This is a genomic window from Alginatibacterium sediminis (genome assembly GCF_003610775.1).
GTDB lineage: Bacteria > Pseudomonadota > Gammaproteobacteria > Enterobacterales > Celerinatantimonadaceae > Alginatibacterium > Alginatibacterium sediminis.
In genome coordinates this window covers 162,740-249,997 of sequence record NZ_RAQO01000012.1, presented here as the reverse complement: position 1 = coordinate 249,997, position 87,258 = coordinate 162,740, and the positions used below count along the sequence as shown (strand labels likewise).

86 protein-coding genes and 1 rRNA gene (1 of these 87 running past the window's edge) are annotated in these 87,258 nt (G+C 44.7%); 45 read left to right on the top strand and 42 right to left on the bottom strand.

What is annotated here, in order from left to right; all coding sequences use genetic code 11:
* Positions 1-81: 81 nt before the first annotated feature.
* Positions 82-197, top strand: a 5S ribosomal RNA gene (gene rrf, locus DBZ36_RS19930).
* A gap of 675 nt (positions 198-872) precedes the next feature.
* Here rrf and DBZ36_RS19925 read toward each other — a convergent pair.
* Entirely contained in the window at positions 873-1,154 is a 282-nt protein-coding gene (locus DBZ36_RS19925) for a hypothetical protein (protein ID WP_120356742.1), read from the bottom strand.
* Between the two features lie 483 nt (positions 1,155-1,637).
* On the opposite strand from DBZ36_RS19925, the gene DBZ36_RS19920 reads away from it, so the two are divergent.
* Positions 1,638-1,997 carry a YacL family protein gene (locus tag DBZ36_RS19920; RefSeq protein ID WP_120356741.1) on the top strand — a complete coding sequence of 120 codons (360 nt, stop codon included), beginning with the start codon at positions 1,638-1,640 and terminating at the stop codon, positions 1,995-1,997.
* Between the two features lie 4 nt (positions 1,998-2,001).
* Here DBZ36_RS19920 and DBZ36_RS19915 read toward each other — a convergent pair whose 3' ends face one another.
* Positions 2,002-2,664 carry an alpha/beta hydrolase gene (locus DBZ36_RS19915; RefSeq protein ID WP_120356740.1) on the bottom strand — a complete coding sequence of 221 codons (663 nt, stop codon included), beginning with the start codon at positions 2,662-2,664 and terminating at the stop codon, positions 2,002-2,004.
* A gap of 78 nt (positions 2,665-2,742) precedes the next feature.
* On the opposite strand from DBZ36_RS19915, the gene DBZ36_RS19910 reads away from it, so the two are divergent.
* Positions 2,743-3,060: an MGMT family protein gene (locus tag DBZ36_RS19910; protein ID WP_120356739.1), complete on the top strand. Its 318-nt coding sequence runs from the start codon at positions 2,743-2,745 to the stop codon at positions 3,058-3,060.
* 25 nt (positions 3,061-3,085) lie between these two features.
* Positions 3,086-3,514 (top strand): secondary thiamine-phosphate synthase enzyme YjbQ, encoded by a 429-nt coding sequence (locus DBZ36_RS19905; protein ID WP_120356738.1) that lies wholly within the window; start codon positions 3,086-3,088, stop codon positions 3,512-3,514.
* 30 nt (positions 3,515-3,544) lie between these two features.
* On the opposite strand, the gene DBZ36_RS19900 is transcribed toward DBZ36_RS19905, so the two are convergent.
* Together DBZ36_RS19900 and DBZ36_RS19895 are read right to left on the bottom strand one after the other, a co-directional pair.
* Positions 3,545-4,261 (bottom strand): sulfite exporter TauE/SafE family protein, encoded by a 717-nt coding sequence (locus DBZ36_RS19900; RefSeq protein ID WP_120356737.1) that lies wholly within the window; start codon positions 4,259-4,261, stop codon positions 3,545-3,547.
* Positions 4,261-5,106, bottom strand: coding sequence for a hypothetical protein (locus DBZ36_RS19895; protein WP_120356736.1), 846 nt, complete (start codon positions 5,104-5,106; stop codon positions 4,261-4,263). Before DBZ36_RS19895 ends, DBZ36_RS19900 begins: the two co-directional genes overlap by 1 nt.
* 140 nt (positions 5,107-5,246) lie before the next feature.
* On the opposite strand from DBZ36_RS19895, the gene DBZ36_RS19890 reads away from it, so the two are divergent.
* Genes DBZ36_RS19890 through DBZ36_RS19880 form a run of 3 tightly spaced genes read left to right on the top strand, consistent with a single transcriptional unit; the run spans position 5,247 to position 7,191 of the window.
* Positions 5,247-5,717, top strand: a complete 471-nt coding sequence (locus DBZ36_RS19890; RefSeq protein WP_120356735.1) for an FKBP-type peptidyl-prolyl cis-trans isomerase — start codon at positions 5,247-5,249, stop codon at positions 5,715-5,717.
* Between the two features lie 15 nt (positions 5,718-5,732).
* Positions 5,733-6,593 (top strand): DMT family transporter, encoded by an 861-nt coding sequence (locus tag DBZ36_RS19885; RefSeq protein ID WP_120356734.1) that lies wholly within the window; start codon positions 5,733-5,735, stop codon positions 6,591-6,593.
* Positions 6,586-7,191, top strand: a complete 606-nt coding sequence (locus DBZ36_RS19880; protein WP_120356733.1) for an HAD family hydrolase — start codon at positions 6,586-6,588, stop codon at positions 7,189-7,191. The genes DBZ36_RS19885 and DBZ36_RS19880 overlap by 8 nt, the downstream gene beginning before the upstream one ends.
* A gap of 15 nt (positions 7,192-7,206) precedes the next feature.
* Here DBZ36_RS19880 and DBZ36_RS19875 read toward each other — a convergent pair whose 3' ends face one another.
* The 3 genes from DBZ36_RS19875 to DBZ36_RS19865 form a co-directional block, all read right to left on the bottom strand.
* Positions 7,207-8,235, bottom strand: a complete 1,029-nt coding sequence (locus DBZ36_RS19875; protein ID WP_120356732.1) for a GGDEF domain-containing protein — start codon at positions 8,233-8,235, stop codon at positions 7,207-7,209.
* Positions 8,236-8,300: 65 nt separating this feature from the next.
* Positions 8,301-9,413, bottom strand: coding sequence for an aspartate-semialdehyde dehydrogenase (asd, locus tag DBZ36_RS19870; protein ID WP_120356731.1), 1,113 nt, complete (start codon positions 9,411-9,413; stop codon positions 8,301-8,303).
* A gap of 97 nt (positions 9,414-9,510) precedes the next feature.
* The gene (locus DBZ36_RS19865; RefSeq protein WP_120356730.1) at positions 9,511-9,858 is read right to left on the bottom strand and encodes a hypothetical protein; all 348 of its coding nucleotides are present in this window, start codon (positions 9,856-9,858) and stop codon (positions 9,511-9,513) included.
* 254 nt (positions 9,859-10,112) lie between these two features.
* On the opposite strand from DBZ36_RS19865, the gene DBZ36_RS19860 reads away from it, so the two are divergent.
* Genes DBZ36_RS19860 through DBZ36_RS19850 form a run of 3 tightly spaced genes read left to right on the top strand, consistent with a single transcriptional unit; the run spans position 10,113 to position 13,501 of the window.
* Positions 10,113-11,603 (top strand): sensor histidine kinase, encoded by a 1,491-nt coding sequence (locus DBZ36_RS19860; protein ID WP_120356729.1) that lies wholly within the window; start codon positions 10,113-10,115, stop codon positions 11,601-11,603.
* Positions 11,590-12,138 carry a tropomyosin gene (locus tag DBZ36_RS19855; RefSeq protein WP_120356728.1) on the top strand — a complete coding sequence of 183 codons (549 nt, stop codon included), beginning with the start codon at positions 11,590-11,592 and terminating at the stop codon, positions 12,136-12,138. The genes DBZ36_RS19860 and DBZ36_RS19855 overlap by 14 nt, the downstream gene beginning before the upstream one ends.
* The gene (locus DBZ36_RS19850; RefSeq protein WP_120356727.1) at positions 12,125-13,501 is read left to right on the top strand and encodes a sigma-54-dependent transcriptional regulator; all 1,377 of its coding nucleotides are present in this window, start codon (positions 12,125-12,127) and stop codon (positions 13,499-13,501) included. Before DBZ36_RS19855 ends, DBZ36_RS19850 begins: the two co-directional genes overlap by 14 nt.
* 105 nt (positions 13,502-13,606) lie before the next feature.
* On the opposite strand, the gene DBZ36_RS19845 is transcribed toward DBZ36_RS19850, so the two are convergent.
* The 6 genes from DBZ36_RS19845 to DBZ36_RS19820 form a co-directional block, all read right to left on the bottom strand.
* On the bottom strand, positions 13,607-15,493 hold the full coding sequence (locus DBZ36_RS19845; RefSeq protein ID WP_120356726.1) for a propionyl-CoA synthetase: 1,887 nt from the start codon (positions 15,491-15,493) through the stop codon (positions 13,607-13,609).
* A 76-nt stretch (positions 15,494-15,569) separates the two neighbouring features.
* Positions 15,570-16,745: a 2-methylaconitate cis-trans isomerase PrpF gene (gene prpF, locus DBZ36_RS19840; RefSeq protein WP_120356725.1), complete on the bottom strand. Its 1,176-nt coding sequence runs from the start codon at positions 16,743-16,745 to the stop codon at positions 15,570-15,572.
* Positions 16,746-16,754: 9 nt separating this feature from the next.
* Positions 16,755-19,349 carry a Fe/S-dependent 2-methylisocitrate dehydratase AcnD gene (acnD, locus tag DBZ36_RS19835; RefSeq protein WP_120356724.1) on the bottom strand — a complete coding sequence of 865 codons (2,595 nt, stop codon included), beginning with the start codon at positions 19,347-19,349 and terminating at the stop codon, positions 16,755-16,757.
* Positions 19,350-19,413: 64 nt separating this feature from the next.
* Positions 19,414-20,538 (bottom strand): bifunctional 2-methylcitrate synthase/citrate synthase, encoded by a 1,125-nt coding sequence (gene prpC, locus DBZ36_RS19830; RefSeq protein WP_120356723.1) that lies wholly within the window; start codon positions 20,536-20,538, stop codon positions 19,414-19,416.
* A 70-nt stretch (positions 20,539-20,608) separates the two neighbouring features.
* Entirely contained in the window at positions 20,609-21,484 is an 876-nt protein-coding gene (gene prpB / locus DBZ36_RS19825; RefSeq protein WP_120356722.1) for a methylisocitrate lyase, read from the bottom strand.
* Positions 21,484-22,179, bottom strand: coding sequence for a GntR family transcriptional regulator (locus tag DBZ36_RS19820; protein WP_120356721.1), 696 nt, complete (start codon positions 22,177-22,179; stop codon positions 21,484-21,486). The genes prpB and DBZ36_RS19820 overlap by 1 nt, the downstream gene beginning before the upstream one ends.
* 236 nt (positions 22,180-22,415) lie before the next feature.
* Between DBZ36_RS19820 and ubiE the strand changes: the two genes are divergently transcribed.
* The 17 genes from ubiE (at position 22,416) to DBZ36_RS19735 (ending at position 37,872) form a co-directional block, all read left to right on the top strand.
* Positions 22,416-23,168 (top strand): bifunctional demethylmenaquinone methyltransferase/2-methoxy-6-polyprenyl-1,4-benzoquinol methylase UbiE, encoded by a 753-nt coding sequence (gene ubiE, locus DBZ36_RS19815; RefSeq protein ID WP_120356720.1) that lies wholly within the window; start codon positions 22,416-22,418, stop codon positions 23,166-23,168.
* Complete coding sequence (locus DBZ36_RS19810; protein WP_120356719.1) at positions 23,168-23,782, top strand: ubiquinone biosynthesis accessory factor UbiJ; 615 nt, start codon at positions 23,168-23,170, stop codon at positions 23,780-23,782. Before ubiE ends, DBZ36_RS19810 begins: the two co-directional genes overlap by 1 nt.
* Positions 23,779-25,428 carry a ubiquinone biosynthesis regulatory protein kinase UbiB gene (gene ubiB / locus DBZ36_RS19805; RefSeq protein ID WP_120356718.1) on the top strand — a complete coding sequence of 550 codons (1,650 nt, stop codon included), beginning with the start codon at positions 23,779-23,781 and terminating at the stop codon, positions 25,426-25,428. Before DBZ36_RS19810 ends, ubiB begins: the two co-directional genes overlap by 4 nt.
* 27 nt (positions 25,429-25,455) lie before the next feature.
* Positions 25,456-25,683 carry a twin-arginine translocase TatA/TatE family subunit gene (gene tatA, locus DBZ36_RS19800; protein ID WP_120356717.1) on the top strand — a complete coding sequence of 76 codons (228 nt, stop codon included), beginning with the start codon at positions 25,456-25,458 and terminating at the stop codon, positions 25,681-25,683.
* 8 nt (positions 25,684-25,691) lie between these two features.
* Complete coding sequence (tatB, locus tag DBZ36_RS19795; protein WP_120356716.1) at positions 25,692-26,060, top strand: Sec-independent protein translocase protein TatB; 369 nt, start codon at positions 25,692-25,694, stop codon at positions 26,058-26,060.
* A complete protein-coding gene (gene tatC, locus DBZ36_RS19790) occupies positions 26,047-26,793 on the top strand; it encodes a twin-arginine translocase subunit TatC (RefSeq protein WP_120356715.1) in 747 nt (248 codons plus the stop codon). The genes tatB and tatC overlap by 14 nt, the downstream gene beginning before the upstream one ends.
* Positions 26,786-27,571 (top strand): TatD family hydrolase, encoded by a 786-nt coding sequence (locus DBZ36_RS19785; protein ID WP_120356714.1) that lies wholly within the window; start codon positions 26,786-26,788, stop codon positions 27,569-27,571. The genes tatC and DBZ36_RS19785 overlap by 8 nt, the downstream gene beginning before the upstream one ends.
* Positions 27,572-27,607: 36 nt before the next feature.
* Positions 27,608-28,621, top strand: coding sequence for a porphobilinogen synthase (hemB, locus tag DBZ36_RS19780; protein ID WP_120356713.1), 1,014 nt, complete (start codon positions 27,608-27,610; stop codon positions 28,619-28,621).
* 9 nt (positions 28,622-28,630) lie between these two features.
* A complete protein-coding gene (locus DBZ36_RS19775; protein WP_120356712.1) occupies positions 28,631-29,455 on the top strand; it encodes a hypothetical protein in 825 nt (274 codons plus the stop codon).
* A gap of 8 nt (positions 29,456-29,463) precedes the next feature.
* Positions 29,464-30,363: a virulence factor BrkB family protein gene (locus DBZ36_RS19770; RefSeq protein WP_120356711.1), complete on the top strand. Its 900-nt coding sequence runs from the start codon at positions 29,464-29,466 to the stop codon at positions 30,361-30,363.
* Positions 30,323-30,760, top strand: coding sequence for a D-aminoacyl-tRNA deacylase (gene dtd, locus DBZ36_RS19765; protein WP_120356710.1), 438 nt, complete (start codon positions 30,323-30,325; stop codon positions 30,758-30,760). Before DBZ36_RS19770 ends, dtd begins: the two co-directional genes overlap by 41 nt.
* Positions 30,761-30,784: 24 nt before the next feature.
* Positions 30,785-31,450: a cupin domain-containing protein gene (locus tag DBZ36_RS19760; protein WP_120356709.1), complete on the top strand. Its 666-nt coding sequence runs from the start codon at positions 30,785-30,787 to the stop codon at positions 31,448-31,450.
* A 323-nt stretch (positions 31,451-31,773) separates the two neighbouring features.
* Entirely contained in the window at positions 31,774-33,339 is a 1,566-nt protein-coding gene (locus DBZ36_RS19755) for a cytochrome ubiquinol oxidase subunit I (protein WP_120356708.1), read from the top strand.
* Positions 33,336-34,472: a cytochrome d ubiquinol oxidase subunit II gene (cydB, locus tag DBZ36_RS19750; RefSeq protein ID WP_120356707.1), complete on the top strand. Its 1,137-nt coding sequence runs from the start codon at positions 33,336-33,338 to the stop codon at positions 34,470-34,472. Before DBZ36_RS19755 ends, cydB begins: the two co-directional genes overlap by 4 nt.
* Before the next feature lie 12 nt (positions 34,473-34,484).
* The gene (gene cydX / locus DBZ36_RS19745; RefSeq protein ID WP_120356706.1) at positions 34,485-34,598 is read left to right on the top strand and encodes a cytochrome bd-I oxidase subunit CydX; all 114 of its coding nucleotides are present in this window, start codon (positions 34,485-34,487) and stop codon (positions 34,596-34,598) included.
* 3 nt (positions 34,599-34,601) lie between these two features.
* The gene (locus tag DBZ36_RS19740) at positions 34,602-36,284 is read left to right on the top strand and encodes an ATP-binding cassette domain-containing protein (protein ID WP_120356705.1); all 1,683 of its coding nucleotides are present in this window, start codon (positions 34,602-34,604) and stop codon (positions 36,282-36,284) included.
* Positions 36,274-37,872 carry an ATP-binding cassette domain-containing protein gene (locus DBZ36_RS19735; protein WP_120356704.1) on the top strand — a complete coding sequence of 533 codons (1,599 nt, stop codon included), beginning with the start codon at positions 36,274-36,276 and terminating at the stop codon, positions 37,870-37,872. Before DBZ36_RS19740 ends, DBZ36_RS19735 begins: the two co-directional genes overlap by 11 nt.
* A 16-nt stretch (positions 37,873-37,888) precedes the next feature.
* Here the strand turns inward: DBZ36_RS19735 and DBZ36_RS19730 are convergent, their stop codons facing one another.
* The 6 genes from DBZ36_RS19730 to DBZ36_RS19705 form a co-directional block, all read right to left on the bottom strand.
* Positions 37,889-38,689: a class I SAM-dependent methyltransferase gene (locus DBZ36_RS19730; protein ID WP_120356703.1), complete on the bottom strand. Its 801-nt coding sequence runs from the start codon at positions 38,687-38,689 to the stop codon at positions 37,889-37,891.
* A gap of 129 nt (positions 38,690-38,818) precedes the next feature.
* The gene (locus DBZ36_RS19725; RefSeq protein WP_120356702.1) at positions 38,819-39,982 is read right to left on the bottom strand and encodes a hypothetical protein; all 1,164 of its coding nucleotides are present in this window, start codon (positions 39,980-39,982) and stop codon (positions 38,819-38,821) included.
* Positions 39,979-40,662, bottom strand: coding sequence for an ABC transporter ATP-binding protein (locus DBZ36_RS19720; RefSeq protein ID WP_120356701.1), 684 nt, complete (start codon positions 40,660-40,662; stop codon positions 39,979-39,981). The genes DBZ36_RS19725 and DBZ36_RS19720 overlap by 4 nt, the downstream gene beginning before the upstream one ends.
* Positions 40,662-41,906, bottom strand: coding sequence for an ABC transporter permease (locus DBZ36_RS19715; protein WP_120356700.1), 1,245 nt, complete (start codon positions 41,904-41,906; stop codon positions 40,662-40,664). Before DBZ36_RS19715 ends, DBZ36_RS19720 begins: the two co-directional genes overlap by 1 nt.
* Entirely contained in the window at positions 41,903-43,147 is a 1,245-nt protein-coding gene (locus DBZ36_RS19710; protein WP_120356699.1) for an ABC transporter permease, read from the bottom strand. The genes DBZ36_RS19715 and DBZ36_RS19710 overlap by 4 nt, the downstream gene beginning before the upstream one ends.
* A 12-nt stretch (positions 43,148-43,159) precedes the next feature.
* A complete protein-coding gene (locus tag DBZ36_RS19705) occupies positions 43,160-43,900 on the bottom strand; it encodes an outer membrane lipoprotein-sorting protein (RefSeq protein ID WP_120356698.1) in 741 nt (246 codons plus the stop codon).
* A 163-nt stretch (positions 43,901-44,063) separates the two neighbouring features.
* Between DBZ36_RS19705 and DBZ36_RS19700 the strand changes: the two genes are divergently transcribed.
* Together DBZ36_RS19700 and DBZ36_RS19695 are read left to right on the top strand one after the other, a co-directional pair.
* A complete protein-coding gene (locus tag DBZ36_RS19700; RefSeq protein ID WP_158589159.1) occupies positions 44,064-44,972 on the top strand; it encodes a bifunctional GNAT family N-acetyltransferase/hotdog fold thioesterase in 909 nt (302 codons plus the stop codon).
* Positions 44,973-45,000: 28 nt separating this feature from the next.
* Positions 45,001-45,900 carry a LysR substrate-binding domain-containing protein gene (locus DBZ36_RS19695; RefSeq protein ID WP_120356696.1) on the top strand — a complete coding sequence of 300 codons (900 nt, stop codon included), beginning with the start codon at positions 45,001-45,003 and terminating at the stop codon, positions 45,898-45,900.
* Between the two features lie 12 nt (positions 45,901-45,912).
* Here the strand turns inward: DBZ36_RS19695 and DBZ36_RS19690 are convergent, their stop codons facing one another.
* The 9 genes from DBZ36_RS19690 to DBZ36_RS19650 form a co-directional block, all read right to left on the bottom strand.
* A complete protein-coding gene (locus tag DBZ36_RS19690; protein ID WP_120356695.1) occupies positions 45,913-48,108 on the bottom strand; it encodes an AsmA family protein in 2,196 nt (731 codons plus the stop codon).
* A 175-nt stretch (positions 48,109-48,283) separates the two neighbouring features.
* Positions 48,284-49,792 carry a glycerol-3-phosphate dehydrogenase gene (gene glpD, locus DBZ36_RS19685; RefSeq protein WP_120356694.1) on the bottom strand — a complete coding sequence of 503 codons (1,509 nt, stop codon included), beginning with the start codon at positions 49,790-49,792 and terminating at the stop codon, positions 48,284-48,286.
* Between the two features lie 193 nt (positions 49,793-49,985).
* Positions 49,986-50,753: a DeoR/GlpR family transcriptional regulator gene (locus DBZ36_RS19680; RefSeq protein ID WP_120356693.1), complete on the bottom strand. Its 768-nt coding sequence runs from the start codon at positions 50,751-50,753 to the stop codon at positions 49,986-49,988.
* Between the two features lie 58 nt (positions 50,754-50,811).
* Positions 50,812-51,891, bottom strand: coding sequence for a DUF481 domain-containing protein (locus DBZ36_RS19675; protein ID WP_120356692.1), 1,080 nt, complete (start codon positions 51,889-51,891; stop codon positions 50,812-50,814).
* A 12-nt stretch (positions 51,892-51,903) separates the two neighbouring features.
* Entirely contained in the window at positions 51,904-52,374 is a 471-nt protein-coding gene (locus DBZ36_RS19670; protein WP_120356691.1) for a DUF3299 domain-containing protein, read from the bottom strand.
* A gap of 3 nt (positions 52,375-52,377) precedes the next feature.
* Positions 52,378-53,601, bottom strand: a complete 1,224-nt coding sequence (locus DBZ36_RS19665; protein ID WP_120356690.1) for an ABC transporter permease — start codon at positions 53,599-53,601, stop codon at positions 52,378-52,380.
* On the bottom strand, positions 53,588-54,301 hold the full coding sequence (locus tag DBZ36_RS19660) for an ABC transporter ATP-binding protein (protein WP_120356689.1): 714 nt from the start codon (positions 54,299-54,301) through the stop codon (positions 53,588-53,590). Before DBZ36_RS19660 ends, DBZ36_RS19665 begins: the two co-directional genes overlap by 14 nt.
* A 1-nt stretch (position 54,302) precedes the next feature.
* The gene (locus DBZ36_RS19655; protein WP_120356688.1) at positions 54,303-54,839 is read right to left on the bottom strand and encodes a ZrgA family zinc uptake protein; all 537 of its coding nucleotides are present in this window, start codon (positions 54,837-54,839) and stop codon (positions 54,303-54,305) included.
* A 41-nt stretch (positions 54,840-54,880) separates the two neighbouring features.
* Positions 54,881-55,231, bottom strand: coding sequence for a hypothetical protein (locus DBZ36_RS19650; protein WP_120356687.1), 351 nt, complete (start codon positions 55,229-55,231; stop codon positions 54,881-54,883).
* A 74-nt stretch (positions 55,232-55,305) separates the two neighbouring features.
* On the opposite strand from DBZ36_RS19650, the gene tpx reads away from it, so the two are divergent.
* The 5 genes from tpx (at position 55,306) to DBZ36_RS19625 (ending at position 61,434) form a co-directional block, all read left to right on the top strand.
* Complete coding sequence (gene tpx, locus DBZ36_RS19645) at positions 55,306-55,800, top strand: thiol peroxidase (RefSeq protein ID WP_120356686.1); 495 nt, start codon at positions 55,306-55,308, stop codon at positions 55,798-55,800.
* Between the two features lie 239 nt (positions 55,801-56,039).
* Positions 56,040-57,542 (top strand): glycerol kinase GlpK, encoded by a 1,503-nt coding sequence (glpK, locus tag DBZ36_RS19640; protein WP_120356685.1) that lies wholly within the window; start codon positions 56,040-56,042, stop codon positions 57,540-57,542.
* A gap of 95 nt (positions 57,543-57,637) precedes the next feature.
* Positions 57,638-58,822, top strand: a complete 1,185-nt coding sequence (locus DBZ36_RS19635; protein ID WP_158589158.1) for a sugar ABC transporter substrate-binding protein — start codon at positions 57,638-57,640, stop codon at positions 58,820-58,822.
* 2 nt (positions 58,823-58,824) lie between these two features.
* Positions 58,825-60,990 (top strand): GGDEF domain-containing protein, encoded by a 2,166-nt coding sequence (locus DBZ36_RS19630; protein ID WP_120356683.1) that lies wholly within the window; start codon positions 58,825-58,827, stop codon positions 60,988-60,990.
* A gap of 72 nt (positions 60,991-61,062) precedes the next feature.
* Complete coding sequence (locus tag DBZ36_RS19625) at positions 61,063-61,434, top strand: DUF2750 domain-containing protein (RefSeq protein ID WP_120356682.1); 372 nt, start codon at positions 61,063-61,065, stop codon at positions 61,432-61,434.
* Here DBZ36_RS19625 and recG read toward each other — a convergent pair.
* From recG to DBZ36_RS19600, 5 genes are all read right to left on the bottom strand, one after another.
* The gene (recG, locus tag DBZ36_RS19620) at positions 61,431-63,512 is read right to left on the bottom strand and encodes an ATP-dependent DNA helicase RecG (protein ID WP_120356681.1); all 2,082 of its coding nucleotides are present in this window, start codon (positions 63,510-63,512) and stop codon (positions 61,431-61,433) included. The genes DBZ36_RS19625 and recG overlap by 4 nt on opposite strands.
* A gap of 80 nt (positions 63,513-63,592) precedes the next feature.
* Positions 63,593-64,429, bottom strand: coding sequence for a UTP--glucose-1-phosphate uridylyltransferase GalU (galU, locus tag DBZ36_RS19615; RefSeq protein WP_120356754.1), 837 nt, complete (start codon positions 64,427-64,429; stop codon positions 63,593-63,595).
* A 137-nt stretch (positions 64,430-64,566) separates the two neighbouring features.
* Positions 64,567-65,940 (bottom strand): Re/Si-specific NAD(P)(+) transhydrogenase subunit beta, encoded by a 1,374-nt coding sequence (gene pntB / locus DBZ36_RS19610; RefSeq protein WP_120356680.1) that lies wholly within the window; start codon positions 65,938-65,940, stop codon positions 64,567-64,569.
* Between the two features lie 12 nt (positions 65,941-65,952).
* On the bottom strand, positions 65,953-67,488 hold the full coding sequence (locus DBZ36_RS19605; RefSeq protein ID WP_120356679.1) for a Re/Si-specific NAD(P)(+) transhydrogenase subunit alpha: 1,536 nt from the start codon (positions 67,486-67,488) through the stop codon (positions 65,953-65,955).
* Between the two features lie 406 nt (positions 67,489-67,894).
* On the bottom strand, positions 67,895-68,254 hold the full coding sequence (locus tag DBZ36_RS19600) for a hypothetical protein (protein ID WP_120356678.1): 360 nt from the start codon (positions 68,252-68,254) through the stop codon (positions 67,895-67,897).
* A gap of 105 nt (positions 68,255-68,359) precedes the next feature.
* Here DBZ36_RS19600 and DBZ36_RS19595 point away from each other — a divergent pair, with 105 nt between their 5' ends.
* The 4 genes from DBZ36_RS19595 to DBZ36_RS19580 all read left to right on the top strand — a co-directional run bounded on the left by DBZ36_RS19595 (position 68,360) and on the right by DBZ36_RS19580 (position 72,149).
* Complete coding sequence (locus tag DBZ36_RS19595; RefSeq protein WP_158589157.1) at positions 68,360-69,775, top strand: sensor histidine kinase; 1,416 nt, start codon at positions 68,360-68,362, stop codon at positions 69,773-69,775.
* A gap of 19 nt (positions 69,776-69,794) precedes the next feature.
* Positions 69,795-70,409, top strand: a complete 615-nt coding sequence (locus tag DBZ36_RS19590; protein WP_120356676.1) for a response regulator transcription factor — start codon at positions 69,795-69,797, stop codon at positions 70,407-70,409.
* A 379-nt stretch (positions 70,410-70,788) separates the two neighbouring features.
* Positions 70,789-70,914 (top strand): hypothetical protein, encoded by a 126-nt coding sequence (locus DBZ36_RS20745; RefSeq protein ID WP_267900186.1) that lies wholly within the window; start codon positions 70,789-70,791, stop codon positions 70,912-70,914.
* A 233-nt stretch (positions 70,915-71,147) separates the two neighbouring features.
* Positions 71,148-72,149 (top strand): LacI family DNA-binding transcriptional regulator, encoded by a 1,002-nt coding sequence (locus tag DBZ36_RS19580; protein WP_120356674.1) that lies wholly within the window; start codon positions 71,148-71,150, stop codon positions 72,147-72,149.
* Positions 72,150-72,156: 7 nt separating this feature from the next.
* Here the strand turns inward: DBZ36_RS19580 and DBZ36_RS19575 are convergent, their stop codons facing one another.
* The gene (locus DBZ36_RS19575) at positions 72,157-72,681 is read right to left on the bottom strand and encodes a lipocalin family protein (RefSeq protein WP_120356673.1); all 525 of its coding nucleotides are present in this window, start codon (positions 72,679-72,681) and stop codon (positions 72,157-72,159) included.
* Between the two features lie 205 nt (positions 72,682-72,886).
* Positions 72,887-73,672 (bottom strand): class I SAM-dependent methyltransferase, encoded by a 786-nt coding sequence (locus DBZ36_RS19570; protein WP_120356672.1) that lies wholly within the window; start codon positions 73,670-73,672, stop codon positions 72,887-72,889.
* A gap of 121 nt (positions 73,673-73,793) precedes the next feature.
* Here DBZ36_RS19570 and DBZ36_RS19565 point away from each other — a divergent pair, with 121 nt between their 5' ends.
* A complete protein-coding gene (locus DBZ36_RS19565) occupies positions 73,794-74,816 on the top strand; it encodes an AraC family transcriptional regulator (RefSeq protein ID WP_158589156.1) in 1,023 nt (340 codons plus the stop codon).
* 121 nt (positions 74,817-74,937) lie between these two features.
* On the opposite strand, the gene DBZ36_RS19560 is transcribed toward DBZ36_RS19565, so the two are convergent.
* Both DBZ36_RS19560 and DBZ36_RS19555 read right to left on the bottom strand, forming a co-directional pair.
* Positions 74,938-75,666, bottom strand: coding sequence for a Crp/Fnr family transcriptional regulator (locus DBZ36_RS19560; RefSeq protein ID WP_120356670.1), 729 nt, complete (start codon positions 75,664-75,666; stop codon positions 74,938-74,940).
* Positions 75,663-76,409, bottom strand: coding sequence for a Crp/Fnr family transcriptional regulator (locus tag DBZ36_RS19555; RefSeq protein WP_120356669.1), 747 nt, complete (start codon positions 76,407-76,409; stop codon positions 75,663-75,665). The genes DBZ36_RS19560 and DBZ36_RS19555 overlap by 4 nt, the downstream gene beginning before the upstream one ends.
* A 252-nt stretch (positions 76,410-76,661) precedes the next feature.
* On the opposite strand from DBZ36_RS19555, the gene DBZ36_RS19550 reads away from it, so the two are divergent.
* From DBZ36_RS19550 to DBZ36_RS19540, 3 genes are all read left to right on the top strand, one after another.
* The gene (locus DBZ36_RS19550) at positions 76,662-77,126 is read left to right on the top strand and encodes an ecotin family protein (protein WP_120356668.1); all 465 of its coding nucleotides are present in this window, start codon (positions 76,662-76,664) and stop codon (positions 77,124-77,126) included.
* 24 nt (positions 77,127-77,150) lie between these two features.
* The gene (locus DBZ36_RS19545; RefSeq protein WP_120356667.1) at positions 77,151-78,521 is read left to right on the top strand and encodes a phosphohexomutase domain-containing protein; all 1,371 of its coding nucleotides are present in this window, start codon (positions 77,151-77,153) and stop codon (positions 78,519-78,521) included.
* 347 nt (positions 78,522-78,868) lie between these two features.
* Positions 78,869-80,320 carry a methyl-accepting chemotaxis protein gene (locus tag DBZ36_RS19540; protein ID WP_120356666.1) on the top strand — a complete coding sequence of 484 codons (1,452 nt, stop codon included), beginning with the start codon at positions 78,869-78,871 and terminating at the stop codon, positions 80,318-80,320.
* A gap of 7 nt (positions 80,321-80,327) precedes the next feature.
* Here the strand turns inward: DBZ36_RS19540 and DBZ36_RS19535 are convergent, their stop codons facing one another.
* From DBZ36_RS19535 to DBZ36_RS19515, 5 genes are all read right to left on the bottom strand, one after another.
* Entirely contained in the window at positions 80,328-80,999 is a 672-nt protein-coding gene (locus DBZ36_RS19535; RefSeq protein WP_120356665.1) for a DUF2461 domain-containing protein, read from the bottom strand.
* Positions 81,000-81,070: 71 nt separating this feature from the next.
* The gene (locus DBZ36_RS19530; protein ID WP_120356664.1) at positions 81,071-82,486 is read right to left on the bottom strand and encodes a GH1 family beta-glucosidase; all 1,416 of its coding nucleotides are present in this window, start codon (positions 82,484-82,486) and stop codon (positions 81,071-81,073) included.
* A 129-nt stretch (positions 82,487-82,615) separates the two neighbouring features.
* Entirely contained in the window at positions 82,616-82,909 is a 294-nt protein-coding gene (locus tag DBZ36_RS19525; RefSeq protein WP_120356663.1) for a hypothetical protein, read from the bottom strand.
* A 29-nt stretch (positions 82,910-82,938) separates the two neighbouring features.
* Positions 82,939-84,180, bottom strand: a complete 1,242-nt coding sequence (locus tag DBZ36_RS19520; RefSeq protein WP_120356662.1) for a diguanylate cyclase — start codon at positions 84,178-84,180, stop codon at positions 82,939-82,941.
* A gap of 188 nt (positions 84,181-84,368) precedes the next feature.
* Positions 84,369-85,172, bottom strand: coding sequence for a GGDEF domain-containing protein (locus DBZ36_RS19515; protein ID WP_120356661.1), 804 nt, complete (start codon positions 85,170-85,172; stop codon positions 84,369-84,371).
* A gap of 286 nt (positions 85,173-85,458) precedes the next feature.
* Here DBZ36_RS19515 and DBZ36_RS19510 point away from each other — a divergent pair, with 286 nt between their 5' ends.
* The 3 genes from DBZ36_RS19510 to DBZ36_RS19500 form a co-directional block, all read left to right on the top strand.
* The gene (locus DBZ36_RS19510; protein ID WP_120356660.1) at positions 85,459-86,175 is read left to right on the top strand and encodes a YebC/PmpR family DNA-binding transcriptional regulator; all 717 of its coding nucleotides are present in this window, start codon (positions 85,459-85,461) and stop codon (positions 86,173-86,175) included.
* Positions 86,176-86,443: 268 nt separating this feature from the next.
* Positions 86,444-87,094 (top strand): TRAP transporter small permease subunit, encoded by a 651-nt coding sequence (locus DBZ36_RS19505; protein WP_120356659.1) that lies wholly within the window; start codon positions 86,444-86,446, stop codon positions 87,092-87,094.
* Positions 87,084-87,258, top strand: partial view of a TRAP transporter large permease gene (locus DBZ36_RS19500; protein WP_199711931.1) — the start only. The gene runs 1,220 nt beyond the window's last position; only the first 175 of its 1,395 coding nucleotides appear in the window; it begins with the start codon at positions 87,084-87,086; its stop codon lies off the right edge, out of view. The genes DBZ36_RS19505 and DBZ36_RS19500 overlap by 11 nt, the downstream gene beginning before the upstream one ends.

The following is an 87,258-nucleotide window of genomic DNA, read 5'->3' as shown; positions in this document are numbered from 1 at the left end:
TAGAGTATAAGAACGCTTGTTTAACTCAAGCCTTGAGCCTTTTTCAGATTTTTCCAGACTTTTTAAGACAACAAGTTTTTACCTGGCGGCCATAGCATTGTGGCCCCACCTGATCCCATGCCGAACTCAGAAGTGAAACGCAATTGCGCCGATGATAGTGTGGGGTTTCCCCATGTGAAAGTAGGTCTCTGCCAGGCTCTTATTAAAAGTAAAAAGGCCACCCTAACGGGTGGCCTTTTTGCGTTTTAGCAACTGCGTTGCAGGACTACTTGCGGGGAACACAGATGTGAAAGCTCTCCGCGGTTAGAAAACCTTCGGCAGCGATGATTCAATTCCGATTATCTTTTATAGCCCTTCAGGGACTCGCAGAGCTCGCCCCGCTCAATGGGCTCGAAGCAATGCTTCTCGAAATCTCCATTTCGCCTGCCAGGCTCACATAGAGGTGGCAGTTGCGTGTTTGCGGAACACCTTTAGTAGCGATGAATCATTACCGTGCTTCTTCTCATTACTATCAGGTCGCATCGCATCTCGCCAAGGACGGCGAGAGTAGAGCAATGCAGGAGCACATTGTCGAGATGCTCCCGCTACGTTGGCTCAGAGCAATGCTCTTCGAAACCCCAACTTCGCCTGCCAGGCTCTTATTAAAACGAGAAAGCCCATCTAAACTTCGTATATGCGCTACCGCGCAAACCCACTTGCGGGGAATGTGCGCTCGTTGCTGAAGACCTTTATCTACGCTGATTGATTACCGCGTATCTCTAATAGGCCGTTAAGGGTTTCGCAGAGCTCAACCCGCTCGCAAGGCGTAAAGCTATGCTTTACGAATTCCCTTACTCGCTGTGAAAGTAGGCGTTAACATCCCAAAGACTTCTCTATCCGAATTGCATTAAACCCACGCTGTAAAAGTTGCGTGTTTGCGGAACAACAATCGGTGCGATGAATTGTCGAGATTCTCTCGCTACATTGGCTCGAAGCGTTGCTTCTCGAAACCCCAACTTCGCCTGCCAGGCTCCAAATACACGACAAACCCTATCGCTAACGCGGAAGGGTTTTTGCGTATAAGCGCTGACGGCAATATGCTCCTGCATTGCTCTACTACCGACATCCATGTCGGCAGCGCAGAAACCCACATGCGGGGAACGCACATTGCCCACAAAACAGCCTTATCGTAGCTGATTCATGAATGCATATCTGTTTGAGGCCGTTAAGGACCTCGCTGTGAAAATAGGCGCAGACATCCAGAAATCTTCCGCCGGACCTTCATTCTCGCTGATTGATTACCGCATATCTATTTGCGGCCGTTAAGGACCTCGCATCTCGCCGAGGACGGCGAGAGTAGCCAATGCAGGAGCACATTGTCCAGATACTCCCGTTACGTTGGCTTAAAGCTACGCTTTACGAAGCCCTAATTTTACCCTGCGCGGGCTCTAATTAAACGACCAACCCTATCGCTAACCCGGTAAGTTTATCCGTATAAGCGCTGACAGCAATGTGACTATTGGTGGGACTTCGTCATATTCAACAAGCGATGAGTGTTTGAAACAATACTTGACGATATTTGATCCGTGTTTATCAAGCGTTGTTGTTCGTTGTAGTTTAAAATTACCTTAGTAGTTATAAAGCGCTTGGAATTGTTTATGGAATTTGAATTTAGGTATGACGAGATGATGGATCAATACATTGCTCGTTTTGAAGCGGGGTTTGAGTTGTTCGAGGCGTGGTTTACCGATGAGCTTGGGCGCAATAAAGAGCTGCTGGCTACGGTACAGACCAATATTGAACAATTGCAGAGCCGGAAGGCGCTTCACTGGCAGCATTGTGGTCGAGAGTTGTTGCTAGATTTGGATCACGAAAGCGCGGTGCTTAAGTTCAACGCTAGTGACGATGATGAAGCGCTCTATCAAAATGAATTAGAGGTTTATCGCGGTGAAGCGCAATGCGGTTTAGAAGATTTTGCATCTGCGCTTATACAATGGAAAAGCTTTGTGCGTTTATGAGGCTTTAGTTTGTTGTAATTTCCTCTAACCAGTTGGCTATCGATCTAATTTGCGCTGGGCAAATACTGTGATCCATTGGAAAGCTTTCGAAGCGTGGTTCATATCCTTGTTCGAGTAAGAAGGATTTAGCATCTAAAGCAAATTGCTCTGGAACTACGTCGTCATGACTTCCGTGCTGAATTAAAATCGGTAGAGTTGCGTTAGTTACTTGTTCAGTAATTCGACGTCGGCTTGCAATGTAGCTCGACATAATCAGTAAGCCGGCAATATCTGCTTGGTACTGCGCCATTGCTTGGTAAGCGACCGCTCCGCCTTGCGAGAATCCGGCGATAAAGATCTTTTCGCTGTTAATCCCTTGCGCTACTTGCTCTTCGATAAGCGCTATCACTTGTTCGACACTGTGGTCGAGTTGAGCCATATCAACTTTGCGCCGCGGTAGCATCTGTTGAATGTCGTACCAAGCGCTCATTTCAAAACCAGCATTGACAGTGATCGGCCTAACTTTGGCGCTCGGAATGACAAATCTAATATTGAGAGTTGATGATTTGGTGATTGCTCGGGCTAATGGTTCTAAATCACTCCCGTTAGCGCCGAGCCCATGTAGCAGCACCATGCAATATTCAGCAGTTTGTGTTGGTTCAGCAATAATTAGATTTTCTTTAAGCATAAATACTATTTCCAGCACTGGCTTTAATTTATAGTGAATTCTTACGCTAGAGAATAGGCATAAGAAAATCAATAGTATATGACTAACGATCGCATAACTTTCAAAGAACGTATCTATTCCGTAGTTGGAAGCATACCCAAGGGCAAGGTTTTAACCTATAAAGCTGTGGCTCAACTCGCCGGAAATTCTACAGCTGCAAGAGCTGTAGGTACGTGTCTAGGGCAAATTCCCCATGATAGTAAGCTTCCATGGCACCGCGTCATCAACTCGCAAGGCAAAATATCGTTCGAGCTGGGCAGCGACCGTTTTGTGGCTCAAAAACAACGCTTGCAAGATGAAGGTGTCATGTTTGTAGGCCAGCGCTGTAATCTTAAACAATACTTATGGGATCTATAAAAAATGAGCGGAGTATCGACGTAATATGTCCTATATCACTAAAAAGTTTGCCTTGTCGGTCAAAGCGCGTGGTTTTCATCTGATTGATGATCAAATCTTAGCCGCCTTACCAGAGATATCGACCTTCAAGGTGGGTATCTGCAATCTAGTCTTGCAGCATACTAGTGCAAGTTTATCTTTAAATGAGAATGCTGACGCGACTGTTCGAGGGGATCTGGAACGATTTTTTAACCACCTGTTACCTGAACCGGTTACTTATTTCGACCACAATTATGAAGGTTATGATGACATGCCGGCCCATGTGAAAAGTTCACTTTTGGGCGTTAACCTTACTCTGAATATTGTTGGCGGACAGCTGCAACTTGGTACTTGGCAAGGTATCTATTTAGGTGAACATCGAGATAATGCCGGCGCTCGCGTAGTTAGTGCTAACTTACATGGCGAGCTCTATTGAACTTGATAATGGACGATTACTTGGATCGTGTTAAATAAAGTAAGCAATGATCGACGAGACACCTGAGATAAAGCAAACCAGCATAGTAAGTGTGCGTACTTGCTCTCTTGGGATCCTGCTTGCAAATCGCCTACCCACCCATGCTCCTAACAAGACTGCGGGTAGTAATGGCGCTGCCAACTTAAGGTGAGTGAAATTCAAATGCCCGATTGGTGCAAGAACAAGTAGGGACATTACACAGCTAAATACAAAAAAAGCAGAAAGATTCGCGCGTAAATATTCGGCTTTTTGATGTTGTAGCAATAGTGCCATTGGTGGGCCGCCTATTGAACTGGTTGTGCCCATAAATCCAGACAAAAAGCCTGCTATCCCCATTCGAAATTGGTTAGGTTCCAGGCGAAATGGAGAATAACTAACGGCTACAGCAAAAATTACAATAGCCCCTAGCCATAACGATAGCGCTTCAGTATGGAAGTGGACCAGAAACCAAGCACCAAGTAGTGAGCCTGGAATTCTTCCAACAATTGCTGACCATAGACCCTTAAAACTTAGGTTTTCACGATATTGATAACAAGTAATTGAAGAGATGATCAGCGCCATCATAATTATTGGAGCCGGTACATAGTCTTCGTTAAGTAAAAATAGCCAAGGAGCGGCTACAATAGCTAAGCCAAAACCGATAGTGAATTGTACCGTTGCACCTACAAAAATAATGGCCATTGCGGCGAGTATTGTATAAATATCCATCACAAGTTTTGACCCAAATCGAGTCGATAAACACGGCTTTGATTGTCGCGACTGCGCACGGCGCTCAATAGATACAGATTCTGGTCTTTTACAGCGAGCGCTACAGCTTGTTCATTTATCGCTAAACTTATTTGGAATTGCTTAGATATTTTGAAGTTGGTCAAATCTACTTCATAGATAGTTCCACTGTCTTGGCTAAGTATGTAGTAGCTATTATTAAGTTTCGTGATACTACTTAATGCCGACTCACTTGGGTCTATAGGTCGTCCGCTATGCAGCTCCAATATTGGCATTGTTTTAAGCAGCTGCCCTTCTCGGCTATGTTGGTAACAGAGCTTTGCACCTAAATGTTCGCAGCTAACCAGCAGCTCCAAGTCGGGATCCCAAAGCATGGCTCGGGTTCTATGGCGCAATCGATCTTGAAACAACTTACGTTTACCAACATAGCTCCAAGCTTGTTGCTCGAGTTTGAGAAAAATTAGCTTACTGTCAAATGAGCTCGCCGCGAGCTGCTCACTATTGATTAAGCTCAGGCCAAAGAGGTCGCCACTACTTTCCAAATCGACGCGGTCGATGTACGTGAAATTTTCGTCAAAACGCAGTAGTTGGGCGGGACGCGAGCCCAAGAGGTCGTTCGAACTCTGGGTACCGAGCAACCAGCTTTGAGAGCTAGCATGCCAAATAAGGCTCGCCGCAGGCTCTGGACTAGAAAAACTAGCCTGAGCTGTCAAACCAATAGGGTTCTCAAGTGAATTTTGAGTTGAGTTTTGCTGGGATAATGATAGATAGACACCAAATAAGGCAAAACCGAATAAACAGATGACGAGCAGTATGATTTTTTTCATGATTCTCTACTTTGAGGCACAAAGAAAGCTTAGCCAAACGGCAACTTTGTTAGATCAATGATGGTACACCTGGGATGAAGGATTGGCTACTGTCCTATAGACGGGTATGCTGACAACTTACTTATACAAAGGAAGATATTATGAAGTGGTTGGTATGGGCTCTAGTGGTTGTTATTGGTGTGTTTGTTGCTAAACGATTTATGTCCAATGGTTCAGGATATGATGAAAATGTAGCTGCCGGTCAGCTATTTCTAGATCAAAACCAGCAACATGAGTCAGTAGTGGTTACGGAGTCGGGCCTGCAGTACCAGTACCTAGAGCGTGGGCAAGGAGAGGTACATCCTCAAGCCAGTGATAAAGTTGAGGTTCATTATCATGGCACACTTATCGACGGCAAAATATTTGATAGTTCAGTTGACCGCAAGCAAACGATTGAATTTGGCGTCACGCAAGTTATTAAAGGTTGGCAGGAAGGCTTACAACTAATGGTTGTAGGCGATAAAGTGCGATTTACTATCCCTAGCGATTTAGCTTATGGAAAGCGCAGTGCTGGCAGCATCCCTCCCGGTTCGGTTTTAGTTTTCGATGTTGAACTCATCGCGATTAAGTAAGTAGTGCCGCAATCCATGTTGCGAGTCTATAGTCTAAGCCTTTTATGCATGTTGGCTTTTGCCGCAAATTCCTACTTTTGTCGGTGGGCGCTTGGCGATCAAAGCATTGATGCATTTAGCTTCAGTTTTGTGCGGCTGTTTAGTGGTGCAGTTGCGTTGTGCATTATTGCTATGCTTAAAACTAAAGTGAGTTTAAATCTTAAACTGTTGCGAAAGCATGGTTCTTGGTTGGCGGCTACGTCATTAAGTGTGTACGCCATATCATTTTCTGTTGCTTACCTATACTTGGATACAGGCACAGGTGCGCTAGTTTTGTTTAGTGCGGTGCAACTAACGATGCTTGGCTTTACTTGGTGGCAAGGCGTACGACCGAGTTATGGCGAGCTTTTGGGCAGTTTAATTGCCTTTAGTGGGTTTGTGTATTTAGTATTTCCGCAACTGAGCCAACCTGACTTTATCGGCTTTGTGTTAATGACAGCCTCTGGAATAGCATGGGCAGCCTATACCTTGATTGGACGAGGAAGCAAAGCCGCAGTACTTGATAGCTGGGCCAATTTTAGTCGCGCTGTCGTATTTGCTGCGCTAGCACTAATTTTAATGTGGCAACAGATACAGCTCAGTACTGCTGGTTTGATATTCGCTGTGCTTTCTGGGGCGCTTGCTTCAGGTTGTGGCTACGCGCTTTGGTATAGCGTTCTGCCGCACCTTAAAGGGCAACAGGCAGCTGTTATGCAACTTAGTGTGCCAGTTCTCGCTGCTGCAGCTGGCAGTTTGATGCTCTCTGAAGATCTTAGCTTGCGCTTTATCTGGGCCAGTTTGGCGACACTCGGAGGTATTATGTTAGTGATTGCAAGCTCAAGGAAAAAAGATGCCTAAACCCAAGTGCTTACTCTTTGATATTGGAAATGTATTGGTCGAACTCAATGGTCGACCGATTCAACAGCAATGGTTAAAGCAAAAACTAAGCCTCGAAGATAACTGGCGGGCTTGGATTGAATCGCCCATTGCTATCGCATTTGAAACTGGCGAAATTGGCCAGCAGGAGTTTGGCGATGCAATTGTAAATCAGCTGCGGCTTAACATTAGCAGCCAGGAATTTTTGTCGCATTTTAAAGTATGGCCACATCGTGTGTATCCAAAGGTGTTTGAGACACTTGAAGTGCTTCGAGAGAACTATATATTAGCGATCTTTTCCAACACTAATGGGCTCCATTGGTCATATCTGATGAGCGAACTAGAACTACAGGGTAAGTTTGACTATTATTTCGCGTCACATCTAATCGGAATGGCGAAACCGCAGCCAGCGGCATTTACTAAGGTACTCGAGTGGATGAATGTGGATGCACAAGAGGTGTTATTTTTAGATGACAATCAGGCTAATATAAATGCTGCGAGCCAACTCGGCATACAAACCGAATTGGTGTTAGGCTTTGAACAGGCTATCAAGGTATTGCAGGCTCGAGAAATTCTGTAGAAACTTGCGGTTCCATTAGCTAACTATAGGCATAACCCGGTTTCTTCCTAGGTTTTTAGCTTCATAAAGCTGTTTGTCTGCTTCTGCAATTAAGTCTTTAGGGGACTTAGTTTTATGGTCAAACGCAGCAACACCAAACGACGCGGTAATGTTATCGATATTTCGATTTTTACGGCGGTCTCGCAAACTTAATTTCTCAACAGCTCGTCGCATAGATTCTGCTAAATGGCGAGCTGAACGAAGGGTTGAGTTGGGCACCAAAATAGCAAACTCCTCCCCACCAAAGCGATACAACCTAACCTGTTCTCGAACTGAATCGTTGAGCCTTCGAGCCACCGCTTTAAGGACTTGATCACCGAGTAAATGCCCGTACTCGTCGTTAAATGCCTTAAAATGGTCGATATCAATTAAGATCATGCACAATTTGTCATGCCCAATTTGATAGTAGTTGTTTAGATCTTTATCAAATGCTCTTCGATTCAGTATCCCTGTAAGTGAGTCATGAAGAGCGTCAACAGTAGTAGTTTCAAGTTTCTGTTTTAGCTGGGCAATTTCTTTTTGTGCTTGCTGAAGGTTATCACTAAAAAAACTGGTCGACTGTTGGATCTGATGAGCTTGAGAGACAAAATCTCTAACCAAGGCCATGACTTGTTCAATTGGCATGGGATCGCTTTCAATGCGGTCTAACTTAGCAAAGTTTTCGTTGATTTTATTTTGAAACTGAGTGGTGTCAGTATTGGTATCGAGCATTGAACTTGAGAGCTCTTGAACCATTGCTTCGAGGTTAATTCGTGTGGTTTCATGGTCAACTGAGAGCGGTTCAGAAATATGACTTTCGAACAAACCTTCTTGAATACTTGGGGATATGACAGAGTTGCTGCTTTCTAAGGTCTCTATCGCTTGATTCAATTTGGGCCTATTACCTTCAACATAGGAATACCACAACGCATAATTCTTTGGTGTCGTCGGGATCTGGTGCTTCATCATTAGTGGCACAGCTTTTTTTAGATTTGCTGCTGATTTCTTAAAATCGTCTTGGGCCATGTAAGTATTCCGTTGCTAACAGCCAGCCCAGATGAGCCGGCCCAATGAATTACGATAAATCTATACTAACGGGTTTCTAGTAAAATACGTAGCATTCTGCGCAGTGGTTCTGCTGCTCCCCAAAGTAACTGATCACCAACAGTAAATGCAGAAATGTACTCTGCTCCCATCGATAGTTTACGGATTCTACCAACTGGAATGCTCATGGTACCGGTTACCTTGGTGGGGGTAAGCTCTTGGCAACTTAACTCACGGTCATTAGGGATGACCTTAACCCATTGGTTATGACTCTCGAGTATTTGTTCGATTTCTGAAATAGGTAAGTCTTGCTTAAGTTTTAGTGTGATTGCTTGACTGTGACAACGCATAGCCCCAATACGCACGCAAAGACCATCGACAGGAATGGCGTTATCTGAGCTACCCAAAATTTTGTTGGCTTCGACTTCAGCTTTCCATTCTTCTTTGCTTTGCCCTGATGGCATAGGTACATCAATCCATGGGATTAAGCTGCCTGCGAGCGGCACACCAAATTGGTCACTTGGAAAGCTTGGGTCTCGCATATGTTCTGCAACTTGTCGGTCAATGTCTAAAATAGCAGAAGCAGGGTCACTCATAAGCTCGCTGACACTAGAATCAATTGAACCCATTTGGCTGATAAGCTCCCGCATATTACGGGCACCAGCGCCAGAAGCGGCTTGGTAGGTCATAGGACTCGCCCATTCAACCAGGCCTTTTTCAAATAATCCACCCAGAGCCATTAACATCAGCGAAACCGTACAATTTCCACCAACAAAGCAACGAACGTCATTACTAATTGCTTCATCGATGACTTTGCGGTTAACCGGGTCGAGTACAATTACTGCGCTGTCATCCATGCGAAGTGCGGAGGCTGCGTCAATCCAATATCCATCCCAACCTGAATCGCGTAATTTTGAGTAGACAGCTTTGGTGTAATCACCACCTTGGCAAGTGACAATGGTATCCATGGTTTTTAAGGTGTCGATATCGAATGCGTCTTGAAGCTTACTGGTACCGAACCCAAAGTCAGGGCTATCAATACCAATTTGTGAGGTACTAAAAAAAGTAGCCTCGATGTGCTCGAAGTCATTTTCTTGCTGCATGCGTTGCATAAGAACAGAACCAACCATTCCACGCCAACCGACTAACCCTACTTTCATGTTAATAATCCTTCCTAGTGTTGTGTGCAAAACGAGTGTCTTTTAGACACTTCTATTGCGTTCAGACTACCACCGGGCGGGCTTAAAAATCTAGTAGTTATGCTGTCTCGCGCTGAGTAAATGGGACGAGCGTTGTTTCGTTATCAGCATTGTTAATTATTTTTACTTGTTTGTTACGTCTTTGCCCATGTTGGTAACGATCATAGTTGGCATCGCTTACCCCCATAGTTTGAAGAAATTGATAAAACTCCGAAAAGTCCCGTTGAGTAAATGGGGCATCGTTACGAGTAAGTTGATTATCAATGTAGGCTTGATCGCCGTTAAAGCTCATGTTGCAGCATGCATCGTAAGGTTGTCCATATTCACTAACGCGTATAGCTCGTACGCTTTTTACTTCAAAAAGCCATTGGCCGACTCGAATATACCGCTGGGTAACCTGTTCCATTTATTTTGTCCATAGTGGAAGGAGAGCTTTACATAAGCAAAAACTGAACCACTATGTTAAGTGTAACGTTTTCAGTATGTTAGTGATTTAGAAAGGCAGTGACTGTCTCGATTTGGAGACAGTTTTGGTCTTAATTATATAGGTTTGAAGTATAGAGTTGATTTTTATTTGACCTTTATTAAGCAAAAACAATTACTTATGGAAATTGTGTGAATACCCCCTAATTGTCGCGTATCGCAGACGCTGGGAATTTGATGTTTATCTGGCATGATGGTGCGAATTTTGGGCTATCTAGCTGCGAGGACCTTAAGTCATTGTTTAATTCGTCTACTTCAATTCGCCGATTGAGTTTTATGGCCTTGGCTACTCTAGGCATTCCGCTGCTGGTAAGCTTAATATTTGCGATGTATAGCCTACAAAAAATTTCTATAGAAGGCCAACGGGCGGCTTTTCAGGTTGCTCAACTTGTTTCAAACGGAAAACAACTTGATGAATTATTACTGAATATGGAGCGTAATGCCCGCCAATACTTTGTTTTAGGTGATACCCAACTCGAGCGACTATTTGAAGAGCAATTGGAAGAACTGTCGCAATGGCCGGAAGGTAACTTCGAGTCCCAAGAGAATCAACAGACGCTCGAGCTTATGGTGCTTACATTTAATCAAGTTTGGGTGATCGCCCAACAGGTTAATCAGCAACCATTATCAGCGGGCGAACAACAGCAGGTCTCGATGTTGTTGCAAAAACTAAAGCGATTAAACGATGTTTATCAAACACGAATACAACAGCAGGTTGTAGACCAGGCCAGTGCGGTTAAACAAGGCTCAAGTAAAGCGCAGCAACAAATATTGTGGAGTATATTGTTTTTACCGCTGGTGATATTTGCTGCCATCAGTTTTGTCTGGTTTATTACCCGTCCCATAAAACAACTTGGCCAGCAAATTAAGGCTTTAGAACTCGGTGATTTTGAAACTCCGATTGTGATTAATGGGCCGGCTGATGTTGCAGAAATAGCCCTAGCCTTGGACCAAATGCGCGCCAGGCTGCAATTTTTGGAAACGCAAAAAAATAGATTTATTCGCCATATTTCTCATGAGCTTAAAACACCACTGGCTGCAATAAGAGAGGGAAATGAGCTCTTATATGATCATAGTCTCGGAGGCTTAAACGAGCGACAGCATGAGGTGTGTCAAATTCTTCAAGAGAATAGTTTAAAATTACAACGACATATTGAAGATCTACTAAACTTTAATCACATCATCGATAACTCAATCTCCCAGAGTCATCAATCGGTATCCCTTGGTGAGTTGTTTGATGTTGTTTTGAAATCACATCAACTTACCATCAACAATAAACAACTAGACCTTCAAGTAAATCTAGACAGCTTGAGGGTTAGCGGAAACCAAGAACAACTTCGCGTTATCTTTGATAACTTAGTCTCCAACGCGATCAAATTTTCGCCGCGTCAGGGGGTGATTATTATCGACTCAAAAATCGATAATAACGGGCTTGCTTGTGTTGTTATTGAAGACCAAGCTGGTGGTATAGATGAAGTTTTTCAGGCTCAGATGTTTGAGCCTTTTAGTCAAAACAAACATGCGATTGAAGTGCCCTTAAAAGGCAGTGGCTTAGGGCTAACAATCGTCAAGGAGCTTATCGATCGGCATCAGGCTAGCCTCTGTTATCGCCGCTCGGAACTAGGGAGTATTTTTGAAATATGTGGTTTCAAATATGAACAATCGTAAAGCATCAAAGCTGTTCCTCATTATTAGTCTAATAACGGTTGTAGTTGCATGTACCGGTCCAATACAAAACTCATCATCTTCGGAGCCTAATCCAGAATACACACAGTATCCTTATTACCGAGTAACCAGTGATCAGTACTCGCAGTATTACACTTGGTTGTCTAGCCTATCTAACCAAGAGTTTGAGCAGCAGATAGACATCGTAAAACAGCAAAATTCAAGTCTTAGTCAACAAATCAAACTGGCTCTTTTGTATGCGCATCGTAACTCTCCGGTTAGAAATGTTCACCGCAGTCAAAAAATACTAGCGTCGCAATTGGATCTACTCAGTGAGCATCCGCAGCTCGGATGGCTTGAAGTGATGAATGACCAAATGAAAGATGCCATTCGATGGCAGAATAGATACGAAGAGCTGGAAAGCAAATTTGAGAATGCGGAGCAAAGCAGCATGCAATTACAAATTGAAATTGACAAATTGAACGGTCAGTTAAAGCAACTTACCCAATTAGAGCAGCAGTTACATGACAATAAATAGTAAAGGCCATGTTTTGGTTGTCGATGACGACCCAAGTTTACTTCGACTCATCAGTATCCGCTTACAATCAGCAGGCTATGAGGTTAGCTCTGTGGCTAGTGCAAAACACGCCTTGGCCCAAATAGAAAGCCAAATACCTAGTTTGCTTATAAGTGATGTTTGTATGAGTGGTATGGACGGGCTTGAGTTGTTTGCCAAGGTTAAAAAAGAGCATCCTCATCTTCCTGTTATTTTACTTACGGCTCATGGAAGTATTCCAGACGCAGTTAGGGCAACAGAGAAGGGGGTTTTTGGTTATTTAACCAAACCGTTTGATAGCAAAGTATTGTTAGATAAAGTGGCAGATGCCGTTGCTTTATCTGTGGACCCTAATCGACACGAAACAGCGAAAGAGCAATCGAGTTGGCGTAATAGTGTGATTACTCAAAGCCCGTTGATGTTGACCTTGCTCTCTGAGGCTAAACAAGTGGCTAAGAGTGATGTGAGTGTGATGTTGCATGGGCAAAGTGGTACTGGCAAAGAACTCTTTGCAAAAGCAATTCATCAAGCAAGCCCGAGAGCGAGTGGGCCGTTTATTGCGGTCAATTGTGCTGCAATACCCCATGAGCTGTTTGAATCTGAGCTTTTTGGTTATCAAAAAGGAGCGTTTACCGGAGCCTACCAAGCCCAACAAGGACTGTTTGAGGCTGCCAAAGGGGGGACGCTGTTTTTAGATGAGATTGCAGATACCCAATTAAACTCTCAAGCCAAACTATTACGAGCATTGCAAGAGCGAGAGATCCGTCGTTTAGGTTCACAACAAAGCACTGCAATTGATGTCCGCGTTATTGCTGCGAGTCATCAAGACTTGGCATCCTTAGTCAAACAACGTCTTTTTCGTGAAGATCTCTATTATCGACTTAACGTCGTGGAACTGGATTTACCAAGACTAGCCTCGCGATGCGAGGATATTCCTTTGTTGGTCGAACACTTCGCCAATCAATTTGCCGTAAATCACAATGTTCCCGCTCGACATTATAGTAGTGAGGCAATGTCTTTATTAGTGTCTGCTGATTGGCCAGGGAATGTACGTCAACTGATGAATGTAGTCGAACGTACCCAAGCGCTAAGTACAGAATCGTTTGTAGCCCTTCACCTAGTACAAAACGCCTTGAAAAAAGAGAGTGAACTCAGTGGTTTTAATCAGGCTAGGGATGATTTTGAACGTGGTTATTTAGCAAGAGTGCTGCGATTAACTCAAGGAAACGTTAGCCAGGCAGCAAAGATCGCTCAACGGAATCGGACCGACTTTTACAAGCTGCTTGAGCGTCATCACCTTAAGGCTGATGCATTCAGGGTTACAGAGCTGGTCGACTTAGAATAATACAGCGTACCCTATGAGAGACTTTCGCTTTACCGCAGTGTTGAAATGAAAACAAAAAAGCCAAAGTGTAAATACTTTGGCTTTGTGTTTGTTTGGAGTTTCACTTTAAATCACGGTTCTTCCACGCATCATAAGATCTTCTATCTCATTGAGACTTGTCGGATCATCAATGGTGGTTGGGATAGCGTAATCTTCGCCATCAGCGAGTTGTCGCAAGGTTCGACGTAAGATTTTTCCAGAACGCGTTTTAGGCAAGCGCTGCACCACTAAAGCTTGGTTAAAACAGGCTATTGCACCAATCTCATCGCGGACTTTTTGAATTAATTCACGTTGTATTTCTTGGGTGTCTTGGGTAATGCCATCTTTTAGGACCACTAAACCAAAGGGAATTTGACCTTTGAGTTCATCGTGACTGCCTATAACGGCACATTCAGCAACCGCAGGGTGAGCGCCGACAATCTCTTCCATCTCTCCAGTGGATAGTCGATGACCTGCGACGTTAATCACATCATCAATACGACCCATTACAAATAGGTAACCGTCTTCGTCGATGTAACCGCCATCACCACTGACATAGTATCCAGGGAACTGCTTTAAGTAGGCTGATTCAAATCGAGCTTGATCGCCCCAAACAGTAGGCAAGCAACCCGGAGGTAGTGGCAGTTCTATTGCGATAAAGCCTTGCTCAAGTGGTGCACAAGTTTCCCCAATTTCGTTCAAAATTTTAACCTTATAGCCGGGCAGTGGCTTACTCGCACTACCGGATTTAAGCGGTAAGCGCTCCAGGCCTAAGGGATTGCCTGCAATTGCCCACCCGGTTTCGGTCTGCCACCAATGATCGATAACTGGTTTGCCCGTTTTTTCTAAAGTCCAATCCAGCGTTGGTGGATCAAGTCGTTCGCCAGCCATAAAAATATCGCGCAGATGACTTAAGTCATATTGTTGGATCAGCTTTGCGTCTGGGTCTTCTTTTTTAATCGCCCTAAAGGCTGTCGGTGCTGCAAACAAAATAGTGACTTTGTGCTCACTGGCTACTCGCCAAAAAGCGCCAGCATCTGGGGTTCGAACCGGCTTACCTTCATACAAAATAGTGGTGCAGCCCTTAATCAGTGGTGCATAAACAATGTAGGAGTGGCCAACGACCCAACCAACGTCACTGGCAGCCCAAAACACATCACCAGCCTGAACGTCATATACACTTTGCATGCTGTAGTGCATGGCCACCGCGTGTCCGCCATTGTCGCGAACCACGCCTTTCGGTTTTCCGGTAGTCCCTGAGGTATACAAAATATAGAGCGGGTCGGTGGCTTTAACCGGCACGCAAGCGGCAGGTTTAGCCAATGCTAACTGTTCTTGCCAGGATACAAGCTGTGAATTGAGGGTGGCAGGATGCTGTTCTCGTTGCCAAACTAACACTGTCGTGTCTGCTTGCGAACTAGCTTTGAGTGCGGCTTCTAGCATAGGCTGATAAGGCAGTATCTTTTGCCCTTCAACGCCACAACTAGCGCTCATCACCAACTTTGGTTTGGCGTCGTCAATTCGCACTGCCAATTCAGCTGCAGCAAAACCACCAAAGACGACAGAATGAATCGCACCCAATCGGGCACAAGCGAGCATGGCGATGGCTGCTTGGGGGATCATCGGCATATACAGGACAACTCGATCGCCCTTGCTGACACCGTGTGCGGCTAGCATGCCTGCTGTGAGAGCCACCTCGTCACGTAGTTCTTGATAACTGTATTTACGCTGGGTGTTGGTCACCGGAGAGTCGTAGATCAGCGCAGTTTGATTGGCTCGACCATTGTCGCAATGAAAATCTAGGGCTAAGTAAGCAGTGTTCAATTCACCATCCGCAAACCAGCGATAATTGCCATGTTCATCTTGGCTTAAAGCTTTCTGTGGCTGTTTATACCATGCCAATTGCTTGGCTTGCTCTAGCCAAAATTGTTCCGGCTGTTGGCTGGCAAGGTCAAAATTTGATTGATATGTCATGATTTCTCCTCGTCCCTGGCCAATATTTTGGCCCAAGGTTTTGAATAATTCGGCAACAACAAAACACCGTAAATGTCTAGACTATTGGTGGTATGTGGACCCAGCCCTGCATCAGGATTCGGGCACTTCTACCCATACTTGCTTGGCTAACTACCCATTTGCCATCTATTTGCGTTGCCTTTGCGCCAACCTCAAGGGTGCCCGATGGGTGGCCAAATTTAATCGACTCTCGCGGTATTGATCCGGCAGCTTGATTGACCAAGGTGCCAGGTACCGCAGCTGCTGTCGCTATTGCTACTGCGGCTGTTCCCATCATGGCATGATGCAACTTACCCATTGAAAGCGCGCGCACTGAAATATCGATTTGATTGGCTTCAATTGCTTTACCGCTGGAGCTGACGTAGTCCGCAGCCGGCGCTACAAAGGCTACTTTTGGGGTGTGTTGCCTGGTTTGAGCTTGTTCGATTCGCTCAATAAGACCCATTTTTACAGCGCCATGGGCTCTGATTAATTCAAAGCGCGCAAGCGCTTCTGGATCATTGTTGATGTCGTCTTGGGTTTCCAAACCGCTGTATCCAAGTTGCTCAGCGCGTAAGAAAATGGTCGGTATTCCTGCGGCAATGAAGGTTGCGTCAAGTTCACCAAGGCCCGGTACGCTAAGCGTATCGAGTACGTTTCCAGTCGGAAACATTTCACCACTGGCGTCTGTTGGGTCAAGAAAATCGAGCTGAATCTTGGCCGCTGGAAAGGTGACGCCATCAAGCTCAAACGCACCGGTTTCTTGAACTTTGCCATCGGTGATCGGAACATGCGCCACAATGGTTTTCTTAATATTCAATTGCCAAATTCGAATGACAGCGACGCCGGTGGTTGGGATTTTACTTGGGTCCACTAGGCCATTGTTGATCGCAAATGCGCCAACCGCAGCACTGAGGTTGCCACAATTTCCGGACCAGTCTACAAAAGGTTTATCGATTGCAACTTGACCAAAAAGATAATCAACGTCGTGACCATTTTGAGTACTTTCGCTAACAATGACGGTTTTACTGGTGCTAGAACTAGCTCCTCCCATGCCATCAATCTGCTTTGCATATGGATCTGGGCTACCGATAACCCGCAATAACAGTGCGTCACGCTTTGCACCAGCTTGTTGTGCGTATTCAGGTAGATCCTTGAGGCTGAAGAAAACCCCCTTACTGGTTCCGCCACGCATATAAGTTGCAGGGATTTGAGTTTGAGCTAAGTAAGTCATAAGGGTTCCTTAGGCGCTTAGCGTAGATTCAAGAAAGTCTTTTGCAAAACGCTGTAGTACGCCGCCCGCTTCGTAAATTGACACTTCTTCGGCGGTGTCTAATCGACATTTTACCGGTACTGAAAGCTGCTCTCCGTTGCTACGCGTGATGCGTAGATTCATGATAGAGCCAGGCTGCCTTGTTCCTTCAACGTCATAGATTTCGCTGCCGTCAATCCCATAGCTATGACGGTTATTGCCTTCAACAAACTCTAAAGGTAGTACACCCATGCCAACTAAATTGGTTCGATGTATTCGCTCAAAGCCTTCGGCTACAATAACCTCTACTCCCGCTAATCGTACGCCTTTCGCTGCCCAGTCTCTTGAAGAGCCCTGCCCGTAGTCGGCACCGGCAATAATGATCAGTGGCTGATTGCGTTGCATATAGGTTTCAATCGCTTCCCACATGCGCTTAACGTCCCCTTCGGGCTCAACACGCGCTAACGAACCTTGTTTTACTTTTCCATGTTCAACCACCATTTCGTTGAACAGCTTAGGATTGGCAAAGGTTGCACGCTGTGCGGTTAGGTGGTCGCCGCGATGGGTTGCATAGCTATTAAAATCAGCTTCAGGTAAGCCCATTTTGTCTAGGTAGGCGCCAGCTGCGCTATCGAGCATGATCGCATTTGATGGAGACAAGTGGTCTGTGGTTATATTGTCACCAAGCACTGCTAGCGGGCGCATGCCTTTCATAAGACGTTCACCAGCGAGAGCTCCTTCCCAGTAAGGTGGGCGTCGAATATAAGTACTATTGGGTCGCCAATCGTACTGGGGGTCAATATGATTGCCGTACTCGACTTTGATATCAAACATAGGTTGATAAACTTTGCGAAATTGCTCAGGCTTAACACTGGTTTTGATAACCGCATCTATTTCGGCATCGCTTGGCCACAAATCTTTTAGCAGAACCGCTTGGCCTTGTTGGTCATAACCTAGGATATCTTTTTCAATATCAAAACGAATCGTACCTGCGATTGCGTAGGCAATAACCAAGGGTGGGGATGCTAAAAATGCTTGCTTAGCATAAGGATGGATCCGTCCATCGAAATTACGGTTACCGGATAACACCGCAGTTGCGTATAAATCACGATCGATCAGTTCTTTTTGTATTACTGGATCAAGGGCTCCGCTCATACCGTTACAGGTGGTGCATGCAAAACCAACAATCCCAAACCCAAGCGCTTCTAGTTCAGGTAGCAATCTCGATTCTTCGAGGTACATTTGTACAGCTTTTGAGCCCGGAGCGAGTGAGGTTTTCACCCAGGGTTTACGTTGTAAGCCTTTTGCGGCTGCATTACGGGCTAACAAGCCGGCAGCAATCATATTGCGAGGATTGCTGGTGTTGGTGCAACTAGTGATGGCAGCAATGATGACAGCACCATCAGGCATTTTTCCGTCTTCGTTTTCAACCACTCCACTAATACCGCGGACAGCAAGTTCGCTGGTGGGAACTCTGCTGTGCGGGTTTGACGGGCCCGCTATATTGCGACCTACGCTGGACAAGTCGAAACTCAGAACGCGCTCGTACTCGGCATTGTTTAAGCTATCGGCCCAAAGACCGGTCTGTTTGGCATAGTTTGCTACAAGCTTAACTTGGGCATCATCACGACCGGTCAGGGTTAGATAGTCAATGGTTTGCTGGTCGATATAGAACATGGCCGCGGTTGCGCCATACTCTGGTGTCATGTTCGAAATGGTGGCTCGATCACCTAAAGTTAAGTGCTTCGTTCCTTGGCCAAAGAACTCGAGGTAGGATGAAACCACTTTTTGGGCGCGAAGATATTCTGTCAATGCGAGCACAATATCGGTTGCGGTAATGCCTTCTGCAGGCTTACCGGTAAGCTCAACACCAATAATATCCGGCAGTCGCATGTAGGATGCGCGCCCTAGCATTACGCTTTCAGCTTCCAAACCGCCTACACCAATGGCGATTACCCCAAGAGCATCAACATGCGGAGTATGACTATCGGTACCAACTAGCGTATCGGGGAAGGCTACGCCATCGCGGGCTTGCACAACAGGTGACATGCGCTCGAGGTTGATTTGATGCATGATCCCGTTGCCAGGTTGGATCACGTCTACATTTTTGAAGGCGGTTTTAGTCCAGTTGATAAAGTGAAATCGATCGTCGTTGCGTCTATCTTCGATTGCTCGGTTTTTTTCAAAGGCGTCTTTCTCGAATCCAGCGTGTTCTACGGCTAGTGAGTGGTCAACGATGAGTTGTGTCGGAACCACCGGATTCACTTTTGAAGGATCGCCTCCTTGCTCACTTATCGCATCGCGCAATCCTGCTAAATCAACCAGTGCTGTTTGTCCCAAGATGTCGTGACAAACAACACGGGCAGGGTACCAAGGAAAGTCCATATCGCGTTTGCGTTCGATGATTTGAGTCAGCGCACTTTGTAGTTTTTTGGGATCACAGCGCCTGACTAGGTTTTCAGCATAGACTCGTGAGCAGTAAGGTAGTTTGTCGTAAGCATCTGGTTTAATGGCGTTGACCGCGGCGCGGGTATCAAAAAAGTCTAAGTCGCTACCGGGTAAAGGCTTGCGGTATTCGGTATTCATAAGCAGGTCCAATTGTTTTAATTAGGGCCCGCTGGTGGGCCCTGATGCTGGTTATGTATAGTGCTTAGCGTTGTGAAATTGGAACGTAACTGCGCGGTTCACTACCAGTGTAATCGGCGCTTGGTCGAATAATCCGATTGTTAGCACGTTGTTCCATAATATGCGCCGCCCATCCGCTGACACGAGAGCAAACAAATATAGGGGTAAATAAGGCTGTAGGGATCCCCATAAAATGGTAGGCGCTGGCGTGGAAGAAATCAGCGTTGCAAAATAGTTCTTTTTCGCGCCACATCACTTCTTCGACTTTCTCCGAGACCGCATATAAATGTGCTTTATCGCTTTGCAAGCTTAGCTTGCGAGACCATTCCTTAATCAGCGCATTACGTGGGTCGCTGGTGCGATAAATTGCGTGCCCGAAACCCATGATCTTGTCCTTACGCGCTAGCATTGCCATAATTTCTGACTCCGCTTGTTCGGGACTAGTCCAGTTTTCAATCATTGCCATGGCTGCTTCGTTAGCACCACCGTGTAAAGGACCGCGCAGGGCACCAATTGCGCCAGTAACAGCAGAATGGATATCACTTAAGGTTGAAGCGATAACGCGTCCAGTAAAGGTTGATGCGTTAAATTCGTGCTCAGCGTAGACAATAAGCGAGCATTGCATGACTTGCTCGTGCAGAGGATCTGCGGGGCGAGAGTGCAGCAATTCAAGAAAGTGTCCAGCAATCGAGTCGGAATTACTTTGGGTAGAAATGCGCACACCATCGTGACTGTAACGATACCAATAACAAATAATACCTGGCAGCGTTGCTAGCAAGCGATCCGATTGTTGCTGCTGCTCATCAAAGCTTATTTCAGTTTCCAGATTTCCAAGCATACTCACTCCGGTTCGCATCACATCCATAGGATGGGCACTAGCGGGGATCAGCTCGAGTACTTTTTTTAAGTTCTCTGGTAGTTCGCGTAGCGATTTTAGTTTACCGATATAGGCATCTAGCTCGCTGGTATTGGGCAACTCACCATGAAATAACAAATAGGCGACTTCTTCGAAGGTTGCTTGTTCAGCAAGCTCTTTTATATCGTAGCCGCAATAGGTTAAACCTGAGCCACTTTGCCCAACTGTACATAGTTTGGTTTCTCCGGCGCTTTGCCCACGCAGGCCTGCGCCTCCAATTGCTTTTTGTACCATGATGTTCTCCTTTCAGTTTGAACTGAGCTGTTATTTATTTTTTTTGCTCAGTGAACGCTATGTTGTAGGGTTATTTTTGTTCGAAAAGTTGATCCAACTTGTCTTCGTAGTCGTGATAGTTCAAGTAATCGTAGAGTTGTGCGCGTGTCTGCATGGTTTCAACAACGTCACGCTGGTGGCCGTTTTCTAGAAGCGAGCGGTACACATTAACGGCGGCTTGATTCATGGCTCTAAACGCTGAAAGCGGGTATAAAACCATACTTACACCTGAACCACTTAGCTCGGCGCCGCTAAATAACGGGGTTTGGCCAAATTCGGTAATATTAGCCAGTACTGGGACTTTAACCGCATCAACAAACTGTTGATATTGCTCGAGAGTGTTCATGGCTTCTGGAAATATCATATCGGCACCAGCCTCAACACAGGCGCAAGCTCTATCAATTGCAGACTGCATACCTTCTACGGCTAGGGCGTCGGTACGAGCCATAATGACGAATTTGCTATCGGTCTTGGCATCGACGGCAGCTTTGACCCGGTCAACCATTTCTTGGCTGGATACGATGGCCTTATTTGGACGGTGTCCACAGCGTTTTTGAGCGACTTGATCTTCAATGTGAACAGCAGCAGCTTCACTGCGAATCATTTCCTTAACGGTGCGCGCAATGCTAAATGCACCGCCAAATCCCACATCAATATCCACCAGCAGCGGGGTGTCGCAAGCAGCTGTGATGCGGCGAACATCTTCAAGAACATCGTTCATGGTGGTAATACCTAGATCGGGCAAACCATAACTGGCATTGGCGATACCCCCGCCACTAAGGTATATCGCTTGGTGGCCCTCGCGCTGTGCCATCATCGCGCAGTAGGGATTGATGGTTCCAACAATTTGTAAGGGATTGTTGTCTTCAATAGCTTTTCGAAAGCGGGCACCGGGTGAGAGGGTCATTATTTTTCTCCTTTTGAACTCGTGAATGCTTGGGCATCAACTTGTTGTTCTATTAGTTTTCGAGCGCGACCGATATGGCGACGCATGAGTATTTCTGCGAGATCTGCATCTCGGTCTGCAAGGGCTTGCCAGATTGCGCGGTGTTCGTTTAGTGCGCGATTGGGACGTGAAATATGATTGCTGGCTTGCCGCCGGTACATGCGTAACAGGTGATAAAGTTCATCACATAGCAAACCAATCAAATGTTTGTTGGCACTGGCTTGGATTATTCGATAATGGAAGTCGAAATCGCCATCTTGTTCGAAATAGCGTTGCCCTTCATTCTGCTGAAGGTAGTCTTGGTGATGATTTAACAGTGCTTCGAGTTGGTCGATGTCGCTTTGGCTCATCGCCAAAGCAGCCTGGCGACAAGCCATTCCTTCTAGGGCTTCTCGGATAGCGTAGATATCAAGCAGTTGTTGTTTGTTGAGCTCAACAACGCGAGCCCCCACATGAGGTAAACGCTCAACTAATCCAATGCCTTGTAAGGTTAGTATGGCTTCTCGCAGAGGACCGCGGCTGACACCATATCGACGGGCTAATTCAGGTTCAGAAATTTTACTTCCTGCACTAATGTCTCCGCTAACAATAGCTTCGATCAAGATGTCGCTGAGATTCTGCGACTTAAGAGGTGTTTTGACTTGAATTTGGCTCATCTAGATCTGATTTAAGTAAAATATGTAAATTAGCTTAGCGCTAAGAAACACTGAAATCCAGCTTTTGTAGACAATATAGGTGTATACATTGGTCTAATATTCCAAATAGCTATTAAAAACTACATATTGTTGACAATGTGGCCATGCTCTTATGAGTAGGGAGCGAGTCGATAAGATTGTGCCGCTAACTGCCCTCAAGTACACTACAGTCATAAGTAAAACGCACGAGGCAACCCATGAGTTTGGATCAGGAAACAACCCACTTCGGTTTTAAGACCATTGAAAAACAACAGAAAGTAGCGAAAGTTGCTGAGGTCTTTCATTCAGTAGCCGCAAAGTATGATGTGATGAACGATCTTATGTCAGGTGGCGTGCATCGCTTATGGAAGCGCTTTGCTATTGATTGTTCAGGTATTCGTCCAGGGCAAAAGGTACTTGATCTTGCTGGTGGAACTGGCGACTTAACCGCCAAGTTCTCTCGAATTACGGGTGAGAAGGGTGAAGTGGTTCTTGCTGACATCAACGACTCAATGCTTAAAGTTGGCCGAGCTAAGTTGCGCGACCGGGGTATCGCAGGGAATGTCAGTTATGTGCAAGCAAATGCTGAAGCGTTACCATTTCCTGATAACCACTTTGACTTAATTACGATTGGTTTTGGCTTGCGTAATGTCACCGATAAAGACCAAGCGCTACGCTCAATGTTTCGGGTACTTAAGCCCGGAGGTCGTTTATTGGTGCTTGAGTTCTCAAAACCAAGCTCCGAGTTTTTAAGCAAAGCTTACGATACTTACTCTTTCCAAATATTGCCTAAACTCGGTGAGTTGGTTGCTAACGACAGTGAGAGTTATCAATACCTCGCAGAATCAATTCGTATGCACCCAGATCAAGACACCTTGCAGCAAATGATGAATGATGCTGGTTTTGAAGGTACCCAATACTACAACTTGACCGGCGGCATTGTGGCGCTACATCGTGGGTACAAATTCTGATGACAGGCCAAAGCAAAGCGATTGTAAATGTGGTGGGAGCTGCGGTCGAAACCTTTAGTAACCAGATCATGTCTTTGGACAAAAACAGTGCTCAACGACGTAGCAAATTAGAGGGTAAGGTAATTTCGATTACACCGAGCCCTTTCCCACAGCTGTTTTTTATCGTGAGCAAAGACCAAATCGATGTTTTGAGCCAATTTGAAGCGCAAGCCGATTGTGAACTTAAGTTTAGCCCAAGCTTACTATTAGCCTTAGCAAAGCGAGAATCGGTCAGTGATTTGCTCAAGTCAGAACAATTAGAAGTCGAAGGCGATATTAAAGTCGCCCAGAAATTTGCGGATTTGTTTTTGGAAATGGAAGCCGATATTGAAGGGCGACTAGCAAGTTACTTTGGAGATGTGATTGCTTATCAGGTCTTGCGTAACTTGCGACTGTTGGTGCAAGCAATAAAGCAAATGGCGAAGTCGAGCCCCCAACGATTGAGTCAAATCTCTGCTCAAGAATGGCAATTGCATTTACCCTATGAGGCCTTTAACTATTTTAAACGTGACCTAGAAGAACTTGAGTCTGAATTAGACGCTTTAGAATTACGGATACGGGATTTAGAAGCATGAGCGTGAAATCGGTGTTTCGTTTTTTTGAAATTCAACGTGTCATGCTTAGTTACGGTATCGACAAGCTTTTACCCAAGCAGCATTGGCCGTGGTATCTGAAATTATTTCGTTTGGCGCTATTCTTTTGGCAGGATAAACACCCTGACTTGAGTCGCGGAGCAAAATTGCGCTGCGCTGCTGAAGAACTTGGCCCTGTTTTTGTCAAGTTAGGGCAAATGCTATCAACCCGACGCGACTTACTTCCTGATGATTTAGCCTACGAACTGGCAATGCTCCAAGATCAAGTCAAAGCCTTTGATAGTCACTTAGCTAAAGCGATCATTGAGCAAGCTTACGGCAAAGCATTTGAAGAAGACTTTGAGAATTTTAGCCAACAGCCTTTAGCGAGTGCCTCGATTGCTCAGGTGCACACTGCGCGTTTGATCAGTACCGGTGATGAAGTAGTCATTAAAGTGATCCGCCCTGGCATTGAACATACCATTCATAGTGATATCGCACTCATGCAACGCATGGCAGCCAGTCTAGCGATGGTGTTCAGCGAAGCTAAGCGGCTGCGTCCGCAAGAAGTCGTTGAAGAATATCGGCGTACTATAATTGATGAGTTGGATTTGGCCCGAGAAGCGGCTAACGCGATGCAACTTAAACGAAACTTTGAAGGCTCTAAAGAGCTATATGTACCGAAAGTATATAGTGATTATAACCATCGTAATGTAATGGTCATGGAACGTATTTATGGTATCCAAGTATCTGATATTCAGGCTCTAGAAGCGCAAGGAACAAACTTTAAATTGCTAGCTGAACGTGGCGTTGAAGTGTTCTTTACTCAAGTATTTAGAGATAGTTTTTTCCATGCTGACATGCATCCGGGTAACGTTTTTGTCTCAAAAGAACACCCTGAAGATCCCCAGTATATTGGGATAGATTGCGGCATTGTTGGTACCTTGAATAAACAAGACCAACGTTACTTAGCGGAAAATTTTCTAGCCTTTTTCAACCGAGATTATCGACACGTAGCGCAATTGCACATTGATTCGGGATGGGTTCCAGCGGATACCAAAGTGGAAGAGTTTGAGGCTGCAATTCGTACGGTTTGCGAGCCAATATTTGCTAAACCTTTAGCAGAAATATCATTTGGTCAAATCTTGCTAAACTTATTTAATACGGCTCGTCGTTTCGATATGCAGGTACAACCGCAATTGGTGTTACTGCAAAAAACGCTTTTGTATATTGAAGGGTTGGGGCGTCAGTTATATCCACAATTAGATTTATGGGCGACTGCAAAACCTTTTCTCGAGAATTGGATGAAACAACAAGTGGGCCCAAAGGCGATGTTTAAGGAGTTTCAAGACAAAGCTCCACTGTGGGCTGAAACCTTCCCACAAATACCAGAGCTTATATTTGACAACCTGCAAATGGCGCGGCGGCAACAACATCAAGTACAGCTGTTTGCCAAAGGGTATGTAAAGCAACAACATCAGCATAAAATTGCCTTAATTCTCGCAATTGCATCTAATAGTTTGTTGTTGTCGGCAGTCTTGTTATATTTAGATAATCAATTAGCGCTAGCCGCAGCTTTTGCGAGCGCTTGTGTGATCAGTGCCGCCCTCTGTTGGCGACAACTGGTGCGCAAACCTTTTGCCTTATAAGGCAATTCATATACTTAAGGAATGTTCATGGGCGGTATTAGTGTTTGGCAGTTGGCAATTGTTGCAGTTATTGTTTTATTGTTATTTGGAACCAAAAAGCTACGTAACTTAGGTAACGACCTTGGAACTTCGGTCAAAGGTTTCAAAAAAGCGATGTCAGATGAAGCAAGCGAAACTAAATCTGATGATGCGGATGTTGATCAGATTGCGAAATCTGAACAAAGCGACGAATCGCCATCAAAACCTAAAGAATAAGCTAAGCCATGTTTGATATTGGTTTTTGGGAATTAATTGTGATCTCTGTGATGGGCTTGGTTATTTTAGGTCCTGAGCGCTTACCTAAAGCGATTCGCAGTGTGATGTCGATAATACGTAGCGTGAAAAAGACGGCGTCTCAAGTCGGCACTGAACTTCAGCAAGAACTACGCTTGCAAGAGCTCCATGACGACCTTAAAAAGTCTGAAGCAATGCAAGATGTGTCAGGTATGAGTGAGAGTCTCAAAAACTCTGTTGATGAGCTCAAAGCCAGAGCCGAGTCAGTGACTCGCCCTTACGATATTGCCGGTGAGCAAGGTGATAAGCCTGTTAAGCCCGCGAGCCCCAAACCAACGGAAACTAATGACGGAAACTAGTTCCAGCCAACCCTTGATCGGTCATCTGCTTGAGCTTCGAACGCGATTAATGCACAGCATTTTAGCGGTGTTACTCGTATTCGTAAGTTTAGTTTATTTTGCCAACGATATTTATCGTCTTTTGGCCGACCCTCTAATGAAGGTGTTGCCTGAAGGCGCGAGCATGATCGCCACTGATGTCGCCGCACCTTTTTTCACCCCGATAAAGTTAACTATCGTGGTGTCCTGTTTTATCGCAATGCCATATATGCTGTCGCAATTGTGGGGTTTTATTGCGCCAGGACTCTACCAACATGAGCGAAAAATGGCAGTGCCTTTAGTTGCGGGTAGCGGTGCTTTGTTCTATGCCGGTATCGCGTTTGCTTATTCAGTGGTGCTACCGCTAGCATTTGCCTTTTTTACCAAGGTGGCTCCAGAGGGGGTCACTATTGCTACCGATATATCTAATTATCTAGATTTTGTTCTCAAGATATTCTTTGCCTTTGGGCTCGCGTTTGAAATTCCGATCGCCACGGTTTTATTGTGTTGGTCTGGTGCAACAACGCCTGATGCACTGCGCCAAAAGCGCCCCTACGTTATCGTCGGTGTATTTGTCATCGGTATGTTACTAACGCCACCAGATGTAATTTCGCAAACCTTGTTGGCTTTCCCTATGTGGCTGTTGTTTGAATTAGGCTTGGTGTTGACGCGCTTTTATTCGCCTCGAGAGCAAACCGAATCAACGGATGTTTGATTTAGCGCTAAATTTGAGTTCGTCTCAATTCGACAAAGATAGAGATGAGATGATGCAACGTGGCTTTGATGCTGGTGTAGCAGGGGTCCTCGCGCTTTCTAGTGAACTCGAAGAGTCTAAATCTTTGCCGACTCTTGTCGCCAACTGGCCACAGCGTTGCTGGGCTAGTGTTGGTGTGCATCCACACCACGCAAAGTCTTGTTCTATTGAACAGTTGCAGCAACTGCTTGGCTTAAGTGCAGCTGACAATGTAATTGCTATCGGTGAGTGCGGTCTGGATTTTAATCGAGATTTTTCGCCACGAGATCAACAAGAACAGATTTTTGAAGCGCAACTTAAAATTGCAGCTGAGCTCAAAATGCCTGTGGTCATGCACGAGCGTGATGCTTTTGAACGATTCTATCCTATTTTGAAAGCATGGCGGCCTCATCTCGTCGGAGCGGTTCTACATTGTTTTACCGGTAGCGAGTCTTCCTTAAAAGCTTATCTTGATTTAGATATCTATATTGGTGTCACAGGCTGGTTGTGCGATGAAAGGCGTGGACAAGACTTACAAGCGATGTTGCCCTTAATACCCAATGAGCGACTTTTTCTAGAGACAGATGCTCCTTATCTGCTACCAAGGGATCTAAAACCTAAACCGAAATCGCGGCGTAATGAGCTTATGTATTTGGGGCAAATCTACAGCACTGCTGCGAGGCTGCGCCAACAAGAATTAAGTCAACTAAAAGCAATGACTCAAGCAAATGCCGAGCGACTGTTTGGTATTCGATTGTAATTTTTACGTTTAAGATAAACAAACCAAGGATTTATTATGAGCGCATCACAGCGATTCCCCGGCACTCGTTTACGTAGGCTCCGCCGACATAGTTTTTCGCGTCGTTTGGTTCAAGAAAACAAACTCAGTGTAGATGATCTTATTTATCCAATGTTTATTCTAGACGGAGAAGGGCAGCGCGAAGCCATTCCTTCAATGCCCGGTATTGAGCGGCTAAGTATTGATCAACTGCTGCTAGAAGCTGCAGAACTGGTACGCCTTGGTATCCCGATGATAGCTATTTTCCCAGTCACACCAGTCACAGAGAAGTCCTTGATGGCAGAGCGGGCCTATGCTGACGATGCCTTAGCTCAGCGTGCCGTGCGCGCTCTCAAAGCCAACTTTCCTGAACTAGGCGTGATGACTGATGTAGCATTGGATCCATTTACCACCCATGGCCAAGACGGCATTATCGATGAGCAAGGCTACGTATTAAACGACGTCACGACTGAAGTTTTGGTCAAACAAGCGATTTCACATGCGCAGGCCGGAGCGGATGTCATCGCACCTTCGGACATGATGGATGGCAGAATCGGAGCGATTCGAGAGCAATTGGAAGCACAAGGCTTTGTTAATACCCAAATAATGGCCTATTCTGCTAAATATGCTTCCAGTTATTACGGCCCTTTTCGTGATGCGGTTGGTAGTGCTGCTCAGCTAAAAGGTGGGGATAAGAAAACCTATCAGATGGATCCTGCAAATAGTGATGAAGCACTCCAAGAAGTTGCTTTAGACTTGCAAGAAGGCGCTGATATGGTGATGGTGAAACCGGGTATGCCATACTTAGATATAGTGCGTCGGGTTAAAGATGAATTCAAAGTACCAACTTTCGCATATCAAGTCAGCGGAGAGTATGCGATGCACCAAGCGGCCATACAAATGGGTTGGTTAAGTGAACGCGAGGTCGTACTTGAGTCGTTACTAGCGTTTAAGCGAGCTGGAGCCGATGGCATTTTGACTTATTTTGCCAAAACGGTTGCCCAATGGTTGAGTGAAGAAAAACCTAGTTAGGAGTCGCAAATGCGAAGATTTTGGTTTGAATGTCGGCGCTTTTTAGTTTGCCTTTGTTTGCTGAGCCTTCCGGTATCTAGCTTTGCTCAGCAAAACCTTCAAATCAATTTGCCCGAATATGTTGATGATTCACATTTGTTTTATCATGAACTGATTCAATCCGCGCTAGTGGCCCAAGGCCACTCGGTTGAAATTGGCACACCGGGTCAATCATTACCGCAAAAACGTGCTTTTAGTATGCTACAACGCGGTCAACTAAGCGCAATGTGGGTCATGCCAAGTCAAGCACGTGATAATGATGACAGCATAGTTCGTATAGATTTTGATTTAACCCAAGGGCTTTTGGGTAAACGAGTCCTGCTTATTGCCCCCGATCAAGCAGATCGCTTTGCCAATATAGAGAATCTAGCCCAATTTAGGCAGCAAGCTGGAACCGCAGCCTTTGGGGTTGGCTGGCTTGATGCTGCAGTCTGGCATGCAAACCAATTACAGTACCGCGAGATTGATGGCGAGTGGCGACGGATTTATCGGATTTTACTCAATCGGCACGGTATTGATTATTTTTCCCGTGGACTAACTGAAGTACTTGCGGAACAAGAACGTTATCCTTTTCTGTTAGTAGAACCGAGGTTATTGTTGGTTTATCCCGCGGATTTTCAACTCTATGTGTCAAAGAAACACCAGCAACTCATACCGATACTAGACGCAGCATTACGACGGGCTCAAGAGTCTGGCTTACAACAGCGATTGATAGATAAGTATTGGGCGGATGATTTACGTGAGCTTAAGCTTGATGAGCGGCTACGAATACCATTGGCGATGCCACCGAAGTAGGGAAATTCATGTTTAGATCGCTACCGATCAAAAAGCTTCCAAGTAAGGCCTTAGTTTTTGCTTTTTTTAAGTATTTGGGAACACGTTTTTTACGTCATAAAATCAACGTTATTGCAGGTTCGCTTGCCTATGTAAGTTTATTGTCTTTGGTGCCGCTGTGCGCTGTTGTTTTTTCTCTATTTAGCGCTTTCCCTGTATTCGAAGGCTTTCGCGAGCTTATCGAGTCTTATGTTTATCAAAACATGCTGCCGACTTCAGGTGACACGGTTCGCAACAATATTAATGGTTTTATTGATAATGCGAGTCGCATGACAACGATTGGTGTTAGTGCCTTGATTGTGGTCGCCTTAATGCTGATCTCAGCCATCGACAATGCCCTCAATATGATTTGGGAGAACGCTAAAAAGCGAAGTTTCATCAAGGCCATTCCTGTGTATTGGATGATACTAACTTTAGGACCGATATTGCTTGGTGGCAGTCTTGCGATAAGCTCCTACATGCTTAGCGTTCAGTTATTCACTGGCACCGGTTTAAATAGTCTTTGGGCTGACTTACTTAGCTGGACTCCCGTTCTTTTTTCTATCACAGCGTTTACCTTGCTATATTTATTGGTTCCCAATAAACAAGTTGGTTTTAGGCACGCGTTGGTGGGTGGCATATTTGCAGCGTTGGCTTTTGAAGCGAGCAAACGAGGGTTTGCTTTCTACGTCAGTTCATTCCCTAGCTACCAGATTATTTATGGCGCATTAGCTGTACTACCCATTTTATTGGTCTGGGTTTATGTCATCTGGTTAGTGGTGTTAACCGGCGCCGAAATAGCTGCCAGCCTAGATGAGTTTGATCCCAATCTTCATGGAGAACGTTTGATTGAAAGCCTTGATACAAAGAGTGAGCCACGCCAAAGTTGAAGTCGACTCAAAACTTATTTCTAAAATTGATGCGGGCTTGCTAGTTTTACTAGGTGTTGAGCAAGGTGACAACCAAGAAAAACTACAAAAGTTGGCCCATAAAGTATGCCACTACCGTATGTTTGCCGATAAGAATGGCAAAACTAACCTTAATGTTCAGCAAATTGGCGGCCAATTGTTGGTCGTTTCACAGTTCACCTTGGTGGCTCAAACTGACAAAGGCCTTCGTCCAGGTTTTTCTAAGGGTGCTAGCCCTGAAATGGCCGAAAGTCTTTACCTTGATTTCGTAAGCGCCTGTCGCGCTTTAGGAGTACAAGTGGGTGAAGGACAATTTGCCGCCAATATGCAAGTGAGCTTGTGCAATGATGGGCCAATGACCTTTATGATTGAAGTCTAAGTACAATGATAAACGAGACCTAGCATGAGCTTTCAGAAACTGAATATGGAACTGTCACAGCGCATCGTGATAGAAAGCGAAAATGTAGCCTGGATAGACAGTCCTGCCAACGGCGTTAGACGCAAGCCACTTGAGCGAGAAGGGAAAGAGTCTGGTCATGTCAGTAGTATTGTGGAGTACTTGCCTGGTTCTCGCTTCGCCCAACATAATCATCCCTTGGGTGAAGAAATTTGGGTGTTAGAAGGCGTGTTTTCAGACGAGCATGGCGATTATCCAAAAGGCAGCTACCTTCGTAATCCTCCTGGTAGTTCTCATAGCCCATTTAGTATTAATGGTTGTGTGATTTTCGTTAAGCTTAACCAGATGGATCCCCGTGACCTCTCAAGTATTGCTGTCAATAGCGAACAACTTGCTTGGCAAGCTGGAATTGGTGGTTTACGCGTAAAATCGCTACATCAATTTGAGCATGAACACGTAGCTTTAGTGAAATGGCCTGCGGGCGAAGTGTTCTCACCGCATCGACATTTTGGTGGTGAAGAGATTTTGGTTCTAAGTGGCAAATTCGAAGATGAACATGGGGAATACCCGCAAGGGACTTGGATTCGTAGTCCTCACTATAGTCAGCATCATCCTTTTGTTCGCGAAGAGACTGTAATTTGGGTAAAAACAGGTCACTTAGCTATCGCATAAGCGCCTGCATTGTTTGGACTTTATCAGTAGGCTCTAATTATCCATTTATCATTCCAAATAAAATAATTGCGCTAAAACAAGTTTTCTTCAGATCGCTCAAAAAACAGCTCATTATTCTGTAGAAAAGTTGCCATTTGGTAACGCGCGCGTAATCACAAGCTACCAAGCGGCAACGAGTTGGTAACAGCTTCTTTAGTTTCGTTTACTCCAATTTAGATAATTGCCAGTTTTTATGCTTATAGGAGCGCATTGAGTAGCAATTTATCAACTGCTTTATACAATGAACTTGGCATATCTACCCGAATTTCTTTAGGGACATTGGCATGAACGAAACGCTCGTTGAACTCTCACGCTTACAATTTGCACTGGTTGCAATGTACCACTTTATTTTTGTACCGCTTACCCTTGGTTTAAGCTTTATGTTGGCAATTATGGAATCCATTTATGTGATGACCAATAAGCCAATCTATAAGGAAATGACCAAGTTTTGGGGTAAGCTTTTTGGAATTAATTTTGCTCTTGGCGTTGCTACCGGCCTCACCATGGAATTCCAGTTTGGTATGAACTGGTCTTACTACGCGCACTATGTGGGCGATATTTTTGGCGCCCCCTTGGCCATTGAAGGCTTGATGGCGTTTTTCCTTGAGTCCACATTCGTCGGACTATTCTTTTTCGGCTGGGATCGCTTGTCGAAAAGAAAACACTTAATGGTGACTTGGTTAGTTGCATTTGGTAGTAACTTTTCTGCACTTTGGATTTTGGTTGCAAACGGTTGGATGCAACATCCGGTCGGTGCTGAATTCAATATCGATACGATGCGTATGGAAATGGCTAGCTTTGCAGAGTTAGTATTTAACCCAGTGGCGCAAGTTAAGTTTGTTCATACCGTCTCGGCTGGATATGTGACCGGAGCGATGTTTGTGCTCTCCATATCGGCTTACTACTTACTAAAAAATAGAGATGTCGCTTTTGCTCGTCGTTCATTCGCGATTGCAGCAAGCTTTGGATTGGCTTCGGTGTTGTCGGTTATTGTACTTGGCGATGAAAGTGGCTACGAGTTAGGTGACGTTCAGCAGGTAAAACTTGCAGCAATTGAGGCTGAATGGGAAACCCAAGAAGCGCCAGCATCATTTACTTTGTTTGGAGTGCCCAACGACGAGACCCAAACCACTGACTACGCCATAAAAGTTCCATATCTGATGGGAATTATTGCAACCCGTTCTGTCACTGAAGAAGTGATGGGTATTAAGGAGCTCAAAGAACTTCACCGAGAACGTATTTATGAAGGAATTGAAGCTTATCGTCTTGCGGAACAAATCCGTGGTGGCGATGAGAGCCCTGAGTTGCGAGCGGAGTTTGAGGCAAACAAACGTTACTTGGGCTATGCATTGTTGCTCGAACCGTTTACTGACGATATGGCCAATCCCAGTGCTGAAGCAATAGACCAAACTGTAGAATACAGCATACCTAAGGTTGCTCCGCTATTTTGGAGCTTTAGAATCATGGTTGTCAGCGGAATGATTATGCTTGGGGTTTTTGCTCTATCGTTTTACTACAGCACTAGGCACCGCATCACCAAGCCGCGTTGGTTACTGAAATCTGCACTATTTGCGCTGCCACTGCCTTGGATTGCATCTGAAGCGGGTTGGTTTGTCGCTGAATATGGTCGTCAACCGTGGTCAATCGCAGAAGTTCTGCCGGTGCATACGTCGGTATCGAATCTAAATGTTAGTGACGTGGTGTTCTCACTCTCTATGTTTACCTTGTTCTATTTGGTGATGTTTATTATCGGTTTTTATTTGATGCAGAAATTCGCCAAGAAAGGTCCTTCGGCCTATGCAGCAGAGCAAAAAGCAGCTGAGCAGCAACTTACAGGATTAGACTCATGATTGATTATGAAACGATACGACTCATTTGGTGGGTTTTACTTGGCGTCATTTTAGTTGGCTTTGCCGTAACCGATGGTTTTGATCTGGGTGTGGGTGCTTTACTGACCTTAGTGGGTCGAAATGATACTGAACGCCGGGTGATGATCAACACGATTGGTCCACACTGGGAAGGGAACCAAGTTTGGTTTGTAACAGCAGGTGCCGGAATATTTGCAGCTTGGCCCACCGTCTATGCCAGCGCATTCTCAGGTTTCTATGTTGCATTCATGCTTACTCTTGTCGCACTGTGGATGCGGCCTTTAGGCTTTGACTATCGAAGTAAGCTAAAAAGTCCTCGCTGGAGAGCAAGCTGGGATTGGGCGCTCTTTGTTGGCGGTCTTGTGCCTGCTCTTATCTTTGGAGTGGCATTTGGTAACTTGTTACTTGGCGTACCGTTTGAGTTAGACTCAACGCTTAAGTCAACATATAGCGGTAGTTTTTGGGGCTTATTACGTCCGTTTGCGTTGCTTGCTGGTCTATTAAGCGTGGCTATGTTGTTGATGCACGGCGCTGCATGGTTGCAAATGAAGACCACCGGAGAGTTGCGTCAGCGCGCTGAAAAAGTAGCAATGGCGTTAGCAATAGCTAGCGTGGTTCTATTTACCGCCGGTGGCCTGTGGGTCAGTGTACTTGACGGGTATGTGATTAGTTCAGTGATGGATCATCATGCACCGTCGAACCCTTTGCTTAAAGACGTTGTGGTGCAAAGTGGTGCTTGGTTAAACAACTACCAACAATACCCTTTGATGATGATCGCACCGCTGTTGGGTTTGCTGGCTCCGGTTGGGGTATTTTGGGCATCTAAGGCGTCTCGCTGTGGTTGGGCCTTTGTGTGCAGTGCTTTGAGTCTTGCGGGGGTTATATTTACTGCGGGATTATCGATGTTCCCATTCTTGCTTCCGAGTAACATCACTCCAAGTATGTCGTTGACCATGTGGGATGCAACTTCAAGTCAGATGACATTGAGCATCATGTTCTACGTTGCACTGGTATTCGTACCGATAATTTTAGCGTACACGCTATGGAGCTTTTGGGTAATGCGAGGCCGACTAAAAGCCGCCGATATTGAAGCCAAATCGGCGTCGATGTATTAAGAGGAAAAAACTATGTGGTATTTTACTTGGATTTTAGGCGTGTTATTAGCTTGCGCATTTGGCATTATCAACGCAATGTGGCTAGAAGCAACCGAGGACATGGATCGCAGCGGCGACCAAGACTAATTCATGCAACAACTCTCTGCTGAGCGTCAGACTCAGCTTGGTGCTTGGCTTAAGGCTGAGCACCAAAATTATGCCTTTCAGATTCGGGTTCAACTGGGTTTAGGCGCGGTGCGCTTTGCCAGCCAATGTTTTCTATATTGGGTGCTTGCAAATTTCACACATAACTTACTGATAAGCGCTCAGCTGACTAGTTCGGCGCAATTGATTCAGTTTGCTATCAGTCTGGCGATATACTTTACATGTCTAAGTATTGAAGGCAGGTATCGACAGTATTTCGAAGCCCTTGTTATTGAAGACTATCATCAACGTTTGGTTGCAAACCTTGAATCGTCTAGCTTTGCATTGGTTCGCCGCCATAGCACTGTGGCTTGGCAGCAATACTTTCTAGTACAAATCCCTGCTCTGGCAAGCTACATCAGCGCTTATCAGCCGCAGCGTTTGTTGTCGGTATGTGTACCGATTTTTGTTTTAGTGCTCGTTACACCAGTCTCTTGGGTGGTTGCACTGATTTTAGCGATGTCTATTCCACTGATCCCCATGTTTATGGTACTGCTTGGGAAAAGTACAGCCAGTGCTCACCGCAAACATTTTCTAGCTATTGAACGTTTAGGCCAGTTATTTCTAGACCGGCTGCGAGCAAGCCAAGTAATTGATATTTTTAGCGCTCAGACGCGAGAAATTGAGCGTATGCAGGTAGCGAGTCAGGTGCTACTGCAACGCACGATGCAGGTGTTACGCCTGGCATTTTTGAACTCAAGTGTGCTGGACTTTTTTTCTACTATTGCTGTCGCGCTAGTCGCGGTCTTTGTAGGTTTCTCGCTACTAGGTGAAATTAGCTTCGGTCATGCTTCTCAGCCCTTAGTTTTGGCTCAGGGTTTATTTCTATTGTTGATATCACCCGCCTTTTTTGCCGAAATGAAAGAGCTCGGGCGCTTATACCATGCTAAAGCTGAAGCGGTAGCAGCCGCCGATGAACTCAGCGATTTACTATTTGAACCGCTTGCGCCAATTGATGAACACTCGGATCTGGGTTTTAGCGGTGTGCAGTTGCCAGCAACTCAAATTAGCAATGAGCTCGGGCAGGCGATTGTTCGCTTTGATGCGCTTGAGATCAAAACTGGTGACTGGTTGCGAATTGCAGGCGAGTCGGGTTCGGGAAAAACTAGTTTTATTGAAGCGCTATTGGGATTGAGATCCTTAGATAATGTGGAGCCTGAGTTGCACGCTCATTTGCGCAGTATGCGCCACCGGGCTAATTATTTAGGACAACAGGCCATCATTAAACCAGGTACGGTTCGGCAAAACATTAATATTCACAGCAAGCTTGATGACCAGCAGATAGCACTTATCCTCGACAAAGTAGAGTTGTGTAGTTGGTTAGCGCAGCTTGATAAAGGCTTGGATAGTGAGATGGGAGAGCATCCTCCGTTGTCGGGTGGTCAGGCCCAGCGTCTTGCGCTTGCAAGGGCCCTTGCATGTGAGCGAGAGGTGTATATTTTTGACGAACCCACGGCGCATTTAACCGCAGGTCAGCATCAACAATTGTGCGCACTCATTTTTCAGCAGCTAAAGCATAAAACCGTAGTTTGGGTGTCGCATAAAGATATCCCCGAGACTTGGTTTGACCATCAATGGCATATTGGCGCTAATGGTGTGTTGCAGGAGATAAAAGATCATGCTGCATAAGCTGTCTGCCATTACCAGCTTACTGTTGGTGACGATCCATGCGCTTAGTGGTCTTGCGCTGTTGCTGTTTTCAGCATGGTTTATCGCAGCTTGCGCTATAGCTGGAACGGTGCCAGTTGTAGGCTTCAATTATTTGTTACCAGCTACCTTCATTCGCGCCTTAGCTTTAACTCGGATCGGGTCGGGTTACGCCGAAAAACTACTAGGCCACCATGTGATTTTATCGGCACTTGGTCGAATTCGCCTGATGGTGCTGCAGGCCGTGTTTTTTGCTAAAGATAACAGCAAGTATCAGCGAGCTCAGCAAAGCGAACAGCTTGAAAGTCATGCTCAGGCTATGGCATATGTATGGATTACCGCAGTTCATCCTTATGTTAGTGCTCTATTGACGTTAACTGCCTCGGTGGTCATCCTCAGTATATTGTTAGGCGCGTATAGTGTGTATTGGATAGGATATGCGGTCCTTGTTCTCGCTATCTTTTTTGCGTTTTCGCAGGCAATCATCGCTAGTGTTAAGCGGCGAGATAGCGCCCGTGAAGCCTTTAAATTCGAAAGTGAACATTGGTTGCGTGAGGCCCCGCTTTGGGATTTGCAAGGTAGTAAGAACGCCAGCGAATCAACCCGTGCTAGTTATCAACGCTGGCATAAAGCGAACCAAGCTATTGAATCGAACATATTTTACTGCCAGCAAAGCCTTGTGTTGCTTAGCCTTTGCGGTATGTGGCTATTTGTAGCAAATCTAAATCCTAATGGTATTGGGCAAGGCTTGGAACGAGCTCTAATTCTAGTGCCTCTGCTTTGGCTTTTAGCTAGCCGAGATTGGATGGCGCAGGCGATTCGAGCGCTACCTGCTTTGCGCGAATACCAACTGGCAAAACAACCAATGCAGGAGCTTGATTTACAAAGAAACCCTGTACTCCCTGGTAGAGTTGATAAAGTCCCATTGCTAAGTAATAAGCTGAACCTCGATTTATCAGCGTTTAATCCGCAACGTGGATCGCGTTATATCTTGGACTCGGCGGTGACCGTTTCGTTGCATGGGCCCCAATTGCTGTTACTTCGAGGTGGCTCTGGCTGCGGTAAATCCAGTGTATTAGAGGCCTTAGCGGGTTTAACAAGCTACAGTGGCAGCGCCATATTCGCAGATTTGTCCGTGCGCGAGTATCCGGATCAACTCCGTCGACAGTACATCCACTACGTGCAACAGGCACCTCAGCTCTTAAGCGCAAACTTACGCGATAATTTAACCCTTGCTGATTGTGATGCTAGTGATCAAATGCTGCTCGATGCTCTGCAATGGGCAGGTTTAGAGACTCTAGCCTCAATAGAAGCGCTTAATCAATGGATCGGAGAAAAAGGTAGAAGCCTTTCCGGAGGGGAGCTTAAGCGCATTGCTTTATGTCGGGCCAAATTGTTTAAAGCACCTCTCATTCTAATTGATGAGCCTTTTGAAGGCTTAGACAGCGAGCGACAACAACAATTAAGTTTAAAACTTAATCAGCTTAGTCAAAAGTCGATCATTATTCTGGCGTCGCACATTCAACCGAGTAAACTTCAAGTTACACAGGTGCTTGATCTCAGTGATTAGAGTGTTAACGCGCCAACTAGACGCGTGACAATAAGCAACGGAACTTAGCTTGAATTTTGTAGCTGCCATCAAGTGTTTTAAAGGGGCCGAGGGCTGTGGCGTTGGCAAGATCCACTGCGTCTTGGCCGCTGTGCTCGGCGGCTTTCACACTCACTCCCGACGAGCCAAGACCACGTACCCCAGTGTCCAAATCAGGGTAGTGCCAAACACAGTCCACATCAAATATTTCCAAGACACTGAGCTGGGCTGCTGATGCAAATTGCTTCAGCACAGACTTTAGAGAAAGCGCGAAAGGTCCAGGAGCTCCCGGTGGAGGCGGAGGTAACAATGGTTTTAGGGCGGCCACTAAACTGGCAGCTTGCATTCCCTCAGGTTCACCCCAAGTCATCACTAATACCAGCCCTCCAGGCTTGGTAACTCGTTGTGCTTCTTGTAACGCTAGGCTTGGATTTGCTGCGTATTGCACGGCATTAAACGAGGTAACGATATCAAAGGTATTGTCCGAAAATGGGAGCGTCTCTAGATCACCGATATGAAACTGCCCATCAGGAACTCTATGCTTGGCAATTGTCAGTAATTGCTCCGACGCATCAAGGCCTTTGACTATGGCGCCGTGTTGCTGTGCTAACAGCGCTGCTTGGCCAGCACCGCAGCCCAGATCTAAATAGTGACTGTCTTTGTTAGTTTTAAGGCGTTTAAAAGCTTCAAGGTATACTGGGTAACAAGTGGCTTCTTGGATGTTTGCCCAGTCCTGTGCCCGAACTCCCCACAAACGCCCGTTGGCGACTTGCGAACTAGGTTTAAGGTTTATCGACATATACCGTCTCTGTTTTCGAAGAAAGAACGGTAGCTCAATTCAGTCCGTAAGCTACAAGGGTTAATTCAATCATTCTGGAATGGAATAGCTAAGTATAGTTGTAAAGGAATAACTAACCGCTAGTGATGATTAAAAGCTCCATTTGAGGCGTGCCGAAAACTGTCCACCGCTGTTATTAGAAAATGTTGAGCTTGCTTGCATGCCATCAAACCATTGAGCAATCATTAGCAGCTCCCAGTTTTCTGCAAGTGAGCTTTGATTCGAAAGTCCCAAGTAATAGCTTTGGTCACTGTAATAGCTACTGCTCAATTCAACTCTATTTAAAGCATTGATATCAAATCCAAGGTTTGCAAATGCTGTCCAGCGGCTAAAGCTAAGGTTACGGGCATCGGTTCGCTGAGTGAGGTAAGCCAAAGGATTGATAGCTTGGGGCTGACTAATATAAAGCAGCGATAATCGCAACATCAAAGCAGACTCCGGCCGAAGTAAAGACTCACTTTCCAAAGTTGCGACATGGCTTGCCGGACTCGTATCTAATTCGTTATTAGGTTTAGAAAAATAGCTCCACTCTCCGCGAATATTACTAGCGGCAATATCGCTTGCGAAACCCGAACCGATAACCATGCGGTCTCGATTGATTCCTCCTAGGATTTGCCAATCACTGGCATAATTATTACTGCGATAGCGTAATAACGCCGATTGGCTGTTATCTTCCTGCTCTTGGCTCAGAGCAATATTAAACTCTGTGGCGTAGTTTCTATGTAAGCTGTAAACGAGACTATCGCTGCCGGGGCCTTCTTCGTAGTCAAAATCATAGATTGAATAGGCGTTAAATAAATCATTGGGGTTAAACACGGTTGCCATAGCCCAGTTAATTCGTTGCCGACCGAGCCGCAATTGCTGTTGTTGTTTTTGTAGGGTCCAGTAAGCGCGATCGATTTGACTATTCACAATAAATTGTTGGTGTTCAACCCAATTTTTACTTAAATCAAAATAGCCAGGATCGTAGCTCAGCAGTTCAGCGTAATTTGGATTGGCGGCGGCATTATTAGCAATGAGGCGATTGCGTAAGGACAAGTTAAATGAGCCAGCGTCAGTGGTGGTATAGGCGAAGTTGAGCCGATTGTGAATTAGGTATTCGCCACTGTTACTGGCGTTATCGAACACGTAAGCACTAGCCATAAATTTAACATAACCGTCAAACTGCCAAGGAGATACAGGGCTTACGCCTGGTATTTGAGCTAGCGAAGCATGACAATAAAAAGTTATAAGCCAGAGCCAAATCTGCTTCATTGTTGTATATCACTGCTAATTTGCCCATCTTCAAAGTTAATCACACGTTTAGCACTAGTGATAACTCGCGGGTCATGGGTTGAAAATATAAAAGTAGTTTGCTCGCGCTGATTTAGATCTTGCATGATATGAATCAGCTCTTGAGTGTTGGTGGCATCAAGGTTCGCTGTAGGCTCATCGGCAAGTATAAAGCGGGGTTTCGAGGCCAATGCTCGAGCGACTGCGACGCGTTGCTGCTGACCACCAGAGAGCTGTGCAGGGCGCTTATGAATATGGGCTGCTAAACCAACGTCGCTTAATAGCTGTTCTGCGCGCTGGGCGCATTGGTTATCGGGTAGTCCTTGTAGTTGCATGATGAATTGGACATTCTCAAGAGCACTAAAGACTGGTAATAAGCTATAGTTCTGAAAAATGAAGCCAATATGATCGCGTCGAAAGCGTATCAAAGCTGAATCACTCAAGGTTTGTAAGCACTCTCCATCAATGGTAACTGTGCCAGAACTAGGTTGGTCAATACCACCGAGCAGATTGAGCAAGGTGGTTTTACCGCTGCCAGAAGGCCCCATAATTGCTAAAAACTCACCCTGAGCGATGTCTAAGTTGACTTGATTGACCGCATGCACTGGAAAATCAGTATGGGCTTGGTAAGTTTTTACTAGCTGTTTGATTTTTATAGTCATTAATGTCTCTCCGCCATGGCGGTATGCGGCGCAAGCTTAAACAGCCGACGTGCGGGAACCAGCGCTGCAATAATTGCGACAACAATGACGCTAGCTGCGCTATAGCAAAACTGTAACCATTCGAGCTGAGGGTAAATTAGGCTGTTGGAACCAAAGGCATTGAGCCCTTGTGCCATTTGACCAAGGTCGAGACCATATCGGCCGAAATAACTCAGAAAGGCTAAACACAACAAACCTGCAATGCTGGTAGATACGCAAGCCAATAGACTTGATTCAAGTAATAAAAGGGTTGCTATCATTCGACTTTGCATTCCAATGGCCAACAGCACACCAAATTCACGAGTGCGTTCAAATACGACCATTAGCATGACGTTAATGATGCCGAAGCCCATTGCGCAGACGAAAATAGTTAGAATAATAGCGTTGGAGAAAGCAGTAGCCTGAATCATTGTTGCTAACATGGGCTGGCGTTGATCCCAGCGTTGAATACTCAGTTGGGCGTTAAAGTGTTGTTGTAAGTCACTTTGAAATTGGTTTAGGGGCGCAGATGGCGGCAATCGAATTGCGATTTCTTGGATAAGATGACTCTCAACCGCGCTACTTAGATCCGATTGCAATACGAAGGCATAACCATCGTCAAACATACTCGAACCGGATTGAAATATTCCGACAACCCGAAAAGCGGTCCCTGCAACTTGGGCATTGCTATTGCTATAGGTCACTATTATTTTTGATTTGAGTCTGGCATTGAGGCGCTTAGCATTGCGCTCGGAAATAACAATCGGTTTTTTCTGACTATCGTTTAACCAAATCCCTTGGCTTAGTAATTGCTCGATATTGGTGGTTTTAGCTTCCATCATTGGATTGACCCCTTGGATTCTAATGCCGCGAGAGCGATTTGCGGTTGCCATCATTGCCGGGATGGATAGGCGCGCACTATAATTCAGTTGCTCTCCTTTATACTGGTAACTATCAAGGCTGGTCTGCAGTGATAGTAGCTGCTCACTACTCAGGCTGTTATCGAGGCTCGCTTGTTGTAGATATTCGGGGTTATGGATCTGTATATGGCCAAGTTCAGAATCAATGGCGTTGTTTATCATCGACAGTGTCATGCCATTGCTAAAGGCCATGATCATTAACACGCCCAGCAACCCTAAGGACATGGCCGCAATAATTGAAAAACTGCGCCATGGATTACGCCATACATTGCGCCAGGATAATTTGAACATGGAACGTTTTTTCATAAGCTCGCCTCGCTCAACGCTTGCGAGATGTTCAATTGAAACGCTTTAACTAGAGGAAAAACTAAACAGGTACAAGACATGCCGAATACGATTAGCAATTGCTCTTGAAATAAGTCCATGCTGAAATTAAACGGTAAGATTGGATCAAAACCCATATCTAGCATCATCTGAGCTGTTTCACCTGTTAGAGGTATAGGATTGAGTGCAAAATAGCCTAGCAAAGGTATAGAAATCCCGAGTCCAAGCGCTAGACCAATTAGGCTCATAAAGATGGTTTCCAAACCCAACATTTGAGCTAGCTTATACCGCGTTAGCCCACTAGCTAACAACATTGCAAACTCACGGCGCCGCTCTAATGTCATCATGATTACGGTTGCAAACAAACCAAATCCAACCACAACATAAAGCGCCAATATCATTAATTGTCCACTGATTCGGTCCAAATCAAATTGTTGCGCCATTTCAGGCGATGAGTCTCTCCAGTCGAGTACTCGATAGCTTGGGAAGAGCTGTTCAAATTGAGGCTTAAGAGAGGGACCTAAACTAACCTCATTAGCATGTACCAGAATTGAACTGATGAGATCTGGGCTGCTTAGTAACTGTTGTGCATCTTTAAGTTGAACAAAGGCAATCTGGGATTCAAGTTGTTGATTCGGATAGTTAATGGTTCCAATCAGAGAAAAACGATCCGCTGCAGTATTACCATGGCGGCCTTGACCAAATAATACGACGCTGTCGCCGACGTTGAGTTTTAAAAAAGTGGCCATGGAATGACCCATGATAATCGTAGGGTATTGGCCTTGTTGATCTTGGCTACGTTGGAAATACGTGCCGTTTTTGATCCGTTTATCTAAGGCTGAATAAGCCCGCTCTGCATCGGCATCAAATCCAATTAGCAGCGCCGCCTTACTCCTCTCGTTCCCAGAAAAAAACAGTGGGCTTTGAAGGCGAGGAAGTAAAGCTTGCACACCATTGAAAGAAAGTGCTTGGGTGAGTTGTTGTGACGATAGTGAGATCAAGTCATTACTACTTTGGCTGTCTTCGAAATTTGGGTCTTGCAGCTGCAGTACACCGGTTGATAACTTGCTGGCTGAGAGTAAGTTGTGAGCATAGCTGCCTTCTTGCATAGAACGCATAAACAATGACAAAACTAATGCTAAGGCAATTGCTGAACTGCTAAGCCAAGTGCGTCGTTGTTGCCGCCAAATGTTACGCCATGCGAGTTTGACTACGACCATCATTTTGGACCGTTGTTAGTGAGAGTTTTGCAGTTGCTCTAAGGAAAAAAACTGCGCGTCTATTTCAAAGTTGAATGCAGCGTCATGAGTAATGATTTCGGTATATTGCTTTGGTTTATCCATAGGCATCATTCTCATTCGCGTTGCTATTTTTCGGCCCCCAACAGTTGCAACATCCCAAGTGGTTAAGATGTTTACCACTTCGTCAAATTCATCATAGAACTCGGCTTGGCGTTGCAGGTAACTGTCCTGACTTATCCAAAGTTTAACCTTACTCCAGACTACAGGCGCATCGGGTTTTGCGTTTGCGATGACCACAAAACAGCGGTCGTTATCAACCACATCATCGCTCAACAGACTGTGGTCGTAATCAATGACAATGGAGCTTTGATTGATAAGGTCATCATTGGTGAAATCTGAACCCATCCAACTTTGGCTTAGCATTGAGCTTGAAAGCTTGATGACTTGAGAAACCTTTGGAATCCACTGCCACATTTGTTGCTGACGTTTTAGAGAGCTGTTCCCTTTATCTTTGGCAGGCTCGATAACGGTTACTAGTGCGTAGTCGCGGCCTAAGCTCCAAGACTTCATACGCATGCTACGCTGCCAAGTAGGACGGACGATGGTCATGCTTAATTCACTGTAAGCGCTGTCACCACGCATTTGTTGGTCAGACTGAAGAACAATTTCACTGGCTGTTTGGGCCATAGCTGGCTGTGCTAACATCAACAATAGTAAGCCGGTCATTGCTCGCATAGCGCCTCCTGAAGGGCAATTTACTGGGTAGTGCTCTGTATACTTAATTATAGGTAAAGCTTCGCAGTAAACTTGTGAGCAGCCTAGCAAATATACGGTGATTGTCAGTGGTTACAAAAATGTTAATATGGGTGCGTTTTTACGTAACAATAAAAGGGAATCCATGTTTGATGTGATCGTACCAACAAGTGCGCAAGAGCTAGAGCAGTACTATCGCTTCCGCTGGGAAGTGTTAAATAAGCCGTTACAAATGCCGCTTGGCAGCGAACGAGATGCTTATGATGAGCTTAGTGTACATCGTATGGTCCGCAATCAAGATGGAGAAGCGATTGCAGTTGGTCGTCTATTTATAAGTGATGCAGATGAAGCACTCATTCGGCACGTTGCGGTAAGTCCCCATTTACGTAAGCAAGGGCTAGGTATTAGCTTGATGGCAGCCTTGGAGTCAGCGGCTCACAGTGAGGGGGTTCGTCGTCTGGTGGTAAATGCCCGAGGGGACTCTTCAAACTTTTTTAGCCGTTGTGGTTATGAAATGGCCTCTGAGCCTGAGTTTGATAAAGCTAAAATCAAGTATCAGCAGATGGTGAAGCGACTGGATCCCGAGCACTACTTCATCCGACAGCCCAAATTATGTGTTGAGTTGCAAAACATGCTGAGTCAACAAATTCCAATTAGCGATAAAATGGGAGTGCGTTTAGAGCAATACACTGGACGCGAGCTAAGCGTTAAAATGCCACTACCTGGGAATACCAATCCCCACCAAAGTATGTTCGCAGGTAGTATTTATAGTTTGGCAGTGATGGCTGGTTGGTCAATGGTGTGGCTAATGTTGCGCGAACATGGCTTGCAAGGCGACATTGTGCTGGTTAAAGGAGAAATTAAATACCGCAAGCCGGTGCTAGGTGACGCGCTAGCCTTGGCCAATAAAAGTGCAATGCAAGGTAGCTTATTACCCTTGATCGAGAGTAAGAAATGTAAAATGAAAATCACCATTGAGCTATTTAGTAATCATGAGTTAGTAGCTCAAATGCATGGTATGTATATGATTTTACCCAAGGAAAATGCAGAATAGTTAAACTTTCATTAAGTAATGGCGTGACATGGGTCTTCATCTTCGATTTACCTTAAAGCAATTACAAGTTTTTGTGGCGGTTGCGCAGCAAAATAATGTTGGCAAAGCGGCGCAAAAGCTGGCGCTTAGCCAAAGTGCTGTGAGTATGTCTTTGTCACAATTAGAATCCGCACTTGGTCAAAGTGTATTTGAGCGGCATGGTAAACGCTTGCAGCTAAATCATTGGGGTGTATGGCTACGCCCTCGTGCTCAACGAATTTTATCCGAAGCACAACATTTAGAACTAGGATTTGCTGGTCAGCAATTAATTTCTGGTGAAATGCCAATTGGCGTAAGCCAAACCATAGCCGAGTGCTTGTTACCCGACGTTATAGGTCGATTGGACCAGCAGTATCCTCAATTGCGAGTAGAAGTCAGCGTCAGTAACAGTGAACTGGTGGTTGATGGCTTGTTAGAACATCGTTTTGCATTGGGTATTATTGAAGGGAATTGTTTTGATAGCCGGCTCGAACAAGCGCTTTGGTGTGACGATGAATTAGTTATTGTTGCAGGTAAACAACACGCCCTTGCCCAAGTCGAGAATGTCAAAATGGCCCAATTGGCTAAAGCTAGATGGGTACTGCGCGAGTCAGGATCAGGAACCCGAGAGATTTTCCAAAGCGCAGTCAACGGTCGGATTAAAAATCTGAAAGTATGGCGCGAATATAGCCATGTACCAACCCTGATTAAGCTGGTTGAACAGGGGAGTTATTTAAGTTGCTTGCCTAAGCGTAGCGTAGAACAAACCCTGGAGTCAGGGCAGCTAGTTCAACTACAAGGTCATGAATTAGAAATGCTACGTCGTTTTAGTTTTGTGTGGCTTAAAAGTAGTGGCAACAGTCCGTTAAGGGATTGTGTTATACAAACCGCTCGTGAGCTCATTCATTGATAAACATCGTCATCATGATGGGCGAAATGCAGGTCTACATGGGCTTGGTCGATTTGGATTCACCAAAAAGGTATTTAGTTTAGGAAAATAGCTTCGATCCTTCAGGAAATGATCGATAATAACCTCTGGCTCACTAAAGTCTCCTTCTAGAGTTCGCTGTATTTTCCAACAATCGCCATCTTTAACCGATAGTCGCCAACCATCGTAGCTATTGGAACTCAAATCGAACTGACCACTTAAGGCTAAGGAGTAGGGCTGTGTTAATAGGTTCTGTTCTGGAATACGTAGCAAGCCTTCTTCTATGCTTGCCTGTAACTGAAGATTATTGAACTGGCTATCTCCCGACGGAAGGGCTTCATATGATTTCCATAGCGCGCTCATGCCTTGTGCTAGTGGTTTCTGATAATCGATAAAGCTTTTGTCGGGGTCCTCTATTAAGTGCTCGAAGTATTGATTGAGGTCGATGTTGTTTAAAGTTATTTTTTGACTGCTAAGAGTAAGACTGCCATCAACACTTTCTGGGATTTTGTGCCATAAACCGCGTGCGTTGCCACTTAGTTCCATGTCTCCAGCGATTTGGAAGCCAGAACTGCCGCTAATGCGGGCCAAGGGAGAAATATCCAGTAACAAGCCCTTTAGTTCCGCTTGCCAAGGTAGTCCCTGCTGCTCCAGCATTACTTTAACTTGAAGTTCAATTTGGCCCAGGGGTAACTCGGCATACAAATTTGCAAATGAAACATCAGTTTTAGTGCCAATATCGGCGCTCAACTGACTTAGAACTAGCCCCCGATAAGCAAATTCAGGAAGTTCCATAAATACTTTGGTTTGGGTCTGCCACATTTGTTGCCAGTCTTGAAGCTGCCCATCTTTGATAATAGTAATGGTATCCAAATCTAGATCTAAGCCTTGCGCTGATAATGGCAAACTATCTACATATGACAATACCTTTACTCCTTTAATACGAGCTTGTTGTAAAAACAGGTAGGTGAGCGGTAGAGAACTATCAGCAGATGATTCAAACCACTCCGGCAGAATGGGGATTTCGTTACCAGATAAGCTTAGTTCATGCACGGTCAGTGCATTGTGTGGCGGTGGCTGGTAGCTGGCGCTAAGCTGTACTTTGCCTTTATTCCAATTGCCGTCCAAGGCGGTGAGTCGTAATACACCTTGTTCGAAAAGACCGTTGGCGCTTACTTTTTCAAGCTGATTGTTATCTAAGACTAACTGATCCGAAATTATAGCGAACTCCAGTTTTAGATCACTTGGGTCTAGCGGCCAAGCCATGCTAGCTTGGCTAATTTCAGCACTAAGTTTATCGGCACTGAAAAGCTGCTGATTGTAGCCAATGACGGTATTGATTTGACTGACGAGAGCTTCGTCAATTTCGATTCTCGTTAGCCAGGGAACAGGATTGGTAGCGGTGCTAGTCACAGCTTGTTCAATATAGGGTACGTAGTATTCCAAATTAGCGTTTTCGAGACTGAATTGGCTTATGCGTAAATTACCGTTACTAAAGCTAGCTTGCGCTCGTACTCGACCCTGAAAAATGTCAGCACCGAAATGCTCTAGTTCAAGCTTGCCTTGAAGCCATTGAAAACTTATCTGCGGGAGTTTCATATCCACGTGATTGCTATTTAAATATCCGGCGTTTGCATGCAAGCTAAAACGCCACATTAGCGGGTCACTAAAATGCTGCGTAGGTATTTCCAAGTCTTCAATGCTTAACTCAAGCTTCTGCAAGCGCAGATCATTGTGCTCATCTTTATAATGAATCTTGGCATCACTGAGTAGAATTTTGCTGATATTAAGTTGATCAACCCAGTCGATAGACTGGCTTGTTGAGCCGGTTTGCTCGGATTCTTTTAGGGCGCTGGCATCGATTTCAACATTGACCTTATCAAGATAGACATGCTTCACGTCCATCGTGCCCTGCAATAATTGCGTAATACCGAGATTTACGCGAACTTGCGCAGCACGTACTTTTGCTGCTTGCGCATAATTTAAGTCAAGGTCACTAAGTTGTAGGGTAAGTGGTTCGAATATATTCCATGCGCTTTTCCGATAAGAAATCTGTATTTCAGGGTTGCTATTAAGCTGCTCAAGGATTTCACCGCGATAGCGATCGGGGTGAAATGAAAATAGAAAAAACGTGAGTGTGGCTAGAAATATGAGTAAGACTAAACCCAGCAAGCTTAATATACTTCTCATCGATGCCACTATTCCCTAACTATTTGTTTACGAGCTCTAAATTAATAAATACCACAAACAAAGGAATGCAACAATCAAAGCTTGGACAAGCTCGCTGAGAGTTTGAGCTTTAATTAAAAGGGCTAAATAATAGACAAGGCCCTAAATTGCTATTCGCAAATAGGGCTAACGGTCATTATATGCTTGCACGCAGTGCGTCGAAACTAGGTTTGAGGTGTGTTGCCAATTGTTGCTGTTCTTCTGAACTCATCTCCAACCCTGTCTTGGTTCGTCGCCATAGTATGTCGTCAGCAGTAATTGCCCATTCATATTCGCGTAAATAATTGACTTCAGCGAGGTACAAGTCAGCTCCAAAGTGTTGTCCTAACTGCTCAACGGTACTTGCACCATTAAGAAGATTAGGAATTTCACTACCATATTGGTTGACCCAACGACGTAAAAGAGTCTCTGGCAACTGTGGGTAAGCACGCTTTACTTTCTCAAAGTAATTGTCACGGCTACCAGAAAAATGAGCTCCGGGTAGACGAGCGCTTTTGGTCCAGGCAGGCTTTGGTGCAGGGACTCGGGTGGTGATTTGCTCAAGTGCCGCCTCCGCAAGTTTGCGGTATGTGGTTAGTTTACCGCCAAATACAGATAGTAATGGTGCGCCCTCATGTTGCTCCGATAGCTCAAGCGTATAATCACGAGTTACCGCAGAGGGATCGCTTGATTCATCTTGGCATAGTGGTCTCACACCGGCGAAGCTGTGTACGACATCAGCCGGACTAATTTGCTTTTTAAAGTGTTGATTGACGACATCACAAAGATATTCAGTTTCTTGAGCGCTAATATGCACTTGCCGAGCGTTGCCTGTAAACTCTACGTCAGTGGTACCTATTAATGAAAAGTCATTTTGATATGGAATCACAAATACGATTCGTTGGTCTTCATTTTGAAGAATATAGGCTTGAGGCTCATCGTGGATCTTCGGAACCACAATATGACTGCCTTTGACTAGGCGAATAGTGCGAGGTGGTTTGGCCTTAAGTTCTTGTTCAAAGAAGCTTTGTACCCAAGGACCTGCAGCATTGACTAAAGCCTTACAGGTATAGCTTTGTGTGGTCGCTGTTTGCTGGCATTCCACTTCAATCTCCCAATGATCAGCTTGGCGTTCAGCACTGATGACTTTATGCTGGGTTTTAATCAGAGCGCCATGCTCTTTCGCAAGCCGAGCATTGAGTATGACCAATCGCGCATCGTCAACCCAACAATCAGAATACTCGAAGCCACTGGTTATCTTTGAATTGAGAGCGCTGTGTTCGCCAAACTTGAGTCCGGTGCAGCCTGGTAGGGCAGAGCGACTGGCAAGATTGTCATATAAAAATAGCCCAGCACGTATCATCCACCAAGGTCTCAAATGAGGTCGATGAGGAAGGCGAAATCGCATTGGAGTAGCAATGTGGGGAGCCAGTTGTAGCAAAACTTCACGTTCTTTAAGTGCTTCACTGACTAAGCGAAACTCATAGTGTTCTAAGTAACGTAAACCACCATGTATAAGTTTCGAGCTTGCAGATGATGTAGCACTAGCCAAATCTTGCTGTTCGAATAAAGCGGTTTTTAAGCCTCTGCCAGCTGCATCAGCTGCGATACCCACACCATTGATACCGCCGCCTACAACAATAATGTCGAAGTCTGTTGTTGCCATGATTACTTCCCTAAAACTAGTTTTCGCCAACACCCATGGTGGTTTAATTCGAAACCATAAATGTTCGTATTCGAGCATTTTAGCGAAAAGTCGAACAATTTAAAGTTAAACTTTGAATAAAAGCTTAATTATTGTTGATTTGAGGTTAATTAATTGGTGGGAACTGTTGTGACTGGCAGACTAAAAGTTCATTTTAGATTGCACAAAGCACAAATTTTACGTCGCTGGCTTCAATTTGTTTAAGCAAAGGCTCAGGTGCTTGCTTATCGCTAAAAATTTGGTCGAGCTGTCGAATGTGACCAATATTGACCATAGCGTTACGGGCGAACTTAGTATGGTCAGCGGCTAACATAACATGGCGCGCACTACTAATAATCGCTTGAGTAACACGTACTTCATGGTAGTCAAAATCGAGTAAGCTACCATCAAGATCGATACCGCTGACAGTGACGATCCCAAAATCAAGTCGGAATTGCTTGATAAAGTCGATAGTCGCCTCGCCAACGATGCCGCCGTCTCGATTGCGTACTTCTCCACCAGCCACGATGACCTTAAAGTCTTGTTTAGGCATTAAGATACTCGCGACATTTAGGTTATTGGTCACAACGCGTAGATCTTTGTGGTTAAGCAGGCCTTGAGCAATCGTCTCAGAGGTGGTTCCAATGTCCAAAAATAGTGAGGCACCATCAGGAATTTGTTCACAAATCGATTTAGCGATGGCTTGCTTTTCTTGTTGCAGTCGGATTTTACGACTGGCGTACGGATCGTTTGTCACACTACTTTCAAGTACTGATGCACCACCATGATGGCGCCTAATCTGCTGCAGTTCGCTTAATTCATTGAGGTCCCGTCGTATGGTTTGGGGACTCACTTTAAAGCTTGCGACAAGTTCATCTGTGCTCACGAAGCCCTGAGCTTGTGCGAGTTCAATAATCTGCTGGTGGCGGGTACTTTGTTTCACGCGAATCCTTGTGGCTGTTGTGAACGTCTATTTTAAGCACATGCAGTGAGGATTACTATCATAGTGATAGTCCGAGGCCAATCATGTAGGTTAAGTCGGTATTTTTGGCTCGTTGGCCATCTGAATTGGGCTGGGGATTTCTGGAATAGTCCCAAATAACAGAGAAGTCCAAATCAAAATCTTCATTAAGCTCATAGGAAATTGTCGAAACTAAATGATGATTATACCCGGATTCAGATGAGTCAAATAATTGGGCGCGATATGTGCTTTCCCAATCGGTTCGATCGCCAATTTCGTGGTCTAACTCAGATTCCAATACGATGGTTGCAGAGTTTTGGGTTGAACGCGTACCTTCCGTAACACTTGCGTAGCGAGTGCTTTGATAGGCCGGACCCACTGAAGCGTCCCACTCCGTTTTTTTGGTGTCGATAAGGTGTTTACCTAAGGCTGCACCAAGGGTATTTCTGTGGGCGATATTCTGAAAAGTGTCGGTATAGTATTCGTAAGACAGCGGAGTAAAAAAGTACTGCGGCGAAAAGAAGTAGTCGTACTTAAGATTAATACGGTGATTATCGCTGGTTTGGATGTTTTCTGCTTCTGATACGCGCCCCAAGTAGTCTAACGACAATCGGTCCTTCGCCGAGCGACGCACACCGCTGAAAGTGCCTGAGAAATCGGTTTTATCGCTGTTACCACTGCTGGAGGACAAACCCAAGGAGGCCTTTGCGGTCCAAAGGTTGATTTCACGCTCACTACTACCGCCTATGGTTAATAGTCGGCTTCGGTCAAACTCGAGTTCGGTTCCTTTGGAATTGGTAAGCAATACCTTATCTTTGTTTATTTCGATAATGCCTTCAAATGTTGGACCCGCATAAATATTAATGCTTTTTGGCTTGCGACTCAGTAGGCGCACTACTTTGTACCACTTAATGGTGAGGGTACCAAGATCGCGACTTTTGAATTCTAGTTCTTCGTTGTAAAGACCTCGGATCGTTCCACTAAGCCGCTCTCCGCGCCGAAGCTCAACCCAATCATATTGATCGTCAGGAAAGTCATTTGAGCTCGATTGAGCCCAAACAGGACCAATTAACAACAGCCAACTGGCTAATACAACTGCTATTCCTTTCAAATCACTCATCCATGACAAATTCTATTGCGTATATAGAGTAACTGATTTTGGTTGCGAAATAATATAGGCACTGGTCGCTTGCATGTCATCAACATAGTGCATTTGTGTTTCTAGCCTTCCCTCTATCCAAACCGGCTCCCAGATGTCTTCAAGCATAACGCCCTCGTCGGACTGGACATACACAATTTGGTTGGCAGGAGGAGGAGGGTAGTGGATACAAGCGCCCATATAGGGCACCAGTAAAAACTCTGTAATCAGTTCGCCTTTTGTTTCTAACGGAACCACAAATCCTGGAATACGGATATCTTTGCCCACAATATCTTTATTAATACTCACAACCGCGCTTTGCGTCGCAATATTATCGTGGCTTTGTTGGGGCATAAATTGACTTTGCATGCGCTCGTTTTCGGGAATTAGCTGCTCCCATATATCCGCGTCAGCATTGGCAAATAAAGGGAGTAGTAAACATAAATTTATTAGTATTTTTTTCATAAGTTAAGTCTTTATCATCATGCCGTCACTCAGTGACAGTCGGTAAGCGTGAAGAGCAGGTAAAATACCTGCGGCCATACTCGCGGCAATGAACAAAGCGAGCATTTTCCATTGCACTAAACTTAGCGCTTCAATGCTTAAGTAAAAGCCTAGTTTTGATAACAGTATCGGCTGTAGAGCAAATAAACCCAAGTATAGAAATCCGACAGCGATTAGGGTTGAACCAATAGCCAAAATAAGAGACTCGCTCACCAATAACAGAAAAATTGAATGGGCTCGAGCACCTAGGGATCTCAATATCGCCATTTCTCGGCGACGCTCGCGTAATCCGGCTAAAATAACGGTTATCATGCTTAGTAGACCGGTAAACACAACGCAGATTGAGATAGCAAATAGAGCTTGCTCAACACTGTCCATCATGGTCCAAAGTTCATGTAGCGCTATTCCAGGTAGGATGGCTAGTAGCGGTTCTTGTGAGTACTGGTTTAACTCGCGTTGCAATTCAAAAACTTGCATTCGTGATTGAGTGCCAACCAGAGCCGCGGTTATGTTGCTGCTCTTAAGTTGTTCTGGGCTATAGGTTTCTTGATAAGGCAGGTGGATCGCTTCTATGGCAGCAAGTGATACAATGACACTGCGGTCGACAGGAGTTGCTGTTGGTTTTAGGATGCCATCAATTGTAAATGGATGTTGCTGATGTCGACTGAAACTAACATCACCTAAGCCATGTGCTACGACGACTTGGTCCCCGATCGAATAGCCAAGTTCACGGGCAACCTGCGCGCCAATAGTGACCGAATACAATTGGCTTAACGGCCCTCCTTGAGCAAATTCTAAGGCTTGTTTGTTACCATAGCGAAAGAACTCAAAAAAGTTATTATCAGTACCGACAACCCGAAAACCACGATGAGAATCACCTAGGGAGATGGGGATACTCCACTTCGTTTTAGAATTATCTCGAAGTGCCTCATAGCTGTTCCAACTAATATTGTTGTTGGCATTTCCCATATGAAAAACTGAATACAAGAGTAGCTGAGTTGAACCACTTCGGGCTCCGACAATTAGATCTGTACCAGAAATCGTATTGGTAAAGCTTTGCTTGGTTTGAACTCGAATAGTTTCGACTCCAAGTAATAAAGTGACACTCAGCGCGATGCTCAACATGGTTAAAAAGGCGCTTAGCTTTCGATTCCAAAGACTAAGGAATGCTAACTTAATCAATCGCATGACTAGCACTCCTATTGAGTGTTGGCAGCGCAATTTGCTGCTCGAAATTGTGGGCAAGACTCGGGTCGTGGCTGACAAATAACAAGGTGCTGCCGTTAAGGCTTGCCTCATGCATCAACAATTCTATGAAATGGTCTCGGTGCTGTGTATCCAAAGCGGAACTGGGTTCGTCGGCAATAATTAGCTCCGGACTAGCAATCATGGCACGCGCTGCAGCGACTCGTTGTTGTTGGCCAATACTCAGTTGATTGACAGGATTTCCAAACATGGAACGGTCAATGTCGAGTTGCTCTAGCAGGCGCATTGACTCATTCTCGATACTGAGGCCTCGTTGTTTCAGGCGCTGACTTCTAGTCTTCGAAAACGCACAACCTAAGCCAACGTTGTCTAAAACACTCAGATATGGAAGTAAGTTAAACTGTTGAAAAATAAATCCAATATGGTTGGCTCGTAAGCGATCTGCTTGCGCTGGGCGAAGCTGGTTGATCGACTGTCCTAAGAGTTTAATCTCGCCCAATTGTGGCCTTAATACTCCTGCGATCAAACTTAAAAGTGTCGATTTTCCACAGCCACTAGGACCTTGTAAAAAGGTGTGTTGGCTTGGATTTAGTTGAAAACTGTCGATATCTAGGCATAAGTTTGCTTGGCGTGGCCAAGCAAACTGTAGGCCCGATATATCCAATATCGGTGTTGGGGTCATATTACCAGTCCAGTGTATCGTTGCTAGGATCTAGGCGAGTTTGATGTTGACCTGAATCAGTAATCGCGCGTACATCCAAGTGTTGTAAACCTTCAAAAACCTCAAAGCCCTTAAAGCGGAGTTGCGAGATAGCTTCACAATTGAATTGATAGTGGACATGAATATCCATGTGTTCAGAATCATCATGCTCATCATGCTCATCATGCTCATCATGCTCATCATGCTCATCATGCTCATCATCGTGGCTCGATAAACCAGCCATATCGATATCAAACTCGCTCAATACGCACTGGCTGCCAATATCAAACAAAAAGCTGGCTTGTTGTAACTCGGTTTCGAGCTGTTCTACTTGCTGTTCTTGCTGGCTGTTTGCAGGTTTATGCTCAAATCCAAGGGCCGAGTCAGCTGGAATGATTAGCTCTAGAGCTAGGCTTTGTTGATCTTGTACTAAGTTCAGTACCGCTAGACCATGTTGATGCGCAGGCTGCGCCACGCTTAGGCCAGAAATGAAGGCTAAGCTTACAATTGTAGTTCGCATGGGTTCTCCCAAAAATAAAAAATAGATATTAAATTTTTTGTCTATTCATTATACGAGGGAGGAGAGCGACAGCGCTTAACCGCCGGGCAACGTTGCTGACAAGATGTAAACAATGAAGGACGGAAAATAGGCTTGCTTGCGGAGACGGCAACGAGTTCAACATGACTTTCAATTAGACCGTTTACCCCGGCAAAGCTCTGGCCAAGTTGACACTCTATGTGATGATTGTCTTCAATTGCGTGTTCCAACTGATGCGCAGCCGAAACTATATTTGCACCCAAAAGAGCAAATACAATAAATAACAAAGGCGCTAAGCGCTTTGGCCATGTAGTAAGGCCAGCAACAAGTTTCATCATCTCGCGATAGTAACAAATAAATCGCGGCTGTGGCATTTGAATTAATCATGACAAATAACGAAGGCAATGCTAGTTTTAAGCGGATTAACTTAATAATTCAAGGATTGGAAATGACAACTGTTACACTTCAAGGCAACCCATTTAGCATCATTGGCGATTTACCAAGTGTGGGTTCTCAAGCACCAGATTTCGTTTTGGTAAAATCTGATTTATCCGAAGCAAGCTTAAGTTCCTTTCAAGGTAAACGACTTATCCTTAATATTTTCCCTAGTATTGATACGGGAACTTGTGCGACTTCAGTACGGACTTTCAATCAAAAAGCAGCCGAGCTTACCAACACGGTTGTGCTTTGCATTTCTGCCGACCTACCTTTCGCCCAGGCTCGGTTCTGTGGTGCTGAAGGTATAGAGAATGTAGAAAGTCTGTCGTCGTTCCGTTCAGCCTTTGGTGCAGACTACGGTATCGAGTTGAGCAACGGCCCCCTGCAGTCATTGCTGGCACGTTCGGTTGTCGTACTTGATGAGCAAGGCAAAGTATTACATCAAGAACTTGTTGGCGAAATTGCCGACGAGCCAAACTATGATGCTGCCTTAGCTGTTCTATAAGCGCTTTATTATTAGGGCAAGTCTTCAGGACTTGCCGTTTTCGTTTCGCTTACCAGCGCCAACACATAACATTCGCTTTCAATTTCTCACTATCCTACCGCTGTTCCTAACTTGAACTAGGCAAATGCTGCGATTATATTGCAAATAAGTGTCTAAGGTGTTGCTCCAGACTTTGGAAGAATGTAACATTTCGAACATATTATCATTTGTACTTTCGTTTTCGCTCATCAGGTGTATTTATGGAAAAAGCCCAATACGTTGTTGCCCTCGATCAAGGGACAACTAGCTCTCGCGCAATCATTTTTGATAAACATGCGAATATCGCCGGGACCACGCAACGTGAATTTACTCAGCATTTTCCAAAACCAGGTTGGGTCGAACACAATCCTATGGAAATTTGGGCCAGTCAAAGTGCTGCTTTAACCGAAGTGTTAGCTAAAACCGGCATTCGCTCCGACCAAGTTGCCGCCATTGGCATCACCAATCAACGTGAAACGGTGATCATCTGGGATAAAACCACCGGGCAACCTGTATATAACGCGATTGTATGGCAATGTCGTCGCACCACTGCTATTTGTGAGCAGTTACTTGCTGATGGACATGAGGACTATATTCGCGAAACCACGGGTTTAGTACTGGATGCATATTTTTCTGGTACAAAAATTAAGTGGATTCTGGATAACGTTGAAGGGGTTCGTGAACGCGCCGAGAATGGCGACCTTCTTTTTGGTACGGTTGATACTTGGCTGCTATGGAAGTTAACCAACGGACGCTCACATTGCACCGATTATACAAATGCCTCACGAACGATGCTTTTCGACATCAAAACTCTACAATGGGATAGCAAGATGCTAGAAATCTTGGGTATTCCAGCATCGATGCTTCCTGAAGTTCGATCATGTTCAGAAGTGTATGGTCAAACCAATATTGGTGGTAAAGGCGGTACACGTATTCCAATTTCTGGTATCGCAGGGGATCAACAAGCGGCTTTATTTGGGCATCAGTGTCTGGAAAAGGGTATGGCCAAGAATACCTATGGTACAGGTTGTTTCTTGTTGATGAATACCGGCGAAGAGCTGGTTCGTAGTAAAAATGGCCTAATTACAACGATAGCATTTGGCTTAGATGGCAAAGTGAATTATGCCCTTGAAGGCAGCGTATTTATGGGCGGTGCCGTTATTCAATGGCTACGCGACGAGCTAGGCCTTATTCGAGATGTATCCGATACCGGCTATTTTGCGTCTAGAGTTGATGACTGCAATGGTGTGTACTTGGTACCTGCCTTTGTCGGTTTAGGGGCTCCATATTGGGACCCGTATGCGCGTGGCACCATGGTTGGTTTGTCACGTGGTGCGAATCGTAACCACATCATTCGTGCCGCACTGGAAGCAATTGCTTATCAAAGCCGAGACGTATTAGACGCAATGGCAAATGATGCTGGAATTAAACTGAAACAACTTCGAGTTGATGGTGGCGCGGTTGCCAATGACTTTTTACTACAATTCCAAGCCGACATTGTTAATACACCTGTAGAGCGCCCAAGTTTGATTGAATCTACTGCCCTAGGCGCGGCATATCTTGCTGGTTTAGCGGTTGGTTTTTGGAAAAACACCGATGAATTGGCTAGTAAAGCTAGTATCGATCGGGTGTTCGAACCCAATATGGAAAATCAACAAAGAGAGCATTTGTATAAAGGCTGGCAAAAAGCGGTTAAACGTAGCCGTGATTGGGAGTCACATTAAACAAATAAAAACTGTCAAATAAAGGTCATATAAGCTTGCACGAATACGTTTTCAGGTACTATAGAGTTACAGAAATGTAAACTCGGAGAAGCGTGGTGCAAAGACGGTGGCCTAAATCATTGGCAATTCTGTGTTGCTTAGCATTGCCCAACCTTAGCTGGGGGGGCACAACGCTTACACTATGGAATATCCATGACGCGCATGAGTATATTGAACGCATTTCCAAAGAGTATTTTGAGCAGCAAGATATAGAGATAGAGGTATCTACTTACTTGTTGGAACCGATGAAAACCGAGTTGCTCGCTCGCAAAGGTCGCAGTTCCATGCCAGATATGTTGATCGTACCTGCTGATTTTTTAGGCATGCATGTTGAACTAGACTTTATCCCCTTAGATGACTCATGGTCATTGAATCTTATCAACGACAGTGCCCGTCAAAGCGCTAATCTTAACAACACCTATTACGGCCTGCCCTTGCTTCAAGGGAATCACTTGATGCTTTACTACAATAAGCAATGGGTAAAAACCCCTGCTAAAAACTGGCAAGCCATGTTTGATCAACAATCGAAATTGGCGAAACAAGGTGTCGAAACCATTGTTTGGGAATACGACCAAATGTTTTGGTTTATGCCTTTTTATGGTGCATTTGGTGGTAATCCAGTGATAGATGGTGATGTTAACCTTGATAATCCAGCGATGGTTAGCGCGTTAGACGCCTATAAAAATTTATATGACAAAGGGCTGGTTCGTCGCGACTGTGATAATTACTGTGCAGAAAGTAGTTTTAAGGCGGGTAAGCAAGCCTATGTTATAACAGGCGATTGGGCGCTTTCAGACTTTAGTGAGGCCTTGGGTGAGAATTTGGGGATAGCTGAGCTGCCAGCTATCGGAGAGCTAAAACTAGTTCCGATGTCATCTTCATATGTCTTGGTAGTACCCGGACAAGTAGATGGGGCTCGTTTAGCAGAAATAAAAAAATATGCGCAACATTTAGTTAGCTATGAAACTCAAATTGAAACCTATAACGAAACCAAACTACTACCTACCAACGCCCAAGCATTTGATCAAGTATCCAAGAATTCTAGTGGTTTAGATCGTGAAATTCTTAACCAATTTGCCCAAGGTCAAGGCATGCCAATCGACCCCGCGATGGGTATAGCATGGGAGGTTATGACCCATAGCTTCCGACGCTTTATGGATCAAGGGTTTAGTGCTTGGCGCACGGCAAAATACATGCAGCAACTAGCCGACAAAGTAAGTAAACAAAGGGCCGAGGAATAAATATGCCGAGATCGCGCCTCAAGTACGCCCGGGTGATTGCCTTATCGGTGTTCATTGCTTCAGTTTTACCTAGTATTGGTTTGTCATGGTTATTGATCAATAAACATACCCAGAATGTAGAGCAAGCTACTGAGGACGAACTTACTCGGATTGCGCAAAGCGTGCGTGTTGAACTCGTACACCGTTATAATAATTTACTGAGCAATATTGAACTCATATCCAACGACCGTACCTTGAATCAAGCCATTGAAGACTTTTTGTATGCCGGCAATGCCTACAGTATTTTAGAGCGTTTCTCAAATCTGAGCTCAAGTAGACAATCAGTTTATTTGGTATCCAAAGATTTTGAAGTAGTGGAGCAATATCAAGGCTATATTGATGCGTTTGAACAAAGTCCGATAGTTCGTAAAATTAAGCGAGAAATTGCACAGCAGCCGCTAGACCATGACCGACAACTGGTGATGGTGATCGAAGACCAAGAGTTGTTTAATAGTCCCGATGGTGAAAGACCAATTAGTATGGGATTTGCCATTGTTAGCCCGATTTACAATATGGCGTTGCATCACGATTTACGAACTGAAGCCAACGGTTATTTGATTTCTATCAATAGCTTTCAAGCAGCCATCGAATCACAACTTGGTACGCTCGGAAAGTCAGACATTTTGACCATAGATTACAATGGTGTGTGGTTGGCTAGTAGTCGTAACCCGGACACACCGAAGGGCGAACACGAGCTTAGTGTCGTTGAAAGCTTTGTTGTCTCCGCTCCAAGTATGAACTCCGATTTAGCGTTTAACCTACATATAAGTCGTGATTTTGGTGCACGAGGAAATAGAATCAATTATCTCGAGACCCTAAGCTTTAGCTTTGCAGGGATTATCGCGCTAAGTGTGATCATATCTTTGATTATTGGTCGAATGGTCAGCCAGCCTTTTAGACGTATGTCTGAGATCATAAACCAATTTAAAGATGGAAATTACCGTTTGGACCAAGAGCGAGAGTTTCGATTTGATGAACTACACCGCATGCAAATTTTAATTCAGAGCATGGGCGGCAGAATCGAACAACAACTGTTCTTGATGAACAAAAAAAATAAAGAACTTGAGCAAGTTTCGGGCTTAAAAGATCAATATTTAGAGGAAGTGAAACAGTTTAATGTGCAACTTGAGGCGCGGGTTGTAGAGCAAACTAAAGCCATGTCTTTAACGCTGAATCATGCCCAGCACCACCGGGAATTACTGCACACATTACTAAACCTTAGCTATGATTTACAACAATGCAAAAATAGTGATGAAGTGAATGAAATCTGTGTTTCTGGATTATGCCGAATCTTAGTGAGCGTGCCGGTTGCTATTATGATTCGTCGTATCGGCGAGCAAAACGATAGCTTTTTGAGCAGCGGTATTAGCCTAGAAGAGCAGCAGCTGATACGTGATCAACTCGAGGTGTTTTTTAACCGAAAACATTCGCAAACAGCTGAAATATTCACGGTTGCATCGTTTAACTATTCCTTATTCCCACTTGCGGGTGTGAGTGAGTTTTACCATGGTTGTATATTGATACGCAGCGATGAACTTAATCTCGAAGTTAAGGATTCGATGAGCCTATTTGCCCGTCAGGTTGGCTCCATAGTTGAAAGCATTGAGCTTAATTCAGAGCTACAACTGGTTGCTCGAACCGATGCACTTACAGGATTGGCAAATCGAAAAGCTTTTAATGAAGCAATGGAGCGCCAAACCGGTTTATATAAACGATATCCCAAGGATCATTTTGGATTGTTTATTGTCGATGCAAATGGTTTAAAACAAGTTAATGATCAGTATGGGCACGATCAAGGTGATGCACTAATTTGTAATATTGGTGAGATTTTACGTAGTCAAGTTAGAGGGGTGGACAAAGTTTATCGCTTGGCTGGCGACGAGTTTGCGATCTTAGTAAAAAAAGGGGAGCTGGTGTCTTGTAAGGCTCTTGAACTGCGTCTGCAGCAGGTCAGCTTAGAGCATTTTCAAGTAATGACACCTAATGATGGCGAAACAGTTAAGCGCCCAGTGAGTTTTAGTGTGGGCTACGCTTCAAGCGAGACGATGCCGATAGAGGACATGTTTAAAGCTGCTGACAAGGCTATGTATGAACACAAAAGTGCTTATTACCAACATCAAAAAAGTTAAACATTGGCTAATTGTTTGGGATCGATCGCGAAACTGTTAGACTTGCCGCCTAAAAATCTCCAAGGATAAACAATGAGCGATATTGAACTAAGTACCAGCCAAATCTCTGCGATAGAAAGCATGAGTGACCAAGTCCGTTATGACTATTTGATTTCTCAAATGAAGAATCAAGGCAAGGTATGGACTTTGGCTGACGATGAAGGTTGTTTGATGGTGCATACCGGCCAAGAGAATGCCCTGGTGTTGTTCTCACATGAACAGTTAGCGCAGCTTTGGGCAAAGCAAGACCACCCGCAATGCAAGCCGCTGATGATCGACTTCGAAGTATTTGTTCAAAAATGGCTTCCTGGAATGCAAGCCGATGAGCACTTCGTGGCGCTGTTACCCAATCTAAATGGTGACTCGCTATTGGAAAGTGCCGAGGACTTTGCCCAAAATTTTTAAGCCTGAGCGTAGGCTCGTTTCTCCCCAACCCAGCGCTTAATCAGTGGCTCGGCTAGTTCAGGGAACTGCTGAGCAATTGATCTTGCGAGACTTTGAGCAGGCGATATCAGCGCTTTATCACGGATTAAATCACACAGCTTAAATTCTGCTACTCCGGTTTGTTTGGTTCCTAGTAATTCGCCAGGCCCTCGCAATTCCATATCGCGTTGAGCAATCACAAAACCATCATTACTTTCACGTAATACACTCAAGCGCGCGCTGGCTGTTTTGGATAGGGGGCTGTGATACATTAACACACAGTGACTGGCGACTTTACCGCGCCCAACTCGACCGCGAAGTTGGTGCAATTGCGCTAATCCTAAGCGTTCTGGGTTTTCAATAATCATTAAGCTCGCATTGGGTACATCCACTCCAACTTCAATCACCGTTGTGGCGACTAAAACGTCAAGTTCATGGGCTTTAAATTGTTGCATCACCCACTGTTTTTCTTGCGCTTTCATTCGACCATGAACCAAGCCAATACGTAAATCAGGTAATTGATTTTGTAGTTGCAGCGCCGTATCTTCAGCCGCTTGGCATTGTAAGCTCTCAGATTCCTCAATCAGGGTGCAGACCCAATAGCTTTGCCGGTTTTCATTTTTACAGGCTTTATGGACCCGTTGGGTTACTTCTTCGCGGCGGGTGTCTGGAATTGCAACGGTTGTGATTGGGGTTCGCCCTGGTGGCAACTCGTCGATTACCGACAATTCTAAATCGGCATAAGCGGTCATCGCTAAGGTGCGCGGTATCGGCGTCGCCGTCATGATCAGTTGATGGGGTAGGCTTCGCTCTCCAAGCTGGTGAGCTCCTTTGTCGCGCAAAGCCATACGTTGATGTACGCCAAATCGGTGTTGCTCATCAATGATCACCAGTGCTAATTTATGAAACTGGACTTGATCTTGAAAAATCGCATGGGTGCCTACAATCATGTGACTTTGCCCAGTGGCTACTCGCTCCAAAGTTTTTTCGCGCGCTTTACCTTTAAGTTTTCCACCGAGCCAGTCAACTTCGAAACCTAAAGGCTCAAGCCAAGCCTTAAAGTTTAAAGTATGTTGTTCTGCAAGAATCTCAGTGGGTGCCATTAACGCCACTTGGTAACCTCGTCCAAGGGCTTGGATCGCTGCCATTGCCGCCACTAATGTTTTGCCACTGCCAACATCACCTTGTACTAATCTCAACATAGCCTGATTTTGGCGCAGATCTTGGCTTATCTCTTTAACCACTCGGCTCTGAGCATTTGTGGGCTTAAAGGGCAGTGATTGTAGAAATTGTTGTTTAAGTTTTCGAGGTTCGCGCAATGGGCAAGCGGGCTGTGCCTGCTGTTGTCTGCGCATTGCTAACATGCTTAATTGGTGCGCACATATTTCTTCTAGCACCAAGCGCTGCAGTGCTGGGTGTTGCCCATTGACCAAGGACTCAAGTTCGACACCTGGCGGCGGGCGATGCAGCATTTTAATCGCTTGGTTTATATCGTCTAGGCCCAAGCGGTGTTGTTCGGGTAATAATTCTCGCAGCGGGTATTGAGCTAATAAAAGCAGGGCTTGGTCGCTTAAGTTTCGAAAGGTATTTTGTTTTAGTCCTTCGGTTGTGGGGTAAACAGGCGTCAGCGCTTCTTCATGTTGGTCAAACTCTCGGCTACCCTCTAGGCGATACTCTGGATGAATAATTTCCCAACCATGATGGCCGCGTTTTACTTCTCCAAAACAACGTATTTGTTGGCCAACGACTAAACTAGATTTTTGCGCATTACTGAAGTTAAAAAAGCGCAGGGTTAAGCTGCCGCTGCCATCATCAATATGACAAACCAACATTTTGCGCCGAGCATATACCGATTCAACGCGACGTATCTCACCCACAACACTAGCTTGGATGCCATGCAGCAGCGATTGAATTGCCCAAATTTGAGTGCGGTCTTCATAACGAAGTGGCAAGTGAAAAAGTAGATCGGAAACCGTGCTTATGCCTAGATGTTCAAGCTTTTGGGCAAGTTTGTCACCCACGCCTTTGAGCGCGGTAATCGGCATATTACTCAGTTTCATTGATAGGAACTACTGTAAAAATGATCAGATAAAACTGAGTATATAAAAAAGCCCGCAATTAGAACAGGCGGGCTAGAGGGCTAGTCTTTGTTTTTTGGTAAATAGATGTTTTCGTAGCAATAGTTGGTTGCTTCTATGTAACCTGGCACGCTACCACAATCGAAACGTCGACCTTTAAATTTGTAGGCAAGTACGCAACCAGTTTTCGCTTGTTCTAGTAAGGCGTCGGTAATTTGAATTTCATCATTTTTACCGGGCTCAGTACGTTCCAAAATATCGAAAATATCTGGAGTGAGAATATAGCGACCAATAATCGCTAAGTTGCTTGGGGCAGTCCCTGGTTCGGGTTTTTCGACCATATCATCGACCCTAAATAGGTCGTCTTTTATCATTTCGCCAGAGATAACCCCATATTTATGAGTTTCTTCATCGGGGACTTCCTGCACCGCAACGATGCTACAACGAAACTGTTTGTATAAATCGACCATTTGGGCAAGTACGCCTTTATCTTCGTTAATACATAAGTCATCGGCAAGTACCACGGCAAAGGGATTATCACCGACCAATCGTCTGCCGGTTAAAATCGCATGCCCCAAGCCTTTCATTTGACGTTGGCGGGTCATCGTAAAGCTAGCACTCTCGATCACGTGGCGAATATCTGTGAGCAATGCTTCTTTAGAGGTGCCGCTGATCTGGTGCTCTAATTCGTAGTTGGAATCGAAGTGGTCGCTTATCGAATGCTTACCACGGCCTGTCACAATGCACATGCCTTCAATACCAGCTTCAAGAGCTTCTTCAACACCATATTCAATTAAGGGCTTGTTGACGATAGGCATCATTTCTTTAGGCATGGATTTGGTCGCAGGTAAAAAGCGGGTACCATAACCAGCTGCAGGGAAAAGGCATTTTTCGATGATAACTTTGCTCATAAAAATCTCGGTGCGATTTTAGGAAAGTTCAAGACTAGCAAAGCTCAGTGACAATTCAAATCGCTTATATAAAAAAAGCCAAGCGAATGCTTGGCTTAGTCACAATTAAATGAATTTGTTGCTAATTACAGCTCTTTAAGTATCGCATCAACGCTGGCTTTAGCATCGCCAAACAACATGTCGGTGTTGTCTTTAAAGAACAATGGGTTTTGAACTCCAGCATAGCCGGTAGCCATGGAGCGTTTAAACACAATCACGTTCTTAGCATTCCATACTTCTAGCACAGGCATACCTGCGATGGGACTGCCTGGCTCTTGTGCTGCTGGATTGACGGTATCGTTTGCGCCAATAACCAAAACCACGTCTGTGTCTTTAAAGTCGGCATTAATTTCGTCCATCTCTAGCACAATGTCATAGGGTACTTTGGCTTCGGCCAACAGCACGTTCATGTGGCCGGGCAAGCGACCTGCAACAGGGTGAATAGCGAAACGTACATCAATTCCTTTGGCACGCAGTTGTTTAGTTATTTCTGCAACCGGGTATTGCGCTTGTGCCACTGCCATTCCGTAGCCTGGGGCAATAATGACTGAACGTGCGTCTTTAAGCATCTGAGCGACTTCAATAGCACTAGCTTCGCTGTGTTCACCTTGGTCACCGTCGATGACAATGGTGCCTTCTTCGGTGCCAAAACCGCCGAGAATGACACTAATAAAGGAGCGGTTCATGGCTTTACACATGATATAAGACAGGATGGCTCCCGAGCTACCAACTAAAGCACCAGTTACGATGAGTAGATCGTTGCCGAGCATGAAACCTGCTGCAGCAGCAGCCCAACCCGAGTAGGAGTTCAGCATTGATACGACTACAGGCATATCTGCGCCGCCGATGCTGTTCACCAAGTTGTAGCCGAATACAAAGGCAATTAACGTAATCAGAATGAGCGCAAACATGCTGCCATTGCCCATATAGATACTACCTAGCCAAATAGAGACGAGTAGCATGCCTAAGTTTAGCCAGTGTTTACCGGGAAGCGACTTTGGAGAGCTTGAGATAAGTCCACGCAGCTTGGCAAAGGCGACCACGGAACCGGTAAAGGTGACGGCACCAATAAAGATCCCGAGAAACACTTCGACATCATGGATGCTTTTAGCCGCGCCAATGAGATCGGGGTGGTCAATTGCGCTAGAGAACCCAACCAAAACTGCGGCCATACCGACAAAACTGTGCAAAATCGCAACCAGTTCCGGCATTTCGGTCATTTCAACCTTAAGTGCCAATTTAACCCCAATCACAGCACCAATTGCCATAGCTAAGGTGATAATCCAGCTTCCACCGCTGACCTGTGAACTTGCAAGGGTTGCGATAACCGCAACCACCATACCGATGATTCCAAAAATATTACCGCGTTGAGCGGTTTCTTGCTTACTTAGGCCTGCGAGACTGAAGATAAACAATACAGCTGCAATTAAGTATGCAGCAACGAGTAGTCCTTGTGACATGTGATGTTTTCCTTAGTCTTTGCGGAACATTTTAAGCATGCGCTGAGTGACGGTGAAACCGCCGGCGATGTTGATGCTAGCGATTAGAATCGCAATTCCTGAGAGGAATAATACAATCCCACTGGCTTGTGCGGTCATCTGTACTAAGGCTCCAACAATGATAATTCCACTTATTGCGTTGGTGACACTCATCAAGGGTGTATGCAAGGAATGGCTGACGTTCCAGACCACGTAATATCCGACGACACACGCTAGAACAAAGACCGTAAGGTGTTGTAAAAATTCAACTGGTGCTGCGTTAGCAACCTTTGCAAAACCAAAAACAGCAATAGCAGCAAGTAGTGGTTTTAGCCATGGTCGTTTTGGAGCTTCTTCCACAACCGGCGCGTTTACAGCTTTCGCTGGCTGCGGCTTAGCTTGCGCACTGACTTTTATTGCTGGTGGTGGGAAGGTGATTTCTTGTTCACGAACAGTTGTCACACCCCTAATCACTTCATCATCGAAGTTTAGGTCAATATTTCCGTCTTTTTCTGGGCTTAAAAGCTTGAGTAGATTGACTAAGTTTGTGCCGTACAATTGGCTACTTTGAGCCGGTAGTCGGCTTGGCAAATCGGTATAGCCAATAATAGTGACGCCTTCGCGTTGCACAACTTCCCCAGGTTCGGTAAGTGCACAGTTACCACCGGTAGCGGCGGCCAAGTCTACAATCACGCTGCCTTGCTTCATGCTTTTCACCATTGCCTCAGTGATAAGCTCTGGAGCGGGTTTACCGGGGATAAGTGCAGTGGTGATGATGATATCTACATCTTTGGCTTGTTCTGCGAATAACGCCATTTCTGCTTCAATAAAGGCTTTGCTCATCACTTTGGCGTAGCCGTCACCGCTGCCTGCTTCTTCTTCGAAATCGAGCTCTAAGAACTGAGCCCCCATAGAGTTAATTTGCTCTGCAACTTCTGGGCGTGTATCAAAAGCGCGGACGATAGCTCCCAAACTTCCTGCTGCACCAATTGCTGCCAAACCGGCAACACCAGCCCCGATAACCAGAACTTTTGCGGGTGGAACTTTACCAGCAGCAGTAATCTGTCCAGTAAAGAAGCGTCCAAAATTGTGGGCTGCTTCGACAACGGCTCGGTAACCGGCGATATTTGCCATAGAGCTTAGGGCGTCCAAAGACTGTGCACGGGAAATGCGTGGCACCATATCCATAGCGAGTAGATTAATACCCTGGGCTCTTGCTGCTTCGAGATACTCGGGGTTTTGAGCCGGCCAAACAAAGCTGATGACAGTAGTACCGGCTTTAATAGCTTGGAGCTCATCTTGATTTGGAGCGTTGACCATCAAAATGAGGCCGCAGTCCAAAATTTGTTGTTGCTGAGTTATGGTTGCCCCCGAGTCAAGATAAGCTTGGTCGGTAAAACTGGCTTTTGAACCGGCGCCTTCTTCGACCAGAACTTCAAAACCAAGTGCTATGAGCTGAACCACCGTTTGCGGGGTCGCCGCAACTCGGCTTTCGTTATCGAAGCTTTCCTTCGGAATCCCGATTTGCATACTTCTATCCTTTAGTAAGTTAAATCCAATAATAATAGGGCGTCTGAGCCTTATCGTTAAATTCTGTTGGTTCTGCTGTGAGTCGAAAGCTGACACAGATGAAACTTGGAGAGCCAAGTCGTCTAGCTGGACTTTGTTATGCAAGGGCACAAGGTTTACACCACCTTATGGTTTAGTTTACTTGTGCTTGACGATGGTTTTGGCAATGCTTAGCCATCAAAACTTGCTGTGCAGCCTAGTAATATGGAAAGAACTAGGCGGGGAGTCAAGTATGGATAGATATCCACGCGATATCACGACAAAGCTGTTACACATTTGTGGCTAGGGGTCACATTTGGTTTCTAATTCGTGGACAAAGTGTTAACGCGGGACTGTCAATTTGCTAATCTGAACAAAGACAGAGGACTTAAGATTGACTTGGAAGGAATTTTAATAGCATTTGTTCTATCATCGATGAGCACAGATCACCAGGCACGGCTTGGCTTGCACCAAGTTTCATAACTTGCACAGCTTGTTTGACGCGGTCACATTGATAAACAACCACTAACATATCGCTGTTGTGGCACATCGTTTCAAATAGCTGAGATTCAAGATCGGCTATATGTGCATCAACTAGTATTAAAGATGCACAAGCTAAACTGTTGTTATCTATGTGCTCTAACGATTGTGACCAAAGTACTGGTCCTGCCATTCGTTCAATTTTTTCTAGGCAGGCTGCTGGAAGCGATGCTTTTGAGCCAAGCACCACCAAGCGATGATTGAGCATTTCATTCGCCTTTGCTGATAAGTATCAAAATAGTATGCTGATGTTTAAAAGCGCACAATTGGGGATAACCCCTACGCCGAATAGTAGTCTTGAATAAGGATGTTCATGTTTCGATTTCAATGGTGGCAACAGCATGTTTTAGCACGCAAAATGATTGTGGCCGCCGTTCTATTTAGCTCATGTGTGACCTTGGCAATGACCTTATTTCAGCTAGGACTTCAATACCGTCATCATATTGAAACCATTGAAAGTAGTTCGACCATTGTGCGCGGATCAATACAGAAGAGTTTAGTGCAAAGCATTTGGGATTTTGATGATGCGACTACTCGTTTGCAAGTTGAAGGGGTTTTACAACTTCCTTATGTTCGTAAGGTCCGTCTAAGCCTAAGTGATGGCCGCTTATTTGAATATGGTAGTGATTCTACAATTCAGCGTCGTAGTGAGCGCATTCCTTTAGTCTTTGATCAAGGTAACGATAGACGTTATCTCGGAGAGTTGTTCATTGCGGCCGACTTAGAAAGCGTGTATTGGGATCTATCTAACTACGCAATGACGGTATTATTCTCGAATTTCTTAAAAACGCTATTAGTAGTTGGCTTCCTAAGCTATGTATTTGAGCGAAATGTTGGACGTCATCTAAACAGGCTAATAGAGCACACGAAAACTCGTAAACTAGCCGGTTATGGTCGTCCTCTGCACTTAGAGCGATTAGCAAACGAACAAATTGACGAACTCGATGTGTTAGTCGATTCCTATAACGAAATGCAGCAACGCATTGAAGACGAACACGATCAAACCTTGGCGGCTTTAGAAACGCGTCAAGAACTGCAACAGCAGTTAGAGCAGCTTGACCGGCAAGTCATGATGGGCGAAATGGCAACCAGCCTCGCGCATGAGCTTAATCAGCCACTGGCGACAATTACCGGTTATGCCGACATCGGTCAGCGATTTAATCGTCAGGGTGAGCAACAAAAGCTAGCAGAAATTTTGGATAAAATTGCAAGTGAGGGACTTCGAGCCTCCGAAATTATTGTCCGTACCCGCGAATTTATTAAAAGCCGTACCCATACCTTAGAGCGTATCGAAGTTAGCAAGCTTGTAGCGCAAAGTGTCGAATTAGTGTCGCATGTGGCATTGCAACAGCAAATCGATATTCAAATCGTAAAAATGGTCGACAACTGTTGGGTCAATGGGGATATTGTTCAATTACAACAGGTGCTTACTAATTTATTACGTAACGCAATCGATGAACTTAAAGATCTCGATTCGGCAGAAATTTGGATTAAAGTGCGAAGCGAAGACGAAAAAGTATGGATAGACGTCCACGACAATGGCCCAGGGATTGCAGACAATATAATAGGTAAGATTTTTGACCCCTTTGTGTCGACTAAAAAAGATGGTATGGGCGTCGGTTTAGCAATTAGTTACAACTTAATTGAGGCACATGGCGGTGCCTTAAGTGCCAGTAATCGAAAAGCAGGTGGTGCGACTTTTACCGTGTTGCTGCCCACAATCAAGTAATAAGGAAAAACTAAAGACTATGAATGATACCCAAAAAGCCAAAATCTACATCGTTGATGATGATGCGGGTGTGCGCGATATGATTGAGTTGATGGTCAGTAGTGTCGGGTATGACTATCAGAGTTTTCCGGATGCCAACAGTTTTTTGAACGGCTTTGAAGATACTCATGGCTGCTTGTTGCTTGATATTCGTATGCCAGGGATGTCGGGTATGGTTCTACAAGAAAAGCTTAATCAGCAGCAAGTGCTATTACCAGTTATTTTTATTACCGGGCATGGTGACATAACGATGGCGGTTGAGGCGATTCAAAATGGTGCTTTTGACTTTATGGAAAAACCATTTCGAGAGTTTGATTTACTTAATAAAATCGAAAAAGCCATTGAAAGCGATCTCCAAAACCGGGTTGATTTAGAGCAACGACAAGAAATTGATAAGCGCATTGGCAGTTTAACGAAGCGTGAGAATGAAATTATGTTTCTGGTAACCCAAGGTAAGGCCAACAAGGTCATTGCCATTGATCTGAATATTGCGCAAGGAACGGTCGAAATACATCGCTCAAGAATTATGCAAAAAATGGCGGCGCGAAGTTTGCCACATTTAATGCGTATGTTGGTCGTTGCGGGACAGCTTTAGAATTTTGATTGCTTTATGTACAAACAAACTCAAGCCTGTGAATTACTTCACATTTTTGAAGGTTTTTTTTGGGGGGCCATCAAAAAAATCGAAGCAAGTCAAGTGAGGCTCTAAAGTGCTGTTTTTGGAGCTGATCTCAGAAATCAATGGTTTTTATTTTGCTACTATTCAATATATATTCATTTTATGGGTTTTATTTGGTGCTTTATTTTTGGTTTTGCATCAGGTAGTTTGTGCCCAGCATTTGCAATCGGACTGCAAATCTAAATGCTCTGAAGTTGTTATCGACCAAGCAGAGTCATTTGGATAGTTACGAAAATGGATACTAAAAATGAGCAGATGCTGTTATTGAATTGCAAATAATCAAGGAGATTTAGCAATGGAAACTACAAGTGAGCAAAAAACACGTTGTTTCGCAACGGGTCGCGGCTTTTTCGTTCGATTACCTATCACTCAAGATGTAGATATTAACGAAGCCGAGCTACAAGAAGAAGACGAAGAGTAAGCTCCCCTGAGCACATGCCTTAAACTCTGAACTTCGTACAAAGCCTGCATAACTATGCAGCCAACAAGCCGCCTCATTTGAGGCGGTTTTTTTATGCCTAATTGTCAGTTAACACTCTGTTTATGAAATAACTATGAAGCAAATTTGGCTTGTTTCAACATTCACTTGAATACCTGTTATAGAGTGTGCAAGATCAACGCTCATTATTTCGAAATTGAGCCCTTTATACTTCGATGCCAACCATTAAAGAAGTCGCTGAACTTGCAGGCGTTTCCCAAGCAACTGTATCAAGGGTCATAAATTCCAACCCTAAAGTTGCCCCGGCAAATCAAAAGAAAGTTCACGCGGCAATGACCAGTCTTGGGTATCAACCCAACTCGTTTGCACAAGCACTAGCAAGTAATCGCTCGTACAGCATCGGAATGGTTGTTGGCACATTGTCTGGGCCCTTTTATGGACCTTTAATGCATAGTGCTGAAGAAGGCCTTCGTGCTCAGGGGCAGCACTTGATCGTCACCAGTGGTGGTGACCGCTTAGAGCAAGAACGTGATGCGATTCGTTTTTTATTGTCGCGCCGTGTTGATGCGCTAATCTTGCATTTAAGCGCAATGGGTGATGAAGAGATCTTAGAGCTATCGCGGGCAAAAACCCCGTTGGTGTTGGTTAATCGCTATATTCCTGAAATTTCGTCCCAATGTGTCTATTTCGACAATGAATATGGTGGCTATTTGGCAACCAAGCACTTGTTAGAACTTGGGCATCGACAAATAGCAACTATAACCGGCCCCTTAGCTAAGCATGATAGTCGAGAGCGACTCGCTGGTTATCGACGCGCACTGCATGAATTTGGCTTGGATTTAAATCCTAATCTACTGGTTGAAGGTTATTTCGAAGAAGATGGCGGGCGTCTGGCTATGCAAAAGTTACTCGATCGCAAACAGCGCTTTACAGCTTTATTCTGTGGTAATGACCACATTGCTTTAGGGGCCTATGATTTGGCGGCAGAGAATGGCTTGGTGATTGGCAATTCATTGTCTTTGGTCGGCTTTGATGACATGGTGTTTTCGAATTACCTACGTCCCAAGCTTAGCTCTATTCATGTGCCCGTTGCTGACATGGGTTCAGCAGCGGCTGCGAAAGCATTGCAGATGGTCAGCGGGACTATGCCTCAATTTGAGACTCAAATACGCCCACGATTGGTACAGCGAGACTCGAGCGCCAAACTTAGTCTTTAGCAGCGGGCTATTGCTGTTTAACCCAAATAATATCTTCAATCGCAAAACCTTTGTCGCTCGCAACGTCTAAGAAGTGCTGTTTTTGTTGCTCACTAACATTTGGGCTACGGGACAAAAACCACAAGTAATCGCGACCCGGTCCACTTACGAATGCATAGCTATAATCTTCCTGCTCGAGTTCAAAAATTACGTAGGAACCATAGAAAGGTCCGAAGAAGCTTACCTTAAGGTAGCCAAGATCACTTTCCTCAACAAAGCAGGCGTGACCGCGCGCTTGTTTCCATTCGTCTTGCTCGGCACGGTAGCCTCGATTTATCACCGTAAGGCAATCATTGGTTGTCGCTAAATAATTGGCGGTAACAAATTCTAAATCACGTTCAAAGCTATGGTCTAACCTAGCAACTTCATACCATTGTCCAAGGTACTTGTTTACCTCAAAATTAGTTACTGGTTCTATGCCTTGGGGGAGTTTGACGCAAGCTGAGAGACCGAAGCAAAGAAAGCTAACGATGGTGAGCATTTTGATTCTCATGGAATTTCTACTCCTAGTCTATGGTCAATGATACGAACCAAATACGATAGATTACTGGCGTCTAAACCGTAAGGTTGTATTTGCCATTCTATCGAGCTGGGCAAGCGCTGGCTATGGCAACGTTGCACAATGGACATATCTTTTCAACAATGACATTTTATCGCATGTACGCCGCAAGCTTTTTGTCGCAACTAACAAGCTCAGTTTAGCGACGTCTAGCTTTTATCGAATAGGTTAATGGGCTGTTATGTTTGATATCCCCCACATGATGCACATGATGATAGCGCCCATTACCAGCGCCAATTAGCCCTTCAAAGCAGTCGTAAGGGCTATAGTCAAACTCATGTAGGAACTCAATGTCGAGTCCAGCGTCGATAAGACTGGTTATAACGTCACTTATAGGGTGTGCCCAGGTTGCCATTTTTGATTTTCCATCGCCATTAGGATCGACATAGCTGGCTTCTTCACTGATGTCGGGTTCAGATTGATGAAAATAGTCGAAACCTACCAGTAAATCGTAGATGGGGTGAAACTCGACCATATAGAATATGCCGCCCTTTCGCAGTTTACTGGCTATCGTATCGGCCCAAGCTTGGATATCAGGTAACCAGCAAATAGCCCCATATGAGCAATAAACAATATCAAACTGCTGTGTGTTCGACCGGGCAAACTGATAGATGTCAGCTTCAATAAACTGGGACTCGATATTAATTTTCTGGCTTAGCTCTCGTGCTGCTTGAATGGCCTTGGGAGAAAGATCTACGCCGGTGACATGAGCTCCCAGACGAGCCCAACTTAGGGTATCAAGACCGAAATGGCATTGTAGATGTAAAAACTGTTTGCCTTGCACCAGAGGTGCAAGTTCACTAAGTTCTATTTCCTTGAGCGAACTGTTACCAATTAGAAATCCACTTACATCATAAAACTTGGAGCTTAAATGTACTTCGGTTCGTTGATCCCAAGCTTTGCGATTCATTTGAAGGTAATCCATCTATAATCCTAAAGTTGTGAACACTTACGCTATGCTAGAACACAAATTGTGGTATCAGCAATGCATAGGCGAGTGTTTTACGGTAAATTGTAATAGCTGGTTTAACCATCCTGAGGGGATAATGGAATATAGCGCAACCTATCTTGCAAGTCTGGATAATAAAGAACATCGTATCTATGATCTTAGCTACCTAATCAGTCAACTGGCGATCCAACACAATGTGGAACCAGAGCTTGCGCTAGAAGGCAGCGGCATAAAGCTAGACCAGCTATTCGATACACAAGCGCTAGTGAGTTTTCGACAAAAGCTTGTCGTACTAGAACAGGTTAAAAAACTAAGCCCAGATGACGATTTTGCACTTAAAGCAGGCAAAGGTATTCGGTTTAGTGATTTTGGGTTTTTAGGTGAGGCTGTAATGAGCAGTGCTACCTTGTTAGATTCTCTGCGTTTGGGCATCGATGTACTAAATCTAGCTGGGCCTGTATTCAAGAAGCGGATGGCCTTGGAGGGCGAAATTGGAATCTTTGCTGGCGAACTCGGCATTGATATTGGTCGAGGATTACCATTTTGCACTGAATTTTGGTTAAGTTCGATTCAAAGTTTATGCTTAGACGTGTTCCCGACACCCTTAAAAAATATCAGTTTGAGTTTGCCATACCCAGCACCAGAGTACTCTCAGATATATAGAGAGGTATTTAATTGCCCAATTCGCTTTGATGCGTCTGAAGTTATTTGGAAATTTGATGCTACTGATATACATCCAATCGGCCTAAGCCCAAATCCGATTAATGTTCAGCTTTCCAACTCAAGCTACCTTAATTCACAACCAAACACGGTACCATCTGGAATTGAAGTCGTTGTCAGTCAGGTGTTCTCAGAATGCAGTTACCACTACCCGACCATTGATGAGCTCGCTCATCAATTAAAAATGTCCTCCGCGACCTTGGTGAAAAGCTTATCCAAGCAAGGTACTAGTTATCAGCAGCTGCTCGATAACACCAAACAGCGTGTCGCTTTGCAATACCTTAGCACTACCGATATAGGCCTAGACGAAATCGCACGGCGACTAGGCTACGATAACCTAGCTAGTTTTGAGACCGCTTTTAGGATCTGGACCGGTAGCTCTGCCTATGGTTATCGCTAAAGCAAAAACTCATCAATCATTGGCAGGTTTCTCAATTTGACTATCGCAAACATCGTGGATTTTATAGTTAGCGCCATTAATTGAAGGCGTGCGAATCAAGTCAGTGGTGCAATCGTTGTGATTAGTCCAATTTTCGAAGTCGTTTTCGGGGGTCTGTAAATATCAGCTCTACGTCGTCAATCTCAGCCTCAAGACGAGATTGGTCGACAATTCCAATGTATTTTCGCTCTAAGGAAATAAACCCGGCCCGAACAAATTCCTGCAATACCTGATTTACCCGTGGCCTTGATAGGCCGCAAGCTAAGCCTAAGTCGTGTTGGCTAATAGGAATGCGTGGATAGGTATCAATATAGGACTTTTGCAGCGCAAGTAATTCAATTAGTGCGTAAGCAACGCGCTGCTGCTTATTGTGGTTCAACATCAATTGAACCTGACCCCACTTATATTGAATTTCTTGATTAGCAAAATACAAAAACTTATACATTTCCAAATGCGATTGGCTTAGCCTTTCAACGTCGTCAAAGCCAATAAATAAACAATCCAGAGGCTGAATAGGACGCATCCAGATCCCTGGTGCATGGTTGTAACCACCTTTCATCCCTGCTGCTCCAGCCCAATCTCGGGGAGAGATTAATCCACCGAAGATGGTTCGACTATTTTTGTCTAGAAAATAGAAACAAGCGGCTCCAGCCAATATATAGACTAAGCCTTTTGGCCGGTTGTAGGACGGGTTACTATCGTTTTGCTCAAATAGAGTTCGCCGTTTCGCGCACTTTAGAAGATCATATTTAAACTCGTCACTAAGCTCGCAAGGCCATTGAATGGTGCTGATTTGTATACTTGTACTCATGGCTTATCCTTTTGGTAGCGGGTAAGGACAATGCTAACAGGGTCATAAATCGTGAATTCAATACCATCGAGCTTTTGGGCTAAGCCTTCTAAATCTAAAAAGGTGGTCTTTCGGGATTCGAAACTAACCAGACCTTCATCACTTAAACCTTTGATTACCTGATTAACTCGAGGGCGACCAACGCCGCTGGCAATAGCTAATACAGTTTGGCTAACGGCTAAACTTGGAAAGCTACCCTTAAGCGGAGTTTGGGTTTTGGCGAGTAAATAAAATAAGCTATAAATAATGCGTTGTTTAACGGAATAGTTCTGTAAAAAATTGAACTGGAACAAATTGAAACTCATTTGTCGAGAACACGAGAACAGCCATTTATGGCATTCTGGCTGGCGCTCACAAATGTCTTCAATATCACTGTAATTGAATAAAACAAAACTGAGGTCGACTATGGGTTCATATTCGATGGTTAGATCTTGGAAAAGGTTATCTTGAAAACCGCTTGCACCGAGCCAAGATGTTGATGCCAATAAACCAACATAGGAACAATCTTTAGGACTGGAGTGAAAATAAACGGCGGTTGCCCCTGAAAGAACATACACAACACCTTTTGGCACGCTTCCTGATTTGTTATATCCCATCTCATTGAAAGATTCGAAAAACTGGGCTTTATCCAACAGTGCATTTGTTAAGCCTTCACTGAGTATGCATGGCCACACAACTGATGATCTAATATCATTTGGGATCAAATTCTATGTCCATTCTAAGCAAATCTTTATTAATCATAGAATGAATGGTCCAGGTGTAAAAGCTTTAGAGGTACTAAATCAAAGCCGGTTATCAGTTTGTGTAGCTGTAATGGCGAAGCTCAATTAGAATAAATTCGTGTTTTAGTAATTATCGATAGGGAAGTACTAGAATTATTGCATGGAGTTCTAAACTAAAACCGTCGTCGACCATTATAGCAATGGTTTAATCGGACAAAATATTTTGAGGTTATTATGCATAAAATTTCCCTAGCTCTTTTTGGCGTTATCTCACTGAGCGGTATTGCTAATGCAGATGAAAAAGCTGCCGACCACATGTTTGCAGAATCGTTGAATGGTTTACAAAAGTACAGTGTTGAACTGCCAATGCTGGAAGATGAAAACGTGGTGAAAATTGAGTTAGTGGTCTCTAAAGCGGGTGAGTACGACTGCAATGAGCGATTTATCAGTGGCAGTTTGGATCGCAAGTCGCTTGAGGGCTGGGGCTACAGCTACTATGAGCTTGCTGAGTACGACAAACCAATGCCACAAACCTTGATGGCTTGCCCGGAAGATATGCCGAAACGTAGTTCTGCTTCCATCGTACCGGGCGAGTTGCGTAACTATAATAGTAAAATACCACTGGTTGTATACCTACCTGAGGGCTACGATCTGGCTTACAGAGTATGGAGTGCGGGGCCAATGGTTGGCGTCGAATAGGCGCCATGGCCTTGGGCAAGTCAGATGAACATTTGCAATACTGACGCCTTTAAGTCCTATGACATTCGGGGCACTTTGCCGACACAAATTAATGAGGTGTTTGCCTATCGATTAGGACGTGCATGTGCTTTGTTTTTGTCGGCGAGTCGTATGGCGGTTGGCTATGATGCACGATTGAGCAGTCCTAGTTTAGCGCAAGCCCTTATGGAGGGGCTTGTTGATGGTGGGGTTAAGGTTTTGGACCTCGGACTAGTGGGAACAGAAGAAATCTATTTCGCTAGCGCCTTCCTTAAACTTGATGCGGCGATAATGGTCACCGCAAGTCACAACCCCGCTCACTACAATGGTATGAAGTTGGTAGGCAAAAAAAGCAAACCAATTAGTGGCGATAACGGACTAGAATCGATACGTAAATTAGTAGCGTTAGCTGATTTCCCGAAGCCCAGCGGTATCGATTATTCACAAAGCATAACCACGTTTAATATTTCAGATCCTTACACCACTTGCATATTGGGGTTTATCGAGGTTAAACACTGTAAGCCACTAAAGATCGTCGTCAATGCGGGTAATGGTGTAGCTGGTCATATGCTCGATGCTTTAGCGAAGTATTTGCCATTTACCTTCATCCGCATTCATTTTGAGCCCGATGGACATTTCCCAAATGGCATTCCTAATCCGCTGTTACCCGATAGACGGCAGTCAACAAAAGATGCAGTGATTGAACATCAAGCCGATCTTGGAATCGCGTGGGATGGCGATGCTGATCGTTGTTTCTTGTTTGATGAACAAGGGCGATTTGTAGATGCCTATTATGTTGTTGGCTTACTCGCCGAAGTCTTTTTGCAGCTAGAACCTGGCGCTTGCATTATCCACGAGTCGCGGTGTTCGTGGTTGGCACAAGATCTGGCGCAGCGTTACAAGGGGAAAGCACTGTCTTCGCCAGCAGGCCACGCCCTAATTAAGCAGAAAATGCGGCAGTTTGATGCTATTTATGGCGGAGAGCTCAGTGCACATCATTACTTTCGAGACTTCAATTATTGCGATAGCGGTATGATCCCGTGGTTGCTGGTGGCACAACTAATCAATACTCGCGATCTGTCGATGTCAAAGTTGGTTGAAAGCTATCAACAACAATTGGTTATTTCTGGAGAGATAAATATGCAGCTTAATAATGCCGAGTTGGCTACATTAGCCGTGTATGAGTTCTACGCTGGGCAATTTGAAAGCGATGATAATAGTGACGGTTTAAGTTTGGAATTTAAAGACTGGCGCTTTAATTTACGACAATCTGCAAGTGAACCCTTGTTGCGCTTGAATATAGAGTCTCGATTGAGCCAAGCGTTTGTATCGGAAAAAACCTTAGAAATACAGCGCATCCTTAAACCTTTTATGTAATACCAATCACAGTAATTTATTGATCACTATTGTTTGACTAAAACACCAATCTTGTCGTCATAACTCTTGTCATTAGACCGCTAATAACCGCTACTTCTTCCTAAAGCTAAGCGTTTTAGTACAACAAGTAAAAGACCAAAAATATAATGGGATAGGTATCACTTCGGCCGAACTAAGGTCTTTAATAAAATTCTGTATGCCGATTCTTTAGCGCAAACACTCACTACGAGTGTCACCAATATTGAGATCTTAGCCATGTTTTCAACAAAAACTGGTAGGAGCTCTGTCCAGGAGAGGTGAAAGCAGTTATGTTGTGGCAGCGTTAATTCATTGTCAAAGGAATGTGAATGAATCCAATGTCGCTCTGGAAGCATATTTTTATGCCCAACCAACATAACTGGAACCGGTCGCAATTACGCGCCGTAGATACAATTTTGTTTTTTAGCTTTTTAGCCTTTTGGGTCGGTGTTTATAGCCTAGTTAAATGGTCGAAACACGATCAACAAGCCTTAGTACTTAGCTCTATGGTGTTGGTCTGTGCTCAACTAATGGCGGGTATCCTGCTTCGATTTAGACATCGCCGAATTGCATTAAATATTGGTTTTTTGGGTATGGCGGTACATAGTCTAAACATCGTTTTTCAAGACGGTGGGATTGTAGCTAGCGACCAAATATTGTGGATGCCAGTGGTTATTGTGGCATTTTATATTTCCTCTAGCGTTGTTAGCGCAAGTGTTTGGGCAAGTATCGTAGGGCTTGGTTGCATATGGATGTTGATTTTATCATCGCAAGCTTACGAGTTTCCTAGCATTGAACTTAGCCAAAGCGCGCAAACAGTAGAGCGTTATTCCGGTATTGTGTTGCCTATGCTGATTATCGCGATTGCTCAAGCGTTCAGCGCTCGCTCTCGTTATCAAGCCATTCGTAACTCGGAAATGGCGCAGCAGCAAACCTTAAGTAGCGCTAAACAAGCTAAGATTGGGGAGCAGCAGTTAACCACGGTGTTAACTCAAGTAACTGAGAACCTTGGCCAACTTAACGTGGTATCGGATCAACTTAATCAGCAATCACAAGCCTTGCATCAGCATGTTGGAGAACTCACCAGCAACTGTGGGAATCAGTCTAGCTCCGCGATACAAATGGCGCAGCAATTACGCCAAATGACCAGTGATATGGCTCGCTCAGATCAGTTTGTTACCGAATTAAGCCAACACAGTGAGACCATCAATCAACAGGCTCAAAATAGTTCTAAATCCCTTAACGCATCTATCGAAGCGATAGGACGTATCTTATCGACGAATGAGCAAATCACTTCAGTGGCTGACTTAATTACCTCAGTTGCAGAGCAAACCAACTTGCTTGCGCTCAATGCAGCAATTGAAGCTGCTAGGGCTGGCGATCACGGGCGAGGGTTTTCAGTGGTAGCCGAGCAAGTTAGGGAGTTATCAAGTAAAAGTACTGCAGCCGCTACTGACATTCGTCAAATCTTAGATACCAGTCGTAAAGAAGTGGTACAAGGGCAAACTATCATTGAAACTACTGCGTTAGAGGTTGAAGGCATCATTACGCAGATTGGGCAAACTCGCTCAGGGATTGAAGAGCTAGCTCAACTTATTGGGCAACAGTTAAGCGCGGTACATATGCTAAATGACGCCAGTGTTGAAGTAGAAAAGAGTGTCGGAAGCGCTCAGGACATTTCTGATAATGTTGGCCAGCAAGGAGCAATGTTGGTCGAGCAGGTTGATAGCCTGCGGCAATTAGCCACAGGGCTTAATTTGGCTTTAAGCTCTACCAACTAGCGTTGCGCTAATAGTCCAGATCTAGGGCAAAGCATAGGTAAGCCATTAAGGCTTGGCTATGCTGTACTTGAGCTGCGAAAAAACTGTCAAAATTAGTGGCGCAGATTTGCTCCGGTGTAATGGTCTTTAATGCGATAAAGTCTTTACGCTTGAGTTCATCGATTAGCGGGTGCTCTTTGTCGAAGCCTCGCGGCGGACGCACCAAACTTGCACCAACCATCTCAAAATCAGCAGCTTCTAAGGCCTTGAGGGCTTTTTGGTAAGCTTTAGGGTTTTCATCAATGCATTGTCGTATTGCATTGAGAGCCTTTGCATCGGGGTGCCAAATTCCAGCTCCAATAAAACAACCATCGTTGGCGATATGCAAATACAACCCAGGCGCATGAACGTCTTTGCCTTGAAAATGACGAAACTGAATACCAACGTTGAGCTTATACGGAGTTTTATCTTTGCTAAAGCGGCTATCTCGTTGCGGACGCATCATACTGCCGCCGACTTTCTTTGCTACTGCTGTTAGGCGGGGAGACAAATCAAGAATTTGAGGGCGAATCGTTTCGATAAACGCTAAAGCAGGACTGCGCACCTGGGCTTCGTAGCGCTCTTGGTTTTCTTTAAACCACTCGCGTTGGTTATTGTTTTCTAGCTCTGCTAAAAAAGAGAACGTATCCTTGATAAACATATTTACCCACAGCTCTATCCATTTATCGTGCAACGATAGCAGTTTTAGAGCAGTGGGCAAAATTTCAAGCTTCAGCGAATGTTATGGTTAAAACCGTCGACACTCGGCCAGTGCTGCATTGGGTCGGACTCCCCGAGGAGCTGTCCATTGCTAGCAATGACGTCGCGATACCAAAACCCTGAATCTTTAATGGTTCTTTTTTGGCTTGCATAGTCAAGATGAACCAGGCCAAAACGTTCTCCATAGCCTTCGGCCCACTCAAAGTTATCCAGAATGGACCACTGAAAGTAACCCATGATATCTACGCCGGCGTCCATGGCTTGTTTTACCCCTAACAAGTAGCGATTGAGGAAATCAATCCGCTTAGGATCATGCACTTTGCCATCTAAGCTGACCCAATCATTGAGGCTCAGGCCATTCTCTGTCACGACAATCGGTAGCTTGTATTGTTCGTACAAAAACTGACTTCCCCAGCGCAGAGCTTCGGGTGTGACTGGCCATGAAATAGAAGTTTTAGGGTAGTCGTTCGGATATTCAACATGCTCAGGTAAACCGTCGCTGTCGGCTTTAATGGTTGCTGATTGGTAACAATTAAAACCTGCAAAGTCTAAAGGCTGACAAATTATCTCCATATCACCGGTTTCGACTTTTGGCGCGTCTTTTCCAAACAGCTCCAGACCGTCTTCGGGGTAGTGCCCTTTAATCGCCGGGTCCATCCACCAACTTACGTTGAACATACTTGTATCGATAACCGACTGACATGCCTTACGCGCCGCTTCGATGTCTAGTGGGTTATGGCTTGCTGGAATAGACGTTCGAAAACAAGGAGCTGCGCCAACCATGGCTTCTTGTTTAGAATACTGTCGGATAACTTGGACAGCTTTTCCATGGGCCATAAGCGCATTGTGCCAAGCTTGATTGACTTCTCGTGTCGGTAGTTTGATGCCAGGAGCGTGATTACCAGACTGATGACCCAGACCAATAAAGCAGGCTTGCTCGTTAAGCGTAAACCAATGTTTTACGCGGTCAGATAGTTTTTCCACAATAACTCGGCTGTAATCTGCAAACCAGTCACTTGAGTCACGATTAAGCCAACCACCGCGATGGAACAAGGCTAAAGGGTAATCCCAATGAAAGAGAGTAACCCAGGGGTCTATGCCAGCGGCCAAGAGCTCATCAATGAGTTTGTCATAATAGTCCAGCCCCTTTTGATTGACCGCCCCTGTTCCTTGAGGGATTACCCGAGGCCACATAATGCTTAGTCTGTAAGCTTGCAGGCCAATCTGTTTCATGATGGCGACATCTTCGGGATAGCGATGATAATGATCGCAAGCTATAGAGCCGGTATTTGCACCTTTAACAAACCCGTCCTGACGGCAGCTCATATCCCAAACTGATTCTCCGCAGCCATCGATGCCTAGAGTATTTCCTTCAATTTGATACGCTGCTGCTGCGGCGCCCCATACAAACTCTTTTGGAAACTGCATTAAACTTCTCCATCAATAATCGTAACGTTACAAATCAATTGTATATGGTTTTTAGGATAAAAATTGTGAACGTTATAACACTAAGGGGTTCGAAAATGATTGTTTGTCTAATTAGTTAGGAAATTAGGATCAAAACCTAAGTTCACAAAGCTTACCGTCGTTATCGGGGTCGAAATTGGTATCGGGGCAAAATTCGTGGAAAAACTCGGCTTCCTCTAATGTTTGCATTTCTAGACAGCGATAACGACCATCACAACGTTCTGGAATGGTTTCACCAAAAATTTTAACTTTAAAGTCATTCACAGTTTGCATGAAAGGATTGTGATCAGGTAGTGCGACAGAACCACTTAAGTCCTGAGGCTGCGAGTTGAGTAAATCCCAAGTCACCATAATTGCAAGTAATACAAAAAGAAGTTTTTTCATTAGGCTTAGACTTCGACAAATCCGTGTTGTTAGTCACTACTGACAATCTGATTTCGGCCAATTTCTTTTGCGGTGTAAAGGCGTTGATCAGCTATTTTAATCAGCTCATTAAGCCCTAAATTGTGTGAACTGGCAAATCCTATGCTGACCGTGACTTTTACGGTAGCTTGAACTACCGATACCGCTGTATCTTGTAAATCTACCCGAAATCCTTCAAGCACTCTTAACGCCTCGTTACGGGAGGTGTTTTCAAAAAACACTACAAACTCTTCTCCACCAAAACGAGCAATACATTGTTCGCCGAAATGACGCTGCAATAAGGTGGCGCTATGTTGCAGTACGATATCACCAATGTCGTGCCCATAGCGGTCGTTGACAGATTTGAAGTGATCGATATCCATAATGGCAAACATACGCTCTGTACTGGGGCGTTTGTTAATCATGTTTTTGCAAACATGGAAGAAATATCGGCGATTTGGAAGCTGGGTTAGGTAGTCGGTGTTGGCTTGGCGATGTATGGTTTCAACTTGTTCGAGTAAAGTGATGTTTTGCAATACCCGGCAGTAAAATTCTTCGGTGCAAAAAGGTTTCGCTAAATAGTCATTAGCACCATTCTTAATAAAACGAGCAGATAAGGCTTTATTGTCACTGCTCGAGACACCAATTATGCCCATATTTTCATTACTAAAATTCTTACGTAAATGGGTGGTTAAACTAACCCCATCCATCTCTGGCATCTCGTGGTCAGTGATAACCAACTTTATATCAGGATGTTGCTCGGTCATCTCTAGCGCTTCAACGCCATTGTTGGCATTAAAAACGTTAAAATAGTGACGTTCAAGAAGCGTAGTGATGTAGTTTAACGTTGCTATAGAATCATCGACAACCAACACTTTAATACTAGCATTCTTTTGCAGTTGCACTAAAAGCTTACGTAAGTAGTCGAAGGCCTGTATGTTCTCTTTAGGAATATAATCAATAACTTCACGCTCAAGAATATGCTCTCTGATCGCATTCGAGAGTAGGCCAGTCATTGCAATAGTCGGAATGTTTTCTCGAATACAAAAATCGATACTCTCCCCCCTAGCTGCGTCAGGTAAAACATAGTCAGCTATAGCTACAAAGTAAGGTTGTGGGCTGTTTTTGACCAAACTTGCGGCTTCGCGCAAGCTCATGGCAACGTCTACTTCGTAACCTGATTGGAAGGCGATAGTTTGTTGTAGACGAGAGACTGTAGAGGAGTCTTCAATGATCAGTATTTTGTTCTTCATGGGGGTCTACAACAGTCCTTTGGCCTTGGCTATGGATTAAACCGTCTTCTATTGGCGGATAGTAGCAAACAAGTGCTTAACTTCTACTCTATATAGTGTCTTTTTCAGCGTGGACTTAAAGTTTATGTGCAAATTTCAGGTAATTGTTTAAAAAATAGCCAGTAACAGCTGCGCTTTAATGCTTGAAGTTACAGTTTTAACTTGGATTCGATTTTATCAAAAATGTCATCGGCCGTGTTGATGTCTTTACTTACTTCAATAGCGGCAAAGCTAGGGTGAACACGCACGCTATTATCGAAATCATAATCTTTGAGACTTTGCATTATCCTTTGGCGCAATAGTAAGGCTTGTTCCATTTGTGTATCAGGTAGCAATATAGCGAACTTTATTCCAGAAATACGGGACACGATATCGTACTCACGTACTTGTTTTTTGATTAAATAAGCGGCGTCTTCTAAAATCATATCGCCATAAAAGTTACCTTGCTCGTTGTTGAGTTCTTTAAAGTTATCGAGTGAAATACCAATAACACAAAAGGGTACTTTTTTGCGCTTGTACATAGAGATTAGGTGCATTGAGGTTTCAAAAAAATGACGCCGATTAAACACACGAGTTAGCTGGTCTGAGCGCGACTGCTTTTGGATCTTGGATTGCAATTGTGAATTAACAGTCACATCGGTAGATACGCCTAAAACGCCGATGATTTTCCCGCTAGCCGAATAAATAGGGCTTTTCTTAACAATAAAACGACGCTCGATGGTATCGATGATCAGCCCCTCTTCAGATTCAATGTGCAATCCAAATTCGAGGACCGATAGGTCGCTTTCTTTGATACTACTGTAGTGTTTACTACTAAAAACGTCTTCATCGCGCAGCCCCGGCGGGATGTGCTTTAATCCAAAAGCATTTAGCGCACTGTCACTAAGATAGCGATAGTAACGATTTTCATCTTTTACGAAAACGTAAGCTCCAGTTTGGTTTAGAGCGTGCAAGTAAATTGTCTCGTCGATAACGAGCTGCTCACCAGCTAATGCAAAAGGTTCAACTTGAGGAGTAGTAATAGATGTATCCTAATTTTGGCGTTCTATATTTAGTTTAGTCCCAAAATCCGTTTTGGTTGTTAAAATATAACGTCAGATCTCCTAGGCTTCAATTGTTCTCTCCATGGTTTTGCGGGTTTAGCTCACTATTTTCTTACGCTTTTGTGCTTATCGGCTTGAGACTCCGGTTTATCTTGTTAAAATCAGCGCAGATTAATAAAAAATAGAGTTTGGTGTTATGGGACGTAGTTACGAAGTGCGTAAGGCCTCGATGGCCAAAACCGCGGGTGCGAAAACAAAGGTTTATTCAAAATACAGTAAAGAAATATACGTAGTTGGTAAAAATGGCGGCGCAGATTTAGACGCTAATGTTCAATTGCGGAGTTTAGTGGAGCGCGCCAAAAAGGATCAAGTGCCCTCACATGTGATTGAAAAAGCTTTGGAGAAGGCTCGTGGCGGCGCTGGCGAAGACTACGAAGCGGCGCGTTATGAAGGCTATGCTGCCGGTGGAAGTATGGTGATTGTAGATTGCTTAACCGATAACAACAAACGAACCTATGCTGAAGTACGTCAATGTTTTGTCAAGACCGACGCTAAATTAGGTAGTCCGGGTTGTGCTGCACATATGTTCGAGCATCAAGCTATTTTTGCCTTTGCGGGTGACGACGAAGACGCAGTGTTAGAAGTGCTAATGATGGCAGATGTTGACGTCACTGATGTCGAAGTCGAAGATGGCGTTGTCACCGTTTTTGCTCCGCATACTGAATACGGAAACGTTAGAAAAGCATTGAGTGAGGCCTACCCAGATCTTAATTTAGATGTTGAGCAAATTACCTTTGTGCCGCAAACTTTTGTCACACTTGAAGGTGAAGACCTAGAAACCTTCGACAAGTTTCTAGGTATGCTAGAAGATTGTGATGATGTACAAAACGTGTATCACAATGTAGAAGCCTAACGCTTCGCCGGCATTGTAACAAAGGGAGCCTCTGGCTCCCTTTGTTGTTTATGTAGCAATAACCTTTTATTGCTACTTGCGCAGAGATGATTAACAAATAGTCTTTTTCCTCAATAACTTGCGCTACTTTGGTGCAAGCTGCGTCTTGTGTATTAGACAAAAGTCTAAATGCTGACATATTGTAAACAAAATGAGTTGTAATGCAGATTTGATTAACAAATAATCATAGCCAATTGATTCCAAACATGGATGCTAGGAGTTCAGTGCTATGGCAGGTGCCTCTACAATTAATACCGATCAGTCGTTGTTAAGTCGCAGCGATCAACTTTTTTTTCGTCTTGAAAGCTTTCTGACTTTAGTCGGTGGCATTACCATTTTAATGCTAGTTCTTCTAGCTGTGTGCAATATTCTTGGGCGTTGGTTGTTCAATCTTCCAGTCATGGGTTACATCGACTGGGTAGAACAGTTCATGGCGATTTTTGCCTTTGCCGGAATAGCTTATTGCCAACGCGAAGGCGGGCATATTCGTATGGATATATTCCTAGCTCAACTTAAAGTTCCGCGAATTTGGATTGCGGAATTTGCCTCCGTTCTATTCATGCTGTTTATAACGTTAGTTATTATCTACGGTTCTTTTCTTCATTTTTTGCGCGCGTTTCAAAATGGTGATAGCTCAATGGATGTTGGCCTACCTATATGGCCAGCCAAATTGATGATCCCGTTTGCCCTTAGCTTATTGGCTATCCGTTTGATGTTGCAACTTTGGGCTTATGGACGCGCTATTCGCTACAGTCTGGAAGCGCCAGTTGCGGTTCCATTAATTGAAGATGCGGCTACTCAAGCTGCCCGCGAAGCTGAATCAGTGCAAAGCAGTGTTGCTAATAGTCAAGACACTGCACAGGAGAAAAATGATGCTTGAGTTCTTTAGCAATGCTGAGAAGTTTGAAATTGGCCTTGTCGTATCCGGTTTTATGCTGTTTTTAGTTGTGATTGGGGTTAGGGTTGCATTTGCTACTGCGGGCGCAGGTTTTATTGGTCTCGTTTGGATATTTGCCAGCAAAATGGGATTTGAACGCGGGTTTA

Excerpts from the sequence above, each read along its gene's own strand:
- cydB (WP_120356707.1), top strand. The coding sequence starts at position 33,336 with ATGATTGATTATGAAACGATACGACTCATTTGGTGGGTTTTACTTGGC.
- prpC (WP_120356723.1), bottom strand. The coding sequence starts at position 20,538 with ATGGTACAAAAAGCAATTGGAGGCGCAGGCCTGCGTGGGCAAAGCGCC.
- DBZ36_RS19505 (WP_120356659.1), top strand. The coding sequence starts at position 86,444 with ATGGCAGGTGCCTCTACAATTAATACCGATCAGTCGTTGTTAAGTCGC.
- asd (WP_120356731.1), bottom strand. The coding sequence starts at position 9,413 with ATGAAAGTAGGGTTAGTCGGTTGGCGTGGAATGGTTGGTTCTGTTCTT.
- pntB (WP_120356680.1), bottom strand. The coding sequence starts at position 65,940 with ATGTCACAAGGACTACTCGTTGCTGCATACTTAATTGCAGCTGTATTG.
- DBZ36_RS19920 (WP_120356741.1), top strand. The coding sequence starts at position 1,638 with ATGGAATTTGAATTTAGGTATGACGAGATGATGGATCAATACATTGCT.
- ubiB (WP_120356718.1), top strand. The coding sequence starts at position 23,779 with ATGAGCGTGAAATCGGTGTTTCGTTTTTTTGAAATTCAACGTGTCATG.
- DBZ36_RS19660 (WP_120356689.1), bottom strand. The coding sequence starts at position 54,301 with ATGACCCCAACACCGATATTGGATATATCGGGCCTACAGTTTGCTTGG.
- DBZ36_RS19575 (WP_120356673.1), bottom strand. The coding sequence starts at position 72,681 with ATGAGAATCAAAATGCTCACCATCGTTAGCTTTCTTTGCTTCGGTCTC.
- DBZ36_RS19665 (WP_120356690.1), bottom strand. The coding sequence starts at position 53,601 with ATGCGATTGATTAAGTTAGCATTCCTTAGTCTTTGGAATCGAAAGCTA.
- tatB (WP_120356716.1), top strand. The coding sequence starts at position 25,692 with ATGTTTGATATTGGTTTTTGGGAATTAATTGTGATCTCTGTGATGGGC.
- DBZ36_RS19730 (WP_120356703.1), bottom strand. The coding sequence starts at position 38,689 with ATGTCGATAAACCTTAAACCTAGTTCGCAAGTCGCCAACGGGCGTTTG.
- tpx (WP_120356686.1), top strand. The coding sequence starts at position 55,306 with ATGACAACTGTTACACTTCAAGGCAACCCATTTAGCATCATTGGCGAT.
- DBZ36_RS19565 (WP_158589156.1), top strand. The coding sequence starts at position 73,794 with ATGGAATATAGCGCAACCTATCTTGCAAGTCTGGATAATAAAGAACAT.
- DBZ36_RS19850 (WP_120356727.1), top strand. The coding sequence starts at position 12,125 with ATGACAATAAATAGTAAAGGCCATGTTTTGGTTGTCGATGACGACCCA.
- DBZ36_RS19710 (WP_120356699.1), bottom strand. The coding sequence starts at position 43,147 with ATGATGGTCGTAGTCAAACTCGCATGGCGTAACATTTGGCGGCAACAA.
- DBZ36_RS19735 (WP_120356704.1), top strand. The coding sequence starts at position 36,274 with ATGCTGCATAAGCTGTCTGCCATTACCAGCTTACTGTTGGTGACGATC.
- recG (WP_120356681.1), bottom strand. The coding sequence starts at position 63,512 with ATGAAACTGAGTAATATGCCGATTACCGCGCTCAAAGGCGTGGGTGAC.
- DBZ36_RS19890 (WP_120356735.1), top strand. The coding sequence starts at position 5,247 with ATGAAGTGGTTGGTATGGGCTCTAGTGGTTGTTATTGGTGTGTTTGTT.
- DBZ36_RS19740 (WP_120356705.1), top strand. The coding sequence starts at position 34,602 with ATGCAACAACTCTCTGCTGAGCGTCAGACTCAGCTTGGTGCTTGGCTT.
- acnD (WP_120356724.1), bottom strand. The coding sequence starts at position 19,349 with ATGAATACCGAATACCGCAAGCCTTTACCCGGTAGCGACTTAGACTTT.
- DBZ36_RS19910 (WP_120356739.1), top strand. The coding sequence starts at position 2,743 with ATGACTAACGATCGCATAACTTTCAAAGAACGTATCTATTCCGTAGTT.
- DBZ36_RS19900 (WP_120356737.1), bottom strand. The coding sequence starts at position 4,261 with ATGGATATTTATACAATACTCGCCGCAATGGCCATTATTTTTGTAGGT.
- DBZ36_RS19770 (WP_120356711.1), top strand. The coding sequence starts at position 29,464 with ATGTTTAGATCGCTACCGATCAAAAAGCTTCCAAGTAAGGCCTTAGTT.
- tatA (WP_120356717.1), top strand. The coding sequence starts at position 25,456 with ATGGGCGGTATTAGTGTTTGGCAGTTGGCAATTGTTGCAGTTATTGTT.
- DBZ36_RS19880 (WP_120356733.1), top strand. The coding sequence starts at position 6,586 with ATGCCTAAACCCAAGTGCTTACTCTTTGATATTGGAAATGTATTGGTC.
- DBZ36_RS19550 (WP_120356668.1), top strand. The coding sequence starts at position 76,662 with ATGCATAAAATTTCCCTAGCTCTTTTTGGCGTTATCTCACTGAGCGGT.
- DBZ36_RS19625 (WP_120356682.1), top strand. The coding sequence starts at position 61,063 with ATGAGCGATATTGAACTAAGTACCAGCCAAATCTCTGCGATAGAAAGC.
- DBZ36_RS19630 (WP_120356683.1), top strand. The coding sequence starts at position 58,825 with ATGCCGAGATCGCGCCTCAAGTACGCCCGGGTGATTGCCTTATCGGTG.
- DBZ36_RS19525 (WP_120356663.1), bottom strand. The coding sequence starts at position 82,909 with ATGAAAAAACTTCTTTTTGTATTACTTGCAATTATGGTGACTTGGGAT.
- DBZ36_RS19595 (WP_158589157.1), top strand. The coding sequence starts at position 68,360 with ATGTTTCGATTTCAATGGTGGCAACAGCATGTTTTAGCACGCAAAATG.
- DBZ36_RS19560 (WP_120356670.1), bottom strand. The coding sequence starts at position 75,666 with ATGAGTACAAGTATACAAATCAGCACCATTCAATGGCCTTGCGAGCTT.
- DBZ36_RS19600 (WP_120356678.1), bottom strand. The coding sequence starts at position 68,254 with ATGCTCAATCATCGCTTGGTGGTGCTTGGCTCAAAAGCATCGCTTCCA.
- DBZ36_RS19715 (WP_120356700.1), bottom strand. The coding sequence starts at position 41,906 with ATGAAAAAACGTTCCATGTTCAAATTATCCTGGCGCAATGTATGGCGT.
- cydX (WP_120356706.1), top strand. The coding sequence starts at position 34,485 with ATGTGGTATTTTACTTGGATTTTAGGCGTGTTATTAGCTTGCGCATTT.
- DBZ36_RS19915 (WP_120356740.1), bottom strand. The coding sequence starts at position 2,664 with ATGCTTAAAGAAAATCTAATTATTGCTGAACCAACACAAACTGCTGAA.
- tatC (WP_120356715.1), top strand. The coding sequence starts at position 26,047 with ATGACGGAAACTAGTTCCAGCCAACCCTTGATCGGTCATCTGCTTGAG.
- DBZ36_RS19670 (WP_120356691.1), bottom strand. The coding sequence starts at position 52,374 with ATGAAAAAAATACTAATAAATTTATGTTTACTACTCCCTTTATTTGCC.
- DBZ36_RS19885 (WP_120356734.1), top strand. The coding sequence starts at position 5,733 with ATGTTGCGAGTCTATAGTCTAAGCCTTTTATGCATGTTGGCTTTTGCC.
- DBZ36_RS19705 (WP_120356698.1), bottom strand. The coding sequence starts at position 43,900 with ATGCGAGCAATGACCGGCTTACTATTGTTGATGTTAGCACAGCCAGCT.
- DBZ36_RS19675 (WP_120356692.1), bottom strand. The coding sequence starts at position 51,891 with ATGAGTGATTTGAAAGGAATAGCAGTTGTATTAGCCAGTTGGCTGTTG.
- DBZ36_RS19650 (WP_120356687.1), bottom strand. The coding sequence starts at position 55,231 with ATGCCACAGCCGCGATTTATTTGTTACTATCGCGAGATGATGAAACTT.
- DBZ36_RS19590 (WP_120356676.1), top strand. The coding sequence starts at position 69,795 with ATGAATGATACCCAAAAAGCCAAAATCTACATCGTTGATGATGATGCG.
- DBZ36_RS19895 (WP_120356736.1), bottom strand. The coding sequence starts at position 5,106 with ATGAAAAAAATCATACTGCTCGTCATCTGTTTATTCGGTTTTGCCTTA.
- DBZ36_RS19540 (WP_120356666.1), top strand. The coding sequence starts at position 78,869 with ATGAATCCAATGTCGCTCTGGAAGCATATTTTTATGCCCAACCAACAT.
- DBZ36_RS19520 (WP_120356662.1), bottom strand. The coding sequence starts at position 84,180 with ATGAAGAACAAAATACTGATCATTGAAGACTCCTCTACAGTCTCTCGT.
- prpB (WP_120356722.1), bottom strand. The coding sequence starts at position 21,484 with ATGACCCTCTCACCCGGTGCCCGCTTTCGAAAAGCTATTGAAGACAAC.
- DBZ36_RS19690 (WP_120356695.1), bottom strand. The coding sequence starts at position 48,108 with ATGAGAAGTATATTAAGCTTGCTGGGTTTAGTCTTACTCATATTTCTA.
- DBZ36_RS19725 (WP_120356702.1), bottom strand. The coding sequence starts at position 39,982 with ATGAAGCAGATTTGGCTCTGGCTTATAACTTTTTATTGTCATGCTTCG.
- DBZ36_RS19720 (WP_120356701.1), bottom strand. The coding sequence starts at position 40,662 with ATGACTATAAAAATCAAACAGCTAGTAAAAACTTACCAAGCCCATACT.
- DBZ36_RS19820 (WP_120356721.1), bottom strand. The coding sequence starts at position 22,179 with ATGAGCCAAATTCAAGTCAAAACACCTCTTAAGTCGCAGAATCTCAGC.
- DBZ36_RS19700 (WP_158589159.1), top strand. The coding sequence starts at position 44,064 with ATGTTTGATGTGATCGTACCAACAAGTGCGCAAGAGCTAGAGCAGTAC.
- DBZ36_RS19845 (WP_120356726.1), bottom strand. The coding sequence starts at position 15,493 with ATGACATATCAATCAAATTTTGACCTTGCCAGCCAACAGCCGGAACAA.
- DBZ36_RS19905 (WP_120356738.1), top strand. The coding sequence starts at position 3,086 with ATGTCCTATATCACTAAAAAGTTTGCCTTGTCGGTCAAAGCGCGTGGT.
- DBZ36_RS19530 (WP_120356664.1), bottom strand. The coding sequence starts at position 82,486 with ATGCAGTTTCCAAAAGAGTTTGTATGGGGCGCCGCAGCAGCAGCGTAT.
- DBZ36_RS19775 (WP_120356712.1), top strand. The coding sequence starts at position 28,631 with ATGCGAAGATTTTGGTTTGAATGTCGGCGCTTTTTAGTTTGCCTTTGT.
- DBZ36_RS19760 (WP_120356709.1), top strand. The coding sequence starts at position 30,785 with ATGAGCTTTCAGAAACTGAATATGGAACTGTCACAGCGCATCGTGATA.
- DBZ36_RS19570 (WP_120356672.1), bottom strand. The coding sequence starts at position 73,672 with ATGGATTACCTTCAAATGAATCGCAAAGCTTGGGATCAACGAACCGAA.
- DBZ36_RS19695 (WP_120356696.1), top strand. The coding sequence starts at position 45,001 with ATGGGTCTTCATCTTCGATTTACCTTAAAGCAATTACAAGTTTTTGTG.
- DBZ36_RS19785 (WP_120356714.1), top strand. The coding sequence starts at position 26,786 with ATGTTTGATTTAGCGCTAAATTTGAGTTCGTCTCAATTCGACAAAGAT.
- DBZ36_RS19580 (WP_120356674.1), top strand. The coding sequence starts at position 71,148 with ATGCCAACCATTAAAGAAGTCGCTGAACTTGCAGGCGTTTCCCAAGCA.
- DBZ36_RS19510 (WP_120356660.1), top strand. The coding sequence starts at position 85,459 with ATGGGACGTAGTTACGAAGTGCGTAAGGCCTCGATGGCCAAAACCGCG.
- hemB (WP_120356713.1), top strand. The coding sequence starts at position 27,608 with ATGAGCGCATCACAGCGATTCCCCGGCACTCGTTTACGTAGGCTCCGC.
- DBZ36_RS19535 (WP_120356665.1), bottom strand. The coding sequence starts at position 80,999 with ATGTTTATCAAGGATACGTTCTCTTTTTTAGCAGAGCTAGAAAACAAT.
- DBZ36_RS19545 (WP_120356667.1), top strand. The coding sequence starts at position 77,151 with ATGAACATTTGCAATACTGACGCCTTTAAGTCCTATGACATTCGGGGC.
- DBZ36_RS19605 (WP_120356679.1), bottom strand. The coding sequence starts at position 67,488 with ATGCAAATCGGGATTCCGAAGGAAAGCTTCGATAACGAAAGCCGAGTT.
- DBZ36_RS20745 (WP_267900186.1), top strand. The coding sequence starts at position 70,789 with ATGGAAACTACAAGTGAGCAAAAAACACGTTGTTTCGCAACGGGTCGC.
- DBZ36_RS19855 (WP_120356728.1), top strand. The coding sequence starts at position 11,590 with ATGAACAATCGTAAAGCATCAAAGCTGTTCCTCATTATTAGTCTAATA.
- prpF (WP_120356725.1), bottom strand. The coding sequence starts at position 16,745 with ATGACTTACTTAGCTCAAACTCAAATCCCTGCAACTTATATGCGTGGC.
- DBZ36_RS19865 (WP_120356730.1), bottom strand. The coding sequence starts at position 9,858 with ATGGAACAGGTTACCCAGCGGTATATTCGAGTCGGCCAATGGCTTTTT.
- DBZ36_RS19860 (WP_120356729.1), top strand. The coding sequence starts at position 10,113 with ATGTTTATCTGGCATGATGGTGCGAATTTTGGGCTATCTAGCTGCGAG.
- DBZ36_RS19755 (WP_120356708.1), top strand. The coding sequence starts at position 31,774 with ATGAACGAAACGCTCGTTGAACTCTCACGCTTACAATTTGCACTGGTT.
- DBZ36_RS19655 (WP_120356688.1), bottom strand. The coding sequence starts at position 54,839 with ATGCGAACTACAATTGTAAGCTTAGCCTTCATTTCTGGCCTAAGCGTG.
- DBZ36_RS19810 (WP_120356719.1), top strand. The coding sequence starts at position 23,168 with ATGACAGGCCAAAGCAAAGCGATTGTAAATGTGGTGGGAGCTGCGGTC.
- ubiE (WP_120356720.1), top strand. The coding sequence starts at position 22,416 with ATGAGTTTGGATCAGGAAACAACCCACTTCGGTTTTAAGACCATTGAA.
- DBZ36_RS19875 (WP_120356732.1), bottom strand. The coding sequence starts at position 8,235 with ATGGCCCAAGACGATTTTAAGAAATCAGCAGCAAATCTAAAAAAAGCT.
- glpD (WP_120356694.1), bottom strand. The coding sequence starts at position 49,792 with ATGGCAACAACAGACTTCGACATTATTGTTGTAGGCGGCGGTATCAAT.
- glpK (WP_120356685.1), top strand. The coding sequence starts at position 56,040 with ATGGAAAAAGCCCAATACGTTGTTGCCCTCGATCAAGGGACAACTAGC.